Genomic DNA, 112,892 nt, shown 5'->3' with positions numbered 1-112,892 from the left:
GCATGCGACCCTTAAGTTCAATCAAATCGCTTCCGGCTGCAGGGGCGATGTGCCGTCAAGACGTGCTTGTGGCATGGGCCTGTGGTCCCGGATGGGGCACTTCAGGGGAGAGAAAGTAAGGCGGAAAGGGGCGGGAAAGTCTGCTGGCGGAGGCGGTGAGATTCGAACCCCTATATGGACCAAATCTTCCTCAAACGCCAACTTTTGACCGTGCAGCTTGGGAGTATTGGTTGCACAGAAGTGCATCCAATTCGGAGGCGGTGAGATTCGAACTCACGGAAGGGTTACCCCTTCGCCGGTTTTCAAGACCGGTGCATTCAACCGCTCTGCCACACCTCCAAGCCCGCGATTGTAACCGATTCTGAGTCGGTCCCCAACTTCGCCCTTACGGGAAGCGGCCTGCGACCAACCTGCACGCTTTGGTTGCACAGAAATGCCGCGTTTTGGGTGACCGTTCGGTGTTTTCTGTGGGTTCGCGCCGGCCGGTGCCGCTTCCCCGTGTGTACAACTCCGCTGTCCACACCACAAGGGCGTGGACAGCCGCCCGAAGGGCGGTCCCGGAGTTGCACACACTCGAATCCTGACGCGCCGGCGTTGCCGGCTTGCCCCAAGGAGAAAAACGTCTCCGTCAAAACCGACGGCTAGGTCCCAGCATCGCCGACGATTCCGAGGCAGAAGGGAATCTAAAAAGTTGCGCCACAGAGCGCATGACATCAAACGAACTCCGGCCGCTGCGTTATTTCTACGCTGCGGCCGAAACTGCTGGTTTAAACCGACGGTGCTACAACCGGGATGCACACGACATCCACGCCGCCTACCTTCCATTACCTCGACTCATACGAGTTGGCAGGTCTTCTAAAGCTTTCGCCGCTTGCCGTCACCTGGCGGGCAAGACATCGTCCGTGGCTGCTACCGCCCCGCGCTCAGTTCTACGACCAACACCTTCTTCGCTGGCGCCAAGATGTCGTTGAGACGTGGGTTGCGATGGGGCGGTCGGGTTGTCCGTCTTGGGAAGGTACGTCGAAGTAGCGTCCGTCGCTGTTCCCGTCATTTCTGCGGAATCGATGACCGCTCTGTCTCGACGCCATCGGCAGCCCGTGACGTGCCTCTCGATGCGGTCAACGCACATCGCCGCTAGTCCTCCAGCGGCGAAAAGAACTCCATTACGTCGACCCCAAGTAGCACCGCTAGCCGCCATATCCCATCAACGGTGACGTTGATACGTTCGCGCTCTATCTGACTTACGTAGGTACGGTGAAAACCGGCCGCAACGGCCAGACCCTCCTGCGAATATCCAGCTGCTCGGCGCAGCCGCTTTAGGTTCGCTGCTACCAAGCCACGGATGGGGTTTTGTTCGGGTGCTGTTTTAGACATGCCCGAAGGATGTCTAAATCCAGACTACAAATCTACATACGTTCAACTCTACATATTGTCGACTATCCATATTGATAGTATCCTGTTTATCAATATGGGACGTGTTCTTGAGCTGCGGCTCTGTCAACGGTTCGATGGGTGCCGAAAACGGCCGCCGAAAGTCGAGCGCAGTCACGCAGAATTCACTGGAGTCAACGTGGGTAAAGTTTCTTTGGTGCACGCACCAGCCTCGGCGCGCAGGTCGCTAGCGCAAATCGGCATTCCGCAAACTGCAGAAATTGACGGCGTTATGTTCGAATTGCCTCCGACGGAGATGCCCGGCGAGGCGAAATGGCGAGGTGACTTTATTCAATGGCTCCTGCGACGCACATTCCATCATCTGGCATCCTTGCCGCGCAACGAGTGGGTTGACCATCTGCTTCTCGTCGAGGCCGACCTCGTGAAGCGGATTTGGCTGCATGTGACTGAGGCGCAAATTGTCATCGAGGGCGCGCTGGCCACCATCCAGGATTTGTCGGTCGAGGATATCCAGAGCTTGGCGCGTGGCACCCTTCTATTTGACGGGCAGCTCGCGCATGAAGGCGACAAGCTGCGTGAGCGTTACGCGACAATCGTGAGGAGGCACGCGAAAAGGGCGGGCCATTGCGTCCTGCAGGAAGCCATCAAGAACGAGGCGCCAAATGACCGTCAGGCCAGCAACCGAAGTCGGGCGGGCGTCCACGGGTCGACCTCAAACAGTGACGTATGATGCAAACCCAAGCTGAGACCAGACACTGATTGGCTGTGAAGCTGCCTCATATATGGGTCGCCTGAGCTCCAATATTGAGTTTCTGGACCTCGATGCTCGCGTGGCTCATACAAGCTTTGGTTGCATTTATCGACCCGCGGGCCCATCGGCCTTTCATCCCCGCCGCCGACAAGGTGTGGTTCACGTCGGTGTCAAGTCAGCGGCGTTGCCGCTTTCGAGGATGACACGGCTCGCTAGATTGCAGAACCGTGGACCTATGAGCGGCGTCGCGAAGCTGATGGCACAACTACAAAAATATGGATATCTAATGAATTTCAAGAATGCACTTGTATCCAATTCTGCGATTGACGCACTAGCGTAATAAATAGGTGGCGCGTGCATATGACCATTGCGGAACTGGCGAAGCGGCTTAACGTTACGAGGCGATACGTGCGCGAACTGATTGATAGCGGCAAGCTGCCGGCAAAGCCGGGGCCTGACGGCGAGCCCGTTGTCGACAGAGACGTTGCTGAGGAGTACATCGCCGAAGCAAAACGGCGCCGAGACAAGGCAATGGACGAGTACATGCTTGTTTCAAGCGAACAGCACGCGGCTGAGCAGCTGAATCAGCATTTTGATGCGTTCATGCACGTGGCCCGACGGGCGACTGCAGAAGAGGTTGTGCGGGTGCGTTGCGCGTACGAAGTGGCTTACGCGGTTTGTCGCTTTGCAGTCAACATGGACGGCATCCGTATCTCCACGATGGACAACCCAGATGCGTTCGCGCGAGCTGTCGTAGAACGCGCGTCGCGAGTGCTGCAGCTGTCGCCTGAAGAAGCCCGACAAGCGCAGGTACTGAATGACTGGGGACTGGCCGGAGTACCAGCCGAGCCGCCGCTCACAGCCGAAGCAGCAGTTCGGCTGGCTGACCGCATGCTCGCAGCGTCGTTCGCGTCGCGGGGGCGTGGATGATGGCTCACTCGTATCCTGTGCGTATCGACTTACCGGAGCGTCAGCCATCCCACGAGCCTACGGAAGAGGAGGTCCGTAGGTCCCGCGCGTTTTTTGACGGCTTCGAGCGGCAGTCCCGTCGCAATCGCCGGCGTCAAATCCGCGAGGGCTCTCTGCTCACAGCTGCTGCTTTCTGCCGTCTCCGGGGCATCTCTCGCCGCGAGCTGGGACGGTTAGAGCGGCGAAGCGATGTCTTCAGCATAGATGTTGACCACAAGCGCTATTACCCGCGCGAGCTTGCGGTAGCACGCGGAGTGCTGCTGTCACGGCTGACGCGCGTATGCCGACGGCTCAGAAAGTGGGTGCCTGGCTGGTCGCGATACGACGTGGTAGCTGCCGGGCGGTGGGATACGCTCGGCGGGAAAACCGTAGTCCAGGCAGTGCACAGGCCAAAGGACTTCGGGCGCGCGCTTGTCATCGCAGATGCGTGCAGCGAAGAATGTGCGCCGAGGTGAGCACATGCTGACAGGACTTCCTGGGCCGACATTTTGCGTGCCCCCGCCACGGCACACCGGCGGATACCTCCTCTTTTTAGACTTCGATGGGGTTTTACATCCCGAGTCCGTCTATTTGCTGCACAAACATGGCCCGACACTGCTAGATGCACCCGGACATTCCCTATTCGAACACTGCCAGCTGCTTGAGGACGTTCTGGCGCCATACTGCGATGTTCGCATTGTTCTGTCGACATCGTGGGTGCGTCGCTATCGCGGAAGCGTTCGCCGTGTGTCGCACAGACTGACGCCAGGCCTACAGGCGCGGGTGATTGGCGCCACGTATCACAGCAAAATGGACCGTGAGGAATTCGCCGCTGCTCCGCGCGGCATGCAAATTTGGTCGGACGTCTTGCGTCGAAAACCTGAGGCATGGTTAGCGCTGGATGATGATTGGCTGCACTGGCCAGCGTGGTGTCGCGAGCAGCTGGTGCGCACGGACGAGGTGCTAGGTATAAGCGCGCCTTCGGTGCTCGCGGAATTGAAAACAAAGTTGGCGACGATGTTTGACGGCACCTGACGGAGGAGCACCCGTGCGATACGACAACCTTATGCGCGACGCGTGCAACGAAGCGCTGATGGAGTCGACACGCGTACATGCCGCGCTTGATGCCATATACGCGTGCTGTACGCCCGCCGGCTCGCTCGTGCGGTCGTTGACGGTGCTCGGGCTGAACGTGGACGATGCTGCGCTTGTGAGCAAGCTGGCCGACTGGGTGCTGAATGAGGCACCGCTCGAGCCGCTGCCCATGTCACCGAGCGAAGCTGCGGCGCTCGCGGAGCGTGTTCACAAAGCCATTGGAGGCAAATAGTGCTGCGCGTGACAGTCGAGCTTTGACCGGGCGGTCATAAAGGCGGTCGTCGGGTGATAGCGACGGCGGACATCCGCCGTGTGCGAAGTGGGGCACGCGCTGACTACGAAGTGCAGCTCGAAGAAATGCTGTTCGGTGACGTAGGAGATGTTGCTGTTGTGCGCGGGTAAGAATGGCTAACACAAGTCTTCCACACAGCGTGCGCTTGTGACGGCAGCGGCCAAGTGGAGCAATGCCGTGCTCATTTGTTCTTGCACCGGGCACAGAAGTAACTACGTTGCCCGTTAGGGGGCGAGTCTCCCCGGCGTTTGCTCGGCTGCCAAAGATTGGCGGAAGCCGCGCAAGTCACCGATAAAAGACTGCATCCAGCGTTTCTGCTTGACGGCATCTGTTTCCGCGGTTGCGAATGTGGCATCGACATGAGCGTCCAGTGCCTGCACTGACTTCCGGTGGGTCTCCCATAGCGCGGAGTCTTGCATCTTGCTCCGTACTATTCGCCAATCGTCGCGTGCCCGACCTACTGTTTCCGTCAATTGATGCCTTTCTTCGGGCGCGATGCTGAGATATGAACTGCATCTCGCAATCATTCCGTCAATTGCGATAGCTAGCAATCGCGCATTCGCATCGACTTCGGATAGGTCGGTCGATGAAGTAACCGAATCGCCCATGGAGGGCAGGAGATTTTCTTGGCTGCGCCGCCCAAAGAACATTCCCTCTTTTATGTACCGAGCCTTGATGCGCAGAACGTACACGGTCGTGCCTGCGCCAATGGCTGGTATAACCAGCATTGCGGGGTAGGTCACCGCATACGACAGGACCGCGTTCATGGCTTCTCCCTTGGGCTATTGCCCGGGTCATCGCCGAAAGTCAGCTGACGCTTGCAATCCTCCGAGCTCGCGAAGATACGACGAGCGAGGTGGGGGCTCGACTGCTTAATTGTAGTCCTCGCGCTAAACCATGCCGCGCCTTGGATTCAATGCGTGCAGGAGTCGTTGCCCGCCGAAATATTTGCTTCTCAATACTTCTCATGACGTTTGAGAATTCTCGGGTTCGATGAGAAGAATCGGGAAAAATCGCCACGCGTATTCATATTCGCTGGCCAGATGGTCAAGAGATGCATTCAATTGAGCGATGGTTCATCGCCGCTCCCACTTAATTGGACCGATTCTTTGCAGCTCCTGCATCAGGCGCCACCGTAAGCGCCCTAATGTCTGGCGTGCCTCAGCAACAGTCGCGTGTTCTTTCTGTAGGTGCCAGTAGCCTTCGGCTGCAATTGCCTCGATTTCTGATATCGCATAGCGGCCGCACTGCACCTCCAGCGCTAGTGTCCGCACGAGTCCTTCCGGGCGCTCGGTCCAGAGTTTTCGTAGTTCAGCGTCGAGCGGCGTGAAAAAAGGCGGGAGCCCGTACCTGGCGCGCTCCGCGCGCAGCTTGCGTTCACGCTGCCACGGCAGGTCTGACGCAGGTGGGTCGACGTAAGGCCCGGAACAACGATTGCGTTCACGACGCGTGTGCTCAAGCCGGTAGACACACAAATCGTACGCGTACCAGTCGGACCGCGCTTCCTCGTCGGTCAGCCATATGGGCGTCGGCACAAACCGCAGTTTGACCTCATTCCACACCGCCCACTTAAATTCCCAAACTGGCTCCATTTTCCGACTGCATGACAAACACACTGTATGGATATACAGTATCGATGAATTGGCGCGCGGAAGCAAGATGGTGGTCAGCTAGGGGAGGTAAGCGATGTGCACAAACTATACAGCGGCGCGCTGTGACAGGCTGTTTAGGCACTTCGGGGTCGAACCGCCCGATAGCCCATGGCGCGACGACGTGTACAAGGACTATCCAGCGCCAATTATTAGGCGCGTGGCGGATGCAGAGAGAGCCGATGTCGCAACGTTCGGGATGGTGCCGCGCAAGCATATCCCGCCCGGGGTACGCGTCTTCGACACGATGAACGCGCGGTCGGAGAGCGTCGGTGATAAGCGCAGTTTCAGCGGGGCCTGGAAACGGCTGCAGTTGTGCCTCATTCCGTGCGAAGCGTTCTACGAGCCGAACTATGAGAGCGGAAAAGCGGTGCGCTGGCGCATCAACATGGCCTCCGGCGAGCCATTCGCCATTGCCGGCTTATGGCGTGAATGGAATGAAGGAGAGGAAGGCAAGGCGTTTTCCTTCACGATGCTCACGGTGAACTCGAGCGACCATCCCCTCATGCGTAGGTTTCACAAACCTGGTGATGAAAAGCGCTCGGTAGTCATTGTGCGCCCAACGGACTACGAGGGCTGGCTCGGTAGTCGTTCTACGGACGAGGCTCGCTCGTTCCTGAATCTCTTCCCTGTGGAACGGATGCATGCCGAGGCGTGCCCCGCACCGCCGCGTGCGTCGAAGAGCAGTAGAGTTGCTCCGAAACTGGAAGCCGAGAGATGAAGGGGCTGGATGACGAAACGAGGGCGGAGCTGCTCACCTTCCTTGTGGTGGGACAACTTTTCGCATTTGCTCGCAGCGGCGAATGGCTGCGCACGGACCATCTCATTGAGTCCTCGCAGATTTGGCTGAGTTCGAACGGTGCCGCATGCGATTGGCTCGAGCGCGCGCGGCTCATCGAGGCTTGCCGGGTGGTCGCAATCAGGGCGCTTGATTTGCCGTTCCCGCAAGCCGAGGCTGACCTTGTGCAGCTCTTCAACCTGAATCGTGGCTGGTTTCTGGACTATCGGAAGCCGGTCGTCCAGCAGATTCACTCCTTAGTTGCTACGTACCTTTCCAGAGATTCGAGTTTCACGTAAGCGAGTACCACTTATCAACCTCGATTTCGGTCTTCCACGTACTTGCGGGCCTCCGGGTCATTTCGGAGTCAACTGGTGGCAAAGAAAGGGCTGGAAGGCCGAATACAACGTCACCTGGTACTCCCGCAAATTTTCCAAATCTCCCAACGTGTCTGCGGAAACTCTGCAGACGCTTCTGGAACACTTCCGGAAAGTGCTCGAGGCCGTCGCCAATAGGACACCTGAGTCCACGTGGCGCATCGTGCCGGTTCTTGAGCCCACGCGGGGTCCGTCGAAGAGGCGCTGGACTGGGCGCGACTCCGTGCGAAAATAGCCAGCCGTCGCCCGATTGCCGGCGAAGGCAACCCTGCGGAGGCGTCCTTGACCAGAACCCTGATTTGCAGCCTGCTGTGTGTCGCAGTGGTGGCGCCAGCTATCGCGGACGCGCGCTATGTCGAAATCTGGGACCCTCCAGAAGCGCGCACCCATGCGCCGTCCCTGGCCAAGCCGGTGCCTGCGGTCAAGCCGCATAAGCCGCTGAAGCGCAAACGCGTCAGCCTGGAGGTGTCGCGCACGGCGCCGCGGGTTGTGTCGCGCGTGGCTCCGCATGCCGTCGCCCCGCGTGCAGTAGCCCATGCAGCCGCGCAAACCTCAGCGTCTTCAGCGAAGAGCACACCCAGTTTCGACGCCATCCCGCGGCAGATAACGCCTGAAGGCAATGTGCTCCGCGTGTCGGCGCGCCACAGACAGGCGTAGCACTGATGCAGACTGAGCGATACCGCGGATACGACCTCTGGGGGCACGCCATCGCACAGCAGGGTGGCATCCTTGAACAAGAGAGGTTTGCGTCCAGCGGCACGGTCACCCGGGAAGGCAAGCTCGTCATCGCGTCCGATGTTCTCGACATCGTCGATGACGAGGAGCGTGCGCAGCATCTGGGCATCGAGTGGGCGCGTGCCTGGGTCGACGGTAACGGCTGAGCGCACTATGGCAAACGAACACGCGGCACTGGTGAATTCGGTCCTCCTTCGTCTCGGCCGGAATATCCTGCTATTCCAGCAGATTGAAGCGGGATTGAAGGTCGTGCTGCCGTATATGCACCCGAAGGGGAGCGCCAGTAGTGACGAGGCCTTCGCCAAGTTTCGGGACAAGGCCAAGAACCAGACGTTACGGCCGCTGGTGCAAAACCTCCAGGAGTCAATGAGTACGGGCACTGACATCTTGGCCCAGTATCTCGGGCGCATGGTGGAGCAGCGCAATCAGCTCGTTCACAATTTCCATGAGATTCCCGGCGTCTCGCTATTGACCGAGGCCGGCTGCCGGGCCGCGATTCAAGTGCTCGACGAGCAGCACAGTGAGGCGCAACCGCTCCATGACTTGGTCCTTGTACTCGGGGTCAGCCTCGGAGCATCGCTGGCCAAGGCGAACCTCAAGGATGACGAGGAGTTGGTGGCGGTCTGCGCGGCACTAAAGCAGCAGCTTCCCGCACATGTCGAATATGTTGACCTCGCCAACCCCTGCGAGACGCATTGGCCGACCACTCGCATCGTTCGGGCTCTACAGGAGGCCGAATCCCAGACCGAGCCCGTGAACGGAATGACATCGTTGGCCCGCGCCGGGGCCTTCCTCCGCTCGCTCGACACTGGCCTAAGAGCACAGGCGTATGGCGTCAGCCAGCTCAAGCGTATCCTCATCCTGTCGGGTGCCTTTGACATCGTCGAACACCGACCGCACGAAGCTGCGGAGCCCATCACGCTCTATCGCAGCAAGGGGTAGGCTCTTCCACTCCCCTTGGCAGCGGCATTGACAGCAAACTTCCAGCTGGCCACTTGGGCTACGGGATTCATGCAATTAGCATCGGGCGGCAAGTTTTTTGCGGGCTCCGGGTTCAAATTCGTTGCGCATCCCTCGTTGTCTGTCGGCATGCGCACGTTGATTCCGGGTAGTCGCTTGCGCGCCCCGCGCAGCTTTCCAAAATCTGTTCCCTCTCCTGCCGGAGCTTTCGAGCCCGAAGCGCTGCTTGACCCACTGCGGTGAACGAGGGCAGTATCAGAGACGCAGTGCACAGTCCTACCGGCGAACCGGTAGTGTACCGGTGCCAGCGCGAACCCAACTCCATCGTTGAGGAGACTTCCATGATAGAGGTGACGAATACATACGACCTTCAGCCAGGCGCGAATCTGGAGGCCTACGCCGAATGGGCGAAGAAGGCAGCGGCAATGATTGTTCAGCAGGCTGGCCTGGTCGAGCTCCGGGCGCACCGCAATATGCTGGGCACACCGCAGATTCGAACGACCAGTTGCTGGAATTCTACGAGCGACTGGGCGGCATTCGCGGACGGGCCATGGCGCACGCTGGAGCAGGAACTGCGGACATTTGCGACCAATTTGAAGGTCGAGATGTGGGGGCCATCGCCGGTTCTGCCGACGCCACTACGGCCCGACCCAACGGGAGGAGCTGGCGCATGAGCAGACACCCGAGCGTTGCCAGCCACTAGACCCGCGGAGGCACATGAGGCCGGCGAGAGCCGGCTTTAAAGCACTCTCGCGACCGTCGGCAGGAAAAACCAGGTCTCCCCAGTGCGACCGGCATTGCCGTAATGACCGGCCTGCTTCCGTCGTCTCACGCGGTAACCGCACGGCCGGCTCAAACCGCAATGGTCCTGATAGCAGAAATTCTCCAGGTGCGTGCTTTAGCGTCGTGCGGTTCTCCTACCGCGTGACGCTCTTTCTCGTCGCGTCTATCTTTACCTGGACGTCAATTAAAGGTGCCGCCGTCACTGCAATGGCAACGGTATCTGACGAGGGCAGTTTGCCAGCGAACGCTGCGATGCCAATCCCACAGACCGCGGCAAGAGAGATAGCGCTGTAAACTGGTCAAAGCGGCACAGTTGACCACTGAGCTTGATGCCGTTCACGAGGAACACGTTTACGGCGGTCTTGTCCTTTACGAGCGTCTGCAGAAAGTCGTCTTGTACGCTTGGGCATGCGTCCATGTTCTGAGGTCAATGCGGTAGGTCTCTTCGATTGTACTGGCGATACCTGAAGCCGCCCAGCCAATCCTGAGAAAGTGTGCTATCGCGACTTGAGGGCGTCGATGTGCGCTTGCGCAGTCTCGTCCGGGTGCTGGCAGTGATATGCGTCGAACAGCTGTGAGCACAGGCGCGCCAACGCCGCGAGATTCACGGCCTGGTCCGCGTGTTCTACCTCTCCCGCGTTAAGTATATCGTCGAGGACTGGAGCGAGAAGGCGCAGTTTCCGGAACGTCGTGACGTCTAGCTTCATGTTGACCCTCCTGCGGCCACGCGATAGAGCACCCTTGGACTGACCGACTCCAAGACTGCACCTCCGTTCGACATGCTGCCCATGTTGATTTGGACTACGAACTGTAATGAATTTATGATGTGCCTCGCCAGCGCACTCGCAGGAAAGTGCTGGGCTACACAAGGGTAGCCGGTTCCAAAACTTCTTCGGTGGCAAGACGCTGACTGGCCGCGCGCTGTTCCGATGTTGCCCCTGGCAGCATTTACCGTTTGCCGCCCCCCCCCTGGTTCGGCAGGATGCCCTTGGCGAAGGCAACGGTTATTCCGAACGACGTACTTTGGTGAATGTGCCCCGTCTTCCGCTCCGGGTGCTCGCTACTAGAAAATATCCTCGGTTCAGGGGCCACATGCTGCGTCACCACCAGTCTGACGCAGTGCCCCGAATCTCTGAATATCTCACGCATTCATAGTTCACCACACCGCTTGGCGTAACGTCGTCAAACGGCGAGGCATAGTGTGGTCGAGTTCTGCGTCTCGGTGGCAGGTGGGAACACATGCCAGGTGCCATCATCGTGCCGAAAGAAGAACAAGACACGCAAACCAGCGGGTGATGACGTCTCGACGCAAACATAGCGTGTCCGGCCCCGGCGTGTGCGGCCGAATTCGGTCACGTGAACCGGTGAAGCGGGGGCCGGTGCAAGCCATTTTTCGACCTGATAGCGCAGCGACTTGTTGCCTGAATTTTTCATGTTCCGCTCCAGCAAGTCCGGGGTCGCGCGCATCGAAACTGGTGCACGCCGTGACGGAAGATGGACAACTTCCACGCGGCCCCTTGACCTCTTAAGTTGAAACATTGATGAAGGTCCAGCAGGAGTTTCTGCATCGACACGTCGCAGTCGTGTCGCCAACTCCTGAAGGCGCCCACCTTGTCACGTGTTTCACCCTCATCCCCTCAACGTCCACCTCGACCACGAAGTTGACCCTGAGTTTGTGAGTTCTGAAACCGGAAATTTCGGCAAGAGCGAACCCCCGAACGTGTCACGTTGAGGTCGACAACCTCGTGACAACGTTCGCGGTGCACTAGTAGTCGCCAGAAAAGAACGCTCGAGAACAGCGGGTGGGGTTCGCCTTGGACATCAGAAGGGCGTGGCTGTAGCAGGGTTACTTCTTCTCATCCGCTTCGGCTTGTTCAGCGACCCGCCTGGTCGACTTGGTCGGAGCGTCAAGCGCGGCGTTGACGTTGCCTTCAGCAATCCCCGTCGCTTCTTTCGCGGCCTTCTGGGTAGTTTCAAATGTCGTGTTTGCAGTTTCGATTGCAGACTTCCACGCGGACAGGAACGCATCGCTTCCTGCCGGCGCGCTCTTTGCGAGGTTGGCAACGAACGCCTGCAAATCGTGCTGGAGCAGTTTGGACCGCGCTACAAGCGTCTCGGTAAATTCGGTCTGAGTGCCGGACACGATTTCGTAGACGTGACGCCAGTACGACTGCGCTTTTTCTACGGCAGGCTGCGTCTGACCTGACTGCAGTGCAAACAGCTCCGCGGGGTCTTTGGCCGATAACGCCCGGATTGCGATTTCCTGATTTTCAGCAAGGGTCGATTTGAATGTCTGGAGGTTCAGACCGGCCAGATTTTCGATGCCAGCAAAAGTTTTGTTCAGGAGTTCAAACGTTGTTTCCAGGCTGGCTTTCCGTGCGGCGAGGGTTTGTTCGAGGTCGAGACTGCTCATCACTAACTCCATGGGGGTTGGTGGCGATTGTCCGAAAGACCGCTGTACGACATGGCGGACGAAGAATCGCAGAGTAGGAACCTTTGTTGCGATGCAGCGAAACCAATTCTAGAGCAGGGAGTGCGAATGTCAATCGCGTGTTGCTTTCGGGCACCATGCGGGGTGCATGAACAACGCTGGGAACCCCACTGGCGTTGACGCGCAGCCGTATTCCAGGGAAAACCCTGTCGCCAGTTAATGTGTCGGCAGAAGTCGGCGCAGCCTTTGCGACAGCCGTTTGCAATGCAGCAAAAGATGCTGAACTCAAGCTGTCGAAGGCGCTTCAGAGCGGTGTGGCGCTGGACGGCAAAAGGCATTGCTGACGTGAGCAAGTTATTTATGCTGCCATCAACCCGAGGCGCTGAAGGAGCGCCTTGCCTTCGGATGTCAACGCAACTCGGCACCGGCAGAAGTCGTTTGCACAACTTCTACCAGGCGCTCCTGCTGAAGCGTGACTGCATCGGGGTCAGCGAGCGCCACATGCGCGGGTGCACTCAACAACACCAGCAGCATCGCGAGTTCGTGATGACTGAGCGGTTTTTTCATCAGGGGTCTCCATCACATCGCGCACACTCGGAATATCGCGCTCGCAGAATGCCGAGCGACAGCGGAGACTAGGGGAATGCGGAGGAGGTTGAAATCGTACTTTGAAGCAGAGGCTCTACCGCCGCTGCGAGCTCGGACGCGTTCGTCAGTACATAGCCATGCTTGCCCTTGAGCGCAAAATACAGCGGCAAGGTAAGGCTGGAAGCCTCGTACACGTATCGAACGAGCCCGAGTTTCTGCACGGACAGTCCCGCTGAGACGGTGCACAGCAAAATGGCGGGCTCAGCCATCTCTGTGAATTTCCTCTGCAATAGCACTAACCGGTTACGTTGCCCGGGCCGCAGCAAGGCAAATACTTCGGTCCGACTCTCGAGGGCATTCTTGGCAAGGCTTAGTGCGCTGTCCTCGCTTAAATCAGCTAGCCCCTAAGGTTTGAGGGCGGAGGCGACGACGCAACACATGGGAATCCTCAGTTCCCCGGCATCGCTCCGATACGTCTCTGCGTCGTGCGCGACGGTCCGTTCAATCAGCGCCAGCGCAGCCGGCGTCTGCGCGTGCAGCATCGCCGCAACTCGGACGCCGCCGCGCATGAGCGCGTGAAACGGTGTATCGGGCGAACGCAGCACCAGGGTCTGGTCCACCTCGCGCACCTCCGGGTGGACGAACCCAGCTTCGAGCAATGCGCGCCTCGATTCTCCCCAATCGCTGAACCGAAAGAGAGGCGGTCCCGGCGGAACCGGCACATCGGTCGTCCCGTGCTTCGCGATGGCCTTTAACACCATCCCGATACCGACGGCCTTGTCCGGCGTTGCGCCGACTGTAAAGGCAATTCTGCCGCCAGATTGCAGCACGCGAAACGCCTCCGCGAGCGCACGCTCAGGATGCTGGAAATGCTCCATCCCGAAGCCGATGCCCACCGCGCCAAAGCTTTCGTCGGGAAATGGCAAATCCTCCGCGTCGCCGATGCGGAATTCGAGTCCCGGAAAAACGCGCCTCGCCTTTTCGACCATCGCGAACGAGAAATCCACGCCAGCGACGTCCGCACCGCGACGCCTGGCTGCAGCAGCGAGGTAGCCAGGCCCGGATGCGACGTCGAGAAAGCGCGTGCCACGCCTCACGCCAAGCGCCTCGAGCATCGCGTGGTTCGCCTGGGCAGTCAAATCACCGAAGTACGTGTGATAGGCCTGCGCGACACGCTCCCAACCTTCGTGCTCGAATTCGCTGAAGTCGGCTGGTCCCATTTTTGCCTCCACTCTTTCAACACCGTGGCGCGTTGGAGCGCAGGCCTTCATGTTCCTCGCAAGGAGGATGTGCGGCTATCGGGAAACAATCCAGGCTGGTGACTTCACGGGCAAGCAACTATGTGGTGCGGCGCACCAACAATCGTTACCCAAAACCGCCGAACACGCGCTTTTGGACTACTCTTATTTTCGTTGCTATCTTGCTGAAATCTACGCCACGGCTTGCTTTTGGCGCTATAGTTAAAGTGGTTTCTCAAGCTCTCGATGCGACGCGGGAAAATCGCGCCAAACATCGAAGGCGACCGGTTTGTGCGTGGCGTTTTCGCTGTCTCCGGCGAATGGGCTGCGCAGGTACCGGTGCTGCGCGGGAGCGGCAGATGAAAGGCACAAAGGCGCAGTCGCTGCGGTACCAAGTGGAAAAGTGGCTCGCGCCCACCACGCCAGTGCACGTAACCGCGTTCGGCCGTACCCGCTGGGGCAGAGCCCGCTACGTGTGCGTGGAGACCTGGCAAGCGACAGGTTCACACTCGCTGTTCTTCTTCCAACACGAAGACGGTTACTGGCACGTGTTTCCGCCCGTGGCTGACACGCCGCAGTGGGCCGTGTGGCGCACAGGCACGGACGGATAGGTTTGAGTCGCCTGCAAGCTAGTCCGTCGCCTACGCCGTCGCTTTCCCGGCCGCCCCGCGTTTGGCACGGCGCGCCGCTTTTTTCTCCGCGACCTTGCCGGACGTAGCTTTCTCTGAGACCGCGCCCTTGCCGGCAGCCTTCCTGCTCGTGTGCCTTACTGGCGCTGAGCTAGCTGAACCAGCTATCAGGAAATTGTCGCGGTTCTTCACGGCCTTAATCCAGGCGGGTGCCCGGCCATGACCGGTCCATTCGGCGCCCGTCTCCGGGTCGCGATACTTGGGTATGCCGGTGGAGGCTCGCTTTGCCTGCACACGGCTCCGGCGCCCGAAAATGTCCTTATCCGTGAGTCCGTATTCGGCGACCTTCGCGCGAATGTCATCAACGACGGCTTGAATTTCGAGCGCCTTTGCATCCTCCGCCTGACGGGAAAGGTCGGCCAATTGCGTCTTGAGCTCGTGGTACGTTGCCATTTGGTGTTTCCTCGTAGCGGTTCCTGTTCCTAGGATAGTGCGACCGTGGACGACTGCAATTTGTGCCGGCTGATGAAATCGTCCGAATACATCGGGGAGCGTGCAACACGTGAGGCCCTCCATGCCCGCTACTTCTGACCGGACACGTTCGCCGCTGACGAAGCGCGATTTCGATGTCACGCGTGAGCCGGCGGCATCGGCTGAAGCCCCTCTAGCTAGAGGGCGAGCGCCGGCTCTTCTCTTTGTTGTGCGAAAGCATTGGTCTGGACGAGTCCACTACGACTTCCGATTCGTACTGGACGGCGTGCTGATGTCCTGGGTGGCGCCGAAAGGGCCCAGCGTAAGAGTCACGATTGACTATGCCTACGGACTGCGCATGCTCGGCAGGGCCTGGAAGTCGCGAGACCTGTGGGAGGCTCCGGCGATGCAAGTCGCAAGGCTCGCGGTTCCTGGCTTCGACGCCTGCTGGGCGCCAGGCGCCCATCAGGAACGGCGCAATAAGCCACGGACGCCCATAGGATTGCTAAATATCGGTCTTGCGTCCTTCGCTGACATCACGGGTAGCGGTCCAATACGGTTCGCGGTTGTAATAGTGATGGACCGTGGTACCCCACTTTTCGTCCGCCATCGAAGGCCAGTGGTCCTTGTCGAACCCGGGCTCATCCTTGAGCCGCTGGGCCGGGATGTCTACGACGAAACATCTGTCGATTGCATCCAGGGTCAGAGCACTCCATGGCATTGCGTGCAGCGTATCGCCGATGCCGAGGAATCCGCCGGTCGAAAGGACTGCATAGGCAATCCGTCCGCTTCGCACGTCGAGCATGATGTCGGATATCTTGCCCACGTGTTCGCCATCGGATGACACTACCTTGTCGCCAATAAGCGTGAGCGCTGCCATAACCTCCGGTCCGGGCCCTGCGCTGGCCGTGCCGCCAACGATTTTCGCGCCAGTGCCGGAGGGCAGCTTCGGGTCGGGCGTCGTCATAATTCGCTCCGCTGTGGAAAACAACTTGACGCGCAACCCACGTGCCAGTGCGTGCCCCGCGGAGTCATTTCGGCACGGGGCTTCGGCGCCTCCCGGCGTAGGCGGGTGGACTCGCGGAGGTGGATGCGACGGTGGCTTAAGATGTCGCCTGGCCGGCAGCGCGCACACCTGCCAACGCTTAATTCAACGCTTTTGGAGTCACTCAGGAAAATGGCAACCGGTACGGTGAAATGGTTTAACGATGCAAAGGGCTTTGGCTTCATCACGCCCGACGACGGACGCGAGGACCTCTTCGCGCACTTCTCCGAGGTACAGGGGAAGGGCTTCAAGTCCCTCCAGGAGGGCCAGAATGTCAGCTTTGAGGTGAAGCAGGGCCCCAAGGGCAAGCAGGCCGCCAACATCCAGCCGATGTGAGTCGACAAACGGAATTGACAGCGTGCGTGAAGGGGCTAGCCGAGCACTGCTCAGTCTGAAACGGAAATTGCAAGTAGCTGAACAACTCCGAGAGGCGACGCGAGCCGTCGCATTGTGAGCCCGCCATCGGCCTTCGAAGGGTCTCGAAGGCCGACTTGTATCGGGGGAGTCCATCGGACGAGGTGCGCTCGCCGTGACCCCAGTTCCCGTCGACAGCATGGCGACCAGGAAGCACGACTACTGGAAGCAAACTTTCTCGTGCGATACTGCGGCCCGTTGGTTTAATTCGTGCCGCCACCGTCGACGAGCGACCTTGACACGCTTTCCAACCCGTCGGCGTTGTGCGGAAACGGTCACTCGTGCGCTCTAGTGGCGCCACCCGGGATGCCCGTAGTAACCACGTCCATGGTAATTAGGCCCATGGTAACCAGGGCCGTAGTAACCACGTCCATGGTAATTAGGCCCATAGTAACCAGGGCCGTAGTAACCGCGGCCATAATAGCCTCGATATCCGCCGTACCAATAGGGATAACTATAGTATCCCGGCCAGGGGCCATATATCACCGGCGGCCCGTAGATGACGGGCGGCGGCGCATAGACAACCGGCGGACCGAAATACACGGAGCCCGGCACACCGATGCCGACGCCGATGCCTACAGACACTCCACCCGCCTGCGCGAAGCTCACCGTCCCCGCGCCAATCCCGGCAGCGACCAGAAAACGAAAGAGCTTGTTCATCTGTGTTCTCCTCGCCTCGAGTCCAGTTCGAAAGACTAGCGACGGCGCAACGAGGTATGGACGAGTAGCGCCAAGTCCGCTTTCTATGGGGTTCAATACGCTGAGGCTCATCCGTGAGGCCGAACGGCCCTGTTCTTTTGAGTCGGCGGTTCCGAAGTCGTTCAAGTGGGACCGCGGTGCGTGACTGTACTGCACGACCTACGGTGCATCCCGTTCAGGAGGCGGCCATGGAAGGTGCTGCGGTGGCCGTTCACTTCGAGGGCGCGCACCTGTTTCTCGACATGTCCGACGGCAGGGCCATTTCATTTCCACTGGACTGGTTTCCTGTTCCCCAGGCCGCAACGGCAGCGGAGCGCGAACACTTCGCCATCTCGATGGACCATCAGCAACTGTTCTGGCCGGAAATCAATGAGGACGTGAACGTCCCGGCGCTGCTTTCATTCCAGGGCAAAAGTGCGGCTCGCCAGTGTGATTCGCCAAAGGGAGACTTCCCGACGTGGCCACCCGGGTGACTTTGCCAACAGCGTTCAGGTTCAACTGTATGGTCACCCACCGCGAGGAAATCGCGGGGCACGTGCTCCCGTGCCTCGCGGCGGCACGAGCTTTCACGGAGGTGCGAACTCCGTTCACGGCGGTCCGGAGGGCGCATTGCTCGATTACCAAACCAGGTACAACATGCGTGGGAACAAATGTTGCTACGGGATAGGTAGGTATCCTCGGCAGTACACCCAGTTACCGTGGACACGATTCTCCTTGTTGACGATGACCGGAAAATATTGGAACCGCTTCGGATACTTTTGGAGGCCGAAGGATATCGGGTGCTGACCGCGCTCAATGGAGCAGCCGCCGAGTCCATCACCGAAGTCGAGCGACCCGACCTCATCGTGACCGACTGGATGATGCCTGGTGTCGATGGCGTTGGTCTATGCCGCTGGCTGAAGCCGGACAAAGCGACGGCCGCCATTCCTGTTGTCATGCTCTCGGCCGCGCAGCCGCCTGGTTCAAGGGAACGGTTGTGGGACGTCTTCTTAAGGAAACCCACACCCATTGCGCGTCTCATTGCAGCGGTCAGTACGCTGCTGGATACCTCGCGGTCAGTCAGGCCGTCCAAGCCGCATTCACGATGAAATGATTAGTCTGGCAGCGCTGATGCCGAACCGGCTGAGAGTCAACCCCGCGGAGGTGTCGGTTGCCGCGGTCATGCCGTTGTTGAACCGGGTAAGTCCCGAGTCGTCTGTCGTGGCGCTCATGCCATTCGAGCAACGCGTCAGGCCAGCCATATCTGTTTGGCAATCGGTCTCCTGCGCGTGCAGGGGCGCGCAGGCAACGACGAACAACATGATTGCAATCAGATTCCTCATTTTTACCCCCATTCCTTCGCATGCATCGAGTCGTATCTGCGCCGACTCAAGCGTCCGTTTGCCGGGAGTGTACGCCCATCCCGCGGACTGGCTCGCCTTTTGACCGCTTATCGCACCTTTGACCTGGCCGCCCGAGTCGTACAGTTTTCCCACGACGTCGCCTCGTCTCGCACATCGAAGGCGCCGCCTGCTGCCAGGAGTCAGCCATGAGCACGAAGGTCGATACGGGTTTTCAGTTCGTCGCACAGCTGCGCGGCATCGCCAACCTGATGGAGGTGGTCCGGAGCGGCATCGAACAGCTGCAGCGCAGGCACTATCTTGCGGCTTATGCCGGCATTCTCGTCACGATGCTGGACCGCACGCAAGTGGCCCGGGAAGCGGGGCACGCACGAGGCATGGTGATGGCGAAGCCCGGCTCGGTGGCGCGGGAGGCGATTCTCCGGCGGCAAGCCCGGGCACGCACGACGCGCGAGCGCGACCCGGCCGTCGACCTCAGTGTGGTCCTCAGGTGCTGGCATTCGCAGCTGCTCGACCGGGTCATCGGCTATGTGGCTTGCGCGTTCGGTGCGGAAATCCTGGAACTGTTGAAGGATGCCGGCATCGCAACCACTTGCACGCGCTGGCGCGCCGGCGCTCAGGAATGGTCGGCACGAGAGGGCCTTGAGCTCTGCTACAACGGCGAGTCGATGGACCTGTCCTGTTCGTGGTCCGAACTGGAGCCCTATGTGCCCTCGCTCGAGTCGCGCGCCCGTGAGTTGGTTGAGCCCGCACTGTTCTCGCGCTGGTACGAATCCCAGCTGCAGCAGGGCAACGATAGCGACCATATCTGGCAGCGCCACCTGCAGTTCCGCAAGCTCCTGCGCGACGACCCTGCGATGCAGGACGCGCTCACCGCCGATATCGAACGGCTCAAGGCGAAACTGCTGACGGGAAGCGCCCTGGATGCGGCGCGCCGGCGCGAGCAGTTGGTGCTGTTGCCGGCGGGATTCGCTTGAGGTATCCGGACGTCCACGGGAGGTCGCCGCGCGCGTCGCGCTACACTGACGCCTTGCACGTCCGCTCCCGGGAGCTGTGTATGACTGCGCAAACATGCAACCGCCTCAATCTCGCACGCGAGCAACTCGAGATGGCGCTCGACGCTTTCCTCGAGCGCCAGCGCTTCGCCTCGGCCATTACCCTGGCCAGCGCGGCCGAACGGGTATTGGGGCAGGCATTGCGCCACGCCGGGAAGCAGGCCGTCCTGGACTGGCAGTTCGAGGCGGCCGACCTGGTGCACATGCAACTGCATGGTAGTCCGCTGAAATACCAGACCTTCCATGACGCGGAGAACCGGGTCAGCAACGCGCTGCGTCACTTTGACCATCTCGAGGCTCCTGACTTCGACGCTGACCTCGAGGAAGCCGCCTGCTGGATGTTGGTGCGGGCCTGCGAGAATGCCCACCGGCTCGGTTTGACCGTTCAGGGCGTCGGCGCGTTCAATGACTGGTTCTACGAGTACATCGTCGGCGTGTGACGGTAGACGGCCCCATGCCGAGTAGAAACTCCGCTCGCCAGCCGTCTGGTGCGTCCCAATCAAACTCCACGGTGCCTGCATGGCCACGCTGCCATCCATCCTGCTCGACAATCTGCTTCCCCGCGTACTGGCCATTCGCCAGTGGCGGAAGGAAGGCTGGGCGATTGACGAGCTGCGGGCGGATATCGACCAACGCATGTCCCTGCTGGGGGAGGTTGGGCAACAAGAGGCGTGTGTGGAGTTCTACCGCCTGTCGGTCCGGCTCGAGACCGCGCTTGCACGACTCACGGGATTGCGGGAGCGACTTCGGCACCGGCAGGAACAACTCGCTGCGTCGGTGGTCCGCCTCGAGCGCGAGCTGGCTGATGAAGCGTTGGCCTACCTGACTGCCGAGCACAAGCTGCGTCTTGGTGAGGTCTACACCGTGTCCACGGGTGACCAGGTCGAACTGAGGCGCGTCGAGTTTGACGCGGGCGCTGAGCCACCAAAGGCTTATTTCGTGGGGGTTCGTGTGTTCAAGAACGGCCAACGGGGTGGGCAGCTGCGGCTGCTGTCGCTCGTGTACGAATCACCTGAAAGCCAGGAGAACCCGCAATGACGGACGTAACGTCTCAGGAGCCCGCCCCCGTCGTTCGAAGCTCTCTCGTGGAAGATGTCTGCCGCAGCCTCCTTCCTGACGTGCGGCAGCAGCAGGCGCTGGACCGCGCGGCCGGCAGGCTGGAATCCGGAGCGGGCCGAGGCTGGAAGGCGCTTTCGTCCAGTGACAACGTCGAGAGCCTGCAAGCTTTTGCGGCCGAGCTGCACGAGATAGACCAGCTCCTCAGCGCGGTCGCCGAGAGCGCGCACCGGGCGGCCGCGGTACTCAAGGCCCGGCTGGACGCCGCCCTGTGGAATGTGCTGGCCGAGGAAACGGGGCTCCGGCGCGGGGACATTTTCGAGGAGACGTACGAAGCCACCGGGTATGTTGCACGCGTCCAGCTCGAGGAAATTGCGCTGCTGGAACCCAACAAGGTGCACGCGTGCGCTTGTCTCTGCGGATGGCGAAGCGCAGTGGCTGGTCGATTGCGTTCGCTCGCTTCTCGGTCCATCCGGAACTGGTCTGGACAGCTAAAGCATGCGGTGCAAAGCCCACTGTTACTCGGTAATTCACGCAAATAGCAGTTTTGCAATCTCTACGGCCAACTCTTTTCCGCCACCGCCACCCGGCATTGCATTGGCCGCTGTCCGTCGCTCTTCCGACCGACCACGTGATTCCGGTCTTCTCAAGAGCATGCTTCGGGTCATTGGAGATAGTTATGAATAATTTAGTTATGCAGACAAAGAGAGCATTGCAGGCACCGGCAATCGCCCTAGTACTTACAACGGCATTGGGCGGTTGTGGAGGAGGCGATAGCGGTGCCGCAACGGGCTCAGCAATAGCACATGACGCTGTCACAACAGCAGCGGTCACGAGCACCCAGGTAGTCCCGCCGAACGGGACTTTCGAAGGACAAACGTATGCCCAATGGGAGACAGCATTTTGGCAATGGGCGCTGGCGCTACCACTTGGTCCCCTCCCACATCCATTCGCCGACTGCAACAATCGTCCCATCTCAGCTGGCCAAAGCGGGAATGTCTGGTACTGGTCGTCACCCGATGACGTGGAAGTGTGCAATCAGTCAGCGACGATTATCCCTCCTGGCAAAACCCTCTTTCTGAGCACGCTCGATGTCGAGGCGTCGTCCCTGGATGCCGCGCCGTTCTTTGCAACGACAGCGGCGGGCCAACAGGCGATTGCCCAGCAGTTTGCGAATTACATCCAGAACGTCTTCGTTATTATTGACGGCAACCCGGTCCCGAATGCGAGCACGTATCGCGTAGCGACGGGGCAGTTCACGTTTACCGCACCTTCGCCCTGGATTTTTAACACTGTCGGTGGTACCGGCACAGCCGTGGGGGATGGGTACTTTTTCATGCTCCAGTTGCCTCCTGGTTCGCACACGATACGTTACGGCGGTACGTTCAATATCCCGAAAGGCGTGCTAGGCCACAAGGCGGTAACTATCAACAAGGACATCACGCTCCTCGTCACGATTGGTTCGTAGCGGCATTCGTGCCTACCATTCCGATGTAGTGGAACCGGGCGGCGCCAAGCAGCGCTGCCCTCATTGGCTTCAGCTCGAAGGGGCGCGCGGTCGCGACGCAATCAACGTGCGTCCCGGTCCCGCGCATCCCGTGGCCTGTACTTGCCAAGGGGTAACTCCGTCATTATGCCGAGCACGACGAAACGGACCCTGCGACAGGTTGCCGTAAAGCAGGGCGCCCTCCGCTATTTGCGAAAGGTTTTCGCTAGCGAAAGGCGTGGATTTCTTCCACCCACGACGTATGGTTAAGACGTGCGCATCCCTTTTCGTGCACCGGGCTTACCGGCCCTCTGGCCGTTCTTCAGGTGCTCCTGTCCCCTCGAACGCCAATCGCGGATTGACCGCGTTACTTGTTTCTCCCTGAATCCGGTGGATGGCCAAGATAAAGAATAACGTCCCGCCACCGGACTCCGGCAGCAGGTGGAATCACCGGCAGCGTCTGTGCCGGCCCCTTCACCCATTGCCTGTGTCATAGCGTCTGCAAGGAAGCCTGATGTCGTAAAGGAGGTAAAGCCATGAAGACGACGTTTCTCATGTCTGCAGCGCTCCTGGGCGTAATCTCGTTAGCGAGCGCAGTGCAAGCTCAGGACATGCCAGGGCAGCAAAATGTGCAACCGGTATCGGGCGCCGCAGGCGCCTCGACCAACTCATCGCCCAGTGCCTCTCCTGGCACGTCCGGGTATGGAGGCGTATCCTGGAGCACCAGTGCGGGCGGTAGTTTGACCCGCGCAGGATGGGCCACCTGTGGTCACCTGCCTCAATGCAACCCCGATAGCGGCCACTGAATCGGGCACTCGCGAGCGGTGGGGCCGTTGCGGATGAGCTTGTCTCATCCGCAACAGAGCTGACGGCGCCGGGAAATTCGGCGCACGCAGCCCCCTGATAGGGAGGCACGGCATATCATTGCTTGATTTCCGAGGGACCGTCACCGCCGTTGACATTAGCGCGACGCTCATCAGTCGAGCAAAAGTCCCTGGAGGGTCTCGGAGGGCGGGTCGAATGGTCAATGGGCGACGCGCAAGAACGGAAGTTTGATAACGATGCCTTCGACCTCGTCACTTCATCGCTGGATACAACTTCTATGCACTGCGTGGGAAGCGCAGGGCATCGTGAGAATTACAGCACCGCTATCAACATGCCCGGTGCCGGGCTGGGGCGTTCCCGCAGTGTTTCAAAATTCGGGCCGCACCTTTTTATGTGCGGTGGCATACAACGGCTTCCCTCGCTTTCGTCCAATCTTCAGATGCACTGCGTTCCGACATGGAACGGCGGAGCCCCTGGCGAAAAACATGATGCCAGGCCTTGATACAACGTTTTGGAGCACCCAGGAAAATGGCAACCGGTACGGTGAAGTGGTTCAACGATGCAAAGGGTTTTGGATTCATCACGCCAGACGACGGCGGCGAAGACCTCTTCGCGCACTTCTCAGAGGTACAGGGGACGGGCTTCAAGTCCCTCCACGAAGGCCAGAAGGTCAGCTTTGAGGTGAAGCAGGGGCCGAAGGGCAAGCAGGCGTCCAGCATCCAGCCGAGTTAGGTTAAGTGGACCGGGTGACGGATACAAACCTGCCACTTCGCGCGCGGTCTGCCCCATAAAACGGGGCTTTTCCCCGCAACAGCCCGCTATGCCGCGCATTTCCCCGGACGGTCCGGTTCTCGTTCGACTACGATATTGCTCAATACCAGCTTCTTGCTACATCGGTCCAGATTGCGATTTTTCTGGCGCATCCATGCCGGGCGCCGCCTCCTTGGCTTCATCGGGATGCAGGGAGCAGTATGCGTCCGACAAGGTCGAGCATAGTTGCGCGAGCGCCGCGAGATTCAACGCTTGGTCCACATGTTCGACTTCTCCTGCGTTGAGTATGTCGTCAAGCACCGGGGCGAGCCGGCGCAGCCGCCGGAATGCCTCCTCATCGAGTTTCATTTCACTTCTCGTTTCAATCGAATACGGTAGCACGGCACCAAAGCGAAGCTGCCTTCGTCAGCAGCGATAATTCGACGTCACACCCCTCGGGTACCTATTTTGCTGCGACGCAGCATAATTGGGGACAAAACTCAGGCCCGACCTCGGAACCATCGTGTTATGAGGAGCGTTGGACCTAATCATCTGGCCCAATAACGGCAAAATAGCACATCTCATGCACACTGCATGAGTCGATTGTGCATCGCACAATTATTTTTCGCTTTTCAGGCGCGGATAAAGGGATTACCCTTACGCGGTTCCCCATTGGAGGCTGCCGTTGTGTCTACTCTTCTCGAGCAGGACGGACTCGTTGCAACCTGGCGTCGGATTCACCCGAATTTTGATGCCGGGTCATTGGAATGCTGCGAGCTGGACGGTCGAGGTGAAACGGTGCCGCTTCCTCAACCCTCAGCAAGGCGCCAGATTGTTCTGACCGATGTCTACTGCCAAATCGCGGAGCAGATTGGTCACGTGGCGGCAATGTCGGTCCCCGTGACGACTCCGGCATTCGGCATCCGCTTACCCGACGTCGTCTGGATGCCGCCTGAAAAGTGGGAAGGGTATGACCGGGAAGGTCCAATCCTGTTTGTGCCGGACGTGTGTGTCGAGGTGCTCCTTGACCGCGAGTTTGCGGACGACTTCGGCCCGAGACTCCGGGCTTACCTCGAAGGCGGCGCCCAAGAGGTCATCGTTGTCGACCAGCGCGGAGAACTGCTATTCCATGGAGCGAATGGGCCGCAGCAGTCCTCAGCGTTTGGCATAACGCTCTCACTCGAGCGTATGTACTTCGACGAATTCACACCGTCTTCCCACTAATTCACGGTGCTAATCGTGTCGGTCATAGCTGCGGAAGCAGCCACCCGTCCGGCGTGGACGTGGGATGCACCGCATTCATTAGCGGCTGAAGCAACTTTGTAGCGCAGCTCGACGGGCGCCATATAAATGCCGCAATCTCCCTTAACATGTTTCTAACGAATTCAACGCAAGCTTGACGAGGAGATGAGCATCACCTCCCTGCTCAACGCTCTCGCGCGCAAGACCTCGGGCCAGAATAGCCGCTGGCCGTGCCGAGAGATTGCGAGGTGCACGCGCTGGTCGCTGGACGCCTCGTCGAGAATAGGGAACAGTCGCAAGGGCAATTGGATAGCGCGTCCGTCAGGCAGGCCGTGTAGTCGGCCATCATCGAAGGCTATCGCGACGAAGACGACGAGCGCCCACTGCATTAACGATGCACCGACGGGGCTTCGAAGCGCGATATGAGACGAATCTCAGGCAACTCCGAGGCGTTCGGTTTTGATTGTCGCCAGTCTGCTGCCCGCAAACGGGTCATTGCCCCAATCAACGCTGGAGCGAGTCTTTGGCTGTGCTTCAGGTGTCTTGCTGATTGCAAAATGCTCGAGTGACTGGCCAGCGCTCGTCGCCTGAATGACCCACCGCGGGGCGTCGCCTTTCCCGTCCCATGTGTGGCCAAAGGCATCGCGGTATCGCGCCGCGCGCTGCCGCTCCTGGTCTGCCGCAATGGAAGCGGCAACGTCGTCAGGCTTGATTCCAAATTCGTCCATCCGTCGCCGAAGGTAAGCGACGATGCTTTCACGTTTTCTTTCGTCCATCCAGATATGCTCCGCTCGGCATGCATTCCGTAAGAAGATAAATGCAAGCCGCATGCAGCCAGGATAACACACCACGACAAACTATCTTATTCGTGGAAAACCCATCCCATGAAGCGACAGCAGGGGGCAGCGCGTCGCTGCGGGAAAAAGGACTCCAACCCAATCGGGGGCCTCGTTGGGACACCGAGCTGGTGCTTGACCCGCCCGATGACGATGTCGTCGTGATTGTGCGCAAAATCCTCGAGAGCCCTCTTAGTGGTTGATAGTGTCCAGTTTCCTGGTAACGAATCAAATAAGTGGGCTCAATCGACCTCCGCCTCGGCTTCTTCATCGTCCTCTGCCACCCGCACGCCAAACTCGGCTTCGAGGTTGTATGCTAGGTCGAAAGCACGGCGAATTTTCTCCGAATCCTTGCTGCTTTTGGCTGCTCGAAAGATATCCAGTACTTCTTCAGCGCGTATCCGCGGTACGGATGGAAACTTTACCTCAAGCGCATCGAGAACTTCTTCCTTGTGAAACTCACAACTCGGCGACGAGAACCCATCGAGCGCGTCTGCGACTCCGTGATATTTCGCGCTGAAAGCTTCTGCTGCGATACTGCGATTGAGTGTCTCAGCTTGGTCGAGCTTGCACGCCTTGATTAGCGCCCAACCTTTCTTCGTCACTTTGACATAGAGCCGGCGGTCCGTAATTAGAATATGGTGGGAATATTCGTCGAAGTAGGGATGCACCCATCGAAAACTCCCGCTCCAGGTTGGATAGTCTGATGGTGGATTTAGTCCCCGGACTTCGAGCGGGTCGAACTGGCTTTTGTTCGTATTGCATTGCTTGCAGGTTATGACGAGGTTCAGTGGCTCAAACGTGAACACGGAATACCCGAGCGTCTGTGCTCTTGCCGATATAGTCGAACGTAAAGCGGAATCCGGATTTAAGTCCTTCGTCCTCTTCTTGGGTAGAATATGGTCGAGTTCTCTGAGCCCGTTAAGGTTGTCGGAGATATGCGTCTGACAGTATGCGCAACGAAATTTCTGCCGATGGAGCAGGTCTTTCCGTAACTCGGCGATTCCAGGAAGAGTCGTGCTCCACGCACGGCCGCCATTGGCTCTGACAGTCTGGCATAAGGCCGCATTGAGGTCGTCTGCGGAAAGACCTTCGCACATCACTTTGAAATAGGCCATCATGCATCCCCTTCGTTACTAGGCGCCTTCACCTCGTCAATGATTGAAATGAAGACCCGGCGCATCGGGTCATGCGCAGGAAGCTGCAACATTAGCTCGCTTATTTCATCAACGAGTTCCGCGAGTTTGGGAGCGTGCTTTTCTTTCCCGTCTGCTATCAATCCAAGAGCTTGGTCCGCTACTCGCGAGAATTCCGGCGCACGGGTCGATGACATTGAAAACACCTCTTCAAGCACGTCGGTCGCGTTCCATCCGTATGTCGCTTCGAGCAAACTTGAGGTCACAACCGGATGCTGTCCGGCTCCGTTGCGCTTGAGACCAAGTACGCATCCAGACACGGAAGAGATACTCGATGCAACGAGCGCAGAATGCGTTGCCACTACGACGTGACATCCCGTTCTACGCGCGAGCATGACGTGCAGAGCAGGGAGGTAGTCTCTTTGCCAACTAGGGTGAAGACTGTTTTCGGGCTCATCTATCAGGATGGCGCATTCGTCTTCGGCTTCGAGTGCGACGCCGCACATGCTAGATAACCAGTGCCATTGCCCAGAACTCAGGTCTTCGCCAAAGATGGCGTTTTCCGTGGGGGCTCTACCGCGGCTTTGGGGCGTTTGAGCGTCAAATGCGATGTCGCGGAACTGTATGATGCGCAGAAGGGCTAGATAGTAGAACGATTTGGCATTCGAAACGTCATGGCTCGGATTCCGGCCATCGACTGGTCGGGGTTGCGTCACTGAGAGTGGTGACGCCCATGGAACTTGCTGAAGCGCTAGCAACTTTGAGAAGACCTCGCCCGCGAAGTCGTAGTCTTCCAATATCCGCGTGCCAAACTGGAGGGCTGCGGCGTAGTCAGATGTTGTCTCCGAAGCACGCATCAGCCGACGTTCCGATGAGGCTTCCTGTACGGCGACGATGAGCTCGTCGATGGTGGAAACGCCTTTCGTTAAATTGAATCGAATCCACACAGTTGTGGGAAGGTCGAAACGATTGAACACCGCGCTTATTTCGGCTGACGCCTCTGGCAGTCGGGCAACGTTTCTCAGGAAGAGGTAAGCGAGACTACGCTCGCTCTGCTTCGAGCCTGCCATGCCGTTCACAGCTTTTTGCCCGATATAAATGAACGGGCGCTTGTCGTGGGCGGTGAACATCGAGGTAGGCCCTGGCCGTCCTCCTCGCGGAAACCGGTCGAGGGGCGTGCCAGATATGGCAATGACCTTCCCAGGCGTGTTTTCGCTTTGGTAATTCACAGTTGTCGTTATCACGGGATGTCCGTCAGACTCGTATTTGGCGATGCCCAGACAAGCGTCTGTAAGAAGTCGCAATGCCAAACTCTTTGACGTACCGTTGGCGCCAATGAGCACCGTTGTGTAATTTGCAGGTGACTGCGCCTGCAAGCCCTTCGGAAGCAGGGGCAGTCCATTCTTGAACGGACCAATGTTTGTTTGAATTGACTTGATTCGCATGTTCGATGTGCTGGGGGGAGGGGCTCGCTTCGATATCGGTCGAGGTACTCCCGATAATCAGGCATACGCTTTATATGACCACGCATCGGCTGCTCGGCGTGGCATTCGATATACAGCACCTCTAGAATGTATTCGCTGTTGGCCGCGACGGGATGTGCAATTGAACTGGCTCTAGCGATGTTCTATGACGCGAGAGCCGCTGTGCTATGCCCAGTCGATGTCTGCAGGGTCGAAGAGGAGAGTGACGCCCGGGTAAGTGGAACAATCGCACTCTGCACAGCCCAGTTTTCGCAAGGCGGCGTGGTGGCGGTCGCTCATCCAACGCTCGAAACTTGCGTCGCGAAGGAGGGCCCGGAAGTCGCGCAAATCGGTCGGACCTGCGAACAATTGAACGATGTAGCGCTCCGAGTCGAGGCGGCCGGCTTCGGCGGCGGCCGATAGGCTATCAAGCACCCATCGAATCACGTCTGCACCGGGCATCCGGCTGAGTTCGGACACTTGAATGGGTGCCAGCACCTTGTCTGCATGGTTCCAGCCACCGAACCCGATGAGGGCGCTGGCAGCACGCCGACCTTCTTCAGTCTCGAACAGCAAAGGTGTGATTTGTGGAATGTACGCATTGATTGTTGGCATTCTCGAGGCCTCGCGAAAACTAGTTGCATTCGAGCCAGTGGTCGGCTGGTAGATGAATGTCGGCAGCTTCACCGTAATCCTTTAGACACCGAGACCGCACTCCACGGTTCGTCACCAGCGACGAAAGCGGACAAAAAGCAACTATCCAACGTCCACGCGGCGCGGGATTTTGAAGACGAGTTGTCCGAGCACCTTGTTTCTCACGGCGGGTCGGTGTGCACACACCTAAAAGAATGGGACTTTGTACCCTTGGAACTGGCGCTGTGCCACCGACGACCATGTGCCTTATGCTGATACGGCATCCTGCCGGCATCAGCCGGTGCACTCAAGGAGCAAATCATGAGCAAAGGCAGTAGCGGTGGTGGCAGCCGTAGTGGCAGTAATGGGGCCGGAAAGAGTGGTAGTGGTACCCAGCCGAACGGTGGTGGTGCCCAGCGGAGCGGTGGTGGCCGGCCAAGCACAGGATTCCCGGGCGGGAATTGGCCCAGCACTACTGGGAAGCCGTCGGGTGGCGGGCGAGGCAATGCGCCGCCGTCGAAGTAACTGAACTGAGGAGGCGCCATCCGCCTCCTGGTCCACATTGCTGACCCTCGAAAACTGCGAGATACGAACAACTCAACTCCGGCGTCCAGTGATTTGAGGCGCCTGGCGGCAGCATCCCGAACGTCCGTACGCGGCCCCCCCCACACAATCCGCCAAGCACGTCACCATCACGCCGGGCTCCCATCACTGTACGGATGTGACCAACGTCGACTAGGTCTCGACGCAAGGCATCGGTGAGAAATGTTCATCGTTGCAGCGCGCGGCCGTTACCTGTCACGTGGAAGACGCGGGTATCAATCACTCTGCGTCCCGGAGGCTTTGGCACGTAGCTTCCTTGGCGCCCGGTGGCGTCCACTCGGAAGCTCTCCAATTGCGCGAACTCGCCGTCATATTGGGCTCGTTTCGGGCATTCGGTTCATCCCGTCTACGTCTACACTGGCCTTCATGGAGCGAGTCGTTGGCTCCATCCCTGGACTCCCCTCCTGCGGTCGAGTTGGACCATACCGTGTATCAGTTGCAGCACAGCAGTCGGGCAGAGGTAGTCGTATCAAGCAGAGCCAGTCGGTTATTGTCGAAGCACCAAGCAGTTGAATCAATGAGAAGTACAGGGCAACGCGCAGTCGAAGCGTCGCATCATTCAGGCATTATGTGATTGCAAGTCTAGGCCGCTTACATCGGAACAGGTGTAAGCGGCCGCCGTTCAGCCAACGCTCCACCGAGGTGAGGTCTGCCCGTATAGAGGCCAGCTTTCTCGATGACCCTGACAGTTGGAGACCTTTGTCCACGCTGCGAGCGAAGGTTGGGCCCAAACGCTTACGCGCGATGTGGTCGTCGCGCGCTACATCACTCAGGTGCTTGAATCGCTTGCAAGGCGTTCAGCAACGGTTGTCGTCAGAAAAGGTCGACCACGAAGTTGACGGCGACGGTTGCGTGAGATGGCTTCGGAATCGCGGACACGCTCGGTTCGCCAAGCGCCTCCTCTCTCGAGACTGCGAGCTTCAACCAATACGCTATGGCATCGCCTAGCGTTTTCTCAAAGTCGCCATCGCGTTGCGCTCTGTAGTACGTCGCCATCGAACCCTCGCGAATGCGGCAGTTCGAAACTGAGAATACGACTTCAAGACGAGGCGTATTGAGAGCGTTCATTGCTTCCGCGAGTGCGGCCAAAAACTCTTGTTCCAGTGTCGAAAGGAACCGGGGCGCATCCTCAAGGTAGACGCCAAGAAACGCTTCAATGGCTTGTTTGCGCGAAGGTAGGCGCATCTCGCTCGTCGGCATTGGGCAGGTCTCGATTGATGTTGAAGGTCAGCGCGCGGAGGCGACGACGCTTGTTTGCTGCTCAAGGAATATTAGAGCATTCAGAGGAGTCAAAGAGCACGGGAGAAGTGTGGCGGACATATGACGGTTGAGTGGAATGCGATTCCTAGGCAATCGCGGTAGGGAAGCTGGGCCTGGCGTCATCGGCTTTAGCCACAGAGATAACGTTCTGCGGCAGTTCTTCTGGTTGCACCAGGTTAGGAAAGCGTCAGCGTAGCTATGCAGAAGTTCAGCCGGTTCCCCGGGGTGACGGTCAAAAAGGCGTAATATTTCGGCTTGACTTAGGAACCACACAAAAAAAGGTTTCCACTCAATACGCATTTGCAAGAAGAGAATAAGCTCCTTGTGGAAGCATCAGAGCTAATAGCGCAACCAATATCATGGTTCAACCTGGGTGACGTCGCCCACAATATTGACGATTCGGTTGAACCTGGTGCGAATAATGAGGGACGGGGTGATGGCACAGGGACAGGCAGACAACGCTGAGGATTTGACGGCCAACACTGACTTGAAGCTTCCGAGCGTTCAGCTTATTGCCGACCAGACGATGGGGTATGCGGCGATTCAGAACAATGTTCCGGTCATCCGCGAAATTCTGGTTAAGAACGATGGGGAGACGACGCTCTCTGATGTCGAACTGCTCGTCAAATGTGTGCCGGCTTTTGCCGATAGCGCACGTTTCCGTTTTGAAGCGTTGGCACCAGGCGAGAGCCGCCGTCTCGCACCTGTCGACCTGCGTCCTGACCATCAGTATTTCAGTCAGCTCGACGAGTCTGAGCGCGCCGTCATCACAGCGTCGTTGCGTGTTCAGGAAACTGAGCTCGTAGCGGCAACGCACAACGTTGATGTTCTAGCCTACGACCAGTGGGCAGGCACGCGGTCATTGCCCGAACTGCTGGCCGCGTTTTGCATGCCGAACTCGCGGGTCGTAGACAAGCTTCTCGCTCGAGCGTCCGGGTTGCTGCGCCAGACTTCGGCCGACCTCTCCATGGACGGATATCAGTCCAAGAATCGCGAGAGGGTCTGGAAGCAGGCGTCGGCTATCTACAGCACGATAGTTGCCGAGGACATCCAATACTCCAATCCGCCGGCATCGTTCGGAAATGACGGCCAGAAAATCCGGACGCCAGAACGCATCCTGGATGGCAAGCTTGCGACCTGCCTGGACCTTGCCATGCTGTTCGCGTCATGCCTGGAGCAGGCCGGTCTGCACCCTGTTGTGTTGTTCAAGGAAGGCCACGCGTGGGTTGGCGTATGGCTGATAGATACCAGTTTTCCGACTGCATTGGTGGACGACGTTCAGGCAGTTCGTAAGCGCGTGAAATCAGGCGAGTTCATGGTTTTCGAGACCACCGGCGTCGCGAGCGGTCAGAAACCGTCCCTTCGCTGGGCCTGCACTCGGGGCGAGGAACACCTGAACGACGAAGCTGAGTTCGCGTATGCCGTAGATATCCGACGCGCACGCGAAGTCCAGATTCGCCCACTCCCATCCCGTTCGTCGCAAGTCGATGACCAGACTGTCCCGATTGCCAAGGCCGAAACGCCCATCATCGAAGACGTGCCGCAGTTGCCGCCACTGGACCCGGTAGTCATCCCACTGCGTGACGAGGTAACACCTGAAACACCCGAAGGACGCCTGGCGAAATGGAAGAGCAAGCTGCTCGACTTGACGCTCCGAAACAAGCTCCTGAATTTCAAGCCGACCAAATCTACGCTACGCGTTATTTGCCCTGACCCCGGCGCGCTGGAGGACCGGCTTGCGGATGGAAATGAATTCCGCGTCCGTGCGAAGCCGAAGATGATGTCCGGCTCGGATGGTCGCGATGCCAATGTGTACGCTGGCCGAAACGGTACGGTGGCAATGGATGACTTGGCGACCGCGGCGCTTGGCCGGAACGAAATCGTCACAGACATCGAGGAGGAGGCTCTGGAGGGCAGGCTTCTCGAGATATTCCGAGCGGCCAGCACGGGAATGGAGGAAGGCGGCGCCAATACGCTGTTTTTGACTTTTGGGATGCTGGAATGGCAGGAGAGCAAGGATGCCGAATCCAGCCATCTGGCTCCGATTCTGCTTATCCCCGTTACGTTGTCCCGCCAGTCCGTCCGAAGTGGTTTCCGCCTGGCTCGTCACGATGACGACGCACTCGTGAACCCGACACTGCTGCAAAAGCTCCAGCAGGATTTCGGCCTGAAGTTACCGCCGCTCGACGTTTTGCCGACCGATGACAGTGGCATCGACGTCAATCAGATTCTGCAGACCTTCCGGCTGCATGTGGGCGAACTGAAGGGATGGGAGGTCAAGGAGCAGGTCCATCTTGGAATCTTCTCGTTTACGAAGTACCTGATGTGGAAGGACCTCCAGGACCGCCAGAAGCAGCTCCAGGAAAACAGTGTTGTTGCCCATCTGATTAACAATCCCGGTAAGGCGTTTGCTGACAGCGCAACAGGGTTCGAGCCTGGCACCCTTGATGAGAAATTCCGGCCTCAAGACCTGTTCACGCCGTTGCTGTCGGACTCGTCACAGTTGCGGGCCGTTTGCGTTGCCGCTGAAGGCAAAAACCTTGTCATCGAAGGCCCGCCAGGAACGGGTAAGAGCCAGACCATCTCGAACCTGATTGCCCATCTGTTGGCCACCGGGAAGACAGTGTTGTTCGTCTCGGAGAAGATGGCTGCGCTGGAGGTGGTGCATCGCCGGCTTAGCAGCCTAGGCTTGGGGCCATTTTGTCTTGAGCTGCATTCGTCCAAGGCGAAGAAAGCAGACGTCCTGAAACAGCTAGGCATCGCACTTGATGCCGCCGGTGCTCGCACAGTGAAGGACTGGGAGCGAGAATCCGAACGGCTCCTGACGCTTCGCACTGACCTCAACGGGGTCGCGCGTGCGCTACATCGCACCTATCCGAATGACCTGACCGTTTATGAGGCCATTGGAACCAGCTTGCAGCATGCGGAAATGCGGCCTGGCGCGATGCCGTGGGCCGATGCAGATGTACATAGCCGCGCCCAACTCGAGGCACTGCGCGAAACTTGCCGTCAGATGGGCGCTCTGGCCGGCCAGCTAACCGGTTTGCAGAACCATCCTTTGGCCGTGGTTCACAAGACCGACTGGATGCCATCGTGGCAGCAAGAGTTTCTCGCCGAGGTTTCGGCGTTTGAAGCCCAAATCAAAAAGCTGGATGAGGCTGCATCGAACCTGCTGAATCAGCTGGGCCTTCCCAAAGTTGCGTTTTCCCTGAATGCACTCGGCAAATTCGATGTATTGGCCGACGTGCTATCCGCCGCGCCCAACGTTCCGGTCGAGGTTGCCCGGTCGGCTCATGACGAGTCCACTCGCTACCGACTTGCCAACCTCCGGCAGCATGGCCTGGCGCGCAATCAGGCATGGGAGCCGCTGAGCAAACACTACGTGGATGACGTCGCCACGTTGAATGCGTCCGAGCTGAAGCGGCAGTGGGCAGCGGCAACCAATACCTGGTGGCCGAAGAACCTGTTTGCCCGGCGCGCAGTTACCGGGCGATTGCGCCTGTATCGACAGGACCAGCGTCGCCCACAAGGTGCTGATGTTCCGGCCGTCATTACGGCATTGACTGCTGTCAATGCGGAGGACAAGGTCATCGAGTCCATGTCTCATGATGCGTCGCAACTGTTGCATGAAACGTTCGCTGCGTCGAAGACGGACTGGAGCGCTGTCGAGTCAGCCGAGCGGTGGGCGATATCATTCGCGGATGCGGTAACGGCAATTGCGGGCAACGACATCGAGTTGGCCCAGACGCTCCGCGCAAAGCTGCAACCGTTTGTTTCCGACAACCGGGGCATGCTGAAGGCAGACATGCCCCTTGGCTCCAGTTTGTTGTCGTATCGCGATTGCTATCGGGACGTCATGACTCAACTCCGTCGGGTCATTGAGCTTGGACACTGCCTGGCTAACCTCGGACTTGACCCGACTGCCGCCGGCGTAATCCCTCGGCTGTTGAGCCTGCTTCAAGGGTGGCAAGCTGCATCGCGGCAGTTGCAGCCGTGGTGCCTGTGGCGGAAATCCCGCACCCATGCAATCAGCAGCGGGCTACAAGGAATAGTGGATGCGCTGGAGGCTGGTGAGGCGCCGTTGTCCGGTGTGGCGACGTTCTTTGAATACAGCTACCAGAGCTGGTGGCTCCGGAAAGCAATAGACCGGGAGCCAGTGCTCTGCAACTTCTCGAGTGCCGAGCATAACCGCAAGATTGCTGAGTTCAAGGAGGCCGACGAGCGTTTTCAGAAGCTGACCCAGCAATATATTTCAGCCAAACTAGCGGGCCAGATTCCCGCGAACGTCGAGGTTGTGCCCGGAGCTGATTCTGAACTGGGGAAGCTGCGGCGAGAATTGCAGAAGCAGCGCAAGCACATGCCGATTCGGCAGCTGGTACAAAACCTGCCGAGCCTGATGAGCCGGCTGAAGCCATGCCTGCTGATGTCACCTTTGTCCGTTGCCCAGTATCTGGACGCTTCGCACGCCCAGTTCGATGTGGTTATCTTCGACGAGGCTTCCCAGATTCCAGTGTGGGATGCCGTCGGCGCCATTGCTCGCGGCAAACAGCTCGTCTGCGTCGGCGACCCGAAGCAACTGCCGCCCACAAGCTTCTTCTCTCGGTCGGATGACTCCGAGGATGGAGCGGATAGCGACGATGTTCAGGACCTTGAGAGCATCCTGGACGAATGTCTCAGTATCGGCCTGCCTGAACTGCGGTTGAACTGGCACTACCGAAGCAAGCATGAAGGGCTGATTACCTTCAGCAATGTCACGTACTACGACAACGAACTGGTCACGTTCCCGTCGCCGGTGACAGACGACCAGAGCGTGCGCTTTGAACGCGTGCAAGGTGTCTACGACCGCGGCGGCTCGCGAACCAATCGTGCGGAAGCCGATGCCATCGTCAAGGCAATTGAGCGGCACTATCTGGACTTGGCGAAGCGGCATCTGACGCTCGGCGTAGTGACCTTCAACCAGGCGCAGCAAAGCCTGATTGAGCGGACGCTGGATGAACGCCGCCGGGCATCTCAGCAACTGGACCAAGCCATTGCGCAGGCGGCGCAGGAACCGCTGTTCATCAAGAACCTGGAAAACGTTCAGGGTGATGAGCGGGACATCATCTTCTTCTCTATCACCTATGGCCCGGATACGTCAGGAAAGGTTAGTCTCAACTTCGGGCCGTTGAACCTGGAAGGTGGCCATCGGCGTCTCAACGTGGCCGTATCGCGCGCCCGTGTCGGCGTCGTGATTTTCAGCACGCTGCTGCCCGAGCAGATTGACCTGTCGCGCGTCCGGGCAGCGGGCGTGCGAGACCTGAAGAACTATCTGGAGTTTGCTATCCGCGGCCCACGAGCCTTGGTTGAGCAAAGCATGCCGACTGGGCGGGAGCCCGACAGCCCGTTCGAGCGGCAGGTGATTTCAGCCCTTCGTGAGAAAGGTTGGACGGTCCACCCGCAGGTCGGCGTGTCCGGATACCGAATTGATATTGGCGTAGTTGACCCGCGTGCGCCGGGCCGCTATCTGCTGGGCGTCGAATGCGATGGTGCAATGTACCACTCCGGCGCGACGGCGCGCGACCGTGACCGGCTCCGCCAGCATGTCCTTGAAGGGCTCGGCTGGGAGCTATACCGCATCTGGTCTACCGACTGGTGGCTGAATCCGGAAGAGCCGATGCGAAAGCTCGTGGCCCGACTAGAAGAATTGGTCGCGACGGTACCGACCGAGGATGAACCGGTTGTTGAACCGCCGGAAGAGGTCGAGCGCGAGCAAGAGCCGCACGCCTTGTATGCACGAGCCGAATCGGTTGTTGAGCCGGTTGCTCCTGCGGCGCAGCTTCCGGAGTACGAACTAGCCGACCTGGAAAGAGGCAATCCGAACCTCTTCTACGAGTGCGGCTCTATGTCGACTTTGACTAGCCAGCTACTCAAGGTAGTCGAAACGGAAGGTCCAGTCTCGCAGGCGGTGGTATTCAAGCGCGTGACACGGGCTTGGGGGCTCTCCCGGGTCGGCAGCCGCATTGAGGCTCATTTGAGCGCATTGGTGCCCGGGCAGGTGGTCTGCACGACAGACGACGGCGTTATTTTTTATTGGCCCGAGCTTGCCAATCCGAGCGCTTGGGAGGGTATCCGGGTGCCAGGAAGCGACCCCGAAACGCGCCGCGGTATCGACGAGATTAGCCTCGAAGAACTGGGTAATGCGGCCGCGTACATCCTGATGCAGCAAGGCGGCACGTCGCAAGACGGACTGGCAAAAGCGGTTTGCCGGTTGCTGGGCGTTGCGCGGACGACGGCTGAGGCCGGAGCACGGATTTCGCGGGCGCTGACCCACGGCCGGGTCCAGGCGATAGTAGATTTCCAGGACGGTTCTGTCCATTTACGGAAATGAGCCGCTGGCAATGCCATGTTGCCGGCTAGCCGAGAGCCGTATATTCCTGCGCAAAAGCTCTATTCTGCCGAAGCGAAAACGATTTTCTGCCTCGTACGATTGTGTGCGTGGTATGGCATCGGCGCTGACGGCTTATATTTATAAAGGCAAGGCATGAGCCTGACGGTCCATCAATACCACATGGCGGATGTCCGGATTGAAGGTGTTTTCGGGGAGCGTGGCCTCGGCATACATGCACTGAGATTCGGTGTTAATTTTTACATCACCAACCAGCATCAAGGTGACCCGCACGGTATGTTTATCGACTGCCTCCGCGCGAATGTGTGGGTTCATGCGTCCAATAGAGGGCGCATCCTTCTGGGAGCCGGGGAGTTTGAGAGGCCATTGGTTGTGCGCAGGCTGATTCATTCGACAGCGCAGTCGTCGCTGCTTCGCGTGATTTTCGGTGACGTGCAATTGCTGGCGCTGGAGGAGCTACGGGGCGGTGGAGGAGTGATTTTTGAGGTCGAGGTCATAGGTCTGGCCCATGCTCCGAACGACACCTACCCGACAGACCAAAGTGTCCGCGTCGAGGTTAATCTCAGCGACTGGGTTAAGGTTCTGGAGTCTTTGGGGGCGGCCGATTCGATAGTCGTTGGAGTAGACATTTCCCTCAGTGCTCCGGCGCAGATGGTTCACGCAGTGGAATACCTGAAAAAGGCGCGTCGTGCACTTGTCGCGGGAGAGTACGAGCATACGGTCGCCTCTTGTCGACTGGCTCTGGACAGTCTGAAGGAGGCATCGCCGATTCTTGGGCAATTGTGTAAATCTGTCGGCGAAGGGAAGGTCAGGGATTTCTCTAAATCGCAACGTGCGGCTGTGCTTTACAACGCGGTTCGAAACTACACCCACCTTGGTCATCACCTCGGCGGCGAAAGCAAGCCTGAAGTGTTTAGTCGCAGGGATGCCGTGATGGTTTTGACCACGGTGGCTTCGCTGGTCGGCATGGTGGTTGAGCTGGTGGAATCGACGCAGCCCGGTGCGGAAAAATAACGCAAATCTGACGTGTTCTCGTCAAAATCCCGGGCGCGTCCCACAAGAGCAACGCCAAATGGGTGTTCGATAGTTGGCGTTGAACATGAGGGCATTTCGCAGATGTCGCGGTTTCCGCGTGCCGTACCAACCGAGGTAGTTGTCCGTCTACACGGGGCCGTTAATAACGGCAACGCTCTCGGACATTCAAGGATGCCAATGCCGTTCTCAAAGCTCAACGCGCAGGAATTTACCGTATTTTTTAGAATGCGCGCCGCGCGATGTGTCATAGTGCGACAGCTTTCTTAACCAGGGAAAAACATAAGAATGGCGACGCTCGATTCCATCCAAGCAAAGATAGCAAAACTCCAGGCTCAAGCAACCGAGCTGGCTGCCGCGAAGTCCACCGCAGCGCTCGAAAAGATTCGCGGTCTTATGGAAAAGCACTCGGTGACGCTCGCCGACATCGATGCCTTCGTCGGCAAATGACGTGGTCGCAAGCCAGGCGCGAGCACCGCAACCAAGCAGAACGCTTCGGTAGCAAAGTATCGCGACCCCAAGACTGGGGCGACTTGGACCGGCCACGGTCGCGCGCCGGCGTGGATTGCGAACGCCAAGGACAGGGCGCGGTTTCTGATTGCAGACGGCCCGGCTAAGTCTGCGGTAGCGACGAATGCTGGCAATTATGTCCGGAGCACGCAACCGGCGCTTTACCGTGACCCAAAGACTGGTGCAACTTGGAGCGGGCGTGGGCGGGCTCCGGCGTGGTTGGCTGGTGCCAGGGACAGGACCAAGTTTCTGATGGCAGGCGCGAGTGAGGGCGCGGCGGAGTCGAAGGCGGCCGCTGCGAAGAAGGCTCCCGCGAAAAAGGCGGCTGCAAAGAAAGCTGCGGCGAAAAAAGCGGCCGCCAAGAAGTTCGCTGCTAAGAAGGGCGCGTCGACTGCCAAGAAAGCGGCGGCTAAGAAGGTTGCGGTCAATCAGCCTGTCGTCAAAAAGGCGGCCGCGAAGAAGGTCGTCGCGAAGAGGGGCGTCGCGAAGAAAGTGGCGCCCACTGCGGCACCGGCTGAATCGGCTGCCGCTGCGGCGTCGGATTCTTCCGGTACGAGGTCTCAGGCCTGATGACAGCGTAAATAATGCCAACGAGCAGTGCGAACGCGGAGAGGAGTGCTGGTCCTGCTTTAATTGATTCAAATGCCTCTTCCATGAGCGCCTGTCCTCAATGGCCCGAAAAACCAATGCCTCATCTTTTCCGTGGGAGTTTCGCAGGTAGGTAGTCGGCCGTCAGCCGCTTCTTGGTAGCCCCTCCCTCCTGAACGGCCGCCTTTTTCGCAGCCTTTTCCTTTGGTGCTTTCTTTTTTGCCACCTGCACCTCTGCTTTACCGCTGGCCGGCAGTTTGCTCTTCACTCCTGTCTTGGCGGCGGCTTTCCTCGTAGTCTTGGCACTTTTGCGGGTCGCCATATGGGCAGTGGTCGCTGCTTTTGTCGTTGCGTTCTTGACCGCACGGTTTGGAGCCGGAATATCAGTCTCGGCAGCCGCATTGGGAAGCGTGCAATTGATGGCAAAGACAATCAATTCCTGAACGTGCGGTTGCTCTACCTTGATGAGTTGCGCTTGTCGCTGAAGGTATTCAACCAACGCTTGGAAGGATTGCCCTTTCCCGGCTCCGGGAATGTCCCACGCTTTATTGTCGAGTTGGAACAGCACCAGAATTCCGTGACCGCTATTGAACCCCTTCAAGTACTGCCCAACCAGCTGGTCGCGGAGTGTGCTTGTCAATGACGCAGCGGAATAGCCGCGTCGATGGTCAACAGGCTTAACCTCAATGCAGACGTTCCAGTTGCGCGCGCTCAGCTGAATATCAGTTTCCTTGTCGTCATCAACCTCCTCCTCGCGGTGAACGCTAAATCGCCGATTGGGCGTGTCGCGAAAACGAGCGGCAAGCCAAAGCTGCAGCAGCTTCTCCGGCATGCCCGCATGGAACAAGCGTCTGTCGCTGAATGGCCCTTGCTCGACGCCAATCTGCACCTCCTCCAACCGGGCGAGAACTTGCTCGAACAGCTCGCGCTCGTTTTCAGGTTCGCGGTGTAACAGCGCACCGAGCGTGAGTAAATCGGCTGGCTCCAGGTGGGATGTGAGGGACGCCTGTCGAGCCGCGTGCTCCTGGACCCGCGCCTTGAGCCCTGTCTTTACCATTGGGTCCATTTCACGCGAGACGAGATTCAACAACGCCTGATGGGCGGCATTTCCCGGTGTCTGCGCAAAGATTCCCGGTATCAGCGTCTCGAGCGCGCGGCTCATCGACGGAGCAAAGAAATCAGCTGCTCGCCGTTCCGAGGCGGCGTCCTCTGCGGAACGGTGTTTGGAGACTAGTGCGTGAAGTTGCAACAGTACGTCGACTGTCGAATCATCCGCGGGAATCCGAATCCATTTGAAATCAGAAAGCGTTTCAACGAACTGCTTTACCTGTATCCTGGCGGTGGCATCATCCGTAGAAAGATTCTCCTCGAACCAGGCCCATGCGGGACGGGGGCTCTCCTCGAGCCAGACCCGGAGCCAATCAGGGTCGCGGAGCAGTCCGTCGGGCTCCCTGGTTTCATTCAGTAGTGTCCTGCACAAATTTTCGACAGCGCCAGACACGATGAGGCCGTCCTCGCGAAGTACACCGAACAGCTCCTTGAAGGTCCTTGGCGACGGGATTCGTCGGGTCAACACGGCGGGCACCAACGGCTGCAGCAGTCTCGCGCGAACTGAACCGTGACAACGAAGGGCGAGGTCCAGCGCTCGCCGCGTGTGGCTCGTCGAGTGCTCTTGATGAGCTTCGTCGTCAATCCAGGGACGCAGGGCTTCTTCGACTGTAGAGCCGTCGGCTTCTGCCAACTGGATGAACCAGTCGGAGGGACGATTGAGCTCCCAGACAGCAAGGCGGGCGGCGCGAGCGGTATCATTCTGGTCGAGCGCCCCGATATCCTGGCCCTCTTGCAACACTGTATAAAGACCGGCGAGCGCCAGAATTGCTTCCCCAGGAACTACGCCATTTGTGAAATCGGCGGGGTCGGGCGGTTCAGTGGTCTGCCATATCTCTTTTAAGCCGGCGGCGAGCGCCTCAGCGATGTCCGCGCCAAGGTCTCGAGCGATAACTCCATAATCGACACGGAAGATGTTGTCGCGACCGGCCTGCCCGTGGGAATACTGGACAAGCCAGCCCAATGTTCCCATGTGGCTCGCATCGCGAACACGGTCAATGTCGGCTCTGGCCCGCTCCTTATTCCTCTCTCGTTGGGCGAGCATCTCGTTTTCGCGTTGGCGCTGCTCTACCTTTATTCGCCGTTGCGAAACCAACGCGGCTGCTATATGGGTCCGGTCGGCAGCAATGCGTTCGGCGTGCGCCATGCCATCAGGTCCAACTATGAGAGCAGCAAGCGCCGCGCTGCGCGCGTGCCGTCTGAGGCAGACCATCGCCACTTCTTTCGCAGTGTCGAACCAGAACTCACGCTCCGCGGGCGGCAAGTGCTCATCGTTCGCGCGCTTCGTCAAACCAGGGAGGTCCGCGGCATCGAACGTGACCAGACAGCCAGAAAAACACATTCTCGTCGTCAGATGTGAGATGTGACGATTGTGCAAAGTCAGAGCAAGTTGCCACCGCAAGTTTGGGTGGCGAGCAATCTGACCGTGAATGCGTTGTAAGTCTTGGTTGTGGTACCAGGTGTCGCGCAGTTGCTCAATGCACACCGCAGCGTCCAGACATGCGGCGAGGTAGTGTTCGGTCGCGGCATCGAAAATTGACAGCAGCCGTTCAAGGCTCGCAGGTAGCACGTCCAGCAACCACGCTCGTGGTGGTTTGGGGCCGTGATATTTGTTGAATTCGCCAAGTCCGTTCTGCACAGGCAGGCATGCGACCACCGCTTCCAGGATTGCACTCGCGGACGGCACGCTAGAGGTCGGAAGCAGGTCATCGGTTATAGCGGACGCCATAGGTCCGTGACCGTACTCATCCTCCGAACCGGCCATCTTGAAAATGCTCGTCAGGTCCGCAACCGTAAGCGACTCTGCACCGATAGCTACCAGCGCGGCTGCGATGAACTCGTTCGACGTCAATGAGCCTGACACCAGGTCTGCCTTGATTGCAGCGCGTTGCTCCGTCGTCGCGACGGCTGCGAGTGTGTCCAGTGCCCGCGCTCGTTCACGCAAGTGGGCGTCTGGGTTCGTGTAAAGATTGAACACTGCCGTCGCGCAGTCCATCAGGCGCGCACGTGCGACGATGGGCAACAGCGAAACCTTTGTATCGGCCTCCAGTCCGGCATCAGCAAGATAACTGGCGACAAGACCGGGCGACAGTCGCTTGCCGACACGCATCAATTCGGCGGCATCGTTATACCAGTCAGGTCGGAAGCCTTCACTGTGTCGCCGCACGTAGGCTGCAAACGCTGCGTCTGCGGAAAGCACATCCCACGCTTCGGGGTCGCCGTCGAAAAGGAGCATTTCCGGAAAGTGTGCGATGACCCACTCGCGAGCCGTTGCGTTGATTGCTGCAAGCCAGCAAAGCGCCCAACGGCGCCCCGGAATCAGCACAGGTTCGTCAAATGGAGAAACGACGAACAGGGGGAGCACTCGATGCAGCAGCACTCCCCCCTGGAGTTCTCGGTCTATCCAGCAGGCCGCCAGATAGCCACGCGTAGTCCGATGATGGAACTTCACGCGGCCGAACGTCGCTTCATCAAACAGCGCGGAGGCGAGCAATCGCGAGACCTCGGTCCCGGTCCATCCATCTAGCACTTTCTGAGGTGCAACCTCGCCTTGTAGTGCAGTCAGCGACGGTTCGCACGATAAGTACCCGCGCCCGCACAGTTCCGTGGCTGCTGCCAGCAGCTCGGCACCCTGCCGAAGTTGCTGAAGCGACGGCACGGTTCCCGACGCGTGGTAGCTTGGGTTCACCTCTTTCAGCCGGTTTGCGACACCGCCTTCGAGAAGTTCCCGATAGGTGCCAAGGCTACGTTTCTCCTTCCACACTGCGAGCATCCAGGTCAGGTCCAGTGGACGCGTGGCTAGATGCTCATACTCGCCTTCCTTGATGGCAACCCAGAATCCATTCGCGTCCGGGGTGCACCATGCATCAGCCAGCTTTCGTGCCTCCGGAAGCGACAGCGGTGAAAGCGATGCGACGAAAATGTCTGGCGGCTGGTTCAGGTCCGGCTTCGGTTCTGGTTCTTGAAAGCGAACGACAATCGCGTTGTGCTGGAATTCAGCAGTGGCCTCAGGCTTTGGACGGCACGCAAGTTCGATGGGCGTGACGAGAAGGTCCCTAACAGCCGCCTGCACGTCGGCAATTGACCAATCCGTATATCTGCTCGAAATGGCGATGCGCACCCGAGAGAAGTGCCGCTCCAAGCGTTCGCGCACAACCCAAAGCGCATTTTTTAGCGCGGCATTGTTTATTAGCCGCGCTTCGTCGACCGCATCCAGGAAAAAATAGCCGACTTCTGACGATTGTTTCCACGCGTCGAACTGGGGAGCGGATTGACCGATTGCCCGATTCCAGGAGTCGTTGACTGCGAGCTGGCTTAATTCGACAAAGAAGGCCGCCTTGCCCAGACTTCTGAGTCGCTCCGCCTCGTCCCTAAATTCGGTAGTTTTTCCGATGCCTGCTTCGCCTACTATGACGACGACGCGCTGCTGGTGCAAGTCTGACCACGTCAGGTCGCCGCTTCGAGCGTCAAAGTATCGCGCCCAATCTTCAGCGTCGTCCTGCTGTTCGCTCAGCTTGGAAAACGTGCGGATGAGTTCAACATGCGTCGCCGCCATCTTCATCCCAATATCGAGTGTACGCGCAGCAAGGGGACTCCCCCTTTGGTGCGGCCGTGACAGGCCAATTGTCTTCGAGCTTACCAACACATGCAGTTCCGTTGCAGGCCGGCGCCCCGCAGCCCTACAGTCGATAAGAGTCCGAAAACACCAATGATGCGACTGCAATCGCGAACAAGAGGCTGCTGGCCTGGGACGAAGCCATTGGAGTCTCCCTCCGGCGCACAGTTGCAGGGTGAACTAATCCACTACCCGGGCGAATTCTTTCCGGGTCAACTACTTCCGCCGTACATTACGAACCCCTTTTCCCTCGCCTGTCGGCAACCGCTCTCAAGCGTTTCGCCCGCTCCAGCCGCACGGCCAAGTCTTCAACTCGCCTGACCCGCGCGAGTGCTTGCTGCAGCGCCTTAGTCCTGGCTTCAGCGACGATTCGACACTTCTCGGCCGATTCGGCTTGTACTTGGCGGCGCATGGCCAGTTCGCGCATGCAGTCGAGAAATGTGAGTACGCACGATGCCACCGGGCGTGCTCGAGTATCCAGGATTTTCCAAGTTTGTGGGCGCTGTGTTCGTCGTTGATGCCCAGCAGGAACTGGTCCATGTGCGTCTTCGGCATGGCTCTCCCAGTTTCCCCGGGAGCCTTCATCTCCTCTGCGACGCCGGTCTCAGAGGAGTTTTTCTTTGCCCGCAGGGGCTGGTGCCAGGCAAAAAAGGCCCGCTTCCTTCGGACGCTCAGATGCCCGGTTTCGTAGCGCGTTACGCCGCCTGCGGAAAAGGCACAGCGCCAGGAGAAGACTTACCCCGGCCCAAGTAGAAAGCCATTGCCTCGATGGCACGAACGGCCGACACTTCGTAGCCAAATGTCGCGAGAGCCCATCTTTGCGCTCGCTCCTTGAGCTCTGGCGCTACAGCCTGAATAGCCGCCGCCCACTCCAGATAGCGACGCACCGCTGTTGGCAGGTACGCCAGCCGTGTCGTCGTTTCCGGCCAGTACGCGGCCTCAAGGTTCGAGTCGAACATGGGTGCCGTCGTCGGGCGCTCCCAGTGGATGAACTTCGACGCAGCGACGAGCGAATTCGACAGGCAACTGGACGCCACCGGCATCAGCGCTTCAAGGCTGGCGTCTGCGTTGAGCAGCCCGACCAGTTGCTCGATTGCGGCCTCGTTGTGACTCTTGGGTGAGCAGGGCATCCACCCGTAGACGGACGTGAAACGCCGCGCGACTTCCTCGACAGTCCAGCACCCCGCCTCCACCCGCCGGCCTTCACCGGCCAGCAAATGAGGGTAGCTGAACACATAGAAGTCCTTGATACGCGAGGTCTCAGTCGGGGTACGACGGATAAGCCGCTCGAGTTCAAGGGTGAGCTGTTGAATCTTGGTTTGGGACAACGCTTTCATGGAAAAGCTCCTTTTGAAAATGAACAGGGGCTCTCCTTTCGTCGACGAGAAGCATACCGCAACATGGGGTAGTACAAGCAAGCACTTTCTGCTGGGGAGTAAACGGGGGCTTCTTCACGCCGCAGCCCGGTCAAAGCCACAAAAGCAAACCCCGGTCTTTCGAGACCGGGTTGAATTCAATGTTCAGTAACGCGAGAGCACGCCCGCGTCCCCCAGCAGCAGAATCGGGCGGTCGCGCGTGTCGCCCTGGGTCACATATTTCAGCATCCGTATCGCGAGAATCTTCGCCGGGGCGGTGTACCAGGAAGAACGTCTTCTCGACGCTGCATTCGACGCCGCACGCGCCGACGTATGGGGCGACCCACGGGTAGAAGCACGGCGCGACCGCCTCTGGAAGATTGAAAAGGCCAACGCCGCTTTCCGCGTAGGCACCCCCGACGAGAAGCTGACATTTCTCGAGGGAAAGCTGGGCAAGCCGGTCACGGCGTGGCCGGCCATCCTTGGGCACCACGTGCGGGGTGCCTCCGCTATCAAGGTGTCCACGCGCATCTGGCAGGCTGATGTGTTCCGCAGGCACATCCTTGGGCAGCGCGCGCGGCACGCGATTCCGACGGTGAGTGTCGAGCCGGTGGCCGGCTGGTTGATTCAGCGAAACGACATTGCGTCGACCTCGACCTCCGTGCGTGTCGCCGTCTGGGATTTTCTTTCTGCGCTTGAGCGTGTGGACTATCTGCGCCGGCGCACGCGGCAGGAGTTCGTAATCGTTCGGGACGTACTGGGGAACGACAGGGAAGTGCCAAGCGCGGAGGCCAAAGCCCGGGTGCTGGAGGCTGCCACCCACGGATACCGCTGGGCGCGTGGCGGCGCCGATACATCGCAATTCTGGTCTGCCGTGCGCAAGACAGGCGTTCATGTTGCGCCCAGCGAGGCGACGCTGCTCCTGAGCGCGTGGCAAGTCCCAAGACTCCGGCCGGGGACTGAGGCGGGCTACGCTAGGAGCGTCGCGGAAACGTTGCGCATCTCCGTCGAGAAGGCCGCTGAGCTTCTGGAGCCGGCCGGCGTGGTCGTGCGGGCTGTCGCTTACGCCTCCCGAAATTGCACTTAATGATTCCGGCGACAGACTCACGGAGAGCCGGCACCTAGTAAGATGACGTACCTCACAACCGTACATTTTGCCAGCAGTTCAAACGAAATGGACCTGACCAAAGACATATCGCTGGAAACTCTGGAGGAGCGCCTCTTCGCCCTGCGGCGTGACACGAGTCAAACGCTGCAGCTCGTCACGGCGCCTCCGAGACCGACACCATTTTGCGTCGAGGCGATGACGCTCCAGTACATAGTCACGGTAGCGCGCAATGTTGGTGAACAACTTGTTTCGCGTTTCATGGACCTGTCAGTTTCTAGCGAACACCTCAACGACGTGTTGCGGAAGTCATTTGGCAACCCGCACGTACTTGTCGCGTGGGTGATGGCACGTGCGGCGGAGGATTCGGGTGGCGCCAGGATTGAACGGAACGTCGCTGCTCACTTCAATTCGTATCTGGATGCGATGGAGTCGTACGACTTCATGAACACGCACGAGACTGCCGAGCTGAGGGCTAACCTAATCTGCGTGCAGCGCGCGCAGCGCGAATATGTGCGTTCGCTCTACGCCCAGGTGGATGGTCGCAATGTCATGCGGCCATACCCGGAAATTCGGCTGGTGGTGCAAGACATTCTGAGCCAGCTCGCCCCACAGTGGAACGGCCAGCAGCTGCGCGAAATTGCTGGCCCATTGGCAAGCCTTGTGCGTGAGCTGATGGAAAATGCTGACTGGTGGGCTCGCACGGATGTGAACGGTGGCCTGTATCACAACGGAGTTCGAGCCGTCACATTCCGCTTGGTCAAGCTTGACCACGACAATCAAGAAGTGTTTGCCGGCGCCAACAGTCACCTCCAAGCCTATCTGGCCCAAATCCTCGGGGAGAGCTCAAAGAGGACACAAGGTGACCGGCCACATCGGACGTTTATCGAGATGTCTGTCGTCGATTCAGGGCCGGGCCTCGCAAGGCGTTGGCTTTCGTCGAAAGAGGATTGGCAGCCCGGTCAGGACCCTCTGGAGGTCAATGATATTGAAGCGGAGAGTCGCGCTATTGCGGAGTGCTTCAAAAAATGGCGTACATCGTCGAGCGATGCGAACCGCGGGGTGGGGCTCTTCTCCATTGCTCGTATTTTGCGAGAGCGAAATGGATTCATGCGTCTGCGCACTGGAAGGCTCGCTTATCTCTTCGGTACCGAGTCGGCGATTCGCAATGTTGCGTCACAGGCGTCAAAGGCTCATCGTGAAGATGACTATGTTTGCTTGAAAGACGGTACCCACGTGTTCTTCGAGGGAAACGACGTCAACTTCTTTTTGCGCCCGTGGAGCGAGCGCGAATGTGCCATCGCTGAAGGGACAGCGTATTCGATTCTGTTGCCGGTGAAGAGCTAACATGGAAGCATTTTCGGTCTCGTCAAAAGCGTTCCCCGGTCCGCATTCGACGCTTGTATTGTTTCTGGGAAGCAGAACTCTCGACAGCGCAGAGATTGAGGCGCTGTTTATCAGCTGGGCAAACACTCACATCGTTGAGCCAGAAATCATAGTTATCGGGGAACAAGCAAAGGTCCTCGAGTTTCTGGTGCAGAACACGCGCGGCGAGAGGGTCGAGGGACTGGAGCGGCTAACTCGACATAGTGTTATGCGGTTCGCTGGCTACAACGGCGCCGGGCAGGTGCTTGAAATGACGAAGGACGGAGCTAAAGCGGACGTCGACCTCACTGAGTGCTACCGGAAGGCCGTCGCAGAGCGAATCGGACAGGACGTCTGCGATGGCGACATCGTCGTACCGGCGCCGCCTAACTTCTGGTTCGAGAAGCTCTCCGGTCGGTACGCCAGCCACTTTATTCGAGCAGAGTCCCTGCTGCAGAGCACCGCGACAATTGAGTTGCTGGCACTCGCCCTTCTTAAGCCATTTCATGACTGGTGGGTCGGCCAGAAGCCGAGCCAACGCGCCCGGACGAGTCTCTACATTGACACGATGGGTATCTGGCCGCTAGCAGAGAAGCTGACACAGCTTCATTGCTGTGAAGGCCGCAACGGCACCGAATACATTATCGAAAGCTTCAAATCCTACGAGGGTCTCGATAAATGGACGCCGCTCGGGCGCGCGGCATTCGTGCTCATTTCGGCTTCTACGTCGGGTAGCCTGGAGGCGAAAGTACGTGAGCGCTTAAGTCCCGCTGCGATTCACGTCTATACGCTCATCAGACTAAAAGCTGGAGAGAGCGCTACAGCCGTGAACGGCAGCGGCGTATTGTATGAACTCCCTGCCAAGCTTTCTGGCGTGCCCGCATTGAACGAGATGCGCAGTGAGTTCGTATCCGCCGCGAAGTCTCTGCCGTTGGGGGACGAAAGCATTCAGATATCAGGCGAGCGCTTCTTGAGCCGGTACGCGAAGCCTCGATTGGTTCGACTTGTGTACAAGGCGCTATCCGAGAACACTCGTAGCGCACTGGCTGAACTCGCGCAGACAAATCGGCTCTCGGCAGGACAGGTGAAGTTCGACGGCGCGAGTCGTTGGTCCATCACTTTCGACGGAGGACTGACACAGAAGGCTATCGCAACGGCACCTGTGGGCAAGGTTTCACTGCTGAAGGACTGGCTGAAGAACTACGCCTTCCCCGGACCGGTGGCCGTCGTGTATCCGGCGGCCGGCGGCTCGGCATCGCGAGAGATTGCAGCCGAAGCGAGGGCTGTCGCGGACGCCGCGGCGATTGAACTCAATCAGTATCCGGGCACAGATGCGGTTGTGCTTTCCAGCGATGATTTGCTCGCAACCTCGAAGGTGCAGCAGTATCAGTTGGAAACGCGTGGATTCATTGTCATCTGTCCCGTCGTTGGCAGCGGCTTTGTGTTCAAGCAAATTGCGGCACTGTTGCGCACGATTCAGAAGTCCGGGCCACGTCTTTTTTTGAGCTATGTGGCGCTGCCCGAATCGGAAGCGCAGTTGAACCAATTGAAGCAGGACCTTTCCAGGTCGGACGCCAGCGTCTCATACACTTTCCTTTATCAACATGCATTTCCCGTTGGCAGGCTTGAGCAAGCAATCAACTGGCAGGCGGAACTGGAGATTCTGAGGCAGTTGATTGAGGATTTGAGGGAGCAACATCTCCACGTGCCACCATCGCTTGAAAAGCGTGCTTCGGACATCGAAGGCGGCGTGCCATTGGCAGGTGACAGCGTCTTCTTGCCGACACTGGCAGGCGCGGCTCCAAAGTTGTCGAGCGGATTCGCACTTTGGACCGGGAGCGACAAGATATCCGGTGACCACCTTGGTGCTGCTGTCCTGCTCACCATGGCTACGCTACTTGAGGCAACACGTTCGGCAAACAGCAAGACACCCGCGACGACGTTGGGCAAGAGCCTGTTCCAGCAGGCGCTGTTAGACCCCGAAAATTTCACTCGATATAACGATGGCGTTATTCAGGCCGCGATGCTGCGCGCCGCCTATCCCTCCGAGTTGGACTATCGTTCGCATCCGGGTGCCAGTAACGATATGGCGCGGCTCATGACGAAGTGGATTCAGCTAGCGTCGCATCCAATCGGCGATGCTGCGCCGGAGTTCTTGCTCGCAATGGCAACCGGAAAGCTACGACTGTGCCCGCATCACGAGCGCGCTGTGTTGCAGGAAGCGATGAAGGCCGAAACGGCGTCCTGGTTAAGCTTGCTGGCGAAGATTTGCTCGATTCGTTGCGGGCACGAAGGCGAGCCGGCGGAGGCTTGCGCCGCCGCATCAAGCAACTGCGAAGACGTGCGGAAAAGCTGACGCACACCAAATCCGGAAGAACAATGAAAACCTTAGTGGCACACACCTGCTACGTATATCCAGCGTTTCCGCTACTGAGTCGCGGCGCGCTTTGGCTAAGATGGCGACCGCTTATGAGTGTTCCGCTTCCTGAGGAGGCGCAAGAACGTGATGTTCATCGTGGATTTATCCTTTACTTGGCCGGTTTTAGCTTCACAGCGGTCGCGGCGCTGGCTGTGTTAGACGGGAACCTGCGCTTAAATCTGAAACTGCCGACGTGGTATGTGCTTGTCAGCTTCATCGCCCTTATTGGTTCACTCAACGTTCAGTCTTACAAGGTTACGCGCCTGCACAATCAAGTCGCCACCGGGCTCCAAGAGGCGGGTGTGTTGTCCCTCATGCTTGCCCTGATAGCATTGCTCTTCACCGCAAATTTTGGCGTGCTGTATCAATGGAGCGGCACAGCCCTCGCGTTGGGGACGTGGGCAATTGACCACACAATTCGATGGCGGCTCGACGACGCATATTTGTCGGCGCTCGCGATGAGGCGCAAGAAGGCCGCTCAAGTAAACCTATCCTATTGAGTGTCGTAGGACTCCCTCCGACGCCGCGCTACGGTGATTGATTGTGGCTCTAGGGGCACGAGCCACACGTAAGCTCAGGCGGTCTCAAACAGGCTGCACAGCCTAGATACCAACGGACGTTGTCATGAAGAAAGCAATGGCAAAGAGGATGGTGGCACGAAGAGTTGCCATCAAAAAAGGGCCTGCAGGAAAGGCCGCGGCAAAGCGTCTTCTTATGAAGAAGGCTAATCCGAAAATTTCGGTGCCTCAGAGGGCACGGAGGAAAGGGCAGGTCAACGTTGGTGCGTATGTATTTTGTGCGATTCACCATATACGCTATCCGCGTGGCGAGTCTTGTCCTAACTGCCCTTAGCGTAGTCCTGTTATGCCGGTCATCGGGTAAAGCAAAAGATGGTCGTTTCGTCCAGGGCACGAGGGCGTCCGGGCAGCTAGTCACTCGCGTCGGCAGCCTTCGGGTTTGCACGTATGCGAGCAAGTTCAGACTTCGCTTGGGTCATTCGGGTTTCTAAATCAGGCGCGTCGAACGAAGGTGGCCTGTGTGACGGGCGCCAGAGCTTAACCAGGTATTCTGCTGTAGAGCCTGGCACGTCGAGATGCTTTTCGAGACTTGAGACCTGAAGCTCGTATCGCTCGGCCTTGCTCGACGCATCGATGTCTTGGTCCCATTTGTGGGGATATATAGGGTCCTCGGCAAGTTCTTCGACCAAGTTCTCATAATCCGCGTAACCGAAGACTATCGCGGTCAGGTCAAGGGCACGCGTTTCGGTTAAGGCCAGCGGCGAAATACGTCGCAGCCGATGTGCCACACGTTGCACGTGTGAAATCGAAGGTGGAAAGAACGAGAACCACCACCCTGTGTCTTGGCTCATCTTGTTGCTCCCCCATTAGCGTCGTGTGGACGCGGTCAGTGTGACTCTACGGATTGCGGCGGCCACTTTCTTGGTTCGCCAACTTTGTGAGCTGCTGAACCGTCAGCAAATATGCCTTGTGGCCAACGGCCCATTTCATGAACTTCTTCGACTGTGTCTCGCCACCGAATTTTTGCTTCCCCGGGGCTGCCGCTCTATCGATGAACGTGCCCGCGTTGAAGTCGATTTCGAAGGTCTCGTCGGAGCGTTCGACCAGTTCGAGTATCAGCTTCCCAAGGTTCGCGAAATCCTGGTAGTTATATGTGTCCTCCGCAGAGGGGCGCATTGCAGTTTGACTGTCCGAGGCGGTGTTGATTTTCAGTGAAACCTCGCTCCTCATTTCAAGTATTTTGCGGTGCGCGGCCAACAGCTCTGCTTTGAGCTGACGAACTTTCGACAATAGGACCTCGACTGGCGCACCCTCCTCATCAAGCGCGTCAATACCTCCTTTTTGTCGGATGTAGTGCATTAGTATGAGGGTTTTGTAGGTGTCGTTTCGAGTGAGATTAGTGCGATTTATCCCCGTTTCACGCTCGATTTCGGCGACGAGTTTTCCGAACCTCGGAATCGTAACTCCTCGCTTCTTGAGCGCCGAGAGTGCAGTCTCTATGCGCTTGCGATAGTCTAATGCTCGAGGGCCGTTGACCTTATTTAGGTTCTGCGCGGCAGTCACTGAGTTTCCCATGTCAACTCCGGGTTCGAGGGGGGGCTTTGACCGATGGATGCCATAACTTGTTCGAAAGTCTCCGGCATCTCACGCATGATGACTTTCAGCATAGCTGTGACCGCAACCGCTGGGCTGGCGTTGACGACTTCGTCGCTGAATTCCGGCAGCCTAGCGCCCTTCCCCGAAAGGAGGCGACGCTTCAGTATCTTCGCTTGGATGTCGAGGGCTTCCGTATTAAAGGCTGGAAATGCACTAGCCTCGATGATGCGGGTCGCGAGTTGAAGCCCGAGGCCAGCGTTAACCGAATACTTCTTCAATTTCTTCCGAACAAGCTCTGGCTCATCTGCGAAGTAGACCACTTCGTCCTTGCCAGTGTCCTGCATTTTCTGTCGAATGGCATCGAGGGCGTCCAGCGAGTGCTTCCAGCCGAGCAATTCGTTCGCGTCGAGGTTGATGGCGTCCCACACTTGATTGATTGACGACAGTGGCTCGTCGTTTTGCTCCATGGACTCCTTCTTTGAGGTGAAGAAGACAATACGTTCGTCAAGAAAGTTGACCTTGGCTTGGATGGCTTGGATGTGGTCAACACATTTCATTGCCAGTGGACACATTCCGCATCGCTTGGTCTCTCCGGCCTTGACCACGAGCTCCTCTGGACATTGCTCCCCGACTGGACATATGTGGGTCTCACGGAAGACGATTTGTCCCATGGGATTGTTAGCGAGCAGATTGAATGCGTCCTCGGCGAGGGCGTCCAGTGTCTGGAAGCCCCACAGTGTGAAAGGACGCATGAATCCGAAAGATGAGATTGCCCGCTCTCTATCGTCCCGAAAGCTTTTGACCAAGTCTGAGTCGGATTTGTGAGCACGGATGATTGCTCCATCTTCGAGTGGCAGAAAATCGCGATATAGAGCTTGATGAGCCGATGCGAATCGCACCTTGAGGGCGTTAATTTGCGGATTGTTGTAGTAGTTCGTGGATTTGTTAGTGCTATGGCCGATTACATATCCCGTTTCACTAACCTCGAGAATTCCATAGCGATTCGTCACGAACGTTGCCCTTGACGAATGCGGCGTGGATGTCGCTCTCCAGTTTATCTCGCAGTACTTACTTCCATCGGCATACCGGATATCTTTTGACTCGCCCGGGGGCGGCTTAATATAGACGAATTGGATGAATACTTCTTCGTACATGCTGTGATAGTGTTGCTGGAAGCCGTACATCGTCTCGACCCAAATTCGCTGATAGGTCTCGTCGGAAACCGGTTTTGCGCCCTCCGCTGACCGAAATAGTGGCACTATGGGCTCGAAATGGCTGTTCTCCCGCCCTTCGTAAGCGACTGGCGTGTTGGGTGGGTCTTGGCAAAGCTTCGATTGGAAAATTTCCTCGCGCAACATGCAGGCTCGCGCTCGGTACACAATGATTGTGTCGTGCCCCGTTGTCCGCCGCTTGTCGGTATTGAGATATAGCGTGTATGTATAGTGCGACGTGGGCCCGTAGGCAAACTGAGCATCTGCTGGTTCTCGGGCGTTATCGCTGTCCCACGTGCCAATGTCGAGCCACTGAATATGCTGGAACCGCTGGCCGCACTCGTTGCCCGCGGCGCACAACCGCAGCGTTGTCAAATGCGGGACGCGCAGTTCGGTCGTCTCGCCATTTGGCCGCTTCACTTTGCGAGTCGCCCAATTGATGACTGAAGGTATCTCGGTTACAGGGTGGAATCTCCCCCGGTACCAATAGAATGGGACATAACCCGCAGAGCATGCGTCCCATGGTGTTGTGGTGCTCTCAGTCGACCGCTTGCTCGCGTAGTCATTCAGGCGATTGTCAACGGTCGACTCCAGCAGAAACTCTCCAAATGCCTCTAGGGAGTACATGTACATCGTCAGGTGACCTTCGATATCGACGGGTATCGTTATCTTGTTGGTTCGCGTTTGGCGGCTTTCCGGGAAGTTCAAATCGCCCAAGATTGGATTTTTGAATGCCCCGTCGCAGACCAGAGGGTCGACACTGAGATAGTCCGATGTGTATTCGAAGAAGTATCTCAAGGTGCGGATGACAACATTTGATGATGTATCTGATGGCCGCATTACCTTGATGAAGTCTCTCAGCGGTGTCGGATACTTGTCGATGTCGGCATGCGCAGCGGTGGTGCCGTCCAGCTGTTGCCGGACGATGTTGACAAAGAAAGGGAAGGTGGTGAATTTGTCGGGGCGGTCGGGGATGTCCACCATTCCATTCGGGAACTGCTCCTTCCACCACGGCAGATAGCAGAATAGGTAGAGAAACATTATCGAGCGTGCGGAGCGGTCAGTCCCGGACTTTTGTATGTTGCCGACGAGCTTTCTATGCGATATAAACGCATTCCACGCGCGTACCCATGGCGCAGTGACTTCGCTTGATGGTTTCGCGTGTTCGCGATACTGGTATTGCGGGACTCCATCGACACAGTCGTTCTCGTTCCAAGTGTGACGTGTAGCACAGCGAAAGTAATCGAGAATCGCCTCATTGCGTTCTTCGGCGTCGGAAAGCGAGTGAAGCTTTGCTTCTGTTTCTCGCTGCGTAGCGTCTAGAAAGTCGGCTCGAGCCTCTCGACGAGGCTTCGGAGGGGCGCGTCTAGTGCTTTTTTCAAGTTTCGGCCGCAAGGCGGCACGCTTTTCTTGTTGAAGAGGAGGATTAGCAAGATATTCTGCGAACGTGCAGTGTTCTTTGTATTTGCTTGACCACAACGATAGCTCTTTTAAATCAGGGTCGCTGTACCGGACGCGGCTGGGATGGCGCATCTGCATCTCTGCGAGGAACGCGGTCACCGGGAGGCCTGAGCCAGTGAACGAGTATGAGTATCTGCCTGTCTCGGCGAGGCTGTGTGCTCGAAGGAAGTCCGCTGCTTCGTGTATGTCGATGTCTTCGGGCCGCTTCCAGTCAGTCGCTCGAAGGAAGTGGGCAATGTACTCGGCTTTCCTATAGCCTTCCAACTGGACATCGAAGTTTTCAAGTGTCACGGAATTGACGTAATGCACCTTATTCCGAGGAAGAAAGCAGGTCGGTAGGAGGATTTGGCCGTCATCCCAGAGATGAAGGAGGACTAACCGCATGCCAGCGGTAACGTACGGAATTCCTGTGGCGGCGACTCTGTTCAAACTGTAGTCAGTAAGAGGGCCGAGTGCGCGGGCTCGTGAATGAGCACAAGTTAGCCGCAACCCCTCTTCGAGAAAGAACTTATCTAGCTTCTTCGCTCCACGCCGATGGACGCGCAGGAACATATCGCCGAACGCATACACCTCAGTGTGATGGCTTCTGCTTGTGCCCTCCTCGTGAGCGGTCGTCGCGGCGCAGACCTCGTCAACAACTGCGCCTATCTTACGTGACGACGGTCCTGGACCGACGTATTGGAGTTTGTCGGTCAGGTTAATCATAGTTGCGGCCCTCGGATGGGTCGGTCGGAAAGCGTTTCCGGTCGTCGGCTTCAAATGCTTCGCCAATGACTTTGCGGCTTACTCGGCAGTAGACTCCGGTGGAACGTGCATCGGCGTGCCCCATAGCCGCCTGCGCTTGCTCTAAAGGAAGCCGCATATCATTGGTGATGTAGTCGCCATAGAGATGACGTAGCGAGTACAACGTCCACTTCAACTCGGGGTTCCCTAGGGGGGGCGGGATGTGCGCGGCGGCACACGCAGCCTGGAATGACTTGTTTAGGGTGTCGTTTGTAACTGTGTAGTAAGGCTGCCCGCGACGGCGTGGTTCGATGTATTGGAAGAGGAACTGGTCTTTTGTGCCGAGTGGATACGGGACGAACCATTCGCGCAAATAACGGGCGGTCGCATCAAAGAATCGATGCCGAAGTGGAGCTATTAGCAACGTTTCTGCATGGGTACGCCCTTTGAAGCGTAAATGCTCCTTTTCGGTTATGGATTGCCCTAACCGACGGCTTTTCGGGTCATAGACATAAAGGCTGCCGGTGTCGACGTTGAAGTCGTTACACTGGGTGTTAAGAACCTCGCTCGGCCGTAAGCCAGGTGCCGAAATATGCAGCCAAAATGATTCGTCCCTTGAGTTTTTGGCGCTGTCCAGGACTCGCATAAATGATTCCAACGGCATGTGAACATTTTTTAAATCCTCCTGCTTTCTGAAATTTTTAGCTCCAAGGCCTCTGGGGCGCTTTATTTTTGTTTGGGTGCCTCGTATGGAGTCTGAGAGGGAGCTTTGAGTGCTGATATAGAAATTCCGGTCGCGATAATGTGGCGACTCCAGGTAGGCACGTCCTGCAAGCAATAGCGCGACGTCGTCGACCTCGTGTGTTGGGTCGTGTCGAATACGGAGTAAATCTTCGTCCACAACACGTTCGGCGGCGTTAATCACGAGATTGATGGCAGGAACGACTACGTCGAAGCTTTTGGGCTTGAGCGCCGCTTGCGGGATGACGCTCGCGAGTTGCTTTAGCCACAGGAAAGGCATGAGTGACGGTTCAGAGTGGAAGCCGAGTTTTGCTATCTCTTCTGAGCCATGGTTTAGAAACATTAAATAGCCATCGGTCAAAATTTGCCGAGTGAGCGGCGCATCGCTTTGTAATTGTGCTTCGATGCAGAAATCGATAAATTTTGCTACGGCTTGCGCGAACGTCTTTCTGGTGTTGTGCGGATTATGGATTAGCTTGATGCTGACGGCGGTAAAGGTACGTATCTCTCGCCCGTTATCTTTCAACGTCGCCCGGAAGGTATTGGCGCCGAGATACGTCGCTTTTTCAAGGTTTATGTTTCTGAGCATTTCGCGCCTCCGAAGAGAGTTATTCGAGTCTCTTTCCAGGCGGTGCTCCGATTAAATTGGGGTAAATCCTAATCTCTGAATCAACGATTTGTTAGTGGTTTCGTACAATTTTAGAAATGATTTTAGATGGAAAGTCTATTTTAGGTTTATGTTCTGTTGTTTGCACAAACAGTAGCTGTGGGGATTACATTTTTTGGTAGAGCGTTTTTGAATCGCTTGAGAGCGGAAACCTGCTTTTTGGTGGACTTATTTCGATGAGTTCTCGAACGTCGGTTGTTGAGGGCGAGGAGAGCATGGGTTCCGAGACGTTGCAAGCGAGGGCGGGCGAAAACATTAGCTAAAGTATTGCGCGGCCGGTTGAGGGCCGAGGCGCTGCACGCATTCGTTTTAGATTTCTTCGCGCCACCCGACGTGTTGCTGATGTACAACACATATTGCCATTTTCTTATAGGTGTGTTATGGCGACGGGCTTGTGGCGCATGCTGCGTTAGCAGGCTGCTGAAATACCTCAGGCGAGGGGCGAGCTGTAGATTGCCGACCGCGTAGGAAGTCCTACAAGCCGCTCGCACGAATTGGCCAAGGGTTAGACCGCGCCCGAGAGCGGCTTTCGAGCCCCAGAAACCGGTATTTCAGCAACCTGTTAGGGCGAACGTGGCGAGCCTGGTGGGCGAATCCGGTCTAGTCGGACGTGACGATTAGCGGGACGAAGCCAGTATAGGTCGAGGAGGTGACACGGACGTGCGAGGCGGCAGCGCCTGCGTTGTGCGGCCGGAGGCAGACTGGCGAAAGCCGTCATCCGAGCAATATTGGTTGCACATTTGGGTGGTCTGTATAAGAACTCACGGAAGGGTTACCCCTTCGCCGGTTTTCAAGACCGGTGCATTCAACCACTCTGCCACACCTCCGGAGCCGCGCATTGTAACCCGAAACACCGGCACGCCGGCAGTCCCCCAGCCATCTCGATTTGAGCCTCAGGCAGGCTCTTTGAGAAACAGCTCCTGAAGATCGTTGAGAAACCGCTGACCCAGCTCAGTGGGCACGATCTTCTCGTAGTCGCGCAGGATCAGGCCGCGCTTTTCTGCCTCCTGCAGCGCGGGCTCGATCGTCGTGATCGGCAGTCCGGTGCGTTCCAGGAAGCGATGCACCGGGAAGCCCTCTACGAGCCGCAGCGCATTGAGCATGAACTCGAACGGCAGATCGCGCGCGCTCACTTCGTGCTCTTCCTGGATCGGCTTGCCCGCGCGCGCTTCTTCGATGAACGTGGCCGGATGCTTGTAGCGCACTTGCCGCACGATGCGGTTCGGGAACGAGAGCTTCGAGTGCGCGCCCGCACCAATGCCCAGGTAATCGCCGAAACGCCAGTAGTTGAGGTTGTGGCGGCTCTGCCGGCTCGGCTGCGCATAGGCCGACACTTCGTAGCGACCATAGCCGGCCTCGGCCGTGCGCGCGTGAATCCACTCTTGCATGTCGGCCGACAGATCGTCGTCGGGCACTTCGGGCGGGAACTTCGCGAACAGCGTGTTCGGTTCGAGCGTGAGGTGATAGAGCGACAAATGCGGCGGCGCGAACGAAAGCGCCGTTTCGATATCGGCCTGGCATTCGGCCAGCGTCTGCCGTGGCAGCGCGAACATCAGGTCCAGATTGAAATTGTCGAACGTGTTTGCCGCAACCTCCACGGCATGACGCGCCTGCGCGGCGTCGTGAATGCGCCCGAGCGCTTTCAGATGCGCTTCGTTGAAGCTCTGGATGCCCACCGAAAGGCGGTTCACGCCGCTCGCGCGAAACTGCGCGAACTTCGCGGCTTCGAAGGTGCCGGGGTTCGCTTCGAGCGTGATTTCGGCATCGGCGTCGAGCGGCAGCAGCGCGCGCACGTCGGAGAGCAGGCGATCGAGCCCCGCCGCCGAGAGCAAACTGGGCGTGCCTCCGCCGATGAACACCGTGTGCACCTGGCGGCCCCAAACGAGCGGCAACGCCTGCTCGAGGTCGGCGCGCAGCGCGTCGAGGTAGTCGTCTTCGGGAAAGCGCTCGCCTTTCCATTCGTGCGAGTTGAAATCGCAGTAGGGGCATTTGCGCACGCACCACGGGAAATGCACGTAAAGCGATAGCGGCGGCAGCGAAGTCAGGCGGATGCTGCCAGGCATCGTGAACGACTGGATCACGTCGATGCCGGTGCGATGCTGCTGGCTCACGCTAGCTCCTCCAGCCGCGCGAGCAGTTGCCGCAAGGCGATGGCTCGATGGCTCGATGCGTTCTTCAGCGCCGGATCGAGTTCGGCTGCCGTGGCTTCGAGACCCGGAAGGTAGAAGTACGGGTCGTAGCCGAAGCCGTTCTCGCCACGCGGTGCGTCGATCACGACGCCGTGCCAGCGGCCTTCCGCGATCAGCGGTTCCGGATCGTCGGCGTGGCGCACGAGTGCCAGCACGCAGTAGTAGTAGGCGCGGTGATCGGCATGTGGCTTGAGGTTTTCGACTAGCAGTTCGTTGTTTGCTGCGTCGCTCTTCTCGCCGCCTGCAAGCTGCGCGTAGCGCGCCGAATAGACGCCCGGCGCGCCGCGCAATGCGGGCACGCACAGGCCCGAGTCGTCGGCGAGGGCGGGCAGGCCCGTGAGCTTTGCCGCATGGCGTGCCTTGGCGAGCGCGTTCTCGACGAACGTGACGTGCGGTTCTTCGGCTTCGGGCACGTTCAGCGCGCCTTGCGGCACGAGTTCGATGCCCGCGGCGCCCAGCAGCGCCGCGAACTCGCGCAGCTTGCCCGCGTTGTTCGAGGCGAGCACGACGCGCGAAAAGCGCGTGACGTCCGGCGCAGCCGTATCCGGCGAATTAGCCATGCGCGATCTCCAGCGCGGCTTTCTGCTTGTCGATCAGCGAGGCAATGCCGCTTTGCGCGAGATCCAGCAGCGCGTTCAATTCGGCGCGCGAGAACGCTGCGCCCTCGGCGGTGCCTTGCACTTCGACCATCCCGCCGGAGCCCGTCATCACGACGTTCATGTCGGTGTCGCACTGGGAGTCTTCGTCATAGTCGAGGTCGAGCACCGGCACACCTTCGTACATGCCCACGGAAATAGCCGCCACGTAGTCGGTGATCGGCGAACGCTCGATGCGGCCCGTCGCGAGCAGTTTCGTGACGGCGTCATGCGCCGCCACGAACGCGCCCGTGATGCTGGCCGTGCGCGTGCCGCCATCGGCTTGCAGGACGTCGCAGTCGAGATTGATGGTGCGCGCGCCGAGCAATTCGAGGTCGAACACGGCGCGCATCGCACGGCCGATCAGGCGCTGGATTTCCTGGGTGCGGCCAGTCTGCTTGCCGCGCGCGGCTTCGCGATCGCTGCGCGTATGCGTGGCGCGCGGCAGCATGCCGTATTCGGCGGTGAGCCAGCCCTGGCCCTTGTCGCGCAGGAACGGCGGCACGCTTTCGGAGACGCTCGCGGTGCACAGCACCTTGGTGTCGCCGAACTCGACCAGGACCGAACCTTCGGCGTGCTTCGTGTAATGGCGGGTGATGCGGACGTTGCGAAGCTGGTCGGCGGTGCGGCCGGAGGGGCGCTGGATGGATTGGGTCATCGTCGGGCGTGCGCGAGGGCACGAAACAGGAAGGGGAAAGCGCAATTTTACCGCCTTCGCACGGTGGGCGATGGGCGCACACCAGCGGTCGGGCGTGGTGCCTGCTGCGTGCGGCGGCGGCGTTGTCAAAAATGGGATAATAGGGGTTCTCCGCCCCGCGCGTGATTGCCAGCACGACAGCCAGCACGAAACCACGCCGGGCGCATCGATTCCTCTTGTCGTGACCCGCGCTTTTCATGAGGCGCGCGGCCATGGCTTTATCGCGAGACGAACCATGATTTACAGCATGACCGGCTATGCCAGCGCCACGCGCGAACTCGTAGCGGCATCGGGCACGGGCGGCGCCAGTGTTTCCGTCGAACTGCGCACCGTGAATTCGCGGTTTCTCGACCTGAACTTTCGCATGCCCGAAGATGTGCGCGTGTGCGAGCCCACGCTGCGCGAAATGCTGATGACGAAGCTCTCGCGCGGCAAGGTCGATATCCGCATCAACATCCAGCGCAGCGAACAGGCCGCCAGCGCGGGTGCGCTCAACCGCGACGCGCTCGAACAACTCGCAACGCTCGAGCGCGCCGTGCTCGAAGCGTTTCCCGAGTCGGGCCGCCTGCGCACCGGTGAGATCCTGCGCTGGCCGGGCGTACTCGCAGAAAGCGGCGTGGCGCCCGAGGTGCTGCGCGATGCGGTGCTCGGCTGCGGCAAGCAGGCCATCGCCGATTTGATCGATGTGCGTGCGCGCGAAGGCGCGCAACTCGCCAACATGCTGCTCGCGAACGTCACGGAAATGGAGTCGATTGTGGCGAAGATCACGCCGCTCGTCCCGGACTTGATCGTCAAGCATCAGCAGAAGATCGTCGAGCGCTTGCAGGAAGCGCTCGGCATTACCGCGCCGGAAAGCGCGAACGGCAACGGCACAATCGGCAATGTCACGCGCGAGGAAATCTCCGAGCGCATCCGCCAGGAAGTGACGATGTACGGCATCCGCATCGACATCGCCGAAGAGCTCTCGCGCCTCACCGCGCATCTGGGCGAAACGCGTCATGTGATCGAGAAGGGCGGCCGCGTGGGCAAGCGTCTGGACTTCATGATGCAGGAGCTCAATCGCGAAGCGAATACGCTCGGCTCGAAGGCGGCTGCGAAGGAACTCGCCGATGCCTCGATGACGCTCAAGCTTCTCATCGAGCAGATGCGCGAGCAGGTGCAGAACCTCGAATAAACATGGCGCGCCGCGCGTTTATAGACACTCAAGGCAACGCGGCAAAGGTAGCAACTCAACAGCCATTCAGGAAGCAACGAACATGACCGACCAGTCCAGCAGCCATAGCGGCGGCAAGGCCGAAACGAAACCGCGCAATCCGTACGCGGGCGTTTATCCGGGCAATCTTTTCATGGTGGTGGCGCCGTCGGGCGCGGGCAAGTCCACGCTCGTGAACGCACTGCTCGCCGAAGACAGCGCGATCCGTTTGTCGATCTCGTACACCACGCGCGCACCGCGCTCGAAGGAGCGCGACGGCGAGCACTATCACTTCACGACCGTCGACGATTTTCTCTCGCGTCATGCCGAAGACGAATTTCTCGAAAGCGCGGAAGTGCATGGCAACTACTATGCCACGTCGCGCGTGTGGATCGAAGAGCAGATGAAAATCGGCCATGACGTGCTGCTCGAAATCGACTGGCAAGGCGCGCAACAGGTGAAGAAGCGGTTCCGCAATGCAGTGGAAATTTTCATCCTGCCGCCGTCGCTCGACGCGCTTGCCGAGCGCCTGAGAAAGCGTGGCGAAGACGAGCCCAATGTCATCACGCGACGCCTGCTTGCAGCGGGTAGCGAGATGGCGCACGCGAGCGAAGCAGAGTATGTCGTGATCAACGAGAACTTCGATCGTGCGCTGCAGGAGTTGCGCAATATCGTGAGCGCAACGCGTCTGCGCTTCACGTCGCAATACGCGCGGCATACCGAGCTCTTCGTGCAACTCGGTATCCACCAGCCGCAGCCCGGCGCGTCGGGCACATAAGGTAGAATAAGAACCTGCTGAAATGGGAAGGAACCCGACATGGCCCGCATCACCGTCGAAGACTGTCTGAAACAAATTCCGAATCGCTTCGAACTGGCGCTCGCTGCAACGTATCGCGCACGCCAGCTCGCCCAAGGCCACACGCCGAAGATCGAAAGCCGCGACAAGCCTACCGTCGTCGCGCTGCGCGAGATCGCGGCTGGCCAGGTCGGTCTGGAAATGCTGAAGAAGGTGCCCGTCTAACGGCGCGCCGTAGTACTACGCTGTACCTTGCAGTACCCATTCGTCATGTAATTCGCGCCGGGCGTCGCACGTCGGGCACCGCGCACAAATCGTCAACGCCAGACCTGATACGGAGGGGAACATGAGCACCACGCCCTCGCCGGCCACCGAGGTGGACCAGGAAGCCGAGACTGCCAGCCCTGCGCGCAATTACATCGACGCGGTCCTCGAACAGTCGTTTCGTCATCTGTTCGGGCCGACCGCCACACCGGAGCAGCCTCGCAAGCACGGTGTCGTTTCCATCGCCAATCTGACCGCAGCGCTTTCCGGTTACCTCACGCCCGAGGAAATCAAGGAAGTCAAATCGGCGTTTCACTTCAGCGATGAAGCCCACCTCGGGCAATATCGTCAGAGTGGCGAACCCTATATCACCCATCCCGTTGCCGTTGCGGAAATCTGCGCCGGCTGGAAGCTCGACGCCCAGTCGATCCAGGCAGCGCTGCTGCACGATGTGATGGAAGACCAGGGCGTGACCAAGGCCGAGCTCGCCGAGCGTTTCGGTCCGAAGGTCGCGGAACTGGTCGACGGTCTGTCGAAACTCGACAAGATGGAGTTTCGCAATCGCGAGGAAGCGCAGGCCGAGAACTTCCGCAAGATGCTGCTCGCGATGGCGCGCGACGTGCGCGTGATTCTCGTTAAGCTCGCCGACCGCCTGCACAATATGCGCACGCTCGGTGCGGTGCCGCCCGAGAAGCGCCGCCGCGTGGCGCGCGAGACCATCGACATTTACGCGCCCATCGCGCACCGCCTCGGTCTGAACAACACCTATCGCGAGCTGCAGGACCTGAGCTTCGCGAACTTCAATCCGAATCGCTACGCCACGCTCGAGAAAGCGGTGAAGGCCGCGCGCGGCAATCGCCGCGAGGTGGTGAGCAAGATTCTGGAATCGGTGCAGCGCGCGATCGCCGATGCGAAGATCGACGCCGAAGTCACCGGCCGCGAGAAGACCATCTTCAGCATCTACAAGAAGATGCGCGACAAGCAGTTGTCGTTTTCCCAGGTGCTCGACGTGTACGGTTTTCGCGTGGTGGTGGAGTCGCCGCTCGAGTGCTACACCTGCATCGGCGCGCTGCATGCGCTCTACAAGCCGGTGCCGGGCAAGTTCAAGGACTACATCGCCATTCCGAAAGTGAACGGCTACCAGTCCCTGCACACCACGCTGGTGGGCCCGTTTGGCGCGCCCATCGAGTTCCAGGTGCGCACGCGCAAGATGCACGAGGTCGCCGAAGCAGGCGTGGCGGCGCACTGGCTTTACAAGAACGGCAGCGCCGATCTCAACGACGTCCAGAAGCGCGCGCACCAGTGGCTCAAGTCGCTGCTCGATATCCAGAGCGAGGTGGGCGACTCCAGCGAGTTTCTCGAACACGTCAAGATCGACCTGTTCCCGGATGCCGTCTACGTCTTCACGCCGAAGTCGAAGATCATGGCGCTGCCGCGCGGCGCCACGGCGCTCGACTTCGCGTATTCGATCCACAGCGACCTGGGCAACCAGTGCGTCGCCGTGAAGATCAACAACGAACTGCTGCCGCTGCGCACGGAATTGAAGAGCGGCGACATCGTCGAGGTGATCACCGCACCCTATTCGAAGCCGAATCCCGCATGGCTCGGTTTCGTGCGCACCGGCAAGGCGCGCTCGGCCATTCGTCACTATCTGAAGACGATGCGGCTCACGGAGTCGGTGCAGCTTGGCGAGCGTCTCGTCGATCAGGCGCTCAAGGGCTATGGCTACCAGCTCGCCGATGTCACGCCGGAAGTGTGGGAAAGGCTGGTCCTGTGGACCGGCAACAAGAATCGCCAGGAGATCTTCGCGGACATCGGCCTCGGCCGGCGCGTGGCGGCGGTCATGGCCAAGCGCATCGAAGTGCTGATCAGCGGCCAGGACGCCGACGACGACGATCACCAGCATCCGCAGCGCGACGCCAGTGCTCCGCAGGCGCCGCCCGTGGTCATCACCGGCACCGAGGGCATGTCGGTGCAGCTTTCGGCTTGTTGCCGCCCGATTCCGGGCGATGACATCATGGGCTATATCGGCATCGGCCTCGGCATGGCGATTCACACCACCGATTGCCGCGTGGCGCAGCGCATTCACCGGCGCGATCCGGGCCGCTGGATCGACGTGGCGTGGGCGCCGCAGCCGGGCCGTCTGTTCGATGTCGCCGTGAAGGTGCTCGTGAAGAACACGAAGGGCGTATTCGCACGCGTGGCCGCCGACATCACGTCCGCCGACGCCAATATCGTGCATATCGCCATGGACGACGATCTCGCGCAGGAGTCGAACTTGCTGCGTTTCGTGATCCAGGTGAGCGATCGCGTGCATCTCGCGAACGTCATGCGCCGCGTGCGCACGAATCCGGACGTCATGCGCATCACGCGCGAGCGTCCCAGCGATGAAGGGCACCATCGCCACGAGGGTGGCATGCGCATCGAGCGCGAGCGCGCCGATTATTGACGGCGCTGGCGGCCCTCGAGCGGGTCGCTGCCTGCATCACACCTCGTGCCTGACGCGGCCCGCGCCGCGGGCGCTGTTTCAACCGGAAACGAGGCAAAGCAATGAACGTAGCTGATTTGACTGGCCTCGCGCTCGATTACTGGGTGGCGCGCAGCCTGCCGGACTTCGTGCGGGAGATCTATTTCACGGATAGCGGCGAGACCGTCGCGGTGCGCGGCAGCGACCGAGGCCGGCCATGGGACGGGCGCTTCGAGCCATCCACGTCGTGGGAGGCCGCTGGCGTGGTGCTTGATCGCGCCAGGTGCTTCGAGTTGAGCGAATCGAGCGAACCCCAGACCGATGAGCCGGCGCGCTGCGTGGCGCAGTTCGAGGGCAGTCATCGCAAAGGCAAAGTCGAAGCGCGCGGCGCCACGACGCGTGAGGCCCTGCTGCGCGCATTCGTGAAGAGCCGTTTTGGCGACACGGTGGAGGAGGTGCTGCGACGGCCACAGGCTATGCTGGGCACGGGTATGGCGCCAGTGGGGGCGCCGAGTGCGATTGGCGACGTGGAGGACTTGCCGCGCCCGGATGCGCAGATAGGCGATATTGGCACGGCCCCGCGCTGAACGAACGCCGTAAAGGCACCTAAAGGCAAAGGGCAACGCGCAAAAACAAAGGGCCTTCCTGAATCAGGAAGGCCCTTCGAGAGGTGGCGCGGCTGGCAGGATTCGAACCCACGACCCCTTGGTTCGTAGCCAAGTACTCTATCCAACTGAGCTACAGCCGCACGCTAAAAACGATACTACTTACTGCAGTGTACTGCTTGAGATTTGCACCGGTCAGACTTGGACAAACTCGGAAAAAGTGGCGCGGCTGGCAGGATTCGAACCCACGACCCCTTGGTTCGTAGCCAAGTACTCTATCCAACTGAGCTACAGCCGCACGCAGAAGTGAGATTATAGCAACCTTTTCAAAAAAGGGAAGGCCCTTATCGCGATTTGTCAGTGGGCGCGCTTCGTGTAACCTGAGAGGAAGGGCGCAGGTCCGAAGTGGGGTCCTCGTTTAAGTTCGCGGTTGGGCCCGAAGCCGCTAGCAACGTGTAGTGAACCGAACCATCATGAACAAGGCATTTGTCAAAGAATCGACTGACAACGACGACGATCTCGAAGCCGGCCATCCCGAAATTCCTGCCGGGACCAAGAACTACATCACGCCCGCCGGCTATGAGCGCATGCGCAGCGAACTGCTGCATCTAATCGACGAGGCACGGCCCGAAGTGGTCAAGCTCGTGTCGTGGGCCGCTTCGAACGGCGACCGCTCCGAGAATGGCGATTACATCTACGGCAAGCGCAGGCTGCGCGAAATCGACCGGCGCATTCGCTTTTTGACAAAGCGGCTTGATCTGGCCGAGGTCGTGGACAGCAGCCGCCAGGAAAGCGTGGATCAGGTGTTCTTTGGTGCGACCGTCGATTACGGCACCGAGGATGGCGAATCTCATACGGTCACGATCGTGGGCATCGACGAGGTCAATCTCGACCATGGCCACGTGAGCTGGGTTTCGCCGATTGCGCGCGCGCTCCTGAAGGCGCGGATTGGCGACCAGGTGACGCTGCACACACCTGCCGGGCCTGAGCCGGTCGACGTGCTGGACGTGCGCTATCCCGCGCCGGGATCGTAAAGCCTCGCGCAGAAATGAAAAAAGGCGCCGCAAGCGGCGCCTTTTTAGCTGCACAGCAGGCCGGTGAGGCCCGCGCGGTGCTGCTTAGAAGCGGTGACGCATACCAACCGTCACAGCGACCTGGTCTTGACGGGTCGAAGCCGAACCCACACCGTTCAGGTAAGCGCCGATACCTTCCTGGTTCGACGACACGTGCTGCCAGTCGCCTTGCAGGTAGACGTCGGTGCGCTTCGACAGTGCGTAGTCCGACTGCAGTGCGACCGTGTTGTAGTTCGGGTTCACGCCGCCGCCGAAGTTCGCGCGGGTGTACGTGTACGCGCCAGCCAGGCTCAGTGCCGGGGTCAGAGCGTAACGGACGTTGCCTTCGAAGTTCTGGAAGCGTGCGCTGTTGCCGCCCATGCCGATGCCGTTCTTCGTACCCGACTGCGTGGGCGAAATGCCAATCGCGTTGCCCAGTTGCGTCTGCGTGTAGACGAAGCCAGCCGTTGCCGGGCCGAACGTGTAGTTCACGCCGCCGCCGAACGTGCTCTGACGGCCTGCTGCGAACGTGTATTCACCCGTTTGCGCGCCCGAGTTGCCAACGCCCAGTGCCAGGTTGTTGATGTCGTTGTTCATGTGCAGGTAGCCAGCTGCAACGTTCAGGCCACCCCAGTTGTACGACGCCCCAACGCTGTATGCGCGGTTGTTCGCGAATTCGCTGCTGTTCGAGAACGAGTACGTGCCGCCGAACTTGAAGCCAGCGTAGTTCACGCTCGAGTACTTGATCGTGTTATTCAGACGAACCGAGTTGTTCAGGTTGTCGTTGTCATACGGGTGCGCAGCGATCGTGCCGCCGAATTGCGTGCCGGTATTCGACAGCGGAGCAAGGTAGTCGACCACGGAGTCGTACTGGCGACCGAGGGTGACCGCGCCGAACTGGTCGCTTGCCAGACCGACGAACGCTTGACGACCGAACATGCGGCCCGACTGGCTCGCCGTGCCGTTCATGATGTTGAAGCCGTTTTCCAACGTGAAGATAGCCTTCAGGCCGCCACCGAGGTCCTCAGCACCGCGCAGGCCCCAACGGCTGCCGTTGACCGTGCCGCTCGATGCCTTCCAGAGGCTGTGGCCACCGGAGTTGTTTGCGTAGGTGATGCCGGCGTCGATCAGGCCGTACAGCGTAACGCTGCTTTGCGCGTGCGCAGCCGTTGCAAAAACGCCCGTGAGGGCAGCGACCATGAGAGTCTTTTTCATCTTTGTAAACTCCGAGAACAGAGATGGGTTTCGTTGAACCCTGTTTGGGAAACCGTCCACGCGATGAGCAGCGAGAGGCAATACTCGCGTGGCGCGTTAATCCGTCGAAGTCGGTTTCCGGACAGGCAGAGTGTAGAGAGGGTGTTCGGAAAGGGGGCATTCCGATTCGCGCAATAAAGTATTGCGAAATCTGAAATGATATTAGGGATCGCGTTAAGCCTTGCTGGTTGGGGCTTTCAGCGGGATTCAGGTTGGCGGGAGGGGAGTGTCAACCAAGCGGCGTTGTGCGATCGCTACACCAATTGATCGTGAAAAACAACGCAAATCCGGTCAGTCGCGATTATTGCTACCTGCGTAACAGATGATTGTGTGCTGCAGCGTTAACGACCCCACAGTAGAGTGGCTATACTCTAATGGCTGCTTTTCGAAGCAGCCTTTTTCGTTGACGAAAAAGATCTCCAAACCTTTGTCGGCGCGGCTCATTGCCGCGCTCTTTTTTTGCGCCACTCTCCGAGCGTCATTTTGCATGTGGCCCCGTTGAATCCCTATCTGGTGGGTTCTTCAGTCGGGTCTGACTGCAAGCTCCAGTCTTCCATTACATAGTGCCGGGCGTCCATAGGGGAACACAGCAGGTTGTGCCAATGGTCGCCGTGCCACGAACCGTACGTCTCGAACTCGCCCGTCGCCCCGTTTTCCGGATCGGCGCCGTCGATCTGTACGAGCCAATGAAACCACCGATGCAGTACCGTCAGCATGGTCGCCTCCCGTTGCACGCTAACTATACTCATCATGGATTGAATGTATTACTCGAACAACCGGTAAAAACACTTACGTTTGACACGAATTGTTACATCCGAGGTAGCTTTTCCCGATTCGGTGCTGGTCTTCCATTAAGAAGTAAAAGGTCAGTGCTCAAGGTAATTCATTTCTTATGCATATATATCTGCAGGCTTTTTGATGCTTGCTGGTTTATCGCTGAAATGGAATTGCTGTTATAAAAAATTCGCTTGACGGTCGATTGACGTTCCCCGTATAACGACCATTCTGAATTTCCTTTCAGCTTCAAATCCATTGCGGAATGCAGAGAGGCGAGTCAGTTGACGTTCGGCGCGTGGATATTGTCCGCGTCATTTTATTTTTAGGGAAACTGAAAGATGGAAACCGGTATTGTCAAATGGTTCAATGATGCGAAGGGCTTTGGCTTCATCACGTCCGACGCCGGCGGCGACGACCTGTTCGCACACTTCTCGGAGATCCGTGCGGACGGCTTCAAGTCGCTGAAGGAGAACCAGCGCGTCTCCTTTGAAGTCAAGGTCGGCCCGAAGGGCAAGCAGGCGGCAAACATCCAGCCTCTGTAAGCGCGGCACGCGAGCGGGACTGCGCGCCTGCTCCCCGCGACAGACAGCCCTGGTGCTCCCGGGGCTTTTTTATTTTTGGCGGGTAAAGAGCGCGCAATAAATAGCGTGTGCTTTATGGTGCTCATGAATTTCGCGGGAAAACCCCAATTCAAAAATTCCGCCAACAGTTGAATTAACGCATGCCGCCGCGCCGTAAACTCCCTGCGCGCTTTGCCTAAACAGTGCATACTTGGGCGATTTTCCCATCTCGTCCTGCTGCTTCACCATGTCCGACACCCTTTTGAGCGCCGATCTCCCGTCTGGCAATGTCCCGCTGGTTTTCGTGGATCTTGAAACGACAGGCGGTTCGGTGGGAGAACACCGCATCACCGAAATCGGGGTCGTTGAGGTGAGGGATGGGCAGATCACGCGATGGAGTTCGCTGGTCGATCCCCAGCAAGCGATCCCCCCCTTTATTCAGCAGCTTACTGGCATCACGGACGCCATGGTCCGCGGAGCGCCGACGTTCGCCGAACTTGCGCCCGCGCTGTTCGAGCGGCTCTCAGGCCGGCTTTTTGTCGCGCACAACGCGAGTTTCGATCGTGGCTTTCTGCGTGCGGAGTTCGAGCGCGCCGGCTTTACGTTCAATCCTGATGTGCTGTGTACTGTGCGCCTGTCGCGTGCGCTGTTTCCGGCCGAGAAGCGCCACGGCCTCGATGCGCTAGTGGAGCGCCATGCGCTCGTGCCGGCCGACCGCCATCGCGCGCTCGCCGACGCCGATCTGCTCTGGCAGTTCTGGCAGCGGTTGCCGGGGCTCGTGCCCGCTGAGATGCTCGCTGCCCAGGTGGAGCGGCTGACGCGCCGGCATCGTCTCGCGGGCGATATCACCGACGATCTCCTCGATACTGCGCCGGCGGGCCATGGCGTCTACGCATTTTTTGGCGACAACGACGTGCCGCTTTATGTCGGCCGCAGTGTTCGTGTGCGGCAGCGCGTGCGCTCGCATTTGTCGGGCGAACGGCGCTCGGCGCGCGAGCAGCGCATGGCTCAGCAGATCCGTCGGGTGGAATGGCACGCGACTGGCGGGGAACTGGGCGCGCTCTTTGTCGAAGCGCGATGGATCGCACAGTTGCGGCCGTCGTTCAACCGCATGCCGCGTATCTCGAAGCAAGATCCGGAGGGGGTGCCCTGGCCGTTCGACGGTGCCGTGCTGATCGAGGAGCGCGATGCCACGCATGGCCAGCCCGTTTTGCAGGTCATCGATCGCTGGTGCTATCTTGGTGCGGTGGCGAGCGCGACGCAGGCGACAAGTCTCGTGGCGACGTCGGCCGCTGCCGATGCGCCATTCGAACTTTCGACGTGGCGTATTTTGCAGAGCCGTCTCGAGAAGGGCCTGCGCGTGTTGCCTTTGCAGGACTCGGTGGCCGATCGGATGACGAACGCAGTCTGAGTGGCTTGAGCGCGGGCGTCGGAAGCCTTAAGCCATGCCGCCTATGCCACCGCTCTCGCAGACATGGCCGAGCGCCCGTGTCATGGCTGCGGCGCGCGTAGAGTCGTAACGCGTCAATTCCTTCCAGTGTGCGACTGCGCGCGCGACGCGCGCAGGGCAGTCGTCCGCGGCGTGTGTGGGTTGCATGCGCGCGAGCGCGCCGATGAGCTGCGCCGTAAGGCGATCGAGTTGCGGACGTGTGACGGTCGCGAGATCCGGTGCCGGACCGGCGGGCGCTTGCGACGATTGCCAGCTCGTGAAAAGTGCTTGCTGTACCTGCGTGCTTGCATCGATCTGGTCGCGGAAGAACGCGCGGGCGAACGCCGGATCGACGCCTGCGGCCGCAGCGCGTTTCTGGACGTCAGCAATCAGCGCGTTCTCGCGCGGCGTATCCGTGATCGGCTTATGGTTGAGCCATTTCCAGTGTGCGACGGGCTCGGCCAGCGAGAGGCGCTGCGAGACGAGCGCGACGAGGTTGGTGAGCGCCGTATCGTCGCCGTCGGCGCGTGCCGAGGCAGCCGGCAACATGATGAGAACTGCGGCGATACAGGACGCGAATGCGCGAAAAGCGGAGTTCATTGCAAGAGGGCGGTCCGGCCGGACGAAGAGGAAAAAACGAAGGATAGCCGGTTATGAGGCGCCTGTTGGCCGCCGTTGCCGCAAACCGTTTTCAATGCGGCAGAAAATAATCTCGATTGTCGGTGCGATAGCGCACAAACGGCGCGCAATATGGATCACGCGCGCGTTGCATCGAACGCGCGCGTCAAGCGAGTCGAGGCTCGCGGTTTTGCGCCCAAGCAACCACGCGCACCATCATTTCGATGGTGCGATCGAGAGTGCGCAAAAACCCGCGGCAATGCCTGCACCGGCCCGCCGTTTGCTTTGCACGTCTAGCGCCAATGCGCTGCCCCGTCACTTCTGTTCGTGTGCCTTGCGTTGCTCGTCGAGAAATGCGCGCACATGAGCGGGCAATTCATCGCCGAGAAACTCAACGGCCACCGGTTCCGGATCCGGGCTGAATACTTGGTCCGGGGTCGGAATCCTTGGTGGTTTGGCGTCCATGATCTTTCTCCTATGTGAGGCAATTATCTGGCTCCGCCCTTCAATCGCGCTAGTGCCAGCCAACGCAAAGGAGCTTTTCCGGCGTGCGTGTTGCTTTATTCGCACATCGGGACAACTTATTAACTACTCAGGAATATAATTATTCGGATACGCGCCCTTGCGTGATCATTCCCTGAACTCCCCTGGCCCCGGCTGTACAAGCGACGGCGTTTTGCCATGGGAGAGCGGCAAGCATTCGTGTGCGTTGCCGCCCCCTTGTATCCGTGTGTTCGATCGAGTCCGTTTCCTGTCTATATCGGCTGATTATCGGCCGAGCTTGACCCCTGAGCGTTAAACAGAATTAAAACGGTGTAAGCGTTCGTTTCTGGCGAGTGCATCCGGTCTCATTGGTATTTTTGCGGCTTGGGTTATTGTCAAAATTCACCGTTACCAGGGTCGCTGGCGTGCCGTCAGGATTGCACCGGCGCCGGAACCTGTTTTACGTGGGCGTGGTTCGGCGGCGCAGCGCGAACGTTTCTGCGCGAGAAACGAGGGATTGCCTGAGATACGCCGGGGTTTTCAGCATCGTCTGATTCGACCCTCGGACGACCTCCGCTATCTTCAAAACCATGACCCATCAAAACCGCCCCGAGCCGGCTCATGTTGCGGCCGACGCATCGGGCCAGCAAGCAGCGCTTGCGCTTGCCGATCACCATTTCGACAACGGCCGAACGGCCGACGCACTGCGCGCCTATCAGGACGTGCTCGCTGTGCAACCGCGCCATGTGCATGCATTGCATCGCACCGCCCTCGCGCATTTTCGAGGTGATGAGCGCTCGCTCGCGCGCGACTTTCTCGAGCGCGCCTTGAACGTCGCGCCGGAACGCGCCGAGTTGTGGGAGCATCGCGGGTTGATCGCCGCGCTGGCGGGCGAGCATGTCATGGCCGAGGCCTGTTATCACCGGGCCATTGCCCTAAGCGGCGGCGCAGCCAGTCTGCATCGCAACCTGGGCGACGTGCTGAAACTTGCCGGGCGTCGGGGCGAGGCGTGCGCGCATTATGAAAAGGCGCTTGGATTCGATCCGGCGCTTCATCATGCCGTGCAGCGTCTCGGCACGCTGAGTCTCGAAGACGGCCGCCGCGAAGAGGCCGTGAACTATCTGCGCCGCGCCTGGACGCTGGGCGCCGCACGTCTTGTCGATGGCATCGCATTGATCAACGTGCTGTCGCAACTTGGGCACATCGAAGAAGCGGATGCCCAGATCGCGCTCATGCGCACGACCTTCGCGGCGGATCCTCGTGCGCTCGACGCGCTCGCATTCTGTCTGAACGAACTGCATCGCTACGAAAAAGCCCGCGAAGTGGCCATGCAGGGGCTGGCGGTGGACGCCGGGAGTGCCGGTTTGCATCACAACGCCGCTTACGCATCGAACATGCTTGGCGATCATGTGCGCATGCGGCAGCACAGCTTTGAGGCTGCGCGCCTGAAGCCCGACGACGCCCATCTGCAATTCAATGTTGCGGTGTCGCTGCTGCGCGATGGCGAGTTCGAGGACGGTTGGCGGCACTACCGTTGGCACGAGCGTCTGCCGCAGAACAGCACGCTGGCGCAGCCCGGCTTTCCGCAGTGGTCCGGCGAGCCTGTAGCCGGACAACGCTTTCTGCTGCTCGGCGAGCAGGGGCTCGGCGATCAGATCCAGTCTCTGCGCTACGCCGACTGGTTGCAGTGTCAGGGTGCGGCGGTCGATGTCTGGGTCGGCGAGGCGCTGGCCGGTGTGGCCGCGTGCGCGAGCGGGGTAGTCCGGGTCTGGACTACGCTGCCGCCTGGTCCCTACGACTATTGGTGTCGCATGTTTCGTTTTCCTGATCATATGCGGCTGGCAACGAGCATGTTGCCGCTTGCGATGCCGTACCTCGGCGCGCCTTCCCAGGTCATTGAGCGTTGGCGCGAGCGGATCGTCGGCTTGACAGGTGCGAACTCGCGCAAGCGCTGCGTGGGTCTGGTGTGGGCCGGCAATCCCGATTACGAATTCGACCGCTATCGCTCCATTGCCTTGAGCGCGTTGCATCCGCTGCTCGCGCGCAGCGAAGTGGCGTGGTTTGCGCTGCAAAAGGGCGCTGCGCAAACCGACATCGAGACCTTGCCGTCCGGCATCGATATGACGCCGCTTGGACCTGAGATCGCGAACTTCACCGACACGCTGGCGATCGTGCAGTCGCTCGACCTCGTGATTACCGTGGATACGTCGGTTGCGCACCTCGCGGGGGCGGCGGGCGTGCCAGTGTGGATCTTGCTGCCGACCTGCACCGACTGGCGCTGGATGACGGGCCGCAGCGATACGCCCTGGTATCCATCGGCGCGGCTTTTCAGACAGCGTGAACTGGGGCGCTGGGATGATGTGATCGAGGAGGTGGGCGAGGCACTAGATGAGGTGCGACTGCCGTAGTGCAGTAGAAGAGGGCGGCGGCGCAAAACAAAAAGCCCAGCCGGTTAAGGCTGGGCTTTTTGTTTGAAGCTTTTGGTGCCGGAAAGAGGAATCGAACCCCCGACCTTCGCATTACGAATGCGCTGCTCTACCGTCTGAGCTATTCCGGCCGCACATCAAAGAAGGAAGATTATAGGAGGGAATCTCGGGCTATGCAAGCCCTTTTCCCCAACCTTTTTATTTCTTCGCTTCCTGATGGTATCGGGTCACGCGCTCGACCTCGTTTTTCGAGCCGAGGAACACGGCCACGCGCTCGTGCAGGCTCTTCGGCTGAATGTCGAGGATGCGCTGCGCGCCGTTGGTCGCCATGCCGCCCGCCTGCTCGACGATGAACGACATCGGGTTCGCTTCGTACATCAGGCGCAGCTTGCCGGGCTTCGAGGGATCGCGGCGGTCGGCCGGATACATGAAGATGCCGCCGCGGCTCAGGATACGGTGCACGTCGGCGACCATCGAGGCGATCCAGCGCATGTTGAAGTTCTCGCCGCGCGGACCGTCCTTGCCCGCGTTCAACTCGCCAACGTACTGCTGCACCGGCTCATACCAGTGGCGCGCGTTAGATGCGTTGATCGCGTATTCGCGCGTGTCCTCGGGAATGCGCATGTTGCTCTGCGTGAGCACCCACGAGCCGAGTTCGCGGTCAAGCGTGAAGCAGTTCACGCCATTGCCGGTCGTGAGCACGAGCACGGTTTGCGGGCCGTAGACGGCGTAGCCCGCCGCGACTTGCTGCACGCCGGGCTGCAGGAACGAGGCTTCGGTGGCCTGTTGGCCGTCCGGGCAGCGCAGCACCGAGAAGATCGTGCCGATCGAGACGTTCACGTCGATGTTCGACGAGCCGTCGAGCGGGTCGAACACGAGCAGATATTCGCCCTTCGGATAATTGGCCGGGATCGGGAAGAAGGTTTCCATTTCCTCGGACGCCATGGCCGCGAGGTTGCCGCCCCATTCGTTGGCGTCGAGCAGGATTTCGTTCGACAAAATGTCGAGGTTCTTCTGCACTTCGCCCTGAACATTTTCGCTGCCTGCGGTGCCGAGCGCGTCGCCGAGGGCGCCCTTGCTGACGTTGTAGCTGATCGCCTTGCACGCGCGCGCGACAACTTCGATCAGCAGACGCAGATCGGCCGGCAGGTTGCGATGCTCGCGCTGCTGCTCGATCAGGTATTTCGTGAGGGTGGTACGACGGTGCAAAGCCATTGCAGGACTCCAGATGCGCTTGGGAATAGCGCAATTCTACCTGCTGGACGAGGCTCGGCCCGTTTGGTCAATCCTGAAAATAAGCGCGATCGGCTCGGGGCACGCGTCGGACGGAAATTCGGCCGGGAAATCGAGCGGAAAAATAATGCAGAAAAAATGCGCACAAAAATGCCGGCCGCGAGGGCCGGCAGCGTGCATGACCGGTGTGAGGACGAGGCTGTGCGCGGCGCTGTGCAACGGCGCCGCGCGCGAGGCCTACGCCAGCGCCTTTTCCACGATCTCACGGACGTCGCGCGATTTCGCCTGCGTGGCGACCTGTTCGAGCGCGGCGCGCATCGCGTCGCGCAGCGCCGGGGTGAAGCGGCGCCACAGTTCGAGATTGCGTGCGAGGCGTGCGGCAACCTGTGGGTTGATGGCGTCGAGCGCGAGGACTTGTTCGGCCCAGAACGCGTAGCCCGAGCCGTCCGCCGCGTGGAACTGAGCGGGATTCGCCGCGCAGAAGCTGAAGATCAGCGAGCGTGCGCGGTTCGGATTCTTCAGATTGAAGGCCGGGTGGCGCATCAGCGCACGCACGGTCTCGATCGTCGGGCGCTGGGCCGTGCCGCGTTGCGTCGCCTGCAGGGAGAACCACTTGTCGATGACGAGCGGTTCCTTCTCGAAGCGTGCGTAGAAGTCCTCGAGCGCCTGCTTCGCCTGGTCGCCGCCTGTGCCTGCCGCCGCGTTCATCAGCGCCGACAGCGCGGCTGCGCGGTCGGTCATGTTGTTCGCGGCGTGGATTTGCGCGGTGGCGAGTCGCACGGCGTCGGCGGGGTCGTCGAGTTCCGAGAGATACGAAAGCGCGAGATTCTTCAGGCCCCGGTGGCCAGCGGCTTCCGGCGTGGGCTCATAGGCGCCCGGCGTGAGGTTGGCTTCGTAGGCCGCAAGCCATGCGTTCTTGAGCGCCGCGGCCAGGCCCTTGCGCACGAACTGGCGCGCGGCGTGCACGGCGGCGGGATTCGACTCCGCCATCTGCTCCGCGAGATAGGTCTCCGAGGGCAGCATCAGCACGAGTTCGCGGAACGACGGCGACAGCGAAGCGTCGTTGAGCACGCGGCCAAACGCGTCGATGAGCGCATCGTTCATCGCGAGCGGCTGACGCGTGGCGGCGCGTGCGGCCAGCGCGAGCAACTCGCGCGTGGCAAGGCGCTGGCCCGCTTCCCAGCGGTTGAACGGATCGCTGTCGTGCGCGAGCAGGAACGCGAGTTCGTCGTTGCCATAGTCGTATTCCACGATCACCGGCGCCGAGAAGTTGCGCAGCAGCGAGGGCAGGGGCTTGTGGGCGATGTCGACGAAGGTGAAGGTCTGCTGCGCCTCGGTGAGTTCGAGTACGCGCGTCGTGCTTGCTGTCATGCTGGAGCTGGATTCGCCTTCGAGCTTGAGCGGCAGGTCGGCGCCATCGGGGCCGATCAGGCCGATCGCGAACGGGATCAGGAGCGGTCCCTTCTGCGTGTCGCGCGCGGCCGGCGAGCCGTTCGCATAGCCCTGCGCGAGCGTGACGCTATAGCGCTTCGCGGCTTCGTCGTAACGCGTCGTGACCGTGACGCGCGGCGTGCCCGCCTGGCTGTACCAGCGCTCGAACTGCGCGAGGTCGCGGCCATTGGCGTCGGCCATGGCGCGGCGGAAGTCGTCGCAGGTCACCGCCTGGCCGTCGTGGCGCTGGAAGTAGAGGTCCATGCCCTTGCGAAAGCCGTCGCGGCCGAACAGCGTCTGATACATCCGCACGACTTCCGCGCCTTTCTCGTAGACCGTCATCGTGTAGAAGTTGTTGATCTCGACGTAGCTTTCAGGACGCACCGGATGCGCCATCGGGCCTGCATCCTCGGCGAACTGCATCTGGCGCAGCACGCGCACGTCCTCGATGCGCTTGGTCGCGCGGGCGGCTTCGTTCTCGTCGCCTCCCGACATTGCCGCCGAGAATTCCTGGTCGCGGAACACAGTGAGGCCTTCCTTGAGGCTCAGCTGGAACCAGTCGCGGCAGGTCACGCGGTTGCCGGTCCAGTTGTGGAAGTATTCGTGGCCGACCACGGCCTCGATGTTGGCGAAATCGACGTCGGTGGCCGTTTCCGGATTCGCCAGCACGTACTTCGTATTGAAGATGTTGAGCCCCTTGTTCTCCATCGCGCCCATGTTGAAGTCGCTCACGGCGACGATCATGAAGCGGTCGAGATCCAGTTCGAGGCCGAAGCGCCGCTCGTCCCAGCGGATCGAGTGGATCAGCGAGTCCATCGCATGGCGCGTCTTGTCGAGATCGTGCGGCTCGACCCACACCTGCAGCAGCTTCTCCTTGCCCGAGCCGGTCTTGATGCGCTCTTCGAGCGCCACGAGCTTGCCGGCCACCAGCGCGAACAGGTAGCTCGGCTTGCGGAACGGGTCTTCCCACTTCGCATAATGGCGGCCGTCGGGCAGTTCGCCTGCTTCGATGAGATTGCCGTTCGAGAGCAGCACCGGGCACGCGGTCTTGTCGGCGCGCAGCGTGACGGTGTAGGTCGACATGACATCGGGGCGGTCGAGGAACCAGGTGATGCGGCGAAAGCCTTCAGCTTCGCATTGCGTGAAGAAGTTGCCGCTCGATACGTAGAGCCCCGAGAGCGTGGTGTTGGCTTCCGGGTCGTTGGCGCCCGTGAGCGTGAGCGTGAACGCGTCGGGCACGTTCTCGATCGTCAGGCCATGTTCGTGCGCACGCACGTTTTCGCAGGCATTGCCGTCGATTTGCGCGCCGATGAATTCGAGCTGTTCACCCATCAATTCGAGGTGCGGCGCGGACTTGGCAGCGGGATTGCGGCGCACGCGCAGCGTGCTCTTGACGACGGTGTGTCCGGGCGCGAGGTCGAATTCGAGGTCGACGGTGTCGATCAGGAAGGCGGGCGGCGCGTAGTCTTCGCGGCGGATCACAGTAGGCGTGGCGGTATCGGACATGGTCTCGTGCGGGGAAGCTTCGGGTCGGATAGCGGTATAGGGAGGCCGCGCCTTGCGTACGATGACGCGGCCGCTCGCCCCATTGTACAAAGGCTCGCGCAGCTTGTCCGAGATGGCCCGCAGGCGTGCGCCGCGCAGCGGGCCCGAACTTTCCCGCTGGGGCGCGAGTCAGTATGATCGGGGCCTGCGGTGTCGACCACCGCAAGCTTGCCGCGCGCCGACGAACTGTCGTCACTGCCACGACTGCAACGAGAAGACCATGATGCCCGACCGATGGACCCGCCGCGCGCTGCTGTTGCTGGCGGCGCTTGCCGTGACGCTGTCCGGCTGCACGACCTATGTGACGAGCCAGGTGACCGCGTTCTCCGCGTGGGGAGGCGGCAGCGATGCCACGCGCACTTACGCGTTCACGCGCAATCCCGACCAGCAGCACAGCATCGAGCAATCGACCTACGAGAGCCTCGTTGCCGACGGGCTCTCCTCGTACGCATTCCGCCAGGTGCCCGAGCGGCAGGCGCGCTATCTCGTGGGCCTCGCCTACGGCAGCCGCATGGACACGGTCACGGTGGCGCAGCCCGTGTTCTACAACCCGTGGCCGGCTCCGTACTGGGGACCGTTCAATCCGTGGGGGCCTTGGGGTCCCTGGGGCCCCGCTTATGTGAACCAGAGCTATCCGGTGTACTCGCATGCACTCGGCATCCGCATCACGGAGCAGGCGGGCGGGAAGGAGGTCTATAACGTCACCGCGCGCACCTCGGGCGACGATCCCTCGCTCGTGCACATCATGCCGTTTCTGGTGCGCAGCGCACTGTCGAACTTCCCGCTGCAGAACGGCTCGGTGCAGCAGGTGAAACTGCCCGTGGACAAGACCACGGGGGCGCCGGCCGAAGTCCCGGCGGCGGCGCCAGGAACCGCACCGGCAGCGGCCGCTCCGGCAAAGTAGACGGAGCCAGCGTCAGTGGCGGCTCAAGCGTTACAGACGATCAAACGCCCACGCCCATGATGGCGAGCACGCCAAGCACCACGAACAGCACGGCGGCGATGCCGTGCACCAGGCCCGTCGGCAGCTTGTGGGCGAAGCGGTCGCCCAGCAGGATCGCAGGCACATTGGCAATCATCATGCCGAGCGTCGTGCCGGCCACCACCCCGAAGAAGTCGTGAAAGCGCGCGGCGAGCGCGACGGTTGCGATCTGCGTCTTGTCGCCCATCTCGGCGAGAAAGAAGGTGACGACGGTGGCGCCGAACACGCCGAGGCGCGTGCGATTGACGTTGGCTTCGCCCTCGTCGAGCTTGTCGGGCACGAGTATCCACAATCCCATGGCGACGAAGGAGACGGCGAGCGCCCAGCGCATCACCGAGGGCGTGACGAGCGAGCCGAGCCACGCGCCGAGCGCGCCCGCGCCCGAGTGATTGACGAGCGTGGCGGCCAGTACGCCGAGAATGATCGGCATGGGCTTGCGATAGCGCGCTGCGAGCACGAGCGAAAGCAGTTGCGTCTTGTCGCCGATTTCGGCGAGCGCGACTGCGCCGGTCGAGACGAGAAAGGCGTGATTCACGTGTTGGTGATCCTCGGGCCGAGATAAATGCGAGCGACGACTCACGGCCCGCCGGGCCCTGTTGCGGCGGGCATGAGTCATCGGTCTCGCCAGGCCTGAGTACTAAGGCTGCGTCCGCCATGGCCGCGCGGGCCAAGTCTGTTGACGGATGCTCCCGCTGCGCATGCGCGGCGCGCGCCAAGACCCGAAGGCTAGCCGGGCGGCACGGAGCGGGGCGGCTACTCCCCAATGGACGGCGAATTATAGCATTGGGGTTTTTCCGACACCCGGCTTCGCCGGGGCCGTTGGAATGTGGATTTGCCGTGGGATTTTAACGCTTTGCCGTGTCGCGGCTGTGCACGCGCGTACCGGCTGCGTAGGTCTCGAATACGGCGCGGTCGTCGCCGAGCAGCGCGAACGCGAACAGCAGTTCTTCGAGCGATTCGGCGCGCGCGGTGCGGCGCTTGAGCAGCGGGGTGGCCTGCGGGTCGAGCACGACGAAGTCGGCTTCGCTTTGCGGCGCGAGCGTGCCGATCTTGTCGGCGAGATCGAGCGCGGCTGCCGCGCCGGCCGTGGCGAGCCAGAACATGCGCGTGGCCGTCAGGTGATGGCCGCCCATGCGCGCGACCTTGTGCGCTTCGTTCATGGTTTGCAGCATCGAGAACGACGTGCCGCCGCCCACGTCTGTCGCGAGTGTGACGGGCATCTCGGTGGCCTGGGCCTTGTCGAAGTCGAACAGGCCGCTGCCGAGGAACAGGTTCGAGGTCGGGCAGTGCGCCGCGACCGTGCCGGTTTGCGCCATGCGGCGGCGGTCTTCGTCGTCGAGCCAGATGCAGTGGCCGTACACGGCGCGGCGGCGCAGGAGTCCGTAATGATCGTAGACATCGAGATAGCTGCGCTGGCGCGGGAACAGTTCCTTCACCCACTTCACTTCGTCGAGATTTTCGGCGACGTGGCTCTGAATGAAGATGTCGCCGTGCGCCTTCGCGAGCGCCTCGCACGCTTCGAGCTGCGCCTCGGTCGAGGTGGGCGCGAAGCGCGGCGTGAGCGCGTACATCTGGCGGCCATTGTTATGCCAGCGCGAGATGAGTTCGGCGCTGTCGTCGTAGCCGGTCTGGGGCGTGTCGCGCAGGAACTCGGGGCAGTTGCGGTCCATCAGGACCTTGCCCGCGATCATGCGCATGTTCCGGGACTCGCTCGCCGTGAACAGCGCATCGGCCGATTGCTTGTGCACCGAGCAGTAGACGAGCGCCGTGGTCGTGCCGCACGAGAGCAGTTCGTCGACGAAAAAGCGCGCCGTCTCGAACGCCACGTTTTCATTGGCGAAGCCGCGCTCGGTCGGGAACGTGTAGGTCTCGAGCCACGGCAGCAGGCCCGGCGCCGGCGAGGCGATCATGTCGGTCTGCGGGTAGTGAATGTGCGTGTCGATGAAGCCCGGCACGATCAGCTTGTCGCGCAGGTTGTGCACCGTCGCGCCTTCAGCCATGCGAGCGCTGAGCTCGGACCATGCGCCCGATGCGACCACGCGGCCGTTCTCGACGATCACCACGCCGTCTTCGTGGAAGACGGCAGCGTCGGGCGACTGCGCGGGGTCGCCGGTGAACGTCAACAGTTTTGCGCGATAAGCCGATTGAGTCATGGGAACTTCGTCTCCGAAAAATTCAGGTGTTCATGAGCCGTATGTATGCGCACCGCTCCTGAAAACGCGGCGCGCAAAAGCCCTGGGGCCGGCGCTGGCGCGCCGGTCCTCATCAAGGGTGAAGCCTTAAGCTTGGGGAGCTGCGCGGGATCAGGCCACGGCGCCGCTCCAGTACCGATCGAGCTGCGCGATCAGCGCGGCGCGTTCCTCGGGCGTCACGAAAGACGCCTCGAAGCTGTTGCGCAGGATCGTGTACACCTCTTGGTCGTCGAGCTGCAGCGCCGTGATGATGGCGCTGAAGTTCTCGTTCACGTAGCCGCCGAAGTACGCGGGATCGTCGGAATTGACGGTCACCGCGACGCCTTCGTCGAGCAGCTTTTTGAGCGTGTGCTTCGTCATGTCGTCGAACACGCAGAGCTTCAGGTTCGAAAGCGGGCAGACGGTGAGCGCGACGCGCGTGTCGGCGAGGCGCGTGACGAGCGCCTTGTCCTCGATGCTGCGTACGCCGTGGTCGACGCGGTCGACCTTGAGCAGATCGAGCGCCTCGTAGATATAGGCGGGCGGGCCTTCCTCTCCGGCATGCGCGACGAGCTTCAGCCCTTGCGCGCGCGCCTTCGCGAACACGCGCTCGAATTTCGAGGGCGGATGGCCGCGCTCCGACGAATCGAGACCCACGCCGATCATGCGCGGATAGCGCGCGAACAGCGGCAGCGCGGCGTCGAAGGTGGCGAGCGCGTCGGCTTCGCTCAGATGGCGCAGGAAGCAGAGGATCAGCTTGCTCGTGAGGCCGCGTTTTTCGGCGTCGGCGAGTGCGCGGTCGATGCCCGCGACCACCGTTTCGATCGGCACGCCGCGTTCGGTGTGCGTTTGCGGATCGAAGAATATTTCGGTGTGCACGACGTTGTCCGCGAGCGCGCGCTCGCAGTAGGCCATCGTCATGTCGTAGAAGTCCTGCTCGTTGAGCAGCACGCTCGCGCCTGCGTAATAGATGTCGAGGAACGACTGCAGGTCGGTGAACGCGTAGGCCGCGCGCAGCGCTTCGATCGACTCGTAAGCAAGCTCGACGTGATTGCGCTGCGCGAGCGCGAAGATCAGCTCGGGTTCGAGCGAGCCTTCGATATGGATGTGCAGCTCGGCCTTCGGCGCGCGCGCCGCTTTTTGTACGAGCGCTGCGAACGGGTTGACGGTGGGCGTGATGGTCATGGTTGGATCGATCGGTTGCGTTCAGTGGTTGACATCACGCGGAATGGATCGTGCCGGTAGCGGACGTGCCGGTAACCGCAACGGCTGCATGCCCAGGCGTGCCGGCGGCCGCCGCCGACGCCTCGATCGCCTGCAGCAATTGCGCGGCGGCCGAGATCGCGATGACTTCGGGCGACTTGTCGACGATGCCCTCCACGCCGAGCGGGCAGTGCATGCGCGCGATCTGTAGCGGATCGATGCCGCGCGCGGCGAGCCGGTGCTCGAACTGCTTGCGCTTCGTGTGCGAGCCGATCATGCCGAAGAACAGGAAGTCGCCGCGACGCAGGATGCGCTCGGCAAGATCGAGGTCACGCGAATGATCGTGCGTCATCACGATGAAGCTCGTGCCCGGCGGGGCAGCGTCGATGGCTTCGTCAGGTGCGTCGTTGGCATCGATCGTGACGTTGGGCGCATTGAGCGCCGCGAACGCTTCCGGCGAGGGAAACGCGGCGTCGCGCTCGTCCACCCAGCGCACCCGGCAGGGCAGCGTGCCGAGCACGCGCACGAGCGCCGCGCCCACATGGCCCGCGCCGAACAGCACGACGGGCCGCTCGTTGGGCGCGATCGTTTCGGTGAGCAGCATCGTGCCGTCGCCGTGATGGTTACCATCGCCCGGCGCGCCCGTGTCCCACAGCAGGCAATCGGGCGATTCCACGCCGGGCTCGGGTTCCGAAAGCAAAACTGTATCGGCCGCCGAGGCATCCGTCAGGTCGGTTTCTGCGCCGGAAGGCGCTCCATTCCGCGAGGAGCGGAATGATACGCTACGAACCGTCGAGGCGCCCGCCGCGAGCCGGCGGGCGAGCGTGGCGAGCCAGCCGAGGTCGGAGACGTCGAGCCGCTCGAACGCAAGGACGACTGCTCCGCCGCAGCACTGGCCGAGGCTCGGCCCGAGCGCGAATCGCTCAAGGCGGCGCGCATGCGGCGTGCGCATGCCGTCGCGCAATACCTGGCGCGCGGTCTCGATGGCCTTCCATTCGAGATGGCCGCCGCCGATCGTATGACGGGCCGCTTCGCGCGTGACGATCATCTTCGTGCCGGCTTCGCGCGGCACCGAGCCTTCGGCGCGCGCGACGGTCACGAGCACGGCGGCATCGCCGTGCGCTAGCAGGTGTTGAAGGTCGGTGACCCAGGCTTGCATCGGGCGGTTCTCCTACTTGACGACAGCTTCTGTTGGGGCGGCGGCCGACACGCTTGCCGCGTGCTCGCGCAGGGCGTCGAGCGCCCCGATTGCATGAAGGATCGCCTCGGGCGTGGCGGGCGCATTGAGCGGCGCGGCTTCGCGGGCCTCGGGCACGGCCGCGCCGATTGCCTCGCGGATCGCGAGCAGCACCGAGAACGGCAGCAGCAAGGGCGGCTCGCCCACGGCCTTCGAACGGAACACAGTGGGCTCGGCGTTTTCGTTGCGATAGAGCTGGACGTGAAACGCCGCGGGCGTATCGCTGATCGCCGGAATCTTATAGGTGGAGGGCGCGTGCGTCATGAGCTTGCCGTCGCGGTTCCACCACAGCTCCTCGCTCGTGAGCCAGCCCATGCCCTGGATGAACCCGCCTTCCACCTGGCCGATGTCGATGGCCGGGTTGATCGACTGGCCGGCGTCGTGCAGCAGGTCGGCGCGCACGAGCTTCCATTCGCCCGTGAGCGTGTCGACGACCACTTCCGACACCGCCGCGCCATAGGCAAAGTAATAGAACGGATGGCCGGTGAGCGTGCGCGCGTCCCAATGGACCGTGGGCGTGGCGTAAAAGCCGTCGGACCACAGTTGCACGCGCTTCAGATACGCGGTTTCTACGAACTCGGCGAAGGCGATCGCCTTGCCGTTCACTCGCACCAGGCCATCTTCGAACGCGACGTTTTCGGGCGCGCCGCCGTACTGCGTGGCGGCGAGCGTGGCGAGGCGCGTGCGGATCGCGAGCGCCGCGTCTTCGGCGGCCTTGCCGTTCAGGTCGCTGCCGGTCGAGGCGGCGGTGGCGGACGTGTTCGCCACCTTCGACGTGTCGGTGGCGCTCACGCGCAACTGCGCGAGCGGCAGTCCGAATACGCCCGCGACCACCTGCGCGACCTTCGTGTTGAGCCCCTGGCCCATTTCGGTGCCGCCGTGGTTCACGAGCACGGAGCCGTCGCGATAGACGTGCACGAGCGCGCCCGCCTGGTTCAGATGCGGGACGTTGAACGAGATGCCGAACTTCACCGGCGTGAGCGCGATGCCGCGCTTGAGCACTGGGCTCGTGCGGTTGAACGCGGCGAGCGCGGCGCGGCGCGCGGCGTACTGGCTCGACGCGAGCAACTGCTCGGTGAGCGGCGCGAGCACGTTGTCCGCGACGCGTTGCCCGTAGGGCGTGACGTCCCGTTCGCCGATGCCGTAGTAGTTCGCGCGGCGCACGTCGAGCGGATCGCGGCCGAGCGCGCGGGCGATGCCGTCGAGCATCACCTCCATCACGAGTGCGCCCTGCGGGCCGCCGAAGCCGCGGAAAGCCGTGTTCGACTGCGTGTTGGTCTTGCAGCAGAGCGCGACGATTTCGACGTCCGAAAGATAGTAGGCGTTGTCGAAATGGCAGACCGCGCGCGTGGCGACCGCGCCCGAGAGATCGGCGGAATAGCCCGCGCGCAGCGCGATTTCCACGCGCGCGCCGAGCAGGCGTCCTGCGTCATCGTAGCCGGCTTCATATTCGTAGAGCGCGTCGTGGCGCTTGCCGGTGATGAGGAAATCGTCGTCGCGGTCGGCGCGCAGCTTCACGGGGCGGCGCAGCTTGTACGCGGCTAGCGCCGCCACGCAGGCGAACAGCGCCGATTGCGATTCCTTGCCGCCGAAGCCGCCGCCCATGCGCCGGCATTCGCACATTACGCGGTGCGCGGGCCAGCCGATCAGATGCGCGATCAACTGCTGCATCTCGCTCGGGTGCTGCGTCGAGCTGTAGACGAGCATGCCGTCCTGTTCCTCGGGCAGCGCATAGGCGACCTGACCTTCGAGATAGAACTGCTCCTGGCCGCCTACGGCAAACGTGCCGGCGATGCGGTGGGGCGCTGCCGCGATGCGCGCCGCCGGCTCACCGCGCGTGAGGCGCAGCGGCGGCAGGACGTACTGCTGGCGCGCTTTCGCTTCGGCGATGTCGAGCACCGCTTCGAGCGGCGCGTAGCGCACGACGTCGTCGCTGGCGGCGAGCGCGGCCGCGCGGCGGGCGAGTTGATGGCTCGTCGCGATTACGGCGAAAACGGGCTGACCGAGATACTGCACTTCATCTTGCGCCAGCACCGGGTCGTCGTGCAGGACCGGGCCGCAGTTGTTCTCGCCGGGAATATCGGCGGCGCTCAGGACCGCGACGACGCCGGGCATGGCGCGCACGCGCGCGAGATCGAGCGCCACGATGCGCGCATGTGCGTGGCGCGACAGGCCGAGCGCGGCGTGGAGCGTGCCGTGCAGTTCGGGGATGTCGTCGGTGTAGCGCGCCTCACCGCTCACGTGCAGGTCTGCGGACTCGTGTGGCAATGGCGCGCCGAGCGCCGCTTGCGTTGACTGCGCAGCGGTTTGTGCGGCGGGTTGCACGATAAGCGGATCGGACTGGCGGTTCATGATGCGTCTCCCGCAAGCGTTGCGCCCGGGCCTACGCCGGTTTCGTCGACGACTTCCGCCTCGGAGGCAAACACGAAGGCGTTCACGTCACACAGTGCGAGCGGCGCGTCGTCGCGCGTTTCCAGCCAGCAGCGCCAGAGCAGATTGCGCGCGACTTTCAGGCGATACGCGGCGCTCGCGCGCATGTCGGTGAGCGGCTGATAGTCGGCGTCGAGCACGGCCATGGCGCGCTGCGCGGCCGCTTCGTTCCACTGTGCGCCCGCGAGCGCTGCTTCGGCGTGGGCGGCGCGCTGCGGTATCGCGGCCATGCCGCCATACGCGATGCGCGCGTTCGCGATTGCGCCATCCTCGCCGGTCTCGAGCGCAAACGCCGCGCAAACCGCCGAGATATCCTGGTCGTAGCGCTTCGACACCTTGTAGGTGCGAAACCGCAGTGTCGGCGCGGGGCGCGGCACGCGGATCGCTTCAACGAACTCGCCCGCTTCGAGCACGTTCTTCTGATAGCCCGTGTAGAACGCCGCGAGCGGCAGCGTGCGCACACGCGCAGCGCGGCGCAGGATCACCCCGGCGTCGAGCGCGAGCAGCGCCGGCATCGAGTCGCCAATCGGCGAGCCGTTCGCCACGTTGCCGCCCAGCGTACCCGCGTTGCGGATAGGCAGCGAGGCAAAGCGCGCCCACAGTTCCGCGAGTTCGGGGTAGTCGACGGCGAGCGCCGCGTAGGCCTCTTCGAGCGGCACAGCCGCGCCGATCGTGAGCGTCTGCGCGTCGCGCTCGACACGCTTCAGCTCGGCGACCTGCCCGGTATAGAGCACGTCGCCCAGATCGCGAAGCTGCTTGGTGACCCACAGGCCGACGTCGGTGCCGCCCGCGAGCACGCGCGCCTGCGGATGCTCGGCGCGCAGCGTGGCGAATGCTTCGAGCGTGCGCGGTGCAAAAAACGTGGCGTGGCCGTGCGCGGCGCCGCGGGCGTCGGGGCCCCGATAGTCGAAGGTGTCGCTGCGCGCGATCGAGCGCAGCGCAGCTTCGAGCGGCTCGCGCGCGAGTGCGACGCGCGGATAGCTCGTCGTGTCGAACATGCGCTGTGCTGCGTCGATGATCGGCCGGTAGCCGGTGCAGCGGCACAGATTGCCGGAGAGCGCCTGATCGATTTCGTCGCGCGCGGGCAGGCCGGCATCGGCGCCCTGGCGCTCGTAGAGCGCCCACATCGACATGACGAAGCCGGGCGTGCAGAAGCCGCACTGCGAACCGTGGCAGTCGACCATCGCTTGCTGGACGGGGTGCAGCGTGCCGTCGGGCGCGCGCAGGTCTTCGACCGTGAAGAGCGCGCGGCCATCGAGTGTTGGAAGAAACTGAATGCAGGCGTTGACCGCCTTGAGCGCGAGACGACCTTCCTCGTCGAGTTCGCCGAGCACCACCGTGCAGGCGCCGCAATCGCCTTCCGCGCAACCTTCCTTGGTGCCGCAGGCATGCAAGTCCTCGCGCAGGTGTTGCAGCACGGTGCGCGTGATGGGCGCGTCATGCACTTCGTGCACGGCGCCACGATGGACGAAGCGGATGGTTTGCGTTGTCATCTGAAAAACCCGGGAGACATTGCGGATCAGGCGCGCGTTACGCAGGGAACCGGGGCGCCTCGACTGTCAGTCCGGCCTCGCGCACGTAGATCGCCATCCAATCCCGAATTTAGCACCGACAGGGGCCGGAAAGTATCCTTTCTGGAAGATGGGGGTTATGCGACGGCGGCAATGAGCGTGCGCGACATGGTCCGGCCCTTCGGGGCGGTCAAACGGAGGAGGGAGAGGCAGCCGGGCCAGCCGCAGTGGGGAGGGAGAGGGCGCCGCCGGCGCCCAGGACATGAGGCCGGGCGCGGCGCGCGAGGAGGCCGGAAACCCGGAGGCTGGGAGCTTAACGGCGGATGCCGGGCCATGCCACCTGGCGGCGGCGGTTGCGCCACAGGCTTGCGACCACCGCGAGGAACATGACCGCGAATGCGAGCACCGACCAGAGCGGCAACGTGAGGCCGAGGATGGGCGGGTAGGTGGTCTCGCACAGGCCCTGGACCTTGAAGACGCCGGGCAGCCAGTGCGCGGGCGGCAGGGCGTCGACGATGGGCTGGAGCGTGTCGAAGCCGCAACTGAAGTTCGGGACCGCCTGCACCCAGGCGAGTCGCGCGGAGGCGACAATGCCGCCCGCCGCCGAAAGCGCGACGAGCGCCTCGAGGGTGCGCACGGCGCGCCAACTGGCGAAGCGGGCGCCGAGGAATGCGAAGATCGCAATCAGGATGAAAAAGTAGCGCGTGAGGATGCACAGCGGGCACGGGTCCTGATGCTCGGCGTACTGGAAATACAGGGCGCCGCCCAGCAGCGCGAGACAGATCAGGCCGAGGAGGACCAGCAGGCCGCGCTCGCGGCGCAGCAGCGCGTTATCGTCGTTCATGTAGCTCGTTTGTTCGGCTCGTTTATTCGGGTTGGATCGCGCAGCCGGTGTCAAGCAAATCCAGACCGGTGCGCCTGCAACGGCGTTTCCGGATTCTAGCGCGAAGGGGATGCAGCGCGAGCGGGCGCTTTTGACCGCGCGCAGGCTGCGTCCGCGTGTCCGCCGAACTACGGCCTCGCCCCATGTCGTTACCGCAGTGGTGCGAGCACCGCTTCCACGCCGCGGCCGATCGCGAGGATTGCATCATCGGCGTAGGGCGCGCCGGCCAGCATCAGTCCCACCGGCGCCTCATCGGGATGGTGGATCGGCAGCGAGAGCGCGCAGGCGTCGAGGAAGTTGAATGCGCTCGGGTTGCGCAGCACGAGTGCGTTGGTGCGCGTGAACGCTTCGTCGTCGGCGACGAGCGGGGCGAGCGCAGGCGGCGCGATCGGCACGGTCGGAGCGATCACGGCGTCGAAGCGCGACCAGAGCGTCGCTTGCGCCTCGTCCATCATGGCGGCGCGCGCGGCGATCAGATCGAGATAGTCGGCGGCGCTAGCGGGCTTGCCCTTGAGGATGCGCACGAGCACGCGCGGGTCGTACTGATCGCTGTGCTGGGCGAGCAGCGGCCGGTGCCACGCGTAAGCCTCGATCGGCGAGAAGCCGAAGCGGTTGATTTCGGCCATGCGCTCGAATGCCGAAAAACGCACTTCGTTCACGATCGCGCCCGCTGCGTCGAGGTGCTTGAGCGCGGTGTCGAGCGCTTGCGCCACGTGGGGCTCGATGCCGTCCGTCACATAGTTCGTGAGCACGCCGATGCGCACGCCGTCGAGGTGGCGTGCCGCGCTCACGTGCGGCGGCAGTCCGGCGAGGATGCGGTCCACGAGCGCGCAGCACGCCACCGTATTGCCGATCGGGCCGAACGAGTCGAGCGTGGGCGAGAGCGGCACGCCGCCCGCTTTCGGGATGCGTGCAGCCGTGGGCTTGAAGCCGGTGAGGCCGCAGAACGCCGCCGGAATGCGGATCGAGCCGCCCGTATCGGTGCCGAGCGCGACGGCGGCCATGCCATCGGCGACCGAGGCCGCCGCGCCCGACGACGAGCCGCCCGCGACGCGCTCGCCGCCCGCCACGCCGCGCTGGTAAGGCGAGAGCGGCGTGCCGTAGTGCGGGTTCAGACCCAGCCCCGAGAACGCGAATTCGCTCATGTTGGTGCGGCCGACGAGCACCGCACCCGCGTGGCGCAGGCGCTCGACCGCTGCGGCATCGGCGCTCGCGGGCGCCGCGTTCGCGAGCGCCGTGGAGCCGGCGCGCGTGACTTCGCCTTGCACGTCGAACAGGTCCTTCACCGAAACGGGAATGCCGGCGAGCGGCGACAGCACGGTGCCCGCCGCGCGCAGTCGGTCGTGCGCATCGGCTGCGGCGCGCACGCGCTGGGCGTCGACGTGCGTGAATACGGCGGCGCCCTGGCCGCCCGGCGCGGCGATGCGCTCGAGCGCGGCTTCGGCGAGCGCGCGGCTCGTGGTGCGGCCCGCGGCGAGGTCGGCGGCCAGTTGGGCGAGCGGCGGGAACGGCGCGAAGGGGGATGAGATGGAAGGCATGGCGGCGGGGAGCATCGATGGCAACATTGGACGGAGGCGCCGCGGACGGATGGCGCCTGGACATTGCGGCCATGCGCTGCGGCAAGGGACACATCATTGTAGATCGCGAATTTTTCCCAAGGGCCGATTTGGCGCGCCGCGCTCATCAGGTAACATGCACTTTCCGACAGGATTTTGTAAGGATAATCCGCGCATGCATCAGGGAATCGGCTTCATTCAGGATCTGGCAGTCGTGATGGCGATCGCGGGGCTCGTCACCGTGCTGTTTCATCGCCTGAAGCAGCCGGTGGTGCTCGGCTATATCGCGGCGGGCGTGATCATCGGGCCGTACACGCCGCCGTTCCAGCTGATTCACGATGAGCAGACCATCCAGACGATGGGCGAGCTCGGCGTGGTGTTCCTGATGTTTTCACTCGGCCTCGAATTTAGTTTGCGCAAGCTGTTTCAGGTGGGCGCGACCGCGACCGTCGCGGCGCTCTCCGAAATCGTGGTGATGCTGTGGATCGGCTACCAGATCGGCCGCGTGTTCGGCTGGGCACCGATGGACTCGCTATTTCTCGGCGCGATCCTCGCGATTTCGTCGACCACCATCATCGTCAAGGCGCTCGCCGACCTCGGCGTGAAGCGCGAGCGGTTCGCGCAGCTCGTGTTCGGCATCCTGATCGTCGAGGACATTCTCGGCATCGCCATGCTCGTGCTGCTCGGCGGCATTGCGCAGACAGGCGAGCTCTCGCCGGGCATCGCGTTCGTCACGCTCGGCAAGCTGCTGCTGTTCATGACGGTTTCGCTGCTCGCGGGCATCCTCGTCGTGCCGCGCGTGCTCGGCTACGTGGCGCGCGTGGGCAGCGACGAGATGCTGCTCGTCTCGGTGCTGGGCTTTTGCTTCGGCTTTTGCCTGCTGGTCGTGAAGCTCGATTACTCGATTGCGCTCGGTGCCTTTCTGATCGGCGCGATCATGGCCGAATCGCGCCATCTGCCGCGCATCGAGCATCTGGTCGCGCCGCTGCGCGATGCGTTCTCGGCCATCTTTTTCGTAACGATCGGCCTGATGCTCAATCCGCTCGTGCTGGTCGATTACGCGTGGCCGATCGCGGTGATTTCGTTCGCGGTGGTGTTCGGCAAGCTCGTCTCGTGCGGGCTCGGCACCTTCCTCGCCGGTCACGACGGCCGCACGGCGATGCGCGTCGGCATGACCGTCTCGCAGATCGGCGAGTTCTCGTTCATCATCGCCTCGCTCGGCCTCACGCTGAAGGTGACGAGCGGTTTTCTCTATCCGATCGTGGTGACCGTCTCGGCGATCACGACGCTCACCACGCCGTATCTGATCCGCTTCGCCGATCCGCTCTCGCAGCGGCTCGCGCGCGCGATGCCGCCCGCGATGTCGAATGTCTTCGGCATGTATAGCCAATGGCTGCGCTGCCTGATGCCGCGCCCGACGGGAGCGCAAGGTCCGACGCTGTTCTCGCTCACGAAGCGCATCGTCGTGCAGGTCGCGGTGAATCTCGCGCTGGTGTCGGCGATTTTCATCGGCGCCTCGTATGGCGCGCGCTACGCGCTGCCGCTGCTCGCGAACTGGGTGCCGGACGAGCGCATCCAGCGCGTGGTGCTATGGAGCGCCGCGCTGCTGCTCGCGATTCCGTTTCTGGTGGCGGTGTGGCGCAAGACCAAGACGCTGGCGCTCCTGCTTGCCGAAGTGAGCGTGCAGCCCGAAAAGGCGGGGCGCTTCACGCGAGCGTTGCGGCATGCGATTGCCGAACTCGTGCCGGCGGTTTCGATGATCGGCGTGTTCGTGCTGGTCGCTGCGCTGTCGGGGACGATCCTGCCGCCTACGGGTTTTCTGGTTGGCGTGCTGGTATGCGCGGCGGTGCTCACGATGCTGCTGTGGCGCTGGTGCGTGAAGATTCACGCGAGCATGCAGATTGCGCTGCGCGAAACTTTCGACGAGCAGCCGGATCCGTAAGGTTGGGGCGCGCTCAATCGCAACGGATTGCAACAGAGTGCGAGCGATTGTGCACGGAGGTGGCGGCAACAGGCCGTGCGACGCATAATCGGAACCCTGTTCATTCGTTCGCGCGTCCGGCGCGCCTGACCCTACGTCATGAGCGAAAACAAATCCGAACACTCCGAGGTTCCTGACGGCGCTGACCGTCCTGTCAATACTGGTGCGCCCGGTGCTCCAGGCGCCTCCAGCGCGTCCACTCCTTCTGGCGCAACACCGTCTGGCGAGGCCGCGCAGCGCGCGTCGACCGACTCGCCCGCGAGCGCATCGGCGGTAACGCCGGAAGCAGCCGGCGCGCCGCGCATTCCGATCGAGGTGGTGGGCGAAGCGGGTAAAGAGGCGCCCGCACCCACTGGGACCACGGCGCAGGCCGCCGCCCATCCCGCGCCGCCGCAGGCCGCGGCCGGCACACGGCCGGGCGCCGCGCCGGCGGGATTCGGCCAGGCGCCCGACTTCACCGCGCAGCATCCGCCACCGCCGGGCTCCATTCCGTCCGATCCGCCACGCTATTTGCGGCCGAGCGACTCGGCGTGGTCGGTGTTCGGCCGCATCGTCGCCGCGCGCGCCCGGCAACTGTTCGACCGCGCCGGTCAGCGCATCACGCAGCGGACGTTGCGCATCGGCGTGTCGGCGCGCATCTTTCACCCGGAGCCTGGCGCCCAGGGCCTGCGCGGCAAGACGCTGCAATATCTCGAAGAGTCGATTGCGCATTGGGTCATGTCGCGCGACGTGATCGTCTTCATGATTCCGACGGTCGGTCATCAGGGCATGCTGCACCCGAGCAACATCCGGCTGCGAGACTATGCGAAGCATCTCGACGGCCTCCTGCTGCAAGGCGGCGCCGACGTCTCGCCGCAAACCTATGCGGAGACCGCGCCACGTCCCGAATGGCCCGGCGACCGCGTGCGGGACATGTACGAACTGGAACTGCTGCACGAATTCATCGAGTCGGGCAAGCCGGTGCTGGGCGTATGCCGCGGTTGTCAGCTTATCAACGTCGCGTTCGGCGGCTCGCTTTATCAGGACATCGCCACCGACGTTCCCACGGCGGGCGTGCACGTGAGCGAGCATTACGATCAGCACCGTCACGCGGTCACCTTTCCCGAAGGCTCCTCGCTGGCCAGCATGTTCCCGGGCCGGCGCGAGGCCATCGTCAACTCGATCCACCATCAGGCGGTCAAGAGCCTCGGCCGCGATCTGACGGTCGAGGCCGTTTCATCGGGTGACGGCCTGATCGAAGCGGTGCGCTACCGGCGCTCGCCGTTCGTCGTCGGCGTGCAATGGCACCCGGAGTTTCACCGCGCGGGCGGCCCGGAACTGCTCGACTGCACCCCGCTTCTCGACACGTTTCTGCGCGCCGCGCGCGAGACGCGCTTCTGACGGAAAGGGGGCGGAACGAGGGCAAGAAGGGAGGCGAGAGCCTCCCTTCTGACGTTTACCGGCATCTCCTGGTATGCGTCCAATATTCCGATGGATGAGTAGGTGATTTCGGACAAGCAATTGGTCATTCCTTCGGTTATCCGAAATTAATCGACGTTTATGAGATTTTCTGGCGGCGATAATAAGCGGTTACTCGGAATCCTGAACGGACAGGCAGTCATGAAGCAATCAACCCCGCTGCGTCGCGCCTTGCTGGGCGCCGCGGTTTTTACGCTCTTGCAGCACGGCGCAGCCGCATGGGCCGGCGCACCCGCCAGCGATGTCGCTCCGGTGGCGGGCAACCGGCCGTCGCTCGGCAGCTTGACGCCGCAGCCGGCGAATACGCCGCCGCTCGCAGACATCGTGGACGATCAGGCGACTGCGGGGGCCACGCAGGGTGACGTCGGCACGCTCATGCAGCTCATCCATGATTTGCAGCTGGTCGAGTTGCGCACGACGTACAACGCCAGCTATGGCGCGAGCCTGTTCTTCTATCCGCCTGAAATGACCTACTACGTCGTGTTATTCCAGGACAAGCATTTTTGGAGAGTGATTCGCTCGCAGGAAGACGCGCGCGCGGAAGCCATCTACGCGAATTTCGTGCAGCAGACCCAGCGTCTCGCCGAGGTCGAAATTCGCCGGACCCAGATTGAGGCGCAAAAGGCGTTCATCGATCGGGTAATCGCGCTCAATGAGGATCGCGCACGCCGGCTGCAGGCGGATCTCGACGTCGCGCGCACGCAACAGGCCCGCGTCGACGACTACCAACGCCAGATGCAGGGCAATACGCGGGCGCTCAATGCCGAGAAGATCCAGGCGCAGGCCCAGTTGCGCGATCTCCAGAATCAGGTGGAGCAATTGCAGCGCGCGACGGAGGCGGGTTTGCCAGGCTCCCGGCGCCAGGATGCTGTCAGGAACTAGCCTGGATCGTGTCGTGCCGTTGCAATGTGGCGGCGGCACGACATGCCGGGACTGGCAGAGAAGCAGAACGTACAAAAAGCCCGACGCAGTGACTGCGCCGGGCTTTTTGCTGTGTTGCTGTTTCTGCTTCGGGACTTGCCCAGAGGTCTACTTCGCGAAGTGGTCGGGCACTTCGGTCACGCGGCGTTGCGAAACGTGATTCACCCAATCCGTGTTGTCGACGTTCACGGTTGCGCTGCTTGTCGGACGCGGTGCCGCGCGCGTGCCTGCGTATGTCGACAGCGATGAGTAGTCGCTACTTGACATGCCACCTGGCTGGAAGGGCGAGTAGCCGGAGGCTTCCGAATACGCGCCCTGGGTGCGCTGGGTGGTCACGAGCGGCGCGCTGCGATGCGGTGTGAAGTCGTGTGCCGGATGGCGACGGCTTTCACCGTGCGCGGAGCGCGTTCCGGTTTCGACGGCCTGGCGGCCCTTCGTGGCGCTGGCCGTTGCGCCATTCGTGCGCGTTGCCTTGGAGGTCAATGTGCCGCGTAGCGGGGCGCCTGGGTTCGTGCGTGCCGCGAAATCCGGCCGCTCGGCCTTTGCCGGACCTGAGGCCGTGGAGGTTGCGGGGCCACGGGCGACTGCCGGGGCAGGCGCTGTACCGGGCGTGACGATGATGGGCGACGATGCCGGGCTTTGACGCCGCGTGGCGTTGGCCGCTGCCGTTTGCATGGCCGTGCTTCGTGCCGCCGTGGCAGGTGTGCTCGCCGGTGCGTACTGATCGGCACGGGGGGCGGCGGACGTGGCGAGGTCGTGTCGCGCACGTTCGTCGGAAAGGCGTACCGATGCGCTTTCGTCGCGGTTCGAAGCGGGGGGCGCCGGCGTGTGCAGAACCGCATTGTTTTTGCCGTCGCCGAATGGCGCATGGCTTGCCACGATCCATGTGAGCAGCACTGCGCCACCAATGGCAACCGCTGTGGCTGTCAGTTTGTGTGAGGGCGGCGGAATGCGCTCGACGCGCCGGGCAGGTCGTGCGCCGGCTGCCGTGCGCTGCAAGGTCTCGGCGGCGGCCTGCTGGGCCTGCGCGGCGTTGAGCGGGCTGCCTACGGGTGCCGCAGCGGGACGCGGCGGTTCAGGCGTGAAGCGGCGCTGCAGGTCCCAGCGACAGACTTTGCGAAACGCTTCCGCGCTCAGGCACACCGTGCGCAGGAGGGCCGCATAGAACGCCTGAAGTTCGGTGCGCAGGCTGAAGTGGGGGGGCATGAGCGCCCACTCGCGACCAAATGGCGGCGGGACGCGGTTGAGTGGACGCATGCGCGGCATCGCGAGTGCGCCTTCCACCTGAACTAACGGATAAGTTGACATGGATTTCTCGCTGCCTTGGCGGGATGGGCACCAGAACACGGTGGAACCCGAAAGACGCGCGGTTTGCCAGCGCTGTCGTGCTTTGTACGTCTGTACGGGTCAATCGTTTGGATCCGAATGATGCAAGCGAGACTTAGGGCAATCTATCGGAAACGTCTGAAAACCGGACGAAAACTGCCGTCGATACGTGTTCCGGGCTGTGCCAATCGCTATCTCATTTTTGTTATGCGGCGTCGAGCCGATAGACGTAACGCAGCGCGGTAATGTCGATGCCGCCCATATGGTCGGGCTCCGCCCCCGAATATTGCCAGCCTTGCCGCTCATAGAATTCGATTGCGGGCGTATTGCCTTCGAGCACGTAGAGATAGAGCCGGGATTCGCCTTGGGCGCGCGCCCACGCCTGGGCGGCCTGCATGAGCCGCTTGCCCACGCCGATGCCCTGATGCCCCGGCAGGGCGTGCAGATTGTCGAGCAACGCGCCCCAGGGCGAGCCGGGCTGACGCTCGGCGCAGACGAAGCCGACCGGCGTGCGGCTTTCCGGTTGTTCCCCGAGTTCGGCGATCAGCACGAGGCGGCGGTCCTCGCCGGGCGCCTCCATGCGCGCGCGCCAGTATGCGGCGCGTTCGGTATCGACTTCCCGTTCGAGGAATGCGGCGGGCAGCAGATCGCGATACGCGGCTTGCCAACTCGCGGCATGCATGGCGGCGAGCAGCGGGGCGTCGGCAGTCGTGGCCGGGCGCAGTGTGAGGGCAGGGGCGGTGGGCATGCTGGGCATTGGATATCTGCTGTCGGGCCTCAGGCCTCGCGCAGCGCAGCGGCGACGCGTGCGACCACCTCGTCCCATGCGCCGGGCCGCAGCTGGCGCACGAGGTGCGCGCGTGGATACCAGGGGCTCGCGTCGGTGCCGGTGAACCAGCGCCAGTCGGCGGCGAACGGCAGCATCAGCCAGAGCTTGGCGCCGAGCGCGCCCGCGAGGTGGGCAATCGACGTGTCGATGGAGACCACGGCGTCGAGGCGTTCGATGACGGCAGCGGTGTCCGCGAAATCCTCCAGCCTGCCATCCAGCCGGTGGATGGTGCGCGCACGCGGATGCGCATCGAGCGCCGCGTGCTCAGCCTCGCTCAGGTTCGGCTGGAGCACGATCCAGTCGATGCCTTCGAGCGCGAACAGCGGCTCTAGCGCGGCGAGCGGCAGCGAGCGGTTTTCGTGCTTCATGATGCGGCCCGACCAGGCAAGGCCGATTTTGCGCTTGGCTTGCCCGCCGAGCGAGCCGCGCCATTTGCGCCGATAGGCGGGCGGGGTCGCAAGATAGGGCATGGGCGCAGGCACGGTTTCGTAAGTCGTGCCGAGCGCAAGCGGCAGCGAGAGCAGGGGGCAGTGCAGGTCGACGGTCGGTCGCGGCGCGCCTTGTTCGATCAACGTAATGCGCGCGACGTGGGCAGCCGGCGCGATGAGCGGCACTAGCGGCGCCTGGACTTCGAGCACGATGCGCGCGCCGCTGTGTGCGAGTGCCACGACGTTCGGCACGAAGCGCACGAACTGGAGCGTGTCGCCGAAGCCTTGCTCAGCGTGAATGAGTAGTGTGCGGCCGACAAGCGGCTCGCCGCGCCAGCGGGGCACGGCGGTGAGCGCGGTTGCCGCGGCATCGCGATTCACGGGCGGCGCGGTGATCATCATGATGTCGGCGGCGTGCGCGCCATTCGCGACGCCCGTGACGCCACCGACGCTTTCGCGTGCGGCCGGGTCGAGCCGCCACTCGTAGGCGGCAAGGCCGCGCTGGAAATCGCCGAGCGTCAGCAATATCAGTGCGCGGTTCAGATGCGCGGCCGCGAGATCGGGCCGTACGCGCAGCGCCTCGTCGAAGGCGCGCAGCGCGGCGGCGTGGCGCCCGAGCGCGTGCTGCGCCGAGCCGAGCGCGAGCCACGCGAGCGCGAACTTCGGATCGAGGCCGATCGCGCGCTCGTACGGGCCGAGCGCCTCTTCGTGCCGCCCGAGCGCCGCCAGCGCATTGCCGAGTCCGAACAGCGCGGGCGGGAATTGCGGCTGCAGCGCGAGGGCGGTTTCGAAGCCCGCGACGGCTTGCGCGTGATAGCCGGTGGCGTCGAGCGTGTTGGCCAGGTTGAAATGCGCGGCGACGAAACGCGGCTGGAAGCGCAGTGCCTTCTGGAACTGCTCGACGGCGCCCGCGCAGTCGCCGAGCGCGTTGAGCGCCATGCCGAGATTGTTGTGCGCGCCGGCATGGCCCGGACGGATCTTGAGCGCGCGGCGGAACGCCTCGGCGGCGTCGGCATGGCGGCCGAGCGCGTGCAGGGCGTTGCCGAGATTGTTATGCGACGAGGCGTCGCCGGGCTGCAGGCGCACCGCGTGGCCGAACGCGTACATCGCGTCCTCGTGGCGGCCGACCGCCGCGTAGGCGTTGCCGAGGTTATAGTGCGCGAGCGCGAACGCGGGCGCCAGCGTGAGCGCATTGCGAAAGCGCTCGATCGCGCCCTCGAGTTCGCCGAGCGCCTTCAACGCATTGCCGAGATTCAGCTGGAGCGCGGCGTCGTCGGGCCGCAGCGAGACCGCGCGGCGCACGAGGTCCGCGGCTTCGGCGTGCTGGCCCTGCTGATGCCGCAGCACGCCGAGCATGTGCAGCGCATCGACGTGCACGGGATCGGCGGCGAGCGTCGCGCGGTAGCCGCGCTCGGCGTCGTCCAGCCGGCCGTCGCGATGTGCGGCGTACGCGCGGACAAAAACCTGTTCCATGACTGAAAGACAAATACGGGGAGTGACGAAGGCGGCATTTTCCCACACTCGGATGGGTGCTCCCCGAACCTCGCGTGCGCGGCCTTCCAGCGCGGCTTGACCTGTTGCCGTACCGCAACTAACATTTGAACATCTGTTCATATGTTTGGGCCGTCGCCATGTTGTCGTATCCCGAAGACGAGCGCGTCGCGCCGCTCGCCGACCTGTTCCGCCTGCTCGGCGATCCCACCCGCCTGCGCATCGTGCTGGCCTGCGTGCAGAGCCGTCGCGCGGTGGGCGCGATTGCCGATGCGCTGGGTTTGTCGTCGTCGCTCGTGAGCCATCATCTGCGCCTGCTGCGCGCCGCGCGCATCGTGCGGGCCGAGCGCGAAGGCAAACAGGTGTTTTACGCCGGCGCTGACGCGCATATCAGCGCGATGCTCGCGGGGATGCTGGAGCACGTGGCCGAGCCGGTCTCCACCTGGCAGGAGCTCACGTGACGCGCGCGGATTCCGGGCATGCAGGCGAGGGCGCCGCGCCACGGCATGGGCATGGCGCTCACGACCACGGCTACGACCATCCCGGCCACGCACACGCCGACCACGCCGACCACCACGACCACGGCGCACACGGCGCACACGGCGCACACGGCGCACACGGCCACCATCATCACCATCACGCGCCGGCCTCGGGCCATGGCCGTGCGTTCGCGTTGGCTGTCGCGCTGAACATCGTGATCGTGGTGGCGCAGACGGTGTATGGCGTGATCGCACATTCCACCGCGCTGCTCGCCGACGCCGGCCACAACTTCTCCGACGTTCTCGGCCTGCTGCTCGCCTGGGGCGCCGCATGGCTCGCCACGCGCCGGCCTTCGGCGCGCTATACGTTCGGCTTCGGCAGTTCGTCGATCCTTGCTTCGCTCGCGAACGCGGCGCTGCTGCTCGTCGCCTGCGGTGCGATTCTTGCCGAGGCGATCGGCCGTCTGCTGTATCCCGCGCCCGTGGCCGGACTCGACGTGTTCATCGTCGCCACGCTTGGCCTGGTGATTAACGGCTTCTCGGCGTGGCTCTTCATGCGCGGCCAGAAGGACGATCTCAACATTCGCGGCGCCTTCCTGCACATGGCCGCCGACGCGGGCGTCTCGGCGGCGGTTGCCGTGAGCGGCCTCGTGATCCTGGCGACGGGCTGGAGCTGGGTCGATCCGGCGATGAGCATCGTCGTCGTGCTCGTGATCGTGCACGGCACGTGGGGGCTGTTGCGCGAGTCGGTGCGGCTTGCGCTCGCAGCGGTGCCCGAAGGTGTCGATATCGAGCGCATCCGCGGCTTTCTTGCTCAGCAGCAGGGCGTGACCGATGTGCACGATCTGCACGTCTGGGCGCTCTCCACCACGGGTAACGCGCTTTCCGCGCATCTCGTGATGCCGGCCGGCCATCCCGGCGATGCCGTGCTCGACGCTATCGTGAGCGCGCTCGGTACGCAATTCCGCGTGGAGCATGTGACCTTGCAGGTGGATTTGGGCACGAGCGCGCATCGCTGCTCGCTCGACGGCGCGCCGCATCTTCATCCCTGAGTCATTCCTGAGCGCGCGCGAGCGTTGCCGGGACTCCGCTGGCCGCATCGGGGCGCTCAACGGGGCCAGGAGCGGGCGTACACTACGTCTCATGTCGATCGCATGGAGGTCTGCATGACCGTGGCTTTTTCCCAGCCGTCCGTGCTCATCGTCGGCGCGGGGCCGACCGGTCTCGCCGCCGCCTTGAGTCTTGCCCGCGCGCGCATTCCGGTCCGCCTGATCGATCGCGCGCGAGAGCCCGGGCGTCACACGCGCGCGATTGGCATTCAGGCGCGCACGCTCGAACTCTTCGAGCAGCATCGGATTATCGAGCCCTTTCTCGAGCGTGGTCATCGCGCGCACGTCGCCAATCTCTATTCGAACGGCCAGCGCCGCGCGCGCCTCGACTTCGATCCATTGTTCACGCGCTATCCGTACTTGCTGTTCATCGATCAGAGCGAGACCGAGCGCATTCTCGCGGCGCAGCTCGCGACGCTTGGCGTCGAGGTCGAGCGCGGCGTCGAGCTGATCGAATTCAATCAAGGTTCCGCGAGCGTGAGCGCCGATGTGCGTCTTGCCAACGGCCGCACCGAAGCGTTGCGCTGCGCCTGGATGATCGCCGCTGATGGCGCGCACAGCACGGTGCGTCACCACTTGGGCATGAAGTTCGATGGCGAGTCGAGCGAGCAATCGTTCTTGCTCGCCGATATCGCCGCGAGCACGCCGTGGCCCGAAGACGAGTTCCACGTGTTCGCATCGGGCGACGGGCTTGCCGCGATCTTTCCGTATGGGCGCGGGCGCTATCGTCTGATGGCCGATCACAAGGCGATGCTGCCGGCCCCGCCCGAAGGCGCGCCGCCCGTGCCGACGCTTGAAGAATGCCGCTCGATCGTCGAGCGCCGCATCCACCATCTCGTCTCGGTCGCCGACATGACCTGGGCGTCGTATTTTCACGTGAATAGCCGCATGGTGCGCTTTCTGCGCGCGGAGCGCGTCTTTCTCGCCGGAGATGCCGCGCACGTGCACAGCCCCGCAGGCGCGCAGGGCATGAACACGGGCATTCAGGAGGCGTTCAATCTGGGCTGGAAGCTCGCGCGCGCATTGGGCGGCGCGCCGGACCGGCTGCTCGATACGTACCACGCCGAGCGTTATCCGATCGAGCGCATCGTGCTGCGGCAGACGAGCTTCATGACGCAACTGGTCGAAGCCGATCACGGACCGCTCAAGCTATTGCGCGAGCGCGTGATGCCGGCGCTGGTCGCGCTCGGTCCGCTGCGCGATGCGGCGCGCGAGGCGTTGAGCGAGTTGTCGATCCAATACCGGCGTAGCGCGCTCACGCTCGAGCGCGTGCTCGACGGCGGACCGCGCGCGGGCGAGCGCGCGCCCGACGCCCTCGTGCGGGTGGTCGACGGGCCGCTTGGCAAGGCGCCAGGCAAGGGCCGCATCTTCGATCTGCACGATCCGGCGAGCTTCTCGCTGTTCCTGCTGGTGGACGACGACGCGGTGCGCGCCGTGGAAGCCGCCGAACATGCGCAGCCGGATGGCCCGGCGAGCGTCGCGAGCGTTCTGGGCGCGACCGGCACAGCAAACGCGGTTGCCGCGCTCAGGCCGTTTGCCGAGGCGGTCGAACGGGTGTTGCCGCAGGCGGTGCGGGTCTGGTGGGTGGCGGATCTGCCGGACAGCGAGGCGCCGTTGGCGGGCGAGGGCGCGCCCTCGCTCAGCGATGCCTATGGGCGCACGCGGCCTGCGTTCTATTTCGTGAGACCGGATGGCTACATCTGCGCGCGCGGCCGAACGGGATCGGACCTGCACGGCTTGCTGCGCCATTGCGAGACGTGGTTTACGCCTGCGTCCGCGCCCCGGCCCGCGGCGCAGTAGGTCGATTGCGTTGAGGCAGGGCAGTGCTCGTGCGAAGCGGGGCGAAGGCGCACGGTGTGCGCGCTTCGCCCCGCTCTTCATACAGCGCTGCGATCAAGCCGCCGCTGCGGGCGTGAGCGAGTCGCGATGCCGCGTGAGCGCGGCGGCCACGATCTCGGTGAAGCCGGCTTCCCGGGCCCCCGCATCGGCGGCCGCGCCGTCGAGCGCCGCCAGCAGCGTGCGGCGCATGCGCGGCTCCCAGAACTTGCGGATGTGCTCGGCGATGCCCGTGAGCGCTTCATCGCGATCGGGCAGCGAGTCGAAGAAACTGCCGATCTGGTTCGCCATTTCGATCAGGTGGTCTGCTTTCATCGCCTTATTTCCCTGAAGTGGCCAGCGGTTCGCGCTTGCTCAGCAACTCGAGCTGGGTCGTGTTGAAGCGCGAGTACTCGCGCTGCCATTCCGACGGCTGCTGCACGTGGCTCACCTGCACGGCGGTCACCTTGTACTCGGGACAGTTCGTGGCCCAGTCCGAGGCGTCCGTGGTGATCACGTTCGCGCCCGATTCGGGGAAGTGGAACGTCGTGTAGACCACACCCGGCTGCATGCGCGTGCTCACCTTCGCGCGCAGCACGGTATGCCCCGCGCGCGATTCGATGCCCACCCAGTCGCCGTCGCGAATGCCGCGGTCGTCGGCATCGACCGGATGAATCTCCAGCCGGTCCTCCTCGTGCCAGCGCGAGTTCTCGGTACGGCGCGTCTGCGCGCCCACGTTGTACTGCGAGAGGATGCGGCCCGTCGTGAGCAGCAGCGGGAAGCGCCGCGTGACCTTTTCCGGCGAGGCGATGAACTTCGTGATCACGAACTTGCCCTTGCCGCGCACGAACTCGTCGATGTGCATGATCGGCGTGCCTTCGGGCGCTTCTTCATTGCAGGGCCACTGGATGCTGCCCATTTCGTCGAGCTTCTTGTACGAGACGCCGTGGAAGGTCGGCGTGAGACGCGCGATCTCGTCCATGATCTGCGACGGGTGCGTGTAGTCCATCTCGTAGCCGAGCGCGCGGGAGAGCAGGATCGTCACTTCCCAGTCCGCGTAGCCGGCCACCGGCGGCATCACCTTGCGCACGCGCGAGATGCGGCGCTCGGCGTTGGTGAAGGTGCCGTCCTTTTCGAGGAACGACGAGCCCGGCAGCAGCACGTGCGCGTATTTTGCGGTTTCGTTCAGGAAGATGTCCTGCACGACGATGCATTCCATCGACGACAGCGCCGCCGCCACGTGCTGGGTGTTCGGATCCGACTGGACGATGTCCTCGCCCTGGCAGTAGAGGCCCATGAAGGTGCCGTCCATCGCCGCGTCGAACATGTTCGGAATGCGCAGGCCCGGCTCGCTTTGCAGCGCGACGTTCCAGGCGCTCTCGAACTCGTTGCGCACTACCGTGTCGCTCACGTGGCGGTAGCCCGGCAGCTCGTGCGGGAACGAACCCATATCGCACGAACCCTGCACGTTGTTCTGGCCGCGCAGCGGATTCACGCCCACGCCTTCGCGGCCGATGTTGCCCGTCGCCATCGCGAGGTTCGCGATGCCCATCACCATGGTCGAGCCCTGCGCATGTTCGGTCACGCCGAGGCCGTAGTAGATCGCAGAGTTGCCTTTGCGTGCGTAGAGGCGGGCGGCGGCGCGCACTTGCTCGGCCGGCACGCCGGTGACTTCGGCCATGGATTCCGGCGAGTTCTCGGGCAGCGCGACGAAATCGCGCCACTGCTCGAACGCGCGCGTCTCGCAGCGCTCGGCCACGAACGCCTCGTCCACGAGGCCTTCGGTGACGATCACGTGCGCGAGCGCATTGACGATCGCGACATTGGTGCCCGGGCGCAGTTGCAGATGATGCTCGGCCCTCACGTGCGCGGTATCGACGATGTCGATCTGGCGCGGATCGACGACGATCAGCTTCGCGCCCTCGCGCACGCGGCGCTTCAGGCGCGAGCCGAACACCGGGTGGCCGTCGGTCGGGTTCGCGCCGATCACCATGATCACGTCCGAGTAATCGACCGACGCGAAAGTCTGCGTGCCCGCCGACTCGCCAAGCGTGGTCTTCAGGCCGTAGCCGGTGGGCGAGTGGCACACGCGTGCGCAGGTGTCGACGTTGTTGTTGCCGAACGCGGCGCGCACGAGTTTCTGCACGAGATAGGTTTCTTCATTCGTGCAGCGCGACGACGTGATGCCGCCGATCGAATCGCGCCCGAACTTGTCCTGGATGCGGCGGAACTCGCTCGCGGCGTATTTGATCGCTTCGTCCCAGCTCACTTCGCGCCACGGATCGGTGATCTTCGCGCGAATCATCGGCTTCTTGATGCGGTCCTTGTGGGTGGCATAGCCCCACGCGAAGCGGCCCTTCACGCAGGCGTGGCCTTCGTTCGCCTGGCCGTTCTTGTGCGGCACCATGCGCACCACTTCGTTGCCCTTCATTTCGGCCTTGAACGAGCAGCCCACGCCGCAATATGCGCAGGTCGTCACGACCGAGTGCTCGGCCTGGCCGAGCATGACGATCGACTTCTCCTGCAGCGTCGCGGTTGGGCAGGCGGCCACGCAGGCGCCGCACGAAACGCACTCCGAATCCATGAACGATTCGCCCGCACCCGCGGCGACGCGCGATTCGAAGCCGCGTCCGGAAATGGTCAGCGCGAACGTGCCCTGGGTTTCTTCGCACGCACGCACGCAGCGATTGCAGACGATGCACTTCGACGGATCGTAGGTGAAGTACGGATTCGACTCGTCCTTCTTGTCCTTGAGGTGGTTCGCGCCGTCAAAGCCGTAGCGCACTTCGCGCAGGCCCGTGACGCCCGCCATGTCCTGCAGTTCGCAATTGCCGTTGGCGGGGCAGGTGAGACAGTCGAGCGGGTGATCGGAGATGTAAAGCTCCATCACGTTGCGGCGCAGCTTGTGCAGCGGGTCGCTTTGCGTGCGCACCTTCATGCCGGCTTCCACCGGTGTCGTGCACGAAGCGGGATAGCCGCGCCGGCCTTCGATTTCGACGAGGCACAGGCGGCACGAGCCGAACGGTTCGAGCGAGTCGGTAGCGCACAGCTTGGGCACGTTGATGCCCGCTTCTACCGCGGCACGCATGACGGAGGTGCCCGCGGGCACCGTCACGGACTGGCCGTCGATTTCGAGCGTGACGTCCACATCGGCGTGGCGCAGCGGCGTGCCGAAATCGGTGTCGTCGAAGGGCGAGCGTTGCTTCATCGCTGCCGATTTGCAGGCGCAGTTGCCGGAGCCGCAGCCGCCGGCTTGGGGCATGAGCGTGTCGGACATGGTGGTGGCTCCTCGTTCAGGCGGCCGCCGCGCTGGCGGCTGGCTGGACAGGTTCAAGACCGAAATCTTCGGGGAAAAAGTTGAGCGCGGAAATCACGGGGTAGGGCGTCATGCCGCCCATCGCGCAAAGCGACCCGGACACCATCGTGTCGCACAGATCGCGCAGCAGCGTGACTTGCTTCCCGGAGGTGTCGCCATTGCGGATCTTCGCGATTACCTCGACGCCGCGCGTCGAGCCGATGCGGCACGGCGTGCACTTTCCGCACGATTCGAGCGCGCAGAACTCCATCGCGTACTGGGCGAGCCCGGCGAGGTTCGCGGTGTCGTCGTGCACGACGAGCCCGCCGTGACCGACCACCGCGCCAACTGCCGCATACGCTTCGTAGTCCATGGGAATATCCCATTGGCTCTCGGGCAAATAGGTGCCGAGCGGGCCGCCCACCTGCACGGCGCGCGCGGGGCGGCCGCTGGCGGTGCCGCCGCCGTAGTCAACCATCAGCTCGCGCAGCGTCACGCCGAACGCGAGCTCCACGAGCCCGCCGCGCGCGATATTGCCCGCGAGCTGGAACGGCAGGGTGCCGCGCGAGCGGCCCATGCCGAAGTCCTTGTAGTACGCCGCGCCCTTCGCGAAGATGATCGGCACCGTGGCGAGCGTGATGACGTTGTTGATGACCGTCGGCTTGCCGTAGAGGCCGGCGAGCGCGGGCAGCGGCGGCTTCGCGCGCACGATGCCGCGCTTGCCTTCGAGCGATTCGAGCAGCGCGGTTTCCTCGCCGCAGACGTAGGCGCCCGCGCCCTTCGCGACGAACAGGTCGAAGCGCTTGCCGCTGCCGAGCACGTCGTCGCCGAGCCAGCCCTTGGCGCGTGCGCGGGCGATCGCTTCTTCGAGCGCGGCGATCGAATGCGGATACTCGCTGCGCACGTAGATATGGCCGACGGTGGCGCCCACGGCGATCCCGGCGATCGTCATGCCTTCGATCAGCACGTACGGGTCGCTTTCCATCACGAGGCGGTCGGAGAACGTGCCCGAGTCGCCTTCGTCTGCATTGCAGACGATGTACTTCTGGTCCGCCTGGGCCTGGGCGACGGTGCGCCACTTGATGCCGGCGGGGAATGCCGCGCCGCCACGTCCGCGCAGACCCGATTCGATCAGTGCTGCGCAGACGTCGGCGCCGCTCATCGTGAGCGCCTGGCGCAGGCCTTCGAGCCCGCCATGCGCGACGTAATCGTCAGTCGAGAGCGGATCGGTGATGCCGATGCGGGCGAAGGTGAGGCGCTGCTGCTTGAGCAGATACGGAATCTGCTCGACGAGGCCGACCGAGCGCGCATGTTGCGCGCCTTGCAGGAAGCCCGCGTCGAAGAGGCTTGCGACGTCGTCTTCTTCGACGTTCGCATAGCCGACGCGCCCATCGGGCGTTTCGACCTCGACGAGCGGTTCGAGATACAGCAGGCCGCGCGAGCCGTTGCGCACGAGCTCGATGGCCGCGCCGCGTGCAGCGGCTTCGCGCTGGATGGCGGCGGCGATCTCGTCGGCGCCGAGCGCGAGCGCCGACGAATCGCGGGGAACATAGATGCGCGTCATACGGCCTCCTCGGTATGGGCGACGGCGGCCACCGCTTTTGCCAGCAACGCGTCGAACTTCTGCGGGGTCACGCGTGCATGCAGCGTGCCGTTGATCATCATGGCGGGCGAGAGCGCGCACTGGCCGAGGCAGTAGACTGCCTCCAATTCCACTTCGCCGGCGGGCGTATGGTCGTGCGCGTGCTCGCTGGTGTGGCCGTGCTGCTTGAAGCGGCAGCCGGTATGCGACTCGGCGTGCTGCGCGAGCGCTTCGCTGCCCATGCTGCGGCATGCCTCGGCACGACACAGCTGCACAACCACGGGCGCGGGCGGCGCGGTGCGGAAGTGGTGGTAATAGGTGATGACGCCGTGCACTTCGGCGCGCGAAAGGTTCAGCGCCTTCGCGAGCGGGGCGACCGTGGCGGACGGCACGAAGCCGGCTTCGTCCTGGATCGCATGGAGGATTGCGAGCAGGGTGCGGCCCGGTTGGGCATGGCGCTGCACGAGGGCGTCGGGCGCGCTTGCGGTTGTCTCGTCCACTGTAGAGCTCCTGTGGAGGCATATATGCGCTTGCTATTCATAAAGTGCGCATCTATGCTGGGGTTGTTTTCTTGTATGGACGAACAATAGGCCCGTAAGAAGGGCGGCGCAATAGGAAACGAGATTTCATAATGATCAAGGTCGAATGTCAGGCGCAACTGGTAGTGCGCGACGTACAGGGCCGGGAGGCCAGTCTGACGGACGTGGTGCCGCTCCTCGCGCTCGTCGCTGAAGAGGGCAGCATTGCGCAGGCCGCGCAGCGTAAGGGTTTGTCCTATCGTCACGCGTGGGGACTGCTGCGCGATCTGGAGGAGCGCCTGGGCGGCGCGCTGATCGCCAAGGCGCGCGGGCGCGGCTCCGTGCTTTCGGAACTGGGCGAAGCGGTGCTGCGCTCGCAGCGTCTGTGCACGGAGCGCCTGTCCGGTAACCTTCAGGCGCTCGCGAGCGAAGTGGCGAGCGATCTGAACCGCTGGCTCGCGCCCGACGCGCAGGACCTGCGTATCCACGCCTCGCATGGCTACGCGGTGGCGGCGCTGGTCACGGCGCTCGTCGCCGACCAGGTGCCCGTGGAGATCAAATATCGCGATAGCGCCGACGCCATCACGGCGCTCGCGCGCGGCGAATGCGATCTGGCCGGCTTTCATCTTCCGCGTAGCGATTTTCGCGAAGCCTGCGCCGACGCCTACCGCAACTGGCTCGATCCGCAGCGCCACGTGCTGATCCACCTCACGCGCCGCAAGCAGGGCCTCTTCGTCGGTCGCGGCAACCCGCGCGGGATCGCCGGCCTCGCCGACCTGTCGCGTGGCGACATTCGCTTCGTGAACCGGCAGCCGGGCTCGGGCACGCGTTTGTTGATCGATCTGCTGCTCACGCGCGTGGGCGTCGACCCGGAGCGCGTGAACGGCTATGCGTCAGCGGAACTCACCCATTCGGCGATTGCGGCGTTTGTCGCGAGCGGCATGGCCGACGTGGGTTTCGGCGTGGAGCCGGCGGCGCACCATTTCGGCCTCGATTTCATCCCGATCGCCGACGAAGACTACTATTTCGCGTGCGAGCGCGCCCAACTGGAGCGTGAGCCATTGGCGAGCGTGCTGCAGTTGTTGCGCAGCGCGCCGTTTCGCCAGTCCGTGGCGCAGCTGGAGGGCTACGATCCGGGAGAATGTGGAGCGATCGTGCCGCTTGGGGTGGGCTGGTCGGGGCGGGTTGTGTAATACGAAGCAACATCGCGGTCGATTGGCGCTGCAGAGTCCGCCGCTTTTTGTGATACTTTGGACCGCTATTGCACCACTGTTTTTAACGCGCCGTTTTTGATGCGCTTTGTCCGTACTGATCGACCATGAAATTCCTGCTTAATGTTTGTATCGCTGCCGCAGCAGCGGGAGCGCTATTTGCAACCGCCGATATCGCTTTCGCGCAGAATTCGCCGGGCGTGCCGGGCGGCATCCTATCTGACGGATTCAAGCTCAACGAGCATCCGCAAATGCCGTTCGCGGCATCGGCACCTTCGGACAAGTATCAGCACGGCAAGCCCTCGGCGGCGCGCAGAAAGGGCGATATGGGTGACCCAAGCGGCTGTAACCTGCAGTGCCCTCAGGATAATTAAGTGGCGGGATGGCTGGCGGCGCGAAGGCGCCGCAACGGCGGCTGCCGTAGCCGCTGCCGCGCCGTTAAAAAGCGGGCGTTGGAAACAAAAACTCGCGAAGCTTTTGGGCTGCCGCGAGTTTTTGTTTGATATCTGGTGGAGCCGGCGGGAATCGAACCCGCGTCCAGAAGCAGTCCATAACCAGTTCTACATGCGTAGTTCTGTCATTTGATTTAACCGCAGCGACGCGGACGAACACGCTGCGCTACGGCGATTCACTGGATTTTCGACTCTGGCGTCGTGACGCCGACAGAGCTTAACTGACGTATATGACCTCTGGCGGTATTGCTACCGGTCTTGCGACGCTAGCCCGTCAGTGAGCCAGGCAGAGGACGGCGGCCCTTAGGCTGCCAGTGCGAACGTATCGTCGTTTGCAGTTACGTTTTTCCCATTGATTAACGAGGTGACGGGTCCTCGGCATGCCCTGATTACTTCATAACCCCTGTCGAAACCAGGTCGGCCCCGGGGAACTACAATTATCACATAGTTCGGAAGATGAGGCTAACCGCCCCTGAATCAAGGGCGCGTGCGTCAATCTTCTTATCCTCGGCCCACGTTCTGAAGCAGTGAGAGGAGCGCCGCAGCGGTGTCGGCCAGGTAGTCGGCATTCCATTGCGCCGGTGGTTCGACGTTGCCGCAGTAGCCGTAGGCCGCCGCGATCGTCGCCATGCCGGCCGCGTGGCCCGCCTGCACGTCGCGCAGGTCGTCGCCGACATAGACCACCCGCCTTGCATCGACGCCTAGCGCCTGCGCCGCATGCAGGAGCGGGGCGGGGTGAGGCTTCGAGTAGGGGGTGGTGTCGCCGCTCACTACGCAGGCTGCGCGCGTGTCGAGATGCATCAGCTTGACGAGCGGGTCGGTGAGCCGCGCGACCTTGTTGGTGACGATGCCCCACCGCACGCCACGCGCGTCGAGGTCGTCGAGCACTGCGTCGATGCCCGCAAAGAGCGCCGTCTCGACGCGCAAATTGGCGGCGTAGTTGGCGAGGAACTCTTCGCGCATTGCCGCGAACTCGCGGTCGTCGGGGCCGATGCCGAACGCTCCGCCAATCAGGCCACGCGCGCCCGCCGAGGCGAGCGGCCGCAGTTTCTCGTAGGGTGCGCTCGCCAGGCCGCGCGCGTGGCGCATCTGGTTGATGGCGGCGGCGAGGTCGGGCGCTGTGTCGGCTAGCGTGCCGTCGAAGTCGAACAGCACGGCGTCGCATGTGTCCAGCATCGCACGGGAGTCCGGCGCAGGCGTTCTTTCAAGCTTAGTCTGAGTCATGTCGGAAGGAGGCGGGCAATGGCTTCAGGCGTCGCGCCGGCAGGCAATCATATAGTTGACGCTCGAGTCGTTTGACAGCGCGAAACGTCGCGTGAGCGGGTTGTAGGTGATGCCCTTGATCTCGGCCGGGCGCAGGCCGGCTTCGCGCACGAAGCCCGCGAGCTCCGACGGGCGAATGAAGCGCGCGTAGTCGTGCGTGCCCTTGGGCAGCATCTGCGCGATGTATTCTGCGCCGATCACGGCAAGCAGATACGACTTCACGTTGCGGTTGAGCGTCGAGAAGAACACCCAGCCGCCCGGCTTCACGAGCGTCGCGCAGGCCTTGACCACGCTCAGGGGCTCTGGCACGTGCTCGAGCATCTCCATGCAGGTGACCACGTCGAACGAAGCGGGTTCGCGCGCCGCAATCGCTTCCGCCGCGATTTCCTCGTATTCCACCGTGATGCCGCTTTCCAGGCTGTGCAGGTCCGCCACGCCCAGCGCTTCGCTGGAGAGGTCGATGCCCTTTACATTTGCGCCGAGACCCGCCATCGACTCTGACAGAATGCCGCCGCCGCAGCCGATATCGAGGACGCGCTTTGCAGGCAAATGCGCATGGCTGTCGATCCAGCCAAGGCGGATAGGGTTCAGCTCGTGCAGCGGCTTGAATTCGGCGTTCGGGTCCCACCAGCGATGAGCAAGATCGCTGAACTTCTGCAACTCGTGGGGATCGGCATTGGTCATGTCGGAGAGGCCGCTGGTGCGCCAGGGCGGGGGAGAATAAGTAAGCCCCGAGTATATAGGCGGGGGGCTGTGGCGGCAAAATGGGCTGCCATGCTTGGGCCGCTCATATCCGGAAAGACGGTGAAAATAAAAAAACCCCGCCGAAGCGGGGCTTTGAGACTTGCTTGTCGCAGCTCGCAGATTACTGTTGCTTCTGCGTGCCGACAACTTCGACTTCCACGCGGCGATCCGGTGCGAGGCAGGCGACGAGTTGCTTGTGGTTCTTCTGGTTGCAACCAGTCGTAACCGGGTTGCGCTTGCCCTTGCCTTCCGTGTAGATACGGTCGGCCGGAACGCCCTTGCTGACCAGGTACGACTTGACGGCTTGCGCACGGCGCAGCGACAGACGGTCGTTGTAAGCAGCCGAGCCGATGCGGTCGGTGTAACCCGTTGCAACGATGACTTCGAGGTTCAGGGCCTGGGTCTTGCTTGCCAGATCGTCCAGCTTTTCCTTGCCAGCCGGCTTCAGGACAGCCTTGTCGAAGTCGAACAGGGCGTCAGCTTGGTACGTGATCTTCTGGCTCGTGATGGCCGGCGGCGGAGCGACCGGCGGCTGCGGTGCCTGGGCGACCAGGGCGCCATCGCACTTTGCGTTGGCGGTGGCCGGCGTCCAGAATGCATCGCGCCAGCAAAGCTCGTTCGTGCCGTTCATCCACACGTATTCGCCGGTACCATTCACCCAGTTGTCATTGACGGCTTGTCGCGACGCCGGCACCGATTGTGCTTGGGCGGATGCAGCCATAACTGCGGTAGCTGCAATGAACGCGAGCTTTGAAAGTTTATTCATATTTCTCCTCTCGAAATTGAGATTACCGCAGGTTTACTGCGAGCCATATGACGAAGACTAGTCATACATTGCTCGAAGTATAACATTGGCGAGTTGTGAGACACGTCTTGTGTAGACTTCGAGCGGTGTCTAACTTTGTGCGTTCGCATTTTGCCATATCGTTCCCGTCCGACGATAAAAAAAATCCGCCCCCCTTCATCAGGGCTTGTCGAATGTGGTACACCCGCAACAAAAAGTTC

At 61.5% G+C, this 112,892-nt stretch carries 99 protein-coding genes, 5 tRNA genes, 1 other RNA gene, 2 pseudogenes and 1 riboswitch; of the genes and pseudogenes, 48 read left to right on the top strand and 59 right to left on the bottom strand.

Translation table 11 applies throughout. The features are described from left to right. Positions 1 to 252 precede the first annotated feature (252 nt). A tRNA-Ser gene (locus tag P5W99_RS11180) sits at positions 253 to 339 on the bottom strand. Between the two features lie 795 nt (positions 340 to 1,134). After that, complete coding sequence (locus tag P5W99_RS11175) at positions 1,135 to 1,374, bottom strand: helix-turn-helix domain-containing protein (protein ID WP_434660793.1); 240 nt, start codon at positions 1,372 to 1,374, stop codon at positions 1,135 to 1,137. A gap of 196 nt (positions 1,375 to 1,570) precedes the next feature. Between P5W99_RS11175 and P5W99_RS11170 the strand changes: the two genes are divergently transcribed. The 4 genes from P5W99_RS11170 to P5W99_RS11155 all read left to right on the top strand — a co-directional run bounded on the left by P5W99_RS11170 (position 1,571) and on the right by P5W99_RS11155 (position 4,418). Then, the gene (locus P5W99_RS11170; RefSeq protein WP_434660791.1) at positions 1,571 to 2,122 is read left to right on the top strand and encodes a hypothetical protein; all 552 of its coding nucleotides are present in this window, start codon (positions 1,571 to 1,573) and stop codon (positions 2,120 to 2,122) included. Positions 2,123 to 2,503: 381 nt separating this feature from the next. Then, a complete protein-coding gene (locus P5W99_RS11165; RefSeq protein WP_434660789.1) occupies positions 2,504 to 3,073 on the top strand; it encodes an excisionase family DNA-binding protein in 570 nt (189 codons plus the stop codon). Positions 3,074 to 3,571: 498 nt separating this feature from the next. Beyond that, on the top strand, positions 3,572 to 4,126 hold the full coding sequence (locus P5W99_RS11160) for an HAD domain-containing protein (protein ID WP_434660787.1): 555 nt from the start codon (positions 3,572 to 3,574) through the stop codon (positions 4,124 to 4,126). 13 nt (positions 4,127 to 4,139) lie between these two features. Next, positions 4,140 to 4,418 (top strand): hypothetical protein, encoded by a 279-nt coding sequence (locus P5W99_RS11155; RefSeq protein ID WP_434660786.1) that lies wholly within the window; start codon positions 4,140 to 4,142, stop codon positions 4,416 to 4,418. Positions 4,419 to 4,702: 284 nt separating this feature from the next. Here P5W99_RS11155 and P5W99_RS11150 read toward each other — a convergent pair whose 3' ends face one another. Together P5W99_RS11150 and P5W99_RS11145 are read right to left on the bottom strand one after the other, a co-directional pair. Further along, positions 4,703 to 5,245 carry a hypothetical protein gene (locus P5W99_RS11150; RefSeq protein ID WP_434660784.1) on the bottom strand — a complete coding sequence of 181 codons (543 nt, stop codon included), beginning with the start codon at positions 5,243 to 5,245 and terminating at the stop codon, positions 4,703 to 4,705. Between the two features lie 309 nt (positions 5,246 to 5,554). Beyond that, on the bottom strand, positions 5,555 to 6,070 hold the full coding sequence (locus P5W99_RS11145; RefSeq protein ID WP_434660782.1) for a hypothetical protein: 516 nt from the start codon (positions 6,068 to 6,070) through the stop codon (positions 5,555 to 5,557). A gap of 94 nt (positions 6,071 to 6,164) precedes the next feature. Here P5W99_RS11145 and P5W99_RS11140 point away from each other — a divergent pair, with 94 nt between their 5' ends. From P5W99_RS11140 to P5W99_RS11115, 6 genes are all read left to right on the top strand, one after another. Continuing rightward, on the top strand, positions 6,165 to 6,848 hold the full coding sequence (locus tag P5W99_RS11140; protein ID WP_434660780.1) for an SOS response-associated peptidase: 684 nt from the start codon (positions 6,165 to 6,167) through the stop codon (positions 6,846 to 6,848). Then, positions 6,845 to 7,204 carry a hypothetical protein gene (locus tag P5W99_RS11135; protein ID WP_434660778.1) on the top strand — a complete coding sequence of 120 codons (360 nt, stop codon included), beginning with the start codon at positions 6,845 to 6,847 and terminating at the stop codon, positions 7,202 to 7,204. Before P5W99_RS11140 ends, P5W99_RS11135 begins: the two co-directional genes overlap by 4 nt. A gap of 360 nt (positions 7,205 to 7,564) precedes the next feature. Continuing rightward, complete coding sequence (locus P5W99_RS11130) at positions 7,565 to 7,939, top strand: hypothetical protein (protein WP_434660776.1); 375 nt, start codon at positions 7,565 to 7,567, stop codon at positions 7,937 to 7,939. 5 nt (positions 7,940 to 7,944) lie between these two features. Next, complete coding sequence (locus tag P5W99_RS11125) at positions 7,945 to 8,163, top strand: hypothetical protein (RefSeq protein WP_434660774.1); 219 nt, start codon at positions 7,945 to 7,947, stop codon at positions 8,161 to 8,163. Between the two features lie 7 nt (positions 8,164 to 8,170). Then, positions 8,171 to 8,959 (top strand): hypothetical protein, encoded by a 789-nt coding sequence (locus P5W99_RS11120; protein WP_434660773.1) that lies wholly within the window; start codon positions 8,171 to 8,173, stop codon positions 8,957 to 8,959. A gap of 359 nt (positions 8,960 to 9,318) precedes the next feature. Continuing rightward, a complete protein-coding gene (locus P5W99_RS11115) occupies positions 9,319 to 9,651 on the top strand; it encodes an antibiotic biosynthesis monooxygenase family protein (protein WP_434660771.1) in 333 nt (110 codons plus the stop codon). Between the two features lie 308 nt (positions 9,652 to 9,959). On the opposite strand, the gene P5W99_RS11110 is transcribed toward P5W99_RS11115, so the two are convergent. From P5W99_RS11110 to P5W99_RS11085, 6 genes are all read right to left on the bottom strand, one after another. Beyond that, positions 9,960 to 10,178 carry an RNA chaperone Hfq gene (locus P5W99_RS11110; RefSeq protein ID WP_434660769.1) on the bottom strand — a complete coding sequence of 73 codons (219 nt, stop codon included), beginning with the start codon at positions 10,176 to 10,178 and terminating at the stop codon, positions 9,960 to 9,962. A gap of 79 nt (positions 10,179 to 10,257) precedes the next feature. Beyond that, positions 10,258 to 10,467 (bottom strand): hypothetical protein, encoded by a 210-nt coding sequence (locus tag P5W99_RS11105; protein ID WP_434660767.1) that lies wholly within the window; start codon positions 10,465 to 10,467, stop codon positions 10,258 to 10,260. A gap of 475 nt (positions 10,468 to 10,942) precedes the next feature. Beyond that, positions 10,943 to 11,194: a hypothetical protein gene (locus P5W99_RS11100; RefSeq protein WP_434660765.1), complete on the bottom strand. Its 252-nt coding sequence runs from the start codon at positions 11,192 to 11,194 to the stop codon at positions 10,943 to 10,945. A gap of 412 nt (positions 11,195 to 11,606) precedes the next feature. After that, a complete protein-coding gene (phaP, locus tag P5W99_RS11095) occupies positions 11,607 to 12,173 on the bottom strand; it encodes a TIGR01841 family phasin (protein ID WP_434660763.1) in 567 nt (188 codons plus the stop codon). Between the two features lie 426 nt (positions 12,174 to 12,599). Beyond that, complete coding sequence (locus P5W99_RS11090) at positions 12,600 to 12,758, bottom strand: hypothetical protein (protein ID WP_434660762.1); 159 nt, start codon at positions 12,756 to 12,758, stop codon at positions 12,600 to 12,602. 425 nt (positions 12,759 to 13,183) lie between these two features. Then, a complete protein-coding gene (locus tag P5W99_RS11085; protein WP_434662557.1) occupies positions 13,184 to 13,894 on the bottom strand; it encodes a class I SAM-dependent methyltransferase in 711 nt (236 codons plus the stop codon). 482 nt (positions 13,895 to 14,376) lie between these two features. Between P5W99_RS11085 and P5W99_RS11080 the strand changes: the two genes are divergently transcribed. Next, positions 14,377 to 14,628: a hypothetical protein gene (locus P5W99_RS11080; protein ID WP_434660760.1), complete on the top strand. Its 252-nt coding sequence runs from the start codon at positions 14,377 to 14,379 to the stop codon at positions 14,626 to 14,628. Positions 14,629 to 14,811: 183 nt separating this feature from the next. On the opposite strand, the pseudogene P5W99_RS11075 reads toward P5W99_RS11080, so the two are convergent. Then, positions 14,812 to 15,099 (bottom strand): annotated as a pseudogene (locus P5W99_RS11075) (H-NS histone family protein); the annotation flags it as partial. A gap of 523 nt (positions 15,100 to 15,622) precedes the next feature. After that, the gene (locus P5W99_RS11070; RefSeq protein ID WP_434660758.1) at positions 15,623 to 16,084 is read right to left on the bottom strand and encodes a PRC-barrel domain-containing protein; all 462 of its coding nucleotides are present in this window, start codon (positions 16,082 to 16,084) and stop codon (positions 15,623 to 15,625) included. Between the two features lie 210 nt (positions 16,085 to 16,294). Between P5W99_RS11070 and P5W99_RS11065 the strand changes: the two genes are divergently transcribed. Beyond that, positions 16,295 to 16,498, top strand: a complete 204-nt coding sequence (locus tag P5W99_RS11065; protein WP_434660756.1) for a cold-shock protein — start codon at positions 16,295 to 16,297, stop codon at positions 16,496 to 16,498. Positions 16,499 to 16,864: 366 nt separating this feature from the next. On the opposite strand, the gene P5W99_RS11060 is transcribed toward P5W99_RS11065, so the two are convergent. Continuing rightward, on the bottom strand, positions 16,865 to 17,236 hold the full coding sequence (locus P5W99_RS11060; protein ID WP_434660754.1) for a hypothetical protein: 372 nt from the start codon (positions 17,234 to 17,236) through the stop codon (positions 16,865 to 16,867). Between the two features lie 227 nt (positions 17,237 to 17,463). Here P5W99_RS11060 and P5W99_RS11055 point away from each other — a divergent pair, with 227 nt between their 5' ends. Both P5W99_RS11055 and P5W99_RS11050 read left to right on the top strand, forming a co-directional pair. Continuing rightward, positions 17,464 to 17,748, top strand: coding sequence for a DUF2442 domain-containing protein (locus P5W99_RS11055; protein WP_434660752.1), 285 nt, complete (start codon positions 17,464 to 17,466; stop codon positions 17,746 to 17,748). A gap of 225 nt (positions 17,749 to 17,973) precedes the next feature. Continuing rightward, the gene (locus P5W99_RS11050; protein ID WP_434660751.1) at positions 17,974 to 18,363 is read left to right on the top strand and encodes a response regulator; all 390 of its coding nucleotides are present in this window, start codon (positions 17,974 to 17,976) and stop codon (positions 18,361 to 18,363) included. Here the strand turns inward: P5W99_RS11050 and P5W99_RS11045 are convergent. Next, the gene (locus P5W99_RS11045; protein ID WP_434660749.1) at positions 18,355 to 18,750 is read right to left on the bottom strand and encodes a hypothetical protein; all 396 of its coding nucleotides are present in this window, start codon (positions 18,748 to 18,750) and stop codon (positions 18,355 to 18,357) included. The two genes, P5W99_RS11050 and P5W99_RS11045, sit on opposite strands and share 9 nt — an antisense overlap. 53 nt (positions 18,751 to 18,803) lie before the next feature. On the opposite strand from P5W99_RS11045, the gene P5W99_RS11040 reads away from it, so the two are divergent. The 6 genes from P5W99_RS11040 to P5W99_RS11015 all read left to right on the top strand — a co-directional run bounded on the left by P5W99_RS11040 (position 18,804) and on the right by P5W99_RS11015 (position 23,769). Further along, positions 18,804 to 19,592 (top strand): hypothetical protein, encoded by a 789-nt coding sequence (locus tag P5W99_RS11040; RefSeq protein ID WP_434660747.1) that lies wholly within the window; start codon positions 18,804 to 18,806, stop codon positions 19,590 to 19,592. Positions 19,593 to 19,672: 80 nt separating this feature from the next. Further along, positions 19,673 to 20,110 carry a hypothetical protein gene (locus tag P5W99_RS11035; RefSeq protein ID WP_434660746.1) on the top strand — a complete coding sequence of 146 codons (438 nt, stop codon included), beginning with the start codon at positions 19,673 to 19,675 and terminating at the stop codon, positions 20,108 to 20,110. A gap of 79 nt (positions 20,111 to 20,189) precedes the next feature. After that, on the top strand, positions 20,190 to 20,708 hold the full coding sequence (locus tag P5W99_RS11030) for a hypothetical protein (protein WP_434660744.1): 519 nt from the start codon (positions 20,190 to 20,192) through the stop codon (positions 20,706 to 20,708). Beyond that, positions 20,705 to 21,268, top strand: coding sequence for a hypothetical protein (locus P5W99_RS11025; protein WP_434660743.1), 564 nt, complete (start codon positions 20,705 to 20,707; stop codon positions 21,266 to 21,268). Before P5W99_RS11030 ends, P5W99_RS11025 begins: the two co-directional genes overlap by 4 nt. 137 nt (positions 21,269 to 21,405) lie before the next feature. Then, on the top strand, positions 21,406 to 22,194 hold the full coding sequence (locus P5W99_RS11020; RefSeq protein ID WP_434660742.1) for a hypothetical protein: 789 nt from the start codon (positions 21,406 to 21,408) through the stop codon (positions 22,192 to 22,194). Positions 22,195 to 23,565: 1,371 nt separating this feature from the next. Continuing rightward, complete coding sequence (locus P5W99_RS11015; protein WP_434660740.1) at positions 23,566 to 23,769, top strand: cold-shock protein; 204 nt, start codon at positions 23,566 to 23,568, stop codon at positions 23,767 to 23,769. A 156-nt stretch (positions 23,770 to 23,925) separates the two neighbouring features. On the opposite strand, the gene P5W99_RS11010 is transcribed toward P5W99_RS11015, so the two are convergent. Continuing rightward, the gene (locus P5W99_RS11010) at positions 23,926 to 24,156 is read right to left on the bottom strand and encodes a hypothetical protein (protein WP_434660738.1); all 231 of its coding nucleotides are present in this window, start codon (positions 24,154 to 24,156) and stop codon (positions 23,926 to 23,928) included. A 318-nt stretch (positions 24,157 to 24,474) separates the two neighbouring features. Here P5W99_RS11010 and P5W99_RS11005 point away from each other — a divergent pair, with 318 nt between their 5' ends. After that, positions 24,475 to 25,011, top strand: coding sequence for a Uma2 family endonuclease (locus P5W99_RS11005; RefSeq protein WP_434660737.1), 537 nt, complete (start codon positions 24,475 to 24,477; stop codon positions 25,009 to 25,011). Positions 25,012 to 25,463: 452 nt separating this feature from the next. Here the strand turns inward: P5W99_RS11005 and P5W99_RS11000 are convergent, their stop codons facing one another. The 5 genes from P5W99_RS11000 to P5W99_RS10980 form a co-directional block, all read right to left on the bottom strand. Continuing rightward, positions 25,464 to 25,805 (bottom strand): H-NS family nucleoid-associated regulatory protein, encoded by a 342-nt coding sequence (locus P5W99_RS11000; RefSeq protein ID WP_434660736.1) that lies wholly within the window; start codon positions 25,803 to 25,805, stop codon positions 25,464 to 25,466. Positions 25,806 to 26,107: 302 nt separating this feature from the next. Continuing rightward, a complete protein-coding gene (locus P5W99_RS10995) occupies positions 26,108 to 26,986 on the bottom strand; it encodes a hypothetical protein (RefSeq protein WP_434660735.1) in 879 nt (292 codons plus the stop codon). Further along, a complete protein-coding gene (locus tag P5W99_RS10990) occupies positions 26,983 to 28,446 on the bottom strand; it encodes an AAA family ATPase (protein ID WP_434660733.1) in 1,464 nt (487 codons plus the stop codon). The genes P5W99_RS10995 and P5W99_RS10990 overlap by 4 nt, the downstream gene beginning before the upstream one ends. A 204-nt stretch (positions 28,447 to 28,650) precedes the next feature. After that, complete coding sequence (locus tag P5W99_RS10985) at positions 28,651 to 29,151, bottom strand: hypothetical protein (protein WP_434660731.1); 501 nt, start codon at positions 29,149 to 29,151, stop codon at positions 28,651 to 28,653. 1,362 nt (positions 29,152 to 30,513) lie between these two features. Then, the gene (locus P5W99_RS10980) at positions 30,514 to 30,900 is read right to left on the bottom strand and encodes a hypothetical protein (protein ID WP_434660730.1); all 387 of its coding nucleotides are present in this window, start codon (positions 30,898 to 30,900) and stop codon (positions 30,514 to 30,516) included. A 496-nt stretch (positions 30,901 to 31,396) separates the two neighbouring features. Here P5W99_RS10980 and P5W99_RS10975 point away from each other — a divergent pair, with 496 nt between their 5' ends. From P5W99_RS10975 to P5W99_RS10955, 5 genes and pseudogenes are all read left to right on the top strand, one after another. Then, positions 31,397 to 37,327, top strand: a complete 5,931-nt coding sequence (locus P5W99_RS10975) for a DUF3320 domain-containing protein (RefSeq protein ID WP_434660728.1) — start codon at positions 31,397 to 31,399, stop codon at positions 37,325 to 37,327. Positions 37,328 to 37,480: 153 nt separating this feature from the next. Next, positions 37,481 to 38,359 (top strand): hypothetical protein, encoded by an 879-nt coding sequence (locus P5W99_RS10970; RefSeq protein ID WP_434660726.1) that lies wholly within the window; start codon positions 37,481 to 37,483, stop codon positions 38,357 to 38,359. Positions 38,360 to 38,665: 306 nt separating this feature from the next. Then, a complete protein-coding gene (locus tag P5W99_RS10965) occupies positions 38,666 to 38,827 on the top strand; it encodes a hypothetical protein (RefSeq protein ID WP_434660725.1) in 162 nt (53 codons plus the stop codon). A 96-nt stretch (positions 38,828 to 38,923) separates the two neighbouring features. Then, positions 38,924 to 39,097, top strand: a pseudogene (locus tag P5W99_RS10960) (H-NS family nucleoid-associated regulatory protein); the annotation flags it as partial. Positions 39,098 to 39,139: 42 nt separating this feature from the next. Next, positions 39,140 to 39,457: a hypothetical protein gene (locus P5W99_RS10955; protein WP_434660723.1), complete on the top strand. Its 318-nt coding sequence runs from the start codon at positions 39,140 to 39,142 to the stop codon at positions 39,455 to 39,457. 121 nt (positions 39,458 to 39,578) lie between these two features. On the opposite strand, the gene P5W99_RS10950 is transcribed toward P5W99_RS10955, so the two are convergent. Both P5W99_RS10950 and P5W99_RS10945 read right to left on the bottom strand, forming a co-directional pair. Next, a complete protein-coding gene (locus tag P5W99_RS10950) occupies positions 39,579 to 44,144 on the bottom strand; it encodes a hypothetical protein (protein ID WP_434660721.1) in 4,566 nt (1,521 codons plus the stop codon). A 749-nt stretch (positions 44,145 to 44,893) separates the two neighbouring features. After that, on the bottom strand, positions 44,894 to 45,535 hold the full coding sequence (locus P5W99_RS10945) for a hypothetical protein (protein WP_434660719.1): 642 nt from the start codon (positions 45,533 to 45,535) through the stop codon (positions 44,894 to 44,896). A gap of 238 nt (positions 45,536 to 45,773) precedes the next feature. Here P5W99_RS10945 and P5W99_RS10940 point away from each other — a divergent pair, with 238 nt between their 5' ends. The 4 genes from P5W99_RS10940 (at position 45,774) to P5W99_RS10925 (ending at position 50,942) form a co-directional block, all read left to right on the top strand. Then, positions 45,774 to 46,640, top strand: a complete 867-nt coding sequence (locus tag P5W99_RS10940) for a hypothetical protein (protein ID WP_434660717.1) — start codon at positions 45,774 to 45,776, stop codon at positions 46,638 to 46,640. A gap of 87 nt (positions 46,641 to 46,727) precedes the next feature. Further along, positions 46,728 to 48,005 carry a hypothetical protein gene (locus P5W99_RS10935; RefSeq protein ID WP_434660716.1) on the top strand — a complete coding sequence of 426 codons (1,278 nt, stop codon included), beginning with the start codon at positions 46,728 to 46,730 and terminating at the stop codon, positions 48,003 to 48,005. A gap of 1 nt (position 48,006) precedes the next feature. After that, on the top strand, positions 48,007 to 50,379 hold the full coding sequence (locus P5W99_RS10930) for a hypothetical protein (RefSeq protein ID WP_434660715.1): 2,373 nt from the start codon (positions 48,007 to 48,009) through the stop codon (positions 50,377 to 50,379). Positions 50,380 to 50,492: 113 nt separating this feature from the next. Continuing rightward, on the top strand, positions 50,493 to 50,942 hold the full coding sequence (locus tag P5W99_RS10925) for a hypothetical protein (protein ID WP_434660713.1): 450 nt from the start codon (positions 50,493 to 50,495) through the stop codon (positions 50,940 to 50,942). A gap of 428 nt (positions 50,943 to 51,370) precedes the next feature. Here P5W99_RS10925 and P5W99_RS10920 read toward each other — a convergent pair whose 3' ends face one another. From P5W99_RS10920 to rph, 8 genes are all read right to left on the bottom strand, one after another. Further along, positions 51,371 to 51,811 carry a hypothetical protein gene (locus tag P5W99_RS10920; protein ID WP_434660712.1) on the bottom strand — a complete coding sequence of 147 codons (441 nt, stop codon included), beginning with the start codon at positions 51,809 to 51,811 and terminating at the stop codon, positions 51,371 to 51,373. A gap of 46 nt (positions 51,812 to 51,857) precedes the next feature. Continuing rightward, positions 51,858 to 52,535 carry a hypothetical protein gene (locus P5W99_RS10915; RefSeq protein WP_434660710.1) on the bottom strand — a complete coding sequence of 226 codons (678 nt, stop codon included), beginning with the start codon at positions 52,533 to 52,535 and terminating at the stop codon, positions 51,858 to 51,860. Further along, entirely contained in the window at positions 52,520 to 55,933 is a 3,414-nt protein-coding gene (locus tag P5W99_RS10910; RefSeq protein ID WP_434660708.1) for a hypothetical protein, read from the bottom strand. Before P5W99_RS10910 ends, P5W99_RS10915 begins: the two co-directional genes overlap by 16 nt. Continuing rightward, a complete protein-coding gene (locus tag P5W99_RS10905) occupies positions 55,926 to 57,281 on the bottom strand; it encodes a tyrosine-type recombinase/integrase (protein WP_434660706.1) in 1,356 nt (451 codons plus the stop codon). Before P5W99_RS10905 ends, P5W99_RS10910 begins: the two co-directional genes overlap by 8 nt. 722 nt (positions 57,282 to 58,003) lie before the next feature. After that, a tRNA-Ser gene (locus P5W99_RS10900) sits at positions 58,004 to 58,186 on the bottom strand. Between the two features lie 66 nt (positions 58,187 to 58,252). Beyond that, a complete protein-coding gene (gene hemW / locus P5W99_RS10895) occupies positions 58,253 to 59,422 on the bottom strand; it encodes a radical SAM family heme chaperone HemW (RefSeq protein ID WP_421025251.1) in 1,170 nt (389 codons plus the stop codon). A gap of 44 nt (positions 59,423 to 59,466) precedes the next feature. After that, positions 59,467 to 60,108 (bottom strand): RdgB/HAM1 family non-canonical purine NTP pyrophosphatase, encoded by a 642-nt coding sequence (gene rdgB / locus P5W99_RS10890; RefSeq protein WP_421024492.1) that lies wholly within the window; start codon positions 60,106 to 60,108, stop codon positions 59,467 to 59,469. Next, positions 60,101 to 60,841, bottom strand: coding sequence for a ribonuclease PH (gene rph, locus P5W99_RS10885; RefSeq protein ID WP_421024491.1), 741 nt, complete (start codon positions 60,839 to 60,841; stop codon positions 60,101 to 60,103). Before rph ends, rdgB begins: the two co-directional genes overlap by 8 nt. Positions 60,842 to 61,115: 274 nt before the next feature. Here rph and P5W99_RS10880 point away from each other — a divergent pair, with 274 nt between their 5' ends. The 5 genes from P5W99_RS10880 to P5W99_RS10860 all read left to right on the top strand — a co-directional run bounded on the left by P5W99_RS10880 (position 61,116) and on the right by P5W99_RS10860 (position 66,186). Beyond that, positions 61,116 to 62,054: a YicC/YloC family endoribonuclease gene (locus tag P5W99_RS10880; protein ID WP_434660704.1), complete on the top strand. Its 939-nt coding sequence runs from the start codon at positions 61,116 to 61,118 to the stop codon at positions 62,052 to 62,054. Between the two features lie 82 nt (positions 62,055 to 62,136). Then, complete coding sequence (gene gmk / locus P5W99_RS10875) at positions 62,137 to 62,850, top strand: guanylate kinase (protein WP_421024490.1); 714 nt, start codon at positions 62,137 to 62,139, stop codon at positions 62,848 to 62,850. Positions 62,851 to 62,889: 39 nt separating this feature from the next. Next, positions 62,890 to 63,093, top strand: a complete 204-nt coding sequence (rpoZ, locus tag P5W99_RS10870; protein WP_006400783.1) for a DNA-directed RNA polymerase subunit omega — start codon at positions 62,890 to 62,892, stop codon at positions 63,091 to 63,093. A gap of 121 nt (positions 63,094 to 63,214) precedes the next feature. After that, positions 63,215 to 65,581 carry a RelA/SpoT family protein gene (locus P5W99_RS10865; RefSeq protein WP_421024489.1) on the top strand — a complete coding sequence of 789 codons (2,367 nt, stop codon included), beginning with the start codon at positions 63,215 to 63,217 and terminating at the stop codon, positions 65,579 to 65,581. A 101-nt stretch (positions 65,582 to 65,682) separates the two neighbouring features. Further along, entirely contained in the window at positions 65,683 to 66,186 is a 504-nt protein-coding gene (locus tag P5W99_RS10860) for a phage protein NinX family protein (RefSeq protein WP_421024488.1), read from the top strand. Positions 66,187 to 66,270: 84 nt separating this feature from the next. On the opposite strand, the gene P5W99_RS10855 is transcribed toward P5W99_RS10860, so the two are convergent. Next, positions 66,271 to 66,347, bottom strand: a tRNA-Arg gene (locus P5W99_RS10855). 78 nt (positions 66,348 to 66,425) lie between these two features. Next, positions 66,426 to 66,502: transfer RNA gene (locus P5W99_RS10850), tRNA-Arg, on the bottom strand. A gap of 175 nt (positions 66,503 to 66,677) precedes the next feature. On the opposite strand from P5W99_RS10850, the gene greB reads away from it, so the two are divergent. Next, a complete protein-coding gene (greB, locus tag P5W99_RS10845; RefSeq protein WP_421043274.1) occupies positions 66,678 to 67,238 on the top strand; it encodes a transcription elongation factor GreB in 561 nt (186 codons plus the stop codon). An 84-nt stretch (positions 67,239 to 67,322) separates the two neighbouring features. Here greB and P5W99_RS10840 read toward each other — a convergent pair whose 3' ends face one another. Both P5W99_RS10840 and P5W99_RS10835 read right to left on the bottom strand, forming a co-directional pair. Beyond that, the gene (locus tag P5W99_RS10840; protein ID WP_434660694.1) at positions 67,323 to 68,471 is read right to left on the bottom strand and encodes a porin; all 1,149 of its coding nucleotides are present in this window, start codon (positions 68,469 to 68,471) and stop codon (positions 67,323 to 67,325) included. 545 nt (positions 68,472 to 69,016) lie between these two features. Then, positions 69,017 to 69,226: a hypothetical protein gene (locus P5W99_RS10835; RefSeq protein ID WP_434660692.1), complete on the bottom strand. Its 210-nt coding sequence runs from the start codon at positions 69,224 to 69,226 to the stop codon at positions 69,017 to 69,019. 399 nt (positions 69,227 to 69,625) lie between these two features. Here P5W99_RS10835 and P5W99_RS10830 point away from each other — a divergent pair, with 399 nt between their 5' ends. Next, positions 69,626 to 69,829: a cold-shock protein gene (locus P5W99_RS10830; RefSeq protein ID WP_035522383.1), complete on the top strand. Its 204-nt coding sequence runs from the start codon at positions 69,626 to 69,628 to the stop codon at positions 69,827 to 69,829. 69 nt (positions 69,830 to 69,898) lie between these two features. Here the strand turns inward: P5W99_RS10830 and P5W99_RS10825 are convergent, their stop codons facing one another. Further along, on the bottom strand, positions 69,899 to 70,096 hold the full coding sequence (locus tag P5W99_RS10825; RefSeq protein ID WP_434660690.1) for a hypothetical protein: 198 nt from the start codon (positions 70,094 to 70,096) through the stop codon (positions 69,899 to 69,901). Between P5W99_RS10825 and P5W99_RS10820 the strand changes: the two genes are divergently transcribed. Beyond that, a complete protein-coding gene (locus tag P5W99_RS10820) occupies positions 70,095 to 71,258 on the top strand; it encodes an exonuclease domain-containing protein (RefSeq protein ID WP_434660688.1) in 1,164 nt (387 codons plus the stop codon). The genes P5W99_RS10825 and P5W99_RS10820 overlap by 2 nt on opposite strands. 27 nt (positions 71,259 to 71,285) lie before the next feature. Here P5W99_RS10820 and P5W99_RS10815 read toward each other — a convergent pair whose 3' ends face one another. Then, positions 71,286 to 71,876 (bottom strand): chorismate mutase, encoded by a 591-nt coding sequence (locus P5W99_RS10815; RefSeq protein ID WP_434660687.1) that lies wholly within the window; start codon positions 71,874 to 71,876, stop codon positions 71,286 to 71,288. A 333-nt stretch (positions 71,877 to 72,209) separates the two neighbouring features. After that, the gene (locus P5W99_RS10810) at positions 72,210 to 72,359 is read right to left on the bottom strand and encodes a hypothetical protein (RefSeq protein WP_027795377.1); all 150 of its coding nucleotides are present in this window, start codon (positions 72,357 to 72,359) and stop codon (positions 72,210 to 72,212) included. Positions 72,360 to 72,967: 608 nt separating this feature from the next. Between P5W99_RS10810 and P5W99_RS10805 the strand changes: the two genes are divergently transcribed. Then, entirely contained in the window at positions 72,968 to 74,785 is a 1,818-nt protein-coding gene (locus P5W99_RS10805) for a hypothetical protein (RefSeq protein ID WP_434660685.1), read from the top strand. Between the two features lie 73 nt (positions 74,786 to 74,858). Here the strand turns inward: P5W99_RS10805 and P5W99_RS10800 are convergent. The 3 genes from P5W99_RS10800 to pepN form a co-directional block, all read right to left on the bottom strand. After that, positions 74,859 to 74,934 (bottom strand) — tRNA-Thr (locus P5W99_RS10800). A 67-nt stretch (positions 74,935 to 75,001) separates the two neighbouring features. Beyond that, entirely contained in the window at positions 75,002 to 76,018 is a 1,017-nt protein-coding gene (locus tag P5W99_RS10795) for a class 1 fructose-bisphosphatase (protein WP_421024480.1), read from the bottom strand. A 255-nt stretch (positions 76,019 to 76,273) separates the two neighbouring features. Beyond that, entirely contained in the window at positions 76,274 to 78,973 is a 2,700-nt protein-coding gene (pepN, locus tag P5W99_RS10790) for an aminopeptidase N (RefSeq protein WP_434660683.1), read from the bottom strand. A 259-nt stretch (positions 78,974 to 79,232) separates the two neighbouring features. Between pepN and P5W99_RS10785 the strand changes: the two genes are divergently transcribed. Continuing rightward, entirely contained in the window at positions 79,233 to 79,916 is a 684-nt protein-coding gene (locus P5W99_RS10785) for a DUF4136 domain-containing protein (protein WP_421024478.1), read from the top strand. A gap of 40 nt (positions 79,917 to 79,956) precedes the next feature. On the opposite strand, the gene P5W99_RS10780 is transcribed toward P5W99_RS10785, so the two are convergent. The 8 genes from P5W99_RS10780 to P5W99_RS10745 all read right to left on the bottom strand — a co-directional run bounded on the left by P5W99_RS10780 (position 79,957) and on the right by P5W99_RS10745 (position 90,967). Further along, positions 79,957 to 80,529 (bottom strand): TMEM165/GDT1 family protein, encoded by a 573-nt coding sequence (locus P5W99_RS10780; protein WP_434660681.1) that lies wholly within the window; start codon positions 80,527 to 80,529, stop codon positions 79,957 to 79,959. A gap of 91 nt (positions 80,530 to 80,620) precedes the next feature. After that, positions 80,621 to 80,781, bottom strand: a riboswitch (yybP-ykoY riboswitch). Positions 80,782 to 80,839: 58 nt separating this feature from the next. Next, a complete protein-coding gene (gene guaD / locus P5W99_RS10775) occupies positions 80,840 to 82,147 on the bottom strand; it encodes a guanine deaminase (RefSeq protein ID WP_434660679.1) in 1,308 nt (435 codons plus the stop codon). A 150-nt stretch (positions 82,148 to 82,297) separates the two neighbouring features. Continuing rightward, complete coding sequence (locus P5W99_RS10770; protein WP_434660677.1) at positions 82,298 to 83,350, bottom strand: adenosine deaminase; 1,053 nt, start codon at positions 83,348 to 83,350, stop codon at positions 82,298 to 82,300. A gap of 34 nt (positions 83,351 to 83,384) precedes the next feature. After that, positions 83,385 to 84,527 (bottom strand): xanthine dehydrogenase accessory protein XdhC, encoded by a 1,143-nt coding sequence (gene xdhC, locus P5W99_RS10765; RefSeq protein ID WP_434660675.1) that lies wholly within the window; start codon positions 84,525 to 84,527, stop codon positions 83,385 to 83,387. Between the two features lie 12 nt (positions 84,528 to 84,539). Beyond that, positions 84,540 to 86,957, bottom strand: coding sequence for a xanthine dehydrogenase molybdopterin binding subunit (gene xdhB / locus P5W99_RS10760; RefSeq protein WP_434660673.1), 2,418 nt, complete (start codon positions 86,955 to 86,957; stop codon positions 84,540 to 84,542). Further along, positions 86,954 to 88,528 (bottom strand): xanthine dehydrogenase small subunit, encoded by a 1,575-nt coding sequence (gene xdhA / locus P5W99_RS10755; RefSeq protein ID WP_421024472.1) that lies wholly within the window; start codon positions 88,526 to 88,528, stop codon positions 86,954 to 86,956. The genes xdhB and xdhA overlap by 4 nt, the downstream gene beginning before the upstream one ends. A gap of 331 nt (positions 88,529 to 88,859) precedes the next feature. After that, a complete protein-coding gene (locus P5W99_RS10750; protein ID WP_213293727.1) occupies positions 88,860 to 89,390 on the bottom strand; it encodes a disulfide bond formation protein B in 531 nt (176 codons plus the stop codon). 188 nt (positions 89,391 to 89,578) lie between these two features. Then, entirely contained in the window at positions 89,579 to 90,967 is a 1,389-nt protein-coding gene (locus tag P5W99_RS10745) for an amidase (RefSeq protein WP_434660671.1), read from the bottom strand. Positions 90,968 to 91,160: 193 nt separating this feature from the next. Between P5W99_RS10745 and P5W99_RS10740 the strand changes: the two genes are divergently transcribed. The 3 genes from P5W99_RS10740 to P5W99_RS10730 all read left to right on the top strand — a co-directional run bounded on the left by P5W99_RS10740 (position 91,161) and on the right by P5W99_RS10730 (position 95,306). Beyond that, complete coding sequence (locus P5W99_RS10740) at positions 91,161 to 92,927, top strand: cation:proton antiporter (protein ID WP_434660669.1); 1,767 nt, start codon at positions 91,161 to 91,163, stop codon at positions 92,925 to 92,927. Positions 92,928 to 93,065: 138 nt separating this feature from the next. Next, on the top strand, positions 93,066 to 94,346 hold the full coding sequence (locus P5W99_RS10735) for a gamma-glutamyl-gamma-aminobutyrate hydrolase family protein (protein ID WP_421024469.1): 1,281 nt from the start codon (positions 93,066 to 93,068) through the stop codon (positions 94,344 to 94,346). A 219-nt stretch (positions 94,347 to 94,565) separates the two neighbouring features. After that, positions 94,566 to 95,306 (top strand): DUF2968 domain-containing protein, encoded by a 741-nt coding sequence (locus tag P5W99_RS10730; RefSeq protein ID WP_434660667.1) that lies wholly within the window; start codon positions 94,566 to 94,568, stop codon positions 95,304 to 95,306. Between the two features lie 147 nt (positions 95,307 to 95,453). Here the strand turns inward: P5W99_RS10730 and P5W99_RS10725 are convergent, their stop codons facing one another. From P5W99_RS10725 to P5W99_RS10715, 3 genes are all read right to left on the bottom strand, one after another. Next, the gene (locus P5W99_RS10725) at positions 95,454 to 96,551 is read right to left on the bottom strand and encodes a hypothetical protein (protein ID WP_434660666.1); all 1,098 of its coding nucleotides are present in this window, start codon (positions 96,549 to 96,551) and stop codon (positions 95,454 to 95,456) included. Positions 96,552 to 96,876: 325 nt separating this feature from the next. Beyond that, positions 96,877 to 97,419 carry a GNAT family N-acetyltransferase gene (locus P5W99_RS10720; RefSeq protein WP_421025250.1) on the bottom strand — a complete coding sequence of 181 codons (543 nt, stop codon included), beginning with the start codon at positions 97,417 to 97,419 and terminating at the stop codon, positions 96,877 to 96,879. 29 nt (positions 97,420 to 97,448) lie between these two features. Further along, positions 97,449 to 99,401: a tetratricopeptide repeat protein gene (locus tag P5W99_RS10715; protein ID WP_434660665.1), complete on the bottom strand. Its 1,953-nt coding sequence runs from the start codon at positions 99,399 to 99,401 to the stop codon at positions 97,449 to 97,451. A 158-nt stretch (positions 99,402 to 99,559) separates the two neighbouring features. Between P5W99_RS10715 and P5W99_RS10710 the strand changes: the two genes are divergently transcribed. From P5W99_RS10710 to P5W99_RS10700, 3 genes are all read left to right on the top strand, one after another. After that, entirely contained in the window at positions 99,560 to 99,880 is a 321-nt protein-coding gene (locus P5W99_RS10710) for an ArsR/SmtB family transcription factor (protein ID WP_421024465.1), read from the top strand. Continuing rightward, positions 99,877 to 100,950: a cation diffusion facilitator family transporter gene (locus P5W99_RS10705; protein WP_434660663.1), complete on the top strand. Its 1,074-nt coding sequence runs from the start codon at positions 99,877 to 99,879 to the stop codon at positions 100,948 to 100,950. The genes P5W99_RS10710 and P5W99_RS10705 overlap by 4 nt, the downstream gene beginning before the upstream one ends. 114 nt (positions 100,951 to 101,064) lie before the next feature. Further along, entirely contained in the window at positions 101,065 to 102,807 is a 1,743-nt protein-coding gene (locus P5W99_RS10700) for an FAD-dependent monooxygenase (RefSeq protein ID WP_434660661.1), read from the top strand. A gap of 93 nt (positions 102,808 to 102,900) precedes the next feature. On the opposite strand, the gene P5W99_RS10695 is transcribed toward P5W99_RS10700, so the two are convergent. From P5W99_RS10695 to P5W99_RS10680, 4 genes are read right to left on the bottom strand one after another with little or no spacing between them, the layout of a single operon-like run. Beyond that, positions 102,901 to 103,158 (bottom strand): formate dehydrogenase subunit delta, encoded by a 258-nt coding sequence (locus tag P5W99_RS10695; protein ID WP_434660660.1) that lies wholly within the window; start codon positions 103,156 to 103,158, stop codon positions 102,901 to 102,903. Positions 103,159 to 103,162: 4 nt separating this feature from the next. After that, complete coding sequence (gene fdhF / locus P5W99_RS10690; protein WP_434660659.1) at positions 103,163 to 106,099, bottom strand: formate dehydrogenase subunit alpha; 2,937 nt, start codon at positions 106,097 to 106,099, stop codon at positions 103,163 to 103,165. 16 nt (positions 106,100 to 106,115) lie between these two features. After that, positions 106,116 to 107,681, bottom strand: a complete 1,566-nt coding sequence (locus P5W99_RS10685; RefSeq protein WP_434660657.1) for a formate dehydrogenase beta subunit — start codon at positions 107,679 to 107,681, stop codon at positions 106,116 to 106,118. Continuing rightward, positions 107,678 to 108,199 carry an NAD(P)H-dependent oxidoreductase subunit E gene (locus P5W99_RS10680; protein ID WP_434660656.1) on the bottom strand — a complete coding sequence of 174 codons (522 nt, stop codon included), beginning with the start codon at positions 108,197 to 108,199 and terminating at the stop codon, positions 107,678 to 107,680. Before P5W99_RS10680 ends, P5W99_RS10685 begins: the two co-directional genes overlap by 4 nt. Positions 108,200 to 108,330: 131 nt before the next feature. Here P5W99_RS10680 and P5W99_RS10675 point away from each other — a divergent pair, with 131 nt between their 5' ends. Together P5W99_RS10675 and P5W99_RS10670 are read left to right on the top strand one after the other, a co-directional pair. Continuing rightward, positions 108,331 to 109,410, top strand: coding sequence for a substrate-binding domain-containing protein (locus P5W99_RS10675; RefSeq protein WP_434660654.1), 1,080 nt, complete (start codon positions 108,331 to 108,333; stop codon positions 109,408 to 109,410). Between the two features lie 125 nt (positions 109,411 to 109,535). Next, positions 109,536 to 109,802: a hypothetical protein gene (locus P5W99_RS10670; RefSeq protein WP_434660653.1), complete on the top strand. Its 267-nt coding sequence runs from the start codon at positions 109,536 to 109,538 to the stop codon at positions 109,800 to 109,802. 133 nt (positions 109,803 to 109,935) lie between these two features. Here P5W99_RS10670 and ssrA read toward each other — a convergent pair. From ssrA to ompA, 4 genes are all read right to left on the bottom strand, one after another. After that, positions 109,936 to 110,305: a transfer-messenger RNA gene (gene ssrA / locus P5W99_RS10665) on the bottom strand. A 76-nt stretch (positions 110,306 to 110,381) separates the two neighbouring features. Next, positions 110,382 to 111,104: an HAD-IA family hydrolase gene (locus P5W99_RS10660; RefSeq protein ID WP_434660651.1), complete on the bottom strand. Its 723-nt coding sequence runs from the start codon at positions 111,102 to 111,104 to the stop codon at positions 110,382 to 110,384. Positions 111,105 to 111,128: 24 nt separating this feature from the next. Then, positions 111,129 to 111,827, bottom strand: coding sequence for a bifunctional 2-polyprenyl-6-hydroxyphenol methylase/3-demethylubiquinol 3-O-methyltransferase UbiG (ubiG, locus tag P5W99_RS10655; RefSeq protein ID WP_238467477.1), 699 nt, complete (start codon positions 111,825 to 111,827; stop codon positions 111,129 to 111,131). Between the two features lie 181 nt (positions 111,828 to 112,008). Next, on the bottom strand, positions 112,009 to 112,653 hold the full coding sequence (gene ompA / locus P5W99_RS10650) for an outer membrane protein OmpA (protein ID WP_213293794.1): 645 nt from the start codon (positions 112,651 to 112,653) through the stop codon (positions 112,009 to 112,011). Positions 112,654 to 112,892 lie beyond the last annotated feature (239 nt).

The sequence above is a fragment of the Paraburkholderia sp. A3BS-1L genome, assembly GCF_051125215.1.
Taxonomy (GTDB): domain Bacteria; phylum Pseudomonadota; class Gammaproteobacteria; order Burkholderiales; family Burkholderiaceae; genus Paraburkholderia.
This window is presented reverse-complemented; position numbering and strand designations above follow the sequence as displayed.

Excerpts from the sequence above, each read along its gene's own strand:
- P5W99_RS11175 (WP_434660793.1), bottom strand. The coding sequence starts at position 1,374 with ATGTCTAAAACAGCACCCGAACAAAACCCCATCCGTGGCTTGGTAGCA.
- P5W99_RS11165 (WP_434660789.1), top strand. The coding sequence starts at position 2,504 with ATGACCATTGCGGAACTGGCGAAGCGGCTTAACGTTACGAGGCGATAC.
- P5W99_RS11160 (WP_434660787.1), top strand. The coding sequence starts at position 3,572 with ATGCTGACAGGACTTCCTGGGCCGACATTTTGCGTGCCCCCGCCACGG.
- P5W99_RS11150 (WP_434660784.1), bottom strand. The coding sequence starts at position 5,245 with ATGAACGCGGTCCTGTCGTATGCGGTGACCTACCCCGCAATGCTGGTT.
- P5W99_RS11145 (WP_434660782.1), bottom strand. The coding sequence starts at position 6,070 with ATGGAGCCAGTTTGGGAATTTAAGTGGGCGGTGTGGAATGAGGTCAAA.
- P5W99_RS11140 (WP_434660780.1), top strand. The coding sequence starts at position 6,165 with ATGTGCACAAACTATACAGCGGCGCGCTGTGACAGGCTGTTTAGGCAC.
- P5W99_RS11135 (WP_434660778.1), top strand. The coding sequence starts at position 6,845 with ATGAAGGGGCTGGATGACGAAACGAGGGCGGAGCTGCTCACCTTCCTT.
- P5W99_RS11125 (WP_434660774.1), top strand. The coding sequence starts at position 7,945 with ATGCAGACTGAGCGATACCGCGGATACGACCTCTGGGGGCACGCCATC.
- P5W99_RS11120 (WP_434660773.1), top strand. The coding sequence starts at position 8,171 with ATGGCAAACGAACACGCGGCACTGGTGAATTCGGTCCTCCTTCGTCTC.
- P5W99_RS11115 (WP_434660771.1), top strand. The coding sequence starts at position 9,319 with ATGATAGAGGTGACGAATACATACGACCTTCAGCCAGGCGCGAATCTG.
- P5W99_RS11110 (WP_434660769.1), bottom strand. The coding sequence starts at position 10,178 with ATGGACGCATGCCCAAGCGTACAAGACGACTTTCTGCAGACGCTCGTA.
- P5W99_RS11105 (WP_434660767.1), bottom strand. The coding sequence starts at position 10,467 with ATGAAGCTAGACGTCACGACGTTCCGGAAACTGCGCCTTCTCGCTCCA.
- P5W99_RS11100 (WP_434660765.1), bottom strand. The coding sequence starts at position 11,194 with ATGAAAAATTCAGGCAACAAGTCGCTGCGCTATCAGGTCGAAAAATGG.
- phaP (WP_434660763.1), bottom strand. The coding sequence starts at position 12,173 with ATGAGCAGTCTCGACCTCGAACAAACCCTCGCCGCACGGAAAGCCAGC.
- P5W99_RS11090 (WP_434660762.1), bottom strand. The coding sequence starts at position 12,758 with ATGAAAAAACCGCTCAGTCATCACGAACTCGCGATGCTGCTGGTGTTG.
- P5W99_RS11085 (WP_434662557.1), bottom strand. The coding sequence starts at position 13,894 with ATGCTCGAGGCGCTTGGCGTGAGGCGTGGCACGCGCTTTCTCGACGTC.
- P5W99_RS11080 (WP_434660760.1), top strand. The coding sequence starts at position 14,377 with ATGAAAGGCACAAAGGCGCAGTCGCTGCGGTACCAAGTGGAAAAGTGG.
- P5W99_RS11070 (WP_434660758.1), bottom strand. The coding sequence starts at position 16,084 with ATGACGACGCCCGACCCGAAGCTGCCCTCCGGCACTGGCGCGAAAATC.
- P5W99_RS11065 (WP_434660756.1), top strand. The coding sequence starts at position 16,295 with ATGGCAACCGGTACGGTGAAATGGTTTAACGATGCAAAGGGCTTTGGC.
- P5W99_RS11060 (WP_434660754.1), bottom strand. The coding sequence starts at position 17,236 with ATGAACAAGCTCTTTCGTTTTCTGGTCGCTGCCGGGATTGGCGCGGGG.
- P5W99_RS11055 (WP_434660752.1), top strand. The coding sequence starts at position 17,464 with ATGGAAGGTGCTGCGGTGGCCGTTCACTTCGAGGGCGCGCACCTGTTT.
- P5W99_RS11040 (WP_434660747.1), top strand. The coding sequence starts at position 18,804 with ATGAGCACGAAGGTCGATACGGGTTTTCAGTTCGTCGCACAGCTGCGC.
- P5W99_RS11035 (WP_434660746.1), top strand. The coding sequence starts at position 19,673 with ATGACTGCGCAAACATGCAACCGCCTCAATCTCGCACGCGAGCAACTC.
- P5W99_RS11030 (WP_434660744.1), top strand. The coding sequence starts at position 20,190 with ATGGCCACGCTGCCATCCATCCTGCTCGACAATCTGCTTCCCCGCGTA.
- P5W99_RS11025 (WP_434660743.1), top strand. The coding sequence starts at position 20,705 with ATGACGGACGTAACGTCTCAGGAGCCCGCCCCCGTCGTTCGAAGCTCT.
- P5W99_RS11020 (WP_434660742.1), top strand. The coding sequence starts at position 21,406 with ATGAATAATTTAGTTATGCAGACAAAGAGAGCATTGCAGGCACCGGCA.
- P5W99_RS11015 (WP_434660740.1), top strand. The coding sequence starts at position 23,566 with ATGGCAACCGGTACGGTGAAGTGGTTCAACGATGCAAAGGGTTTTGGA.
- P5W99_RS11010 (WP_434660738.1), bottom strand. The coding sequence starts at position 24,156 with ATGAAACTCGATGAGGAGGCATTCCGGCGGCTGCGCCGGCTCGCCCCG.
- P5W99_RS11000 (WP_434660736.1), bottom strand. The coding sequence starts at position 25,805 with ATGGACGAAAGAAAACGTGAAAGCATCGTCGCTTACCTTCGGCGACGG.
- P5W99_RS10995 (WP_434660735.1), bottom strand. The coding sequence starts at position 26,986 with ATGATGGCCTATTTCAAAGTGATGTGCGAAGGTCTTTCCGCAGACGAC.
- P5W99_RS10990 (WP_434660733.1), bottom strand. The coding sequence starts at position 28,446 with ATGCGAATCAAGTCAATTCAAACAAACATTGGTCCGTTCAAGAATGGA.
- P5W99_RS10980 (WP_434660730.1), bottom strand. The coding sequence starts at position 30,900 with ATGCCGACGAGCGAGATGCGCCTACCTTCGCGCAAACAAGCCATTGAA.
- P5W99_RS10975 (WP_434660728.1), top strand. The coding sequence starts at position 31,397 with ATGGCACAGGGACAGGCAGACAACGCTGAGGATTTGACGGCCAACACT.
- P5W99_RS10970 (WP_434660726.1), top strand. The coding sequence starts at position 37,481 with ATGAGCCTGACGGTCCATCAATACCACATGGCGGATGTCCGGATTGAA.
- P5W99_RS10965 (WP_434660725.1), top strand. The coding sequence starts at position 38,666 with ATGGCGACGCTCGATTCCATCCAAGCAAAGATAGCAAAACTCCAGGCT.
- P5W99_RS10955 (WP_434660723.1), top strand. The coding sequence starts at position 39,140 with ATGGCAGGCGCGAGTGAGGGCGCGGCGGAGTCGAAGGCGGCCGCTGCG.
- P5W99_RS10950 (WP_434660721.1), bottom strand. The coding sequence starts at position 44,144 with ATGAAGATGGCGGCGACGCATGTTGAACTCATCCGCACGTTTTCCAAG.
- P5W99_RS10945 (WP_434660719.1), bottom strand. The coding sequence starts at position 45,535 with ATGAAAGCGTTGTCCCAAACCAAGATTCAACAGCTCACCCTTGAACTC.
- P5W99_RS10935 (WP_434660716.1), top strand. The coding sequence starts at position 46,728 with ATGGACCTGACCAAAGACATATCGCTGGAAACTCTGGAGGAGCGCCTC.
- P5W99_RS10930 (WP_434660715.1), top strand. The coding sequence starts at position 48,007 with ATGGAAGCATTTTCGGTCTCGTCAAAAGCGTTCCCCGGTCCGCATTCG.
- P5W99_RS10925 (WP_434660713.1), top strand. The coding sequence starts at position 50,493 with ATGAGTGTTCCGCTTCCTGAGGAGGCGCAAGAACGTGATGTTCATCGT.
- P5W99_RS10920 (WP_434660712.1), bottom strand. The coding sequence starts at position 51,811 with ATGAGCCAAGACACAGGGTGGTGGTTCTCGTTCTTTCCACCTTCGATT.
- P5W99_RS10915 (WP_434660710.1), bottom strand. The coding sequence starts at position 52,535 with ATGGGAAACTCAGTGACTGCCGCGCAGAACCTAAATAAGGTCAACGGC.
- P5W99_RS10910 (WP_434660708.1), bottom strand. The coding sequence starts at position 55,933 with ATGATTAACCTGACCGACAAACTCCAATACGTCGGTCCAGGACCGTCG.
- P5W99_RS10905 (WP_434660706.1), bottom strand. The coding sequence starts at position 57,281 with ATGCTCAGAAACATAAACCTTGAAAAAGCGACGTATCTCGGCGCCAAT.
- hemW (WP_421025251.1), bottom strand. The coding sequence starts at position 59,422 with ATGCCTGGCAGCATCCGCCTGACTTCGCTGCCGCCGCTATCGCTTTAC.
- rdgB (WP_421024492.1), bottom strand. The coding sequence starts at position 60,108 with ATGGCTAATTCGCCGGATACGGCTGCGCCGGACGTCACGCGCTTTTCG.
- rph (WP_421024491.1), bottom strand. The coding sequence starts at position 60,841 with ATGACCCAATCCATCCAGCGCCCCTCCGGCCGCACCGCCGACCAGCTT.
- P5W99_RS10880 (WP_434660704.1), top strand. The coding sequence starts at position 61,116 with ATGATTTACAGCATGACCGGCTATGCCAGCGCCACGCGCGAACTCGTA.
- gmk (WP_421024490.1), top strand. The coding sequence starts at position 62,137 with ATGACCGACCAGTCCAGCAGCCATAGCGGCGGCAAGGCCGAAACGAAA.
- rpoZ (WP_006400783.1), top strand. The coding sequence starts at position 62,890 with ATGGCCCGCATCACCGTCGAAGACTGTCTGAAACAAATTCCGAATCGC.
- P5W99_RS10865 (WP_421024489.1), top strand. The coding sequence starts at position 63,215 with ATGAGCACCACGCCCTCGCCGGCCACCGAGGTGGACCAGGAAGCCGAG.
- P5W99_RS10860 (WP_421024488.1), top strand. The coding sequence starts at position 65,683 with ATGAACGTAGCTGATTTGACTGGCCTCGCGCTCGATTACTGGGTGGCG.
- greB (WP_421043274.1), top strand. The coding sequence starts at position 66,678 with ATGAACAAGGCATTTGTCAAAGAATCGACTGACAACGACGACGATCTC.
- P5W99_RS10840 (WP_434660694.1), bottom strand. The coding sequence starts at position 68,471 with ATGAAAAAGACTCTCATGGTCGCTGCCCTCACGGGCGTTTTTGCAACG.
- P5W99_RS10835 (WP_434660692.1), bottom strand. The coding sequence starts at position 69,226 with ATGCTGACGGTACTGCATCGGTGGTTTCATTGGCTCGTACAGATCGAC.
- P5W99_RS10830 (WP_035522383.1), top strand. The coding sequence starts at position 69,626 with ATGGAAACCGGTATTGTCAAATGGTTCAATGATGCGAAGGGCTTTGGC.
- P5W99_RS10820 (WP_434660688.1), top strand. The coding sequence starts at position 70,095 with ATGTCCGACACCCTTTTGAGCGCCGATCTCCCGTCTGGCAATGTCCCG.
- P5W99_RS10825 (WP_434660690.1), bottom strand. The coding sequence starts at position 70,096 with ATGGTGAAGCAGCAGGACGAGATGGGAAAATCGCCCAAGTATGCACTG.
- P5W99_RS10815 (WP_434660687.1), bottom strand. The coding sequence starts at position 71,876 with ATGAACTCCGCTTTTCGCGCATTCGCGTCCTGTATCGCCGCAGTTCTC.
- P5W99_RS10810 (WP_027795377.1), bottom strand. The coding sequence starts at position 72,359 with ATGGACGCCAAACCACCAAGGATTCCGACCCCGGACCAAGTATTCAGC.
- P5W99_RS10805 (WP_434660685.1), top strand. The coding sequence starts at position 72,968 with ATGACCCATCAAAACCGCCCCGAGCCGGCTCATGTTGCGGCCGACGCA.
- P5W99_RS10795 (WP_421024480.1), bottom strand. The coding sequence starts at position 76,018 with ATGGCTTTGCACCGTCGTACCACCCTCACGAAATACCTGATCGAGCAG.
- pepN (WP_434660683.1), bottom strand. The coding sequence starts at position 78,973 with ATGTCCGATACCGCCACGCCTACTGTGATCCGCCGCGAAGACTACGCG.
- P5W99_RS10785 (WP_421024478.1), top strand. The coding sequence starts at position 79,233 with ATGATGCCCGACCGATGGACCCGCCGCGCGCTGCTGTTGCTGGCGGCG.
- guaD (WP_434660679.1), bottom strand. The coding sequence starts at position 82,147 with ATGACTCAATCGGCTTATCGCGCAAAACTGTTGACGTTCACCGGCGAC.
- P5W99_RS10770 (WP_434660677.1), bottom strand. The coding sequence starts at position 83,350 with ATGACCATCACGCCCACCGTCAACCCGTTCGCAGCGCTCGTACAAAAA.
- xdhC (WP_434660675.1), bottom strand. The coding sequence starts at position 84,527 with ATGCAAGCCTGGGTCACCGACCTTCAACACCTGCTAGCGCACGGCGAT.
- xdhB (WP_434660673.1), bottom strand. The coding sequence starts at position 86,957 with ATGAACCGCCAGTCCGATCCGCTTATCGTGCAACCCGCCGCACAAACC.
- xdhA (WP_421024472.1), bottom strand. The coding sequence starts at position 88,528 with ATGACAACGCAAACCATCCGCTTCGTCCATCGTGGCGCCGTGCACGAA.
- P5W99_RS10750 (WP_213293727.1), bottom strand. The coding sequence starts at position 89,390 with ATGAACGACGATAACGCGCTGCTGCGCCGCGAGCGCGGCCTGCTGGTC.
- P5W99_RS10745 (WP_434660671.1), bottom strand. The coding sequence starts at position 90,967 with ATGCCTTCCATCTCATCCCCCTTCGCGCCGTTCCCGCCGCTCGCCCAA.
- P5W99_RS10740 (WP_434660669.1), top strand. The coding sequence starts at position 91,161 with ATGCATCAGGGAATCGGCTTCATTCAGGATCTGGCAGTCGTGATGGCG.
- P5W99_RS10735 (WP_421024469.1), top strand. The coding sequence starts at position 93,066 with ATGAGCGAAAACAAATCCGAACACTCCGAGGTTCCTGACGGCGCTGAC.
- P5W99_RS10730 (WP_434660667.1), top strand. The coding sequence starts at position 94,566 with ATGAAGCAATCAACCCCGCTGCGTCGCGCCTTGCTGGGCGCCGCGGTT.
- P5W99_RS10725 (WP_434660666.1), bottom strand. The coding sequence starts at position 96,551 with ATGCCCCCCCACTTCAGCCTGCGCACCGAACTTCAGGCGTTCTATGCG.
- P5W99_RS10720 (WP_421025250.1), bottom strand. The coding sequence starts at position 97,419 with ATGCCCACCGCCCCTGCCCTCACACTGCGCCCGGCCACGACTGCCGAC.
- P5W99_RS10715 (WP_434660665.1), bottom strand. The coding sequence starts at position 99,401 with ATGGAACAGGTTTTTGTCCGCGCGTACGCCGCACATCGCGACGGCCGG.
- P5W99_RS10710 (WP_421024465.1), top strand. The coding sequence starts at position 99,560 with ATGTTGTCGTATCCCGAAGACGAGCGCGTCGCGCCGCTCGCCGACCTG.
- P5W99_RS10700 (WP_434660661.1), top strand. The coding sequence starts at position 101,065 with ATGACCGTGGCTTTTTCCCAGCCGTCCGTGCTCATCGTCGGCGCGGGG.
- P5W99_RS10695 (WP_434660660.1), bottom strand. The coding sequence starts at position 103,158 with ATGAAAGCAGACCACCTGATCGAAATGGCGAACCAGATCGGCAGTTTC.
- fdhF (WP_434660659.1), bottom strand. The coding sequence starts at position 106,099 with ATGTCCGACACGCTCATGCCCCAAGCCGGCGGCTGCGGCTCCGGCAAC.
- P5W99_RS10685 (WP_434660657.1), bottom strand. The coding sequence starts at position 107,681 with ATGACGCGCATCTATGTTCCCCGCGATTCGTCGGCGCTCGCGCTCGGC.
- P5W99_RS10675 (WP_434660654.1), top strand. The coding sequence starts at position 108,331 with ATGATCAAGGTCGAATGTCAGGCGCAACTGGTAGTGCGCGACGTACAG.
- P5W99_RS10670 (WP_434660653.1), top strand. The coding sequence starts at position 109,536 with ATGAAATTCCTGCTTAATGTTTGTATCGCTGCCGCAGCAGCGGGAGCG.
- P5W99_RS10660 (WP_434660651.1), bottom strand. The coding sequence starts at position 111,104 with ATGACTCAGACTAAGCTTGAAAGAACGCCTGCGCCGGACTCCCGTGCG.
- ubiG (WP_238467477.1), bottom strand. The coding sequence starts at position 111,827 with ATGACCAATGCCGATCCCCACGAGTTGCAGAAGTTCAGCGATCTTGCT.
- ompA (WP_213293794.1), bottom strand. The coding sequence starts at position 112,653 with ATGAATAAACTTTCAAAGCTCGCGTTCATTGCAGCTACCGCAGTTATG.